Raw genomic sequence first — 90,150 nt, forward strand, 5'->3', positions numbered from 1 at the left:
GGGCAATTAAGGATTCTCCAGCTATTAAAGAATTGTCGGGAAATCCTCTGTTATTAACAATGATGGCTATTCTAAATCGGAATCAAGAATTGCCGAGAGATAGAGCCGAACTTTATAATCAAGCTTCCCGGGTTTTATTACATCAATGGGATATGGAAAGAGCATTAGTTGATGCGAAAATTGACCCGATTACTATTGACTATAAAGATAAACAGGCAATTTTGCGTCAGGTTGCTTTTTTTATGCAGGGAAATATTGCTGGTTTGGCTGGTAATTTGATTTTGGGAGATGATTTAGAAAAGATTATTTGGGAGTATCTAAAAAGTGTAGATATTAATGATGCCAGAACTGTGGCTAGAGCTTTGATGGAACAGTTACGGAGTCGGAATTTTATTTTGTGTTTTGTTGGAGCTGAATATTATGCTTTTGTGCATCGAACTTTTTTGGAATATTTTTGTGCTAGGGAGTTTGTTTGGCAGTTTGAAAAAGAACAGAAAATTGATAAAGATGAATTGATTGAGGATGTTTTTGGTAAGCATTGGCGGGATGAAACATGGCATGAGGTTTTGCGGTTAATTGCAGGGATGATAGATGCTAAGTTTGTGGGGGAAGTTATTAGTTATTTGATGGAGCAAGAGGGGGAAGAGGAAAAGTTTCTGAATTTATTTTTGGCTGGTAAGTGTTTGTTTGAAGTTAGGAGTCGTCATGGTATTGGTGATGTGGGGTTTCGGTTATTAAATAGGTTAAAAGATTTGACTGGGTATGACCTTGGTTATTATTATGGATCTTATAGCGATGAAGCAAAGCTAGTTCGTGAAATTCGTACTCAAGCGGTGGAAGTGGTGGCTACAACTTGGAGGGATGAGCAAAAAACTTATACTTGGCTCAAACAAAGGGTAAACTCTGATAGTGACTCGTATGTAAGAGGTGAAGCGGTGCGACAAATAGCTACTGGTTGGAAAGATGAGGAGGGAATTTTAGAATTACTCAAACAATGGGTAGTATCTGATGAACATCCGGATGTACGACGTGAAGCGGTGCAACAAATAGCTACTGGTTGGAAAGATGAGGAGGGAATTTTAGAATTACTCAAACAATGGGTAGTATCTGATGAACATCCGGATGTACGACGTGAAGCGGTGCAACAAATAGCGACTGGTTGGAAAGATGAGGAGGGAATATTAGAATTACTCAAACAATGGGTAGTATCTGATGAACATCCGGATGTACGACGTGAAGCGGTGCAACAAATAGCTACTGGTTGGAAACATGAGGAGGGAATTTTAGAATTACTCAAACAATGGGTAAACTCTGATGAGAATTGGCAAGTACGACGGGAAGCAGTGCGACAAATAGCGACTGGTTGGAAACATGAGGAGGGAATATTAGAATTACTCAAACAATGGGTAAACTCTGATGAGAATGAGTTTGTGCGACTGGAAGCGCTACAACAAATAGCGACTGGTTGGAAAGGTAAACCCGGAATTTTAGAATTACTCAAACAATGGGTAGAGTATGATGAAAATTGGCAAGTACGAGGTGAAGCGGTGAAACAAATAGCGACTGGTTGGAAAGGTAAACCCGGAATTTTAGAATTACTCAAACAATGGGTAGAGTCTGATGATAATGAATTTGTGCGACGTGAAGTGGTGACACAAATAGCGACTGGTTGGAAACATGAGGAGGGAATATTAGAATTACTCAAACAAAGGGTAAACTCTGATGAACATCCGGATGTACGACGTCAAGCGGTGCGACAAATTGCTACTGGTTGGAAAGGTAAACCGGGAATATTAGAATTACTCAAACAATGGGTAGTATCTGATGAGAATGAGTTTGTGCGACTGGAAGCGCTACAACAAATAGCTACTGGTTGGAAAGATGAGGAGGGAATTTTAGAATTACTCAAACAAAGGGTAAACTCTGATGAAGATTCGGATGTACGACTGGAAGCGGTGAAGCAAATAGCGACTGGTTGGAAAAATCAACCCGGAATTTTAGAATTACTCAAACAAAGGGTAAACTCTGATGAAGATTCGGATGTGCGACGTGAAGCGGTGAAACAAATTGCTACTGGTTGGAAAGGTAAACCGGGAATTTTAGAATTACTCAAACAATGGGTAGAGTATGATGAGAATTGGGATGTGCGAGGTGAAGCGGTGAAACAAATTGCTACTGTTTGGAAGCATGAGGAGGGAATTTTAGAATTACTCAAACAATGGGTAAACTCTGATGAAGATTCGGATGTGCGACGTGAAGCGGTGGAACAAATAGCTACTGGTTGGAAACATGAGGAGGGAATTTTAGAATTACTCAAACAATGGGTAAACTCTGATGAGAATTGGCAAGTACGACGGGAAGCAGTGCGACAAATAGCTACTGGTTGGAAACATGAGGAGGGAATTTTAGAATTACTCAAACAAAGGGTAAACTCTGATGAAGATTCGGATGTGCGACTTGAAGCGGTGAAACAAATAGCTACTGGTTGGAAAAATCAACCCGGAATTTTAGAATTACTCAAACAAAGGGTAAAGTCTGATGAGAATTGGCAAGTACGACGGGAAGCAGTGCGACAAATAGCGACTGGTTGGAAAAATCAACCCGGAATTTTAGAATTACTCAAACAAAGGGTAAACTCTGATGAAGATTCGGATGTACGACTGGAAGCGGTGAAGCAAATAGCGACTGGTTGGAAAAATCAACCCGGAATTTTAGAATTACTCAAACAAAGGGTAAACTCTGATGAGAATTGGCAAGTACGACGGGAAGCAGTGCGACAAATAGCGACTGGTTGGAAACACGAACCCGGAATTTTAGAATTACTCAAACAAAGGGTAGAGTCTGATGAAGATTCCGATGTGCGATGTGAAGCAGTGAAACAAATAGCGACTGGTTGGAAAAATCAACCCGGAATTTTAGAATTACTCAAACAAAGGGTAAACTCTGATGAAGATTCGGATGTGCGACTTGAAGCGCTACAACAAATAGCGACTGGTTGGAAAAATCAACCCGGAATTTTAGAATTACTCAAACAAAAGGTAGAGTCTGATGAGAATTGGCAAGTACGAGGTGAAGCAGTGAAACAAATAGCTACTGGTTGGAAAAATCAACCCGGAATTGTAGAATTGTTTGATCACACAGTCCTCAATGACCCCTTTCAACGCGAACATGAATTTCAAACCAACCCTCGACAAATAGCGCTAGAAGCAATAGTCAAACAATATCCGGACCATCCGCAAACCCTCCCACTATTACAAGACAGAGCAGAAAATGACCCAGACGAAAAACTGCGGAAGTGGGCAAAAGAGAAATTGCGACAATTAGAGAATTAGTCCACGTCAGATTTTTCACTTTTGTTGGGTTGCGCTGTCGCTTAACCCAAGCTACTTCCTTCTTCGGGGTTGCTGATGCGTGGGTATGATTTGTATTTTTTGGTAGTTGCTAAACTATTGAATAACAAATATTTGAGATTGTTCAATTTTTATTTTCATACCTTGATTCAGCAACGCCCCTTCTTCATTACCTTGCCCCTGCTTCAATGGCAGAGTTAGCCATTTTTTTCAAAGTCTCCCCCTCAATTTCTGGACTTTGACCAACGCCTTTTAAGGAAATACGATAGAATACTCCTTGATATTCCCACCCAATAATTGGAGGCGCACAAGATGCTCCACAAGTTAAAGGTCTAAAATATCCTTTAATGTCTTGTACTAAACTCAATTCTCGACTAAATTCATCATCTAAAGGTTTGCCTCCTTTTTCTCCACTGATATAACCAATGGAGCAAGCATTAGCAGTACAATCTTTTTCAAAAGCTAAAGTTATTTCATAACTATTATTTGTACCTTTCCCATCAACATAAATTTGATTATCTGTGCCTGTAATTAATAATTGACTCGGAAGTAAAATTGGCACTTTAGTTTGTTGTTTGATTTTCGGTAAAATCTCTGTTAATTCTGCCGCGACTGGTTGAGAATTTTGTGTCAATAACTGACTTGTTACTGGATTAATTTGATAATTTGATGGTCTCACAATAGGTTGTTTCCAACCCATAGATATTGTGAGGTAGGTCAACAAAATTATATTTTCAAAGTGAATAAGAATAGACATAATTAGGGTTTGCGCTTATAAAGTCTTTTTGCTGGGGTAGGAGACAGGAGACAGGAGACAGGAGACAGGAGAAATGGGAATGAGCGAGGAGGTAGGAGTAAGAATTGTCCCAAGATTGTTCTGCCCAACTCTTGCCTAAAATACGCTCCTTCTTTGAGTATGAAGAGCTGAAAAATTTGCACTTTGTATATGAGGTACAGAAATTAACAATTAGATGTTTGTAGTGTGGGCATCTTGCCCGCTTTGACGCATACCTTATTAATGTGGAATTTGCTGTATATTCCTTTACAGAAGAAGCAAGAAGTAATATCAAGGGTGAAATCTGTAGGGCCGTTCGCCCCTACTCCCCTACATCTCCCCTTATTTACGTTTAGCCGCAGCTTTCTCTTTATCCTTCTGTTTCTTCTTAGCAGCTTTCTCAGCTTTCTTAGCAGCTTTTTCAGCCATAATCTTTGCCACCCTTTCTGCCTCTTTTTCCTCCTCAATCTTATCTAGATAATAATGATAATCTCCTAAATAAACATGAAAATCACCATCACGAATTTCCACAATTTTATTTGCCACTTGAGAAATAAAATAACGGTCGTGAGAAACAATAACCACAGTTCCGTCATAATTTTTCAAAGCCTCCTCCAACATTTCCTTTGCTGGAATATCCAAATGATTTGTTGGCTCATCAAGTAACATAAAATTACCTGGTTTAAGTAACATTTTTGCTAAAGCTAAACGTGCCTTTTCTCCCCCACTCAAAGCAGCTACTTTTTTAAATACGGTCTCACCACTAAATAAGAAATTACCAAGTAAAGTTCTTACCTCTTCATTTTTCCACTCCGGCACCTCATCATGAATAGTTTCCATCACATTTTTTGTGAGGTCTAAAGCTTCCGCTTGATTCTGCTCAAAATAACTAGGAATAACATTATGATTACCTAATTTAACAGTACCTTCTGTAGGTTCTTCCATTCCCATAATCATCCGCAAAATAGTAGATTTCCCACAACCATTCGGCCCCAAAAAAGCAATCCGGTCGCCTCTTTCTATCTCTAAATTTGCTCCTAAAAATAAAATTTTCTCCCCATAAGTATGAACTAAATCTTTAATTGTTACTACCTCTCTACCACTACGTGGTGCTGGAGGAAAACGGAAACTTAAACTTCTTAATCCTGCTACGGGTGCCTCTACAAGTTCTACTTTTTCTAATTGTTTTTCTCTACTTTTTGCCTGGGTACTCCGAGTAGCACTAGCGCGAAAACGTTCCACAAAAGCCTGTTGTTTTTCTATTTCTTTTTGTTGTCGTTCATAAGTGCTCAGTTGTGCCGCTTGATTTTCTAACTTTTGTTGTAAATAAGCCGAATAATTACCCAAATAAGTATTAGAAACTCCTCGTTCTGTTTCCACAATTTGAGTCGAAAGACGGTCAAGAAATTCCCGGTCATGGGAAACTATAACCATAGGAGTAGTTAATTTTTTCAAATAATCCTCTAACCATTCAATTGTTTCTAAATCTAAGTGGTTCGTAGGTTCGTCCAATAATAATATATCTGGATTTTGTAGGAGAATTTTACCCAAACTCATACGCATTTGCCAACCACCACTAAAAGCACTAACCAAGCGATCGCCATCTTCCGGTTCAAATCCCATTTCGGGCAATATTTTCTCAATTTCTGCATCTAGTCCATAACCATTTAAACCTTCAAATTGTCGTTGTAAACGGTCTAATTTATGTATCAATTCATCCAACTCTTCTGGACTAGAAGTTTCCATTTCTCGCTGTACTTTTTCTAGAGATTCATGGATTTCATTTGCCTCCTTAAATACCCTCCAAAATTCTTCTCTCACAGTACGGTTAGGGTCTACTTCAAACTCTTGATTTAAGTAGGCAATTTCTAAACTAGCAGGACGAATAATTTCTCCAGAAGAAGGTTCTATTTCTCCAGTAATAATTTTTAATTGAGTAGATTTTCCTGCCCCATTTACACCCACTAACCCAATGCGATCGCCTGGTTTAACTTCCCAGTTAACATCTTTAAGAACAACACCTGTAGGATAAATTTTACTTATATGTTCTAATCTCAGCATTTATAATTAGTCTCCAAGTTTAGGTTAAGAGCAAGTTATGTTTTTCATGGCCAAATCATTAATATTGGTTCTTATAGCAGAAGGAAGAGGGAAGTAAGGAGGAAGGAAAAATCTTGCGTTATCTGAGTTTTAAGCTTTTTATATGTCCTAACCTTTCCTTCCACTGCTATAGATAATGCTTAAGCTTAACAATTTTTAATTATATTTTATACATCAATTCAGTTATCAGTATTTTGAGAATATTTTAATTACCTGTTTTTTCGTTTCTTATTCCTCTTTTAAAATCTATATCAATTGAATTAAAAATAAGTTAATCATCAAAACTAGAAAAACAAAATATATATAACTTACCTAATTGGCAATAATCAACAATTTCTTGAAATATTAACAACTTTCATGGCTAATTTCCTATTGTCAAAAATTATATTATTTTCTACTTTTAACAAAATTCAAAACTATTATATCTTCTAGACAATCAGAATATAATTGCTATATTCTTTTGACAAACTTCAAGTATTTTATTCTTTCTTAGTTATCAAAATAATTTGGTCGCGCAACCCCCACCTTGATTGGCGAAATATTTTTGGAGTTTTGCTCATCCATCTCCGTTACAAAAATAACTTCTAACTTCTGACTTCTGACTTCTGACTTAGTTAAAAACCCTTCTTCGCCTTATATAATTCCACAGATTCTTGAATGACAACTTTCAGTTCTGGAATGGCACAAGGTTTAGCTATACATTTAAAAATATCAGCCTGCTTTATGTCATTAACATCACAATTTATTTGTTCTTCAGCATAACCACTTAACAAAACACGAATAGTATCAGGAAAGCTATCTTTTGTTTTTCTAAGAAATTGAATACCTGTCATATCTGGCATACTTTGGTCAGAAATAATAATAGCCATTTCCCCTTCAGTTTCGAGAATTTCCATCGCTAAACTAGCATTTTCTGCCCTAATAACTTTAAATTCACCTCTAAAAGTCCGATATATTAAATCCAAATTATTAGGTTCATCATCAACAACCATTAATTTAAGTTTTTCTGACATTGTTAAATTTATAGCAATTTCTATCTAAGGAACAAGTTTTAACAAAATTGGTTATGTACAAATTTTTAAGTACTCATGCATAATTATCATATAGCAACTCTCATATTTGTAGGGCACAGAAAGAAGAACAACAAGTTTACCTGATGACTCCGAGAAACACTTGACTAGAGAGAGTCACTAAATGTTTTTTTATACATAAAACTAGATTTTATACGGTCAGATAACGCCAGATTTTTCCAAATTCGGTCCCCCCTTTCAAAGCTATGCTTTATGAACATTTTCCTTAACATCAAACTTGACAAAATAGACAAATTATGTTGCTTGCATCAAAAGGCTTTTCCCTCAGAAAAAATGTATTTAAAAGCACATTTATTTAGATAGGTTAAGTAGTTTTGCCTAGCTAAATTGACGATTTCTCCCTTCTCCCTTCTCGCCACAAGATTTTCAGGAGTTCCTGATCAGGAATAGCTCTCAAAGGGGGGTAGGGGGGATGCCTTCTTCCTTCTTTTATTCTTGAGCTTTCTCAGAATGTTCCCGACCAGAAACATTTTGCATGGCCTCTAAAGCTGCTCGAGAACCTGCCAAAATATCCCGTTCTTCTCCGCCCAAATAAAGCCGTCCAAAACTACCCACAGCTTGAATTTGTAAAATATTAATGAGAGCAGCTTTCTCCGCTTCATTAGCAGCTAAAGCGGCATAAGCAGCAGGTTGCACCTCCAATACATAGAGAGTTTGTCCACCCAAAAGCATTTGGCCTCGACGGTTACGATTAATTAATTGTGCTTGGTGGGAATCAATATTCCGGATCACCTGACTAGAGACAATACGAGGTTTGAGGCGATCGCGTTCCGCCACCCCCAGAGCTTGTAAAATAGCCTTTCCAGCAGCTTTCGTATCTCCCTGACGACTGGAATGAATTTCTAGCAAACCATAAAGTCGTTCCACAAACTGTACCCCAGGCCGAACAGAATTAGACTTGAGGGCCACATCAGTAATCCGATTAATTTCAATACCTGGTGAAATCTCCACCCACAGAGAGGTATCCCCAGGTAGGGGCAAGAAGCCAAGGGCCACTGTACCGATATAAGCGGCGTGTTGAGGTTGCAAATTATCTATATATACATAGCTGCGCAGTTCTATACCCAAGACTTAAATCTCCGTGTCATGTGGAAAAATATTAATCGTAGTCATTATATGACAACAAATACACGGAGGAACTAGGAGTCAGGAGTCAGGAGTCAGGAGTCAGGAGTCAGTAAATCAAATAGTAGTGGACTGACACATCTAAAACTGCGCAATAGATTTTTGTTTCTAGTGCAGGATGGCGGAAATAACTGACCAGTTACAAAATCCTAAAACAATTACAAATCAAAAATGACTGACTTTTAGATGCATGACTTTTAACTTCCGCGTAGCGGCACTAGGTGTCTTTTTTTCCCATCTCCTCTACTCCCCATCTCCCATCTACGGTAATTTACAGCCTTCTAAATTAGCATTTTCCAGATTAGTATTCTCAAGGTTACTATTTTCTAAATTAGCATCCTGAAGATTTGCAGATTCTAGATTAGCATTACTCAGGTCAGCACCAAAAAAATTAGCTCTACTCAAATTAGCATCCCATAATTCTGCATATTTCAAATTAGCGTTTTTCAGGTCAGCTTCTTGAAGATTAGCCCCACTTAAATTAGTATTTATTAGGTTAGCTTCCTGTAAATTTACCCTGTTCAAATTAATGTTACTTAGATTAGCATTTTTGAGAATAATATTCTTCAAATTTGCATCACAACAATCAGCACTTTTCAAGTTACCATAACTTAAATTGGCTTGACTTAAGTTGGTATTTTGTAAATTAACATGACTGAAATTTATATTTACTAAATACATTCCATTTAAGTCAACATTACTGAGATTAGATCCCCACATAAAAGCATGAGTAAAATCAACCCCTTTTAAACAAGCATGACTGAAATTACAACAGCTTAAATAAGCTTCTGTTAGATTAGCATTTTGCAAATTAGCATGACTGAAATTTGTATTTCTTAAGTTAGAATTTTTGAGGTTAGCTGAACTTAAATTAATCCGACTCAAATCAACATCTGTTAATTCAGCATTACAGAAATTAGCCCTAATAAATTTTCTATTACCATTTACATATAATTCTAAAAGTCTAGCTGCTTCCCATTGATATTCTGATAATGCCTGTATAACTTGAGGTTCTTCTATTTCCTGCAAAATAGTATAAGCTCTCCATTGTATTTCTGGTGAATTATCTTTTAATGCCTTAATTATTAAATCTAAGCTAATTTTTTGCCCTTTTATTGCTGCATATAATGTAGCGATGTTATTGGCTAACAGCAATTGTTCAACATCTTCATTGTCTAATGTTAATTTATTTACAAAACCAGCATTGAAAGAAATTTGATGAGGATTTTTGCTCATGATCGAGAAGAAAGAAGGAAAGGAAGAGGAAAGAAGGAAAAGGTAGAGAGCAAGGAATAGGGAGGAGGGAAAAATTTGGTGTTGCCTGAGTTTTAAGCTTTCTTTGTATATGTCAAATACGGTCATGGAAAATGATTTATTCATATCAGTTTGGTAAACATTTCCTGCGGAATACTTACTCAGTTTGTCATATCAAATCTCATTAATTAGCCAAGGGTAAAAATGTTTTATCCGATCAATTTATCCCTGTTCCCTGTTCCCTTTTCCCTGTTCTCTTACCTACTTTAATAGACTGAAATTTAAGAAAAATTAGCAGTCGCTGTGGAGCTTAAAGAAAGTAAAATTATTTTCTAACTATTAGAGAACGCAACCAGTTTGATGACTTTAAATTAGAGGAAATTATCTTCTTTTCTGCTTTTTTATTTAAACGAAAGTCATCTGAGTTTTTGACCATGGAAATATTCGTCTTAGAAGCTTGTTTTGCAGTTTTTTTCAAACTTTTAAATAAATCTTTTTCTTTCATAGGTTTTAAATATTGCTTCAATAAATCTTTTTCTAAACTCATTGTTTTACTTAAACTCTACAAAATTTATTTTAGCTTATAAGAAGAAGGAAGAAAGGAAGGAGGAAAAGAGAAAAATCTGGCAATAAATTCTGGTAGACAGTTGTCATAAATTACAGTATAATACAAGTATTACAAAACATAAGGACTCAGATGGCACGATTAAATCAAATTATTGCGATTGAAAAAGGGGCGTTGGTCAATCAAGAGATGAAACTTTAAGAGTAGTCTGTTTCTGATACCTCTAATATATTTTACCAAAGTAAGTGATGGGTCTCACCCCTAGTAAAAAATCATTTTACCAATTACCAACGCCGAAAAAGGAATCAAAAGTCGGTCAGTGCAGGAACTAGCAGAAGCTCAAAAAGCTTTACAGAAACCCGCTTTACTTTCCGGTATTTCTCGAACCTATCACCCCAAAGATGAGGAGAGAGAACAACTCCCACCAGAGTCGAAAAAGGTGGAGGTTAAAGCAGAAGAGATTATCCGCAAAACCTCCGAGGTATTAACCAAGTTGTTTGATGTGACGGTAACTAAAGATTGGACAAACTGTACTGCCCGCGCCGATGTGGTAGTGGATGGTCAAACATTGTTGACTCAAGCTCCGGTTAGTTATCTACTGTTTCTAGAAAAGTAATTTGCAGACTTACGCTCTTTTATGAGGTACTGATAACTGATAACTGATAACTGAAATTACTCCTCCATAGTAATCATAATTAAGATCGTAAAAATGAAAATATGGGAACTATTAAAAACAGTTTTTTCTCCAACTCAATATATGCCTCACGGTAGTTGTTATTTATGGCAAACTTCATTAGTATGGCTCCACCTTCTGAGCGATTTACTAACTGCGAACGCCTATTTTTCTATACCAACAATGTTGCTGTATTTTCTCTGTAAACGTAAAATCGAATGAATCAGGAACTACTTCAAGTTAATCTTGATTTAAAAAAAGCTTTAGAAGCCGAATTAAAATTAACTGCTGCTACAACTAAATTTGTACCTCATCAATTTTTATCTTTGATGGGGTATCAAAATATTACAGATGTCAAATTAGGAGATAGTGTAGAGCATAAAATGTCAGTTTTATTTGCTGATATTCGCAACTTTACCACAATTTTAGAAACCATGACTCCAGAAGAGAGTTTTAAATTTATCAATGGGTATCTCTCCAGAATGGAACCGGTAATAATTGAAAATCAAGGCTTTATTGATAAATATATTGGTGATGCAATAATGGCACTATTTGGAGGCAAAGTGGATGATGCTGTTCATGCAGCTATTTCGATGTTAAAACGACTGCATGAATATAATAAAACTCGACAAAGACCAGAAAGACTACCATTAAAAATTGGCATTGGAATTAATACAGGAGATTTGATTTTAGGTACAGTAGGAGGTTCTCAAAGAATAGATGGTACAGTTGTTGGCGATACGGTAAACTTAGCATCTCGTTTAGAACAATTAACCAAACAATATGATGTGTCTTTATTAATAAGTAATTATACTTTTATATCATTAGAAAATCCGGGAAAATATTCTATTAGATTAATTGACAGAGTCAAGGTAAAAGGAAAAGCAAAAATGGTGACGGTATTTGAAGTTTTTGATACCGAACCACCTGAATGCTTAGAGGGTAAGAAAATCACCAAACATCTGTTTGAAAAAGCCATTATTTTTTATTATCAAGAAAAACTTAGTCAAGCTGCTCAACTATTTCAAGATTGTCTGAATCAAAACCCTAATGATCGAGTAGCTCGAATTTATTTAGAACGTTGTCAAAAATCGGAGTCTTAAAAAGCGTTTCGGTCCGGAATGCTCCGCAAACAGATACCTAATTATATGCGCAGATTTTGAGGCTGATAGCTGAAGTCCGTAGTTCCGACCTAGGAGGCTAGCTAATAGCTAATAGCTAGTTAAATTTTGTGCCACACTAAGGCAAGATAGAAGAAATAAAAAAAAGCTGATAATTAATTTTTGAAGTATTATGCTAATTTGATAAGTATTTGCTACAAATAACTAGGTTATTTATTAGGAGTCAGGAGTCAATAGTTAGAATATAATCAGGATTTTGATTGATATTAATTGTTCTTAAATACCTATCAAAATTATTCCTGATTACTATATAAATATAAATTTAAAGTGACTTGATATTAAAGCTAAATAGATAATAGTCTAGAAGAAAGTAGAGTGCTGAGTATTGAAAGTATAATAAAAATAGCCAGAGCAAAAACCAAGATAAATTCATTTATATAAGTCATTTGGTAGGGTGCATCTCAATGCAAGAATAAAGCCAAAAATTTATCGCTTTTAGGCAACAGTTCCGAAAGGCAACAGGCAATAGGGAATAGGGAATAGGGAATATATAGCAAAAAAGTATTTTTGCAAATATGAGATGCACCCATTTGATATCTTGACAAAGGTAGGAGTTTTTAGCAAAGGAGCAGGACTGTGAACTCAGGAACTCGAGAAATAGAATAGGGGAAAAAGGTGAAAATTTGCCCCCATATTCATCATCTACCTATATTTACAGCACTTTTGAGGAACCGTGAGGTAAAGTTTAATATTAATCTCTATTCCCTAAACTCCTAAAACTTTGTACCTTATCAACTCCAAAACTACTGTAAGTACATAAATAGACATCTCCAATAATCAAAAATAAAATCAATTATGGCACTCCTATTCATCAATTCTTTCCCTCTACTCCCTACTCCCTCTTTTCTGGAGATGCCTAATAGATCCCATCAAGGTTCTATAATAAAGGTTTAACTTTATATAATTGGAAACTTAACAGGAATAACTAATGTCCGTATTGTTAGCGATCGCAGTTTTAGGCGCACTCATTGTAGTTCACGAGTTAGGCCATTTTCTAGCAGCTCGACTCCAAAAAATCCACGTTAATCGTTTTTCCATCGGTTTATTTGGCCCGGTATTATGGAAATATCAAGGGCCAGAAACAGAATATGCTATCCGCAGCTTTCTATTTGGCGGTTTTGTGGGTTTTCCCGATAATGACCCCGATAGTACAATTCCCAAAGATGACCCAGACCTATTACGCAACCGCCCTATCCTCGACCGAGCGATCGTTCTCAGTGCGGGAGTAATTGCCAATCTAATATTTGCTTATTTTCTATTAGTTACTCAAGTGAGTATCATTGGCATACCAGAATTTAACTATGCTCCCGGAGTAAAAGTTCCAGCAGTTGCTACAGACGTTAGCTCTGTCGCTACTAAAGCAGGTATTAAAGCAAATGATATTATTTTATCCGTTAACGACCGGCAATTAGGCCCAGACAAAGAAGCTATTACTACCCTAGTAGAAACAATTCAAAATAATCCGAATAAATCTTTGGATATGGAGCTTGAGCGTGACGGACAAAAGCTATTTGTTGAAGTCACACCAGACTTAGGAGATGATGGCAAAGGTCGTATTGGAGTACAACTAATTTCCAATGGAGACATAGTGCGAAATCGCCCTGACAATATTTTTGCAGCTTTTAGTGTCGGTGCTAATGAATTTCAAAGGATTGTAGTTTTAACAGTTCAAGGTTTTGGACAACTCATTAGTAACTTTAGTCAGACAGCAGGACAACTTGCCGGGCCTGTGGCCATTGTAGATATGGGGGCAAAAATTGCTAAAGACAATGTAGGGGAATTATTTCAATTTGCAGCATTGATTAGCATTAACTTAGCAGTGATTAATATTTTACCTTTACCTGCTTTAGACGGCGGTCAGTTAGCATTTTTACTCATAGAAGGAGTAAGAGGTAAACCCTTACCTATGAATATTCAGGAAAATGTGATGCAGACAGGTTTAGTAGTATTGTTAGGTTTAGGAATTTTCTTAGTTATTAGAGATACTGCTAATCTGGAGGGAGTGCGATCGTTACTGCAAAGGTAAAAGATAGTATCATGTCCGGTTGAATATTTAGGAGGAGTTAGTCCTCAGGAGTCAGGAGAAAAACAGAAGGAAAAAGGAGAAGAAAGTTTTTGTTCATCGCGTAAGCGGAACGGAGTTCTATCGCACTATTCAACGGATATAGTATAAGTAGGCATGAACGATAGGTTCGTTTTTCCTTTAGGACTTACGCATGAGAAGGTATTTCTGTCATTGCGACCAACAGGGTTTGCGGAGCATTCCGGGACGGAAAGCAATCTCAAATGCTACTTTTTAGTGCCTCATGCGTCAGTCCTGTCCTTTTTTTCTTTCGAAAATTAAGTTCTTGAGTAAAATAAGTAAAGACATAGATGGAAAAAGTGGTTGATTTTACTTTCCTTCCTTACTCTTGCCTCTTCCTTCTTCCTTATGGTATAAATTATTCTTTCCTTTCTGGGCGTTGCTGAATCAAGGGATGAATCTTTTTTGAACAGGTAAATCTCATCCTTAATACTTCATACTTCTTTTTTGTCCAAGCATACAATTCATCCCACAAATATGCAACGCCTTATTCTTTCCTTTCTGTCTCTTTCTTCTTCCATCTTCCTTCCCAATAATGGTGACAACTCGTAAATTTTCAGCGAAGCGAAAGCGATCGCTCGAAATACTCCTTCGTCTCAAACGTCTTTATCCAGATTCCACCTGTACCCTGAGTTATCAAACCCCAGTACAGTTACTTGTGGCAACTATCCTTTCTGCCCAATGTACAGATGAACGAGTTAATAAAGTTACACCTGCCTTATTTGAAAAATTCCCGGATGCTGTAGCACTAGCAAATGCAGATCTTGAAGAATTAGAAAACCTAGTGCGCTCCACAGGATTTTATCGTAATAAAGCCAAAAATATTAAGGCTACTTGCCAAATGATTGTTGAAAAGTTCAACTACCAAGTGCCAAAGCAGATGGAACAAATGTTACAACTACCAGGAGTAGCAAGGAAAACAGCTAATGTTGTTTTAGCTCATGCCTATGGAATTATTGTAGGGGTAACAGTAGATACTCATGTTAAACGGTTAAGTCAAAGATTGGGTTTAACAGAACATTCCGATCCAATTAAAATAGAGCGAGATTTAATGCGGTTACTACCTCAACCTGATTGGGAAAATTGGTCAATCCGATTAATTTATCATGGCCGGGCAGTTTGTAAGGCCAAAAATCCAGCCTGCGATAAATGTATATTGGCTGACTTATGTCCTTCGACCGCAGATTTGCAGAAACCTACTTGAGGTATAGAGGTAATAGGGAGTAGTGAGTAGGGAGTAGGAAGTAGTAAAATTTCTAGCAATACTAAACGTTTAAGGGTTTAACATCCTCTACTGACTACTAACTACTAAATTGAAGTGAGATTGTTCAAGCAGACTTTAATATAATACCGTATTAGTTGAATAGCGTGATACAAAACTTTCTTCTCCTCTCCTAACTCCTGACTCCTCCGTCATTATTTATTTGATTAAGTATTGAAGCGAACTTGATATAATATCAAATCCGCTCGGGTTCGGTATAAAAAAATGTTCTAACCGATGCGCCATTGCTAAATTTTTCTTGATATTCCCTTCCTGGGACGGGTTAGGAGTGATGGGGACTCACTCTATCACCCTAGCTCCCTAGCTCCCCATCACCCCATCACCCCATCACCCCATCACTCTATCTCACCACACCTGACAAAATATATGGTATTATTAGAGATTGGGTTAATACCTTAAAATTAAAGATACCGATTATTTGGAGCAATTAAAGAAACTAATCATGGCAAAAAAGAGCATGATCGAGCGTGAGAAAAAACGCAAAAAATTAGTAGAAAAATATGCTGCTAAACGTGCAGAGCTTAAACTGCAATTTGAAGAAGCAGAAGATTTAGAAGATAAAATAGAAATCCATCGTCAAATCCAGAGATTACCTCGTAATAGTGCCCCTTCTCGCGTGCGAAACCGTTGTTGGTTAACTGGACGCCCAAGAGGTTATTATCGGGATTTTGGACTATCTCGTAACGTTATCCGAGAAATGGCTCACGAAGGTCTTCTACCAGGAGTTGTTAAGTCTAGTTGGTAGTTTATAGCTATCTACACTGAGCTTTCAGGTTAGCTGAAAGTCTTATATCTCTTATTTAGGGGTGGGTTAAACAAATCAGTTTGTCCACCTGTAATATTATGTCCAGTTGAATACTTATTATTAAGATAAGTAGAATAGTAGGGGAGTAGGGGAGTAGGGGAGTAGGGAAAATAGAAAGATTTGCTGTTGAAGCAAGAGGACAAGTTTTTTCCACATCGCTATTATCAAGACATGATATAAAAGATGGGAAAACAAGCGCCCATTATGCCAAAACCCCCCTAAAAAAGTAAGAACTGGGAATATTAAAATCTTTTATTGTCCACAACAGCGCTCTATTCCCAGACTATCTAATAGCAAGTCACTAACAGCATTGGCGATCGCGAACTCTCCATAAAAACTCTGGGAAAAATCAAAGGCTTGCATTTCTGTCACAATAGCAATTACCAATGAGCCTAAATCATTTTCTCCTTCCATACGGTGGCGAATAAATATTTGGGCCGCTCTTTTAGCAATGTCCTCATTAACTTTTTCCGGGATAAACTCTTGATTGAGCCATTTGTGTAAGGAAGCTCGCAACCATTCCCCTTCCTGTTCGGGGTTTTCTGCTGTGGGTAAAGTAATTGGTTTTATTGGTTCAGGCATAATCTTAAATTTTCTATTATAAATTGTTAATGGTAATTCCATGATAGAATATGATATTAACTCCATCATACAAGGATATGCTCAGGGCTATTTCCTCATGGCGAATGATGGAGAGAATAGTTTAAAGTGGTATGGTAGTAGGAAACGAGCTTTGATTCCTTTGGATGAAAGATTTCGCTATCCACGGTCACTACGTCGTATAATTAATCAAAATCGTTTTACTGTTGGTGTTAATCAGGATTTTGAGGCTGTAGTTGAAGGTTGTGCAGATCGAGAAACAACTTGGATATCTGGGGAACTCAAGCAGATTTACAAAGCTTTGAATCAAGCGGGGTATGCTTATAGTTTTGAGACTTGGCAAGGAGATGAACTTGCTGGGGGGATTTTAGGAATTGTGATTGGTGGGGGTTTTATTGGGGAGTCAATGTTTTTCAATATTCCTGAAGGGTCGAAGGTGGCGATGGTAAAGTTGGTGGAGCGACTCAGGGAGCGACAGTTTGTTTTTTTTGATGCTCAGATGAATAACCCCCACTTGGAAAGATTTGGAGCTTATACTATTAGCGATAAAAAGTATAAAGCACTTTTGAAATTGGCGTTAAGTCGTCGATGTAATCTATAGTAATTAGCACTCAGTTATTAGATACTGATTTATAAACTAAGTCTTCAACTCGCTCTCAACCTATGACTGTCATTGCGAGGGAGCTGAGAAAGTAATTATTTTGGTTGATCAAGAAATAAGGTCTCAAGTCTCCCCTTATGACTACTCTAAAGCGACAGTTTGTTTTTTTTGATGCTCAGATGAATAACCCCCACTTGGAAAGATTTGGAGCTTATACTATTAGCGATAAAAAGTATAAATCACTTTTGAAATTGGCGTTAAGTCGTCGATGTAGTTTGATTTAGTTTGTCTAGTAAAATTTTGACACCATCTACAATTAGACTGGGTTCGTCTATCCATACAAAATGGCTACTTTTATTGGCTTGAATTTGAACACAATTTGTTGATAGATTACACAAATTTTTGTGCATTTGCTCTCGTAATTTGTTGGCTGATTTCAGAGGAATTAAAAAAGTCCACCAAGAAGACTGAAAAAAAGAATTAGCTTTGATACTAACTACTGGCATCGAAGCAAACTGATTAGCAATAATAACCTGATTTCCACTATTATTTAGATTTAGTATTTCTCGACTCATTGTAATCCAGTGTTTAGAGCGACAAAAAGAATGTTTTACATGATTTCTCGACTCTTGAGAAAAATCTTGTAATTCAGGTTTGATTAATTCAAATATTCGACATTTTCTTAATAGCTGAATAATTCCTAATATTGAACCTAAAATAGACATAACAAAGCCGGAAATAAATAATAGTTTCAAAGCTTGTAATTGGATAGGCATCTTCAGCATTCCTGTTTCATGGAGTCCATCTGTAAGTACCATGCCAATAACTTTTTCTGGGAAACGATGAGCATATAATCTGACATTGTAACTACCAAAAGAATTTCCTACTAAAATGTAAGGTGGCTGAATTTTTGCTTGGGTAAGTAAGGTATCTAATTCTGTGACAATTTGACTGCTAGTTCGAGGATGGGGGCTATGTTCGCTCCATCCATATCCAGCTCTGTCGTAAATACATACTCGCCCTAACTTTGCCAGTTTTTCTACTAGGAAATATCCCTCTATTCCACCTAAACTGTGGTCGAGAATAATTGTTGGACTAGCTTCTCCTACAACATATAAATGTAGACGATAACCACCAACATCAAATAGTTTTCCTGGAGGTGGTTTTTGATTTTCCAAATGACAGGCGATCGCTTGATAAATTGTTGTAGCGACTAGCAGAATAATTTTGAGAGATAATGACATTTTTCCTCCTTCTGTTAATAGCTTTCTTTGGTTTAATACCAATTTCATAAAATATTGCAAAGCGTGAGGACACAGGGAACAGGGAACAGGGAACAGGGAACAGGGAACAGGGAAAAGGGAACAGGGAAAGAAAAACATAAATATTAAAGAGTAAAAAAGGTGGAAATTTTAGAATTTATGGAACTTATAATTTTTTCTTTTAGGAATAAATCACAAATTAAGATGTAACTGCCTTTTTTGAATTTGGTATAATTCCTCATTTTCTACATAATTTATACAATTAGTTGAAGTTTATAGATACGGAGCTGTAACTTTTCAGTATCCCCATTCACTTTTTTCTTTCTTCCTTTTCTCCTAGATAACTAAATTTATTCTTGCTTCTTCAACAAAATATATTCTAAAATTATCTTTTTCTTTTGAGTTTAATACCCCACCTTCTACACGATATTTACAATTACTTGGGGTTTGTAGACACGAAGTGCCAGTTCGTTAACTGTCCCCATCCACTTTTTCCTTCTTCCTTCTTCCAGGTTACTTAGGTCTTGCTAAAAGTAATTTTAATTAATTTTATGCTCAGTAACTAAAGTTAAACTAACCCATTCTCCTTTCTCATTATAAGTACGAATAAGTCGTTGACGAAGGTCAGGTTTAATTAACCAACCAGCTTCAAAAAATACAGGTTTTCTCAACTCAACTTTAATCGGCAAAGTAGCAGAAGCACCATCAGGAATAAGTAAGACTTTTACAGGTTGAGAACCTTGGTCAAAGTGTAAAATAGAGCCTTCAATTCTCGCAGTAGAAGTAATTATTTTCTGATTAGTATTACCAAAAGTAATTTGCTGCAATAATCGACCTGTATTATCAATTTTTAACTCCATTTGAGTTGGATAAACATCCGGTGTCCGCAAATCGGGATAAATAGTAATAGCTTCTCCCTGCCATTTCCCTAATAAAGCATCTACTGTGAGAGTTGGATTTTCTAAAGCATTTGTACCTGCTCGTTTTTCTCGAATTAAAGTTAATGTTTGGAAACTTCCATCCTGGTTAAATAATTCTACTAAACGAAGACGACGATTTTGATTAATAAAACTAAACTCAGCGCCATTAACTGAAATTGGTGATATTTGAATTGAACCTTGAGAAAAAGCACCATCTTCAAAAAACATAGTATCTTTGCCAAAGGTTTGATATTCTCTGACTAATTCATTAACTTTTGGCTGAGAATTATCCCCTGAAGAAGTAAAGCGACGAAGAGTGAGACGGACTGTTTTATTCTGATCATCCAAACTTTCTAAAATCAGAATACTAGGTGTATCTTCAACTATATCTCCTTGAGCAGAAATTTTAGTAAATGAACCATGCCATTCACCAAGATTTTGTAAAAAGTTTTCCCACTGTGTTTTCATATTTTCTAACAAATTTATTGATATTTATAGCAGAAGGAAGAATTCAATAATTGATAATTGATAATGGATAATTGATAATTACCTCTCCCGAAAGCGGATAGGATTGAATAAAAGGAAAATTTTTTCTTGTTTCTCATTTAAAGGAGAGGCTTTAAACCTTAATTATTCGGTAAGAAGAAGAAAGAAGGAAGAAGGTAAAATTTTGCTTTGTCTGAATTTTAAACTTTTGATATAGCAATTTCCATACTATGTTTGTGTATAAATCTAGGAAATTATTAAGTTTATTTTTGACTTTTTTCCTCAATAAATTTAGTATTATTTTTTCTGTAGCGGGTTTAATACCTCACCGTCAACAGGAGTGCTTAAAATTGTTTGGGGTTATAAGAAACGAAGTGGCGTGTCGGATACTATCCATAAGTAATTTTCTCTTCTGCCTTATTTAATCATAATTAATATTTTTCCCATCAAAACTAATTGAACCTGGTCCAAAAGAATAAACTATTAACAATCCTCCTATTAATCCAAGGTTTTTCATAAAAGCAATTTCCTGGGAAGGATCTGCAAAAAGATTGTGGAAAATCAGAGTACTTGGAATTAAAAATCCTATTAATAAAAGTGCGCCATAACGAGCTTTATAACCTACTAAAACAGATAATCCACCTATTAATAAAACAGCAATTGTCGGAATTAATAACCAACCTGGAATTCCTGCAGATGCCATATATTGTTGAGTACTTGCTGGATCTAAAATTTTACCAATACCTGATTTGATAAAAACTGCAGAGAGAAATATTCTACCTAAGAGTGATGTCCACTTTTGTAAATTATTCATGTTGCTTTGGCTAGTATACTTTTTCGTTTACTATTTTATTTGATATTTACAACTATAGATATTGATTTTTTGTAAAACTTCATACAATATATCGGGAATAGGAAATGGGAAACATCGCAGCAATATTAGGAATGATTTATATCATGTCTCTTTGAATACCCACAATACAAAATTTAGGGAATAGGGAATAGGGAATAGGGAGAAATTTATCAGAGAAAACATTTTTATTATGGCTAATTAATGAGACTTGATATTAGGATTGTTATTTGAAAAAGCAAGAAGGAAAAAGTATCTGGGGATACTAATGAAATTGGCCATAATTTTATCGATATCAACTTTATAGCATTACAAGAATTGGTTAGGACATTTTTCAATCCTAAAACACTTTTACAGTTCACTATTCCCTGTTCCCTAGCGGGTAGCGCTATAGATGTTTTTTATTCTTGATACTGTTAATTATCCAACACTAATTCTCTAGATAATATAATATAGTTTAGGTTTATTAGAGCTAATATATAAAAAGCTTTAGTCAATCTGATTAAGTATTAATTCACTACATTAAGAGTATGAAAAAAATTGCTATTTTGATATCTATTGCTACAGTTGTTTGGAGTAACAACCAGGCTTTAGCTGGAGAACATGGCGCTCACTGCCTGAATATTATTAGTGGTGAAATGAAAAAGTGTAGAGTTATTATCTCAGACCGAAATAACAGCCTGGAAATGAATTTTAAATCTGAAAAATTTCAAGATGTTAATATGAAGTTGAGAGGTAATCAAATTACTGAAATTTCAACTGGTGAATATGCTAAAAAAAGAGCCAAAGAAACTATTGGTGCCAGTTTAATTCTCGGTCCGTTGGGAGCTTTAGTTGGTATGTTTGCTAAACAGGACAGGACTCAGTTAGCTATTGAATATGTGGATTATCAAAACAATAAAAATGTCACTATGATTGATATTCCTACAAAACAAAGCGAACCTCTAATGAAAGATTTAGAAATTTTGACTGGTTTACAGATTCGTAGTTCTGAATAATACCAAACCTCAAAAACTTTTCTATGTTTCCTTGAGTAGGGGAGTAGGGAGATGGTAATCAAATATAGCATTATTATTCAGAAATGGTATAAAATGCTCTCTCTGGCTATATCATGGCAAAAATCATTAGAACGGGAGCAAGATGCTCCCAGTGGCAACTATACCATTACAATGCACCACTAACCTTTTTCTTCATGGGTTTACAGCAGATTCGGTTGTATATGAAGTACAAATATTAACGTTAAGATGTTGATAGTGCGGGCATCTTGCCTGCGAAGGATGTACCTCACGCCATGGTGAAATCTGTTGTAATACTCCACCGCCTCAATAGTTTCTACAAGCTTTTTGGGGTTTGTAGACTGGGAGGGGCAACTTTTCAGTATCCATTTATTCCTTCTCTCCTATATAACTAATATCATGTCCGTTTAATAGCGTGATAAAAAACTTGGGGTTGCACATTATGGAATGATATTGCCAAAAATTAGTTTAGACTTTGACTAAAAAAACCTAATATCAATCATTCTAGCAATTGATTAATCCAAAATCCTGTTCATCAAAAATCTAAAATCATTCGTCACTATGCAACGCCAAAAACTTCCTTCTTTCTTCCTCCTGACTCCTGACTTTTATTAATTAAAATGGCTAAAATTATGCAAAAACAATTAATTGCTCTTGTCTCTATTGCTTCATTATTTTTTCCAGCTAATATTGCCTTAGCTAGAACTCATGGTGCTCATTGTTTAAATAATAATAATGGGGAGTTAAATCAATGCGAAGTCAACGTAGATATTTCGGGTAAGCGCCTGGATATAGAATTTGATAAAGAAGAATATCAAGATGCTAATTTTACTTTAAAGAAAGAACAAATTACAGAACTTTCTACAGGAGATTATGCGAAAACTCAAGTCAGAAAAAGTATTGCTAAAGGTATTCTTTCTCCTGTAGGTGGAATAATTAGTGCTATAGATAAACAAGCTAGGGTTCAAATAGCAATTGTTTATTTGGATGCACAAAATAATGAAAGCGTTACCTTGGTTGATATCCCTAGTCGATATGCTTTATTATTCAGACAAGAACTTGAAACTATGACAGGATTAAAGGTTAGGAAATAAGAAGGTGGTAGGTGTTCAACGATTAATAATTAATAATTAATTATTACCTCTCCTTGAAAACGGATAGGATTGACGCAAAAGGTAATTTTTTTTCTTCTCTTGGTCGATTGGATATGGCGAGGAAACCTCGCCATCCCACCCTTCGGGAAGCTCCGCTAACGACCGCTTTTTCTCCTTTAAAGGAGAGGCTTTATACCAATTCCCAAAAATAAGCTATACTTCCCATGGAACTTCAGTTATTAAGTAATAATAATGGTTGAATCATGTTTGTAACGATTATCAGCATTAAACCAAGATATCTTATATCTTTTCACCCTACTCTCTACTCCCTACTCTCAAGGAGATGTAGCAAAACTTTTGAGATTTGGTATTAAACCTTAATTATTCGGTAAGGTGATAGGCGATAGGTTTTAGATGGTGAAAAAAAACTTACTTTTGTTTGCTACTCCCCCTACTCCCCTACTCCCCCACATCAAAAAAGAAAGTTTAAAAGAATCTAAAAAAACAAGGTAAAAGCAATAAAAATTGATATGGCGAAAAACTTTAGAGAAAATCAGGACTGACGCATAACCACCATACCTAATAGGGGCAAACGGCCGTTTAATCCTACAGATGCTGCATGATTCAATAGTTCGCGTAAGTCCTGAAAATATTATAGCAGTCGAAGCAAAGGGCGCGGACATATCAAAAGCTTAAAACTCAGACAACGCCAGATTTTTCCTTATTCCTTCTTCCTTCTTTCTTCTGCTATATAAATTAAAAAAAACCTACAAATTCTATATATTCTTTTAAAATTAAATTAACATTGAGTTTGATTTTGAGGATTTTGAGGATGATGATTTATGACTCCTGAAACAATAGTAAAGCAATCTTTAGGAACAACAGGCGGATATACAACATTTAGTGCTGACAACTTCAACGCTTATGTAATGAACACTTACGGGCGTTTCCCCATTGCTCTTGAACGGGGCGAAGGTTGTCGTGTTTGGGATACTGAAGGAAAAGAATATCTGGATTTTGTTGCCGGAATTGCTACCTGTACCCTTGGTCATGCTCACCCCGTAATGATGGCAACAGTCTCGCAACAAATTCAACGGCTACATCATGTATCCAATCTATACTATATACCAGTTCAGGGAGAATTAGCACAGTGGTTGACAGAACACTCCTGTGCAGACAAAGCATTTTTCTGTAATTCTGGAGCAGAAGCTAACGAAGGAGCAATAAAATTAGCCCGCAAATATGCTCACGAAAAATTAGATATTGAAAATCCTATAATTTTGACTGCCCATGCTAGTTTCCACGGACGTACTCTAGCAACTATTACCGCAACGGGACAACCAAAGTATCATAAAGGTTTTAGCCCCTTAATGCCAGGATTTTATTATGTGCCCTACAATGATATTGCTGCGATAGAAAGCGCGATCGCTGAATTAGACAAAGACAAACGACAAGTTGCAGCTATTATGCTAGAAGCACTCCAGGGAGAAGGAGGTGTTCGCCCTGGTAATGTGGCTTACTTTCAAAGAATTAGAGAAATTTGCGACGAGAAAGGCATTCTCTTGATATTAGATGAAGTACAAGTAGGTATGGGTCGTAGTGGCAAACTTTGGGGATATGAAAATTTAGGCATCGAGCCAGATATTTTTACTTCCGCTAAGGGACTAGGTGGAGGTATTCCCATTGGAGCAATGTTATGCAAATCTCACTGTGATGTTTTTGAACCTGGTAGTCATGCTAGCACTTTTGGTGGAAACCCTTTTGTTTGTTCGGTAGCGCTCGCTGTTTGTCAAACTTTGGAACAGGAAAATTTGTTGACAAATGTACAGCAGAGAGGCGAACAGTTGCGAGTAGGGTTAAATGCTATTGCCACTAAGTATCCCGATCTATTTAGCGAAGTGCGCGGTTGGGGTTTAATTAATGGTATGGAGTTGAAGGCAGATGTGGAGTTGACTTCTATCGATCTAGTCAAAGCTGCCATGAATGAGGGTTTATTGATCGTACCTGCGGGGCCGAAAGTATTGCGTTTTGTGCCTCCACTTATTGTAACTGCTGCCGAAGTTACTGAAGCTGTGGATGCTTTGGCAAGAGCGATCGCAACTTTAGTTAAGTAGAATCAAATCAGGTTGTACAGTTATCCAAAAATTTCTGCCGAAAACGAAGTAGGGATGTTTTATGGAGCGTCCCTACATATTTCTAGTATAGAATCATTGTTCTTTCCTGACTAATTCTATATTTAACTTATTATAAACTTCATATAATTTTTAAACTATGGTAACTCGAAAAGTTAGTATCTGGGGTAATTCCCTTGGAGTTATACTTCCGCAAGCGATTATCCAAGAGGTGGGCTTAAAAGAAGGAACAACTGTTTCTATATCTACAGAAGGTAATAAAATTATTCTGTCACCTACCAAACCTAAATACAGCCTTGAGGAGCTACTTAAAGAGGCTACTCCAGATATGCAGCATGATGAATTAGATTGGGGTGAGTCGATGGGAGCAGAAAGTTGGTAAAAATTGATGGAATTGTCCCCGAACGAGGTGACATCATTCAATTGCAGCTTAATCCAAGAACTGGTAGCGAACAGGCGGGCTACCGCCCTGCAATTGTGATCTCACCATTGCTTTACAACCGCATTTCCAAAATTCTTTTGGTTTGCCCCATCACCAGTAAAAAGAAAGGATGGCCTTTTGAGGTTGAACTGCCTGCTCAGATACAAACTCATGGTGTTGTGCTGGTGGATCAGTTAAGAGCTGTTGATTGCAGTGCCAGAGGTGCAAGTTTTGTTGAAAAAGCAACTCCTGAATTAATTGATGAGGTTTTGGCTAGGTTCGAACCTCTCGTAACTTAACTAGCTATCAGCTATTAGCTATCAGCTATCAGCCTAAAAATTTGGGCGTTGCTGAATTAAGGCATGATTGTAGAAATTCGTGATCGCTAAACTCTCAAATAATTTATATTATTTGAATCAGGAGTTGGCACATCTCTAAATTTGAGAAGCGTGAATTAATATTCAATATAATTAGGGCTTGCTGATTAAATCTAAAAGCATTTATAGATAAAGGTTTTAGCCTTTTTAGCTCTGGAAAAAGTATCTAGTTTTCAGCTCTATTATGTTATGCTCAAAAAGTTAGCATTTTGGGCAGGAGAGTAGCCTAAAAATTACTCCCCTACTCCTCTACTTCCCCGCTCCCCTACTACTCAAAAAAGACTGTTTCAGCAAACCCTAATTAGGTATTTGGGCGTTGCTGACTGGTGGGTATGATTTGATGATTTTGTATTTGGGATTTTTTATTTTGGATGGTTTGAACTACTTGTTAATATTAACTTTTCCCTGTTCCCTGTTCCCTGTTCCCTGTTCCCTGTTCCCTGTTCCCTGTTCCCTGTTCCCTGTTCCCTATAAACCTACTTTCATACCTTAATTCAGCAATGCCGGTATTTGTTTGTGGAGCATTCCGCCAGGAAACGCTTTTTCATATTTATGAAAATAGACATCTCCTATAAAGTCTTTTAATTGCCCCTATTATTCGTAACATTCTTTTTTCATGCTTGGTATGATAGATATCTCCAATAGACATATCCATAAAAGAGGGAACAGGGAACAGATAACAGGTAACAGGGAATAATAATTGATAATTTATGGATAATAATTGATTTTATTTTTAATTTTTACCAGATGTCTAATAATAAAAAATAAAATCAATCATCCCACAGAAATAATTGATGATTTCTCTCTACTGCCTACTGCCTACAGCAAAGCTGCCTACTCCCTACTCCCTAATAATGAATAACATTAATTATAAATTCAAACAATTAAAAATCTGGCTAGGAATAGGAGTCGCGATCGCTTTTCTTTCTATTTTCCTATGCGCAATAGTAAGCTCGCCAAAATTAGTCACCGCAAAAGTTATACCTGAAAAAAAAGAGGTGCGTGGAGTCTGGATAACGAATGTTAGTAGTACCGTATTATTCGCTCCCTGGGGAATTAACCGCGCCCTCCGTCAACTTTCTCAACTCAACTTCAACACTGTTTATCCCGTAACCTGGAATAGAGGCAACACATTTTATCCCAGTGAGGTTGCTCAAAAAGTCACGGGTCAACCTCAAGACCCTACCCTTGCCACATTTCGCCTTGGTGGAGATGTACTCAGAGAAATATTTACACAGTCGCACCGCCAAGGTTTACGAGTCATTCCTTGGTTTGAATATGGTTTCATGGCACCAATAAATTCTCTGTTAGTCAAACGCCATCCCCACTGGGTGACAACCAGTCTTGACAAAAATAGAAATTTTTCCGAGGATATATTTGAATTAGAACTTAAAGACCTGCTCCCAGAACCAGATGAACAGTCTTTATTAACAACACTAAAACAGTCACTCTCTATCAATAATGTTTGGCTTAACCCCATTCACCCCCAGGTGCAAAAATTTTTTATCGACCTGGTATTAGAAGTTGTCAAAAAATACGATGTCGATGGCATTCAAATAGACGATCGCTTTGCCATGCCAGTACAATTAGGCTACGATCCAATTACAGTTCGCCTCTACAGGGAACAACATCAGGGTAAAATGCCTCCAGAAGATTTTACAGACCCAGAATGGATGCAATGGCGAGCAAATCAAATAACTGCTTTAATGGAAAGACTTTATAAAGCCGTCAAAGCAGTTAAACCTAATTGTATAGTATCCTTGTCTTCTAATCCTGATGACTTTGCTTATAAATTATATTTGCAAGATTGGCCAACTTGGATCAAGCGAGGTATAGTAGACGAATTTGTTTTACAGGTGTATCGAGATAACTTACCCTCATTTTTAGCAGAATTAGAACAACCAGAAGTGAAATTGGCCAAAAGTAAAATTCCTTTCAGTATAGGTATCCTCACAGGCACCATGAAAACTTCCATGAAGATAGAGCAAATTCAACAACAAGTAAAAGCAGTACGCGATCGCCACTTTGCGGGAGTTTCTTTTTTCTATTGGGAAACTTTATGGGGTTATTTGACTCCAAATTCACCCCAAGAGCGCCGGACTGGTTTCAAGAAAATGTTTCCTACCTCTGTATCTCGTCCGAAACTTTGAGAAGTCAAAAGTCAAAAGTCAAAAGTCAAAAGTCAAAAGTCATATGAATTCAAAAGTTAAAAACTAGGGAGCAGTAGTGGACTGTTTCAACTAAAATGATGCAATAGGAAATTGGCTAGAGATTGCTTTCCTACGGAATGCTAGGCAAACACTATTGTTTGCTATCGCAAAGCTACGCTAACGCCATGACAATTCTAATGCACTATTTAAGATGAAACGGTCCACTACTGGCGTGTCAAGCTTGAAATAGTGTTTTAGGAAAATTCTCCAAACCTTAGTCAGAGCAAGAATTATACTAAAAAATTTAATAAACCATTTTCAGCTTGACACGCCACTACTAATAACTATCCATTTTCAAGGAGAGGTAATTATTAATTATTAATTATTAATTGTAGAAGAGCTTGTGTCAATTACTAAATCATATTATTATCCATCTCATACTAAGTCCAAAACCATCGGCTGGGGTTTTTGGTTACAGTGGGTATTTTTCACTGTTGTCGGCTTTTTGGTCAGTTTAATATTTGTAGAAGTAGGTGTTAGACCCTATATTGGTGCTTTTTCAGGAGCCATGGGCGGTGCTGTCATCGGATTAGCCCAATGGTTGGTACTGAGAAATTATATTTTCCGAAGTAGATGGTGGGTTGTATTAACTATTGTGACATGGTTATTAATCGGGGCCAGTAGTTTAGGAGCATTAGGTTGGGTGGCCCCACGAACAGAACAAATTTCAGTCAGGCTATTTCATGGGTTGATTAATGGAGCTATTGTGGGGGCAATTTTGGGATTAGGCCAATGGTTTGTACTCAGGAAGCAAATTTATTGGGAAGAATGGTGGATAATTGCCAATATTATTGCTTGGTCTGTAGGTTTATCCCTTGGTTGGGCAGTGGGTGGATTTATGTATGGGGCGATCGGTCTATTTATTAGTGAAGTAATAGGTCTGTTGGTAACATGGTTTTTTGTCGCTGTTGTTACTGGTATTGCTTTGGTACGTTTATATTCAGGTCCTTGAAAAGGGGAGTGTAGGGAGTCAGTCCAGTAGGGGCGGGTTTGGCCTTAAGTTAATTGCTTAACACTAAATTTAGATGAACCCGCCCTTTGAGAAGTCAGAAGTAGGAGTCCAGTAGGGTGCGTTAAAGAATTAGCTCTGTTCCCTCCCCCCACTTTTGACTTAATTTCTAACTTTTAACTTTTGACTTTTAATTTTTGAGTTATTTCTAATTTACTCCAAAAGTTATAGAAACAGAACTAGAATACGAAGCGTATTTGGCAGTGTTAGAAGAGCTAACTTTCGCTAAAAATCTTACTCAGGAGGAAAAAGCTTTATATGATTTGTTAGTTTTGTTAATAGAAAATTATGAAGCTGAAAACTATCCTATGGCATCAGTGAAACCTTACGAAGTTTTACAGCACTTAATCACAGCAAGCGGAATTAGTCAACAAAATTTAGTAGGAATTATTGGTTCTGATGAGGTAGTTTCTCAGGTCGTAGATGGTCAACTTTCTTTGAATAACTGGCAAGCAAAAGTTCTAGCAGATTATTTCCAAATCTCTCCAACGATTTTTCAATTGTAGGTCTTTTAATAATGAATAATGAATAATTAATAATTAATAATTAAAGAATTCAGCTTTATTAGCTTCCCCTTGAAATGGGAAAAAAAGCGGTCGTTAGCGCAGCTTTCCCGTAGGGTGGGATGGGGAGGAAACTTACGCCATATCCATGAGACCAAGAAACAAATCCTTTTAACTGATCCTCTTACACTTATAAGAAGAGGTAATTCTAAATTCTAAATTCTAAATTCTAACCATGGTTCAAACTAATTTCAAAACTGCTAATCAATTGTTGCGGGAGGGCAAGCTCGATGATGCTGTGGCTGCTTACCGTGAGGCGATCGCTCTTAATCCTGGTTTTTCCCATACTCATCATAATTTGGGGGAGGCTTTGGTTAAGGTGGGGCGCATAGATGAGGCGATCGCTGCTTTTGGTCAGGCTGTGGCCATAAATCCTCAAGCTTCCTGGTCTCTCTACAAGTTGGGGGTTTTGTTACAGGGTGAAGGTCAATTTCAGGAGGCTTTGGGTTATTTTCGTCGGGCCGTGAAGCAGAAGAGCGATGTGCCAGAGTTTTATCTTGGTTTGGGAGCGGTGTTGGTGAAGTTGGGGCAATGGTCGGAGGCAGAGCAGTGTCTTGACAAAGTGGTAAATATGTTGTATGCAAATGCAGGGAAGTTTCATGGAACGTCCCTACAGACAGAGGCTTATTATTATTTGGGGGCGGCTAAGTCTGGGCAGGAGCAATGGTCTGAGGCGGTGGAGTTTTATCGTCGGAGTTGGGAGATGAGTCCCGGTGGGGTTGATTATTGTTTGGGTTTGGCTGAGGCTTTGGGTAAGTTGGGACAATGGTCGGAGGCCGTGGAATTTTATCGTCAGGCGGTGGTTTTGTCTGGGGAGTCTGGTGAAGTTTTGTTTGGTTTGGGTCAGGCTTTGGGGCAGTTGGGTAGATGGGATGAGGCTGTTGTTGAGTATGGGCGGGCGATTAGTTTGGGTTTTGCTGGAGCCGAGGTGAGGCATCATTTGGGTTATGCTTTGGGGCAGTTGGGTAGATGGGAGGAGGCTGTTGTTGAGTATCGGTTAGTGGTGGAGATTAATCCTAAGTCTGCTGTGGTTAGGCATCAGTTGGGGTATGGGTTGATGCGGTTGGAACGTTGGCGGGAGGCGGAGGTTGAGTTGAGGAAGGCGGTGGAGTTGCATCCTGGATCTGCTTTAGTTTGGCAGCAGTTGGGGGATATTTTGTTGGAGTTGGGGGAAAAGGATGAGGCGGTTGAGGTTTATCAGAAAGCTGTAGATTTGGGTTTTGATGGGGTGGATGGACATTACCTTTTGGCAAAAAGAGAGGAGGACAGACAGAAAGCAGAACAAACAGCAACCGATAGCCTCCATAAAGAAAACGAACTGCTTCTACTCCAGCTAACTCAAGCTCAAGAAATGCTGGAAGAATATTATTTGAAATATCAGGAGTTAAGCAATATAAATCTTTAAATAATTCAAATGATAGTATACATCTTATAAAATTGGAAAGTACAACTGGAACAATATGACGCACCTTAACAAAAAATCTGTATTAGTGACAGGATGCTGTGGCACTGTAGGTAAAGAACTGGTACGCCAGCTTACAGAAGAATATGCTGTAGGCGAGCTAATTGGACTAGACAATAACGAATCTGAACTATTTTTTCTACAGCAGCGCTATCAGCAACAGACAAATGTTACTTTCTTTCTAGCAGACATCCGCGATCGCTACAAGCTGATTAGAATGTTTCAAGGTGTACATATTGTTTTTCATGCTGCGGCATTTAAGCACGTTGTACTCTGCGAGCGTTCCCCTTTTGAAGCTGTTCAGACTAATATTAATGGTGTTCAAAATGTCATTGAAGCTGCTTATGAGTCAAAGGTAGAAAGGGTGATTTTTACCAGCTCTGATAAAGCTGTTAATCCTACAAATGTGATGGGAACTTCCAAACTCATGGGGGAAAAGCTGATGACTGCAGCTAGCAGCGAATCCTTGAAGGGAAGTGGGACAGTTTTTGCTTCTACTCGTTTTGGAAACGTTCTTGGTTCCAGAGGCTCTGTCATACCTGTTTTTCACGAACAGATTCGCAGTGGTGGTCCAGTGACTCTGACAGACCCAGAAATGACTCGTTTCATAATGAGTATTAAGGAAGCTACCAGACTTGTAATTGATTCAAGTATCCTTGCTAGAGGGGGAGAAATTTTTGTGACAAAAATGCCAGCGATTCGGATTCTAAATTTGGCTGAGGTTATGATTCAGCAGTTGGCTCCGGTTTACGGCTATCGCCCTGATGCTATCGAAGTCGTAACCATTGGGGCTAAACCTGGTGAGAAGTTCTATGAAGAACTGATGAATAGTGAGGAAACTAGACGAACGTATGAATTGAAAAACTATTTTGCTGTTATACCTGCTTTTGGTAGTATTTCTGACAAGATTGAATATGATTATCCAGATATTCTGTCTTTAACGGTTGAAAAGCCCTATAATTCTAACAATGAAAAGCCCTTATCTCAAAAAGAGTTAACGGATTTTCTGCTTGGGAATCAACTTCTGGAAGCAGACTTATTACCACAAAATCTGACAAAACACAATTAGTTCAGAATAATAAACAATATACAATACACAGGAGGCTAGAATACAACATGGCACATATTCTGATACTCGGCGGTGATGGCTATCTTGGTTGGCCCACAGCTATGTACTTTTCCCAACGCGGTTATGATGTCACCGTAGTGGATAACTATTTCCGGCGCAATGCTTGCACTGAATTGGATGTAAGGATGCTTTATAGTTTGCCCACTCTACAGGAGCGAGCCAGCATTTGGCATGAAAAAACTGGTAAAGAAATCAAAGTGGTGATTGGCGATCTGACTAACCCACATCAAATGCGTGCATTTTTTGATGGTAGTGTTTCTTATCAGTGGGCTGTTAATAATAAGTTTACTGGTATCCCAGATACGGTTGTCCATTATGCAGAGCAGCCATCTGCTCCCTATTCTTTGATTAATTACAACTACGCTAATACCACTATCTCAAATAATCTTCTGGTTACAAATAATCTGATGTTTGCAGTGCGTGATTATTCTCCTAGTACCCACATTATTAAGTTGGGAACGATGGGAGAATATGGAACTCCTAATATTGACATTGAGGAAGGTTGGCTGGAAATTGAACATAAGGGACGCAAAGACAAATTTCTCTTCCCTAGACAAGCGTCGTCTATCTACCACACCACAAAAATTATGGATACTGACTTGCTTTGGTTTGGGGTTCGTATGTGGAACTTAAGGGTGACAGACCTAATGCAAGGTCCGGTTTATGGTTTAGAAACCGAGGAGTCTGTGATTGACGATCGCCTGAAGACTCTTTTCAATTATGATGAGGTATTTGGTACAGTGGTCAACCGTTTCATTACCCAAGCTGTTGTTGGTTACCCCCTGACTGTTTATGGAAAGGGTGGGCAAATTCGGGGTTATCTGAATATTAAAGACACACTGCAATGCGTACACAAGTCTGAAATAACGCTGGCAAAATCTGGCGAGCTTCGTATTTTTAACCAAATCATGGAAACTTTCAGCGTTAATCAACTGGCTGAGTTGACTAAGAAGGTAGGCACAAAATTGGGTTATGATGTGGAGATTAAAAGTATCGAAAACCCGCGCAAAGAGTCTGAGGAACATTACTACAATCCAACTTACCAAGGTTTAGTGAATATTGGTGTTGAACCGCACTACCTGACTGAAGAGGTGATGGAAGATATGTTCCGGGTGGTGGAGCGCTACAAGGATAACATTCGCAAGGATGTAATCTTTCGTGGTATCCGTTGGTAATAGAAAGTTATTTCCCATCAGGAATTTTGAAGTAATGAGACAAAATCAGAACGTATTTACAATCTTTGAAGAAGCTCGGAGGTTATATCTCCAAGAGGGGTTTGATGAAGCTCGCGAACAGATGGCTGTATATCGCCAAAGTGTTGATTATGACAGTTTTCCTAAGCAGGATAAAAGGTCACAGAAGTCGGTTCACTTTTCGGTGATTATTGTCAGCTTTAACGCAGGTACGGCGCTGCTGCAATGTCTAGAATCAGTATTCAACCAAACTGATACGGGGTTTGAAGTTATTCTCATAGACAACGGTGGTAATGAAGCAGTTCGCCAGCAGTTAGCTGACTTTCCAATGCTTTGGGTGTCTCCTCCTATAAATTTGTTGCCCTCTGAGGGGCGTAATGTGGGGGCGCATTTTGCTTGGGGCGATCGCTTGATTTTTCTGGATGATGATGCCATTATGGATTATGGGTATGTCAGCAACGCACGGGAAGCGATGGAAAACCACGATTTCTTGGCAATTCGGGGTCGAATACTTCCCAGTGGTAATCCACCAAAAGCACAGCCTCCGTTGCACTATGATTTGGGGGTTTATCCTTTACCCGCAGTATTGATTACTGAAGGTAATATGGTGATTCAGAAGGAAGAGTTTGTCTCTGTTGGGGAGTTCGATCCGCTACTTTTTGGGCATGAAGGTGTGGAGTTAACGAGCCGTTGTTTGCAGAAATTTCCTAACAGAGGAATTTATTATTGGCCTAAGTTAGTAATTCATCACGATTTTGTCAGTGCTGAGAAACTGGAGGCTAAAAAGGCGCGACAGACTTTGGCTAAGAAATATATTAAGAAGGTTTCGCCTCTAGCTGGGTTTTTGTCTGAGGAGTATCTAATCTGGTATTCATTACGTCCCGAAGGTTCAGCAGTGGAGCCTGTCAGTAGCAAAAATGGCAAGGCAGTAACAGAAGGAGTATCTATAATTATTCGGGTAGGGGAAGATATTCACTCTGTGAAGAAATTTTTAGGGTCTTTTGTACGTTATAACACCCATAAACCTGTAGAGATATTGATGCCTGCGGCTCAACCCCAGGAAGCTCTGTCTGTTATTAAGCCTTTTATTCCCCGTGTGTTGATCCGGCTGCTGCCACCGGAAATGATGTCTTCTCAAGCTCCTATGAGTAAAATAGCCAAAACTGCTAGGTATGAGCAAGTTATGTTTCTGGAACAACATATTGTTTTTGAGCGTGATGTCTTACCGGGGCTTTTGAAAAGCCTGAGCGGATGCAGAGAGGAGGCGGTGAGGAACTCAGAGTTACCATCTACCTTGCTTTGTCGCCGAGAACCTCTTGTTAAGCTTGAGCGTGTCTCAGCGGATATTTCTGTTAGTGAATTATTTGGGCGGTTAACTTCTGTAGCTAAACCACGGTCTAACAAAAAATATCCCATACCAGATTTTTCAGATGAAATGTTCTGGAGAGCATTACTAATAGAGAAAAAGAAGATGATTCAGAAAGATTTTCGAGAGTATAGATTTAGATAGTTATTAAGCAAGTTCAATTAGAGTTACAAATAGAGGTTTAACTTTATTATTAATGCTATGTCTTCTGTCTCAATGATAGGTTTAGGAATTGGTTTAAAAGAGCATCTTACATTTGGTGCTTATAACCAGCTTATAAATTCCGACTACATTTATATAATGACAAAATCTGGGTCTTGGATGGAAAATTTTGTCAGGGATATTGTTGGTGAAGGTAAAATTAGAACCTATATGCCAAATAACGTAAAATGGAATAGCGAATGGCAAAAAGATCCGATTTTTAAAAAAGTTGTCGATGAAGTTGAAAAATTAGTCGCAGAGGGTAAACAAACAACCTTTGCAATGGCTGGAGATGTAGCAATTTATGGCAATGTTGCTGGCAGTATAATACCTATTCTAAGAGAAAGAAAAATAACATGGAAAGTCTTTCCTGGTGTTTCTTTTCTCAATGCACTGTCAATTTCGACAGGTGAACCCATCGTTGGTGAAAATGACAATTTTGTTGTAACTTTTGCACAATCTATTGATGAACTAGATACTGCTTTTGCATCAGCAAATGTTGTGGTTTTGTACAATCCAGCAGAATGTTACGATCTACGCAAATATATTAAATCCAGGAAAGTTCCTTACGCAAAAATGGTTTTACATGGTGTTTATAATAGAACGGGAAAAATAATTGACTTGCTAACTGATTGGGAATCCAAAATTCATGGTCTTGTTATTCTAAAACGCGATAAAAATATAACTTTTTCAAAAAGTATAGCCTGCCAAAGTAGAAGCGATAAAATTAACGAAACAAAAACTAGCTATCTTAGTCATCACCTGGGAGTAAATGGTTGGGATAGTCGAAATCGTTTTTTTGCTGCCTGTTTTCCAGATCGCTTGATGTGGTCTTCTAAAGGAAATCCTGAAAATATTCAACTTCGATATAAATTTCCAGACAGTCCATGTGATATTAGAGGACTATTTATAGACAGTTCAGATAACATCTATGTTGGTTTGAAAGGTTTCAAAAAGGGGCGTTTTGGCAGAACCTTTGTTAGCACTGATGCTGGTGAAACGTTTCAGATGGCCTTTGAACAATGCTTCTGGGGTATGGATGAAGATAAATCGAATAACCTTTTTGCAGGTGTATACCATGAGTGCAATGAACCTGATGCTTCTTGTTCGGTATTATGGTCTGCGGATGGAGGAAACACATGGGCTAATGTTTCTGCACCACAATGGAAAGATCAACTTCATGTTCATCATGTTGCTGTCAATCCATCTACAGGTTGGCTTTATGCTTGCTTAGGCGATAAAAAGGGTTTGCGAGGATGTTGGAGAAGTAAAGTCATAACTGTCGATTTAGCTACTTCATCTGATGTAGGTTGCAGGGAAATTATGCTTTCCAAAACAATAAAAGTTGCTCCTGGAGATATTTTGGTTTCTTCTTCGGGTTTGCGCATGGTTGTAGATACCGCAGAGGGTTCTCTAATTCGTCTCACAAATCCTTTAAGTCAGTGTTTGAGTAGGGGATGCAAATTAATAAAGCTAGATTGGGAACTAAAATTTGCTGACTCTAACAATACCTTACAGTTTATTGGGATTTGCTTCAAAGATGAATATATTTACTTGAGCGATGATACTGGCCTAGCTTTGAATCTGGATAGTGTGATTGTTTACCGAGTAAAAGATGATGGCAGTAGTCAACCTACTTCTCCAGAACCAGTATTAAAAGCAAGCAAAGGTTATGGATGGGGAAGTTTCTTTCTTGAATGCGATCGAAACGGGCGGATTTGGACTGCTGTTAGGCCAGTAACAGGAAAAGGATCTGTTTGGTATAGCGATGATGGCTTAACATGGACAAATGCTAGTGAGACTTTGAGCGAAGATGTTCCCTGTTGGAGAGGTACGCACACTTACCGTGATGGCACATTACAACAAACAGGTTACGGACGTTTTTTATCTGCATCAGACATTGGTGTAGTAGTTCCACACTTGAGTAGGTCATTAATTATTAAATGAATTATTAGAGGTTTATGTTATGAGTGATTTACACAGCTTGATTAATAATCACGAATTTGAGAGTGCATTTCAGATTCTTTCTCAAGAAAGCTCGGAATCATCAAAAACTGAGGAAGAAAAAGCAATCAGCGTTTTGTTGGAATCAGCTAAGGACTACGAAAAAGATAATTCTGATTTAGCGTTAAAATATTATGGGTTATTGGTTGAGTATTTTCCCGATAGGATTGTTGGATATATGAGATATGGCAATATCTTAATTGCAACTAATCGCTTGGCTGAAGCCGAGGACTTTTTCAGGTCTGCCATAAAGAGGTTTCCTAATGCACCTGGACCCTATGTTCGATACGCATTTATTGCTGAAAAGAAAAAAGATAACAGTGAAGCTCGCAAACGCTATCAAGAAACATTAAAAATTTTTCCCGATCACTCTATTGCTCGCCAAGGACTTGAAAGAGTTTCTGCAACAAATAATAATGGAAATCATGACAATAATAACACACAAAAGTATCTGGTTAAATCCTGGAAAATCCAATCAATTCCGACAAATTTTTTGCCAAAAAATACACTGGTTTGGTCCGTAGAATCGCTACTTAATAATACAGTTTTTGTGAGTACAAAAAACAATGCTATTTACAGGTCTATAAGTTGTGGAGACGACTTTGAGCTTTTAACACAAATCAGCTCCGATTTTGAAGAGCTAGATACCGATATTGGAAGACTACATTCAGATGGAAACGCCATCTATTATTCAAGCAGAAGCACTAACAAGCTATATAGGTACACAGAGAAAACAAGGAAATTTGAAGTTGTTATTAATGACTTAGGTGGTACAACTAGAGGGTTTACCCAAGCCAATAACGGCTATCGTTTTATAGGTCGCTATTCTCAAAATGGACCAGCAATTCTTTTTGGAAGTTCTGATGGTATTCAATGGGAAGTAGTGCATCAATGGGATGCTAAACACATTCATGATGTACGCATCAACCCCGCCAACGAGTGGCTTTATGTGGTTGTTGGTGAGGGGGATAGGGGTAAGTCCAAAGATAGTCACAGTATATTTCGCTCTAAAGATAATGGAAAATCTTTTTCAAGAATTTTTTCAGCTCAAAAAACACGACCTCTTTTTACAGCTATCAACTTCTATGATAATAAAGTTTTACTAGGCACAGATCACTTTGACAGTCGAAATAAAATTGTGTGCTTTGACGATGATGGGGAAGACAAGATTTATGATGTTGAAACAATATTTACTTTTCCTGAAATATATCCTTATTTAAAGCCAGTTCCCTTCGTTCATTATATGGAATGGTTTAATGATTCTTTATTTGTGGGCTTTAGAGGGAAATGGTTTTGTGCCTTAATTGAAAGCACAAATTTAAAGGATTGGAAGTTAATTTATTGTACTACAACAGAGAAATCGAATTGTTTTGTGAATGCTTGTACTACGAAGAATTACTTCTTTACTTCTGGAGAACTAATGCGTATCAGGGCTGACGACATCGAGGGGGAAAGTAATCATCAGCCAGGAATGATGCTACCAAATGTAAAAAATGAGTATAGGTTCATATCAGATATAAAAGATAGTTGGAGTTTGGGGATAGAAGATGAAATTAAAAGCGTACTCCTAGAGGTAGATCCACGGTATGAAAAAGATATATGCCAAGGCTTTTTTTATCGCTCTAATCCTTTTTTCTTTGAAAAAATTCATTTACGAGAAACATTAATGTTTCTTTTGCAAAAAGAGGTCAAAAAAGACAGTCGCATACTAGATTTTGGCACAGGAACCGCACAATTTCTACTCTTTCTGGCCAAGTTTGGGTTTAACAACTTACATGGTTGGGATCATAACCAGCGCTGGCTTACTGCTGCTGAAAAGTTGTTTTTAGAGCTAGACAACCCAGATAGCGTTACTTTACAACGCATTGAAAAGCCTGCTATTTACGATATTGTCAGTCAATCGGGTAGTAAATTTGATGTAATTACAATGTTTGGTCTTATTTACGGTCATGGAATAGATATCCCAAATACTATGGTATCAGTTTATAACGCTTTAAACCCAGGTGGTTTTTTTATTGCCAACAATAGCAAACATACAAAAGATGAAATGAAAAACTGGATTGTAAAAGCTGGTCTTTCACTCATTTCAACAATTAGCAAGTCAGATGCAACAGATAACGAGATAAACAAAATCTATTTCTGCCAAAAACCTGACACCGTAGTGTAAGCTTTCTTATATCCATCTGATTTTAGTAAAACTCGCACACACATTTTTAACTACCCTAAAAAATGCTGGAATGCACAATGCACCTTGGAGTAAAGCAGTGATTAATTCGGATAATTCAAAAAGCAAAATTGTTATTTTCGCGTCAGGTGATTTGTTTAAAATAGGTGGTGTTCAGCGATCGTATGTATTCCTGACAGAACATTTGGTTAATGCTGGATATGAGGTCACTTTAGTAGGCTGGAAAAAAAGTCATGGTGGTGAGCTTAACACTGATTTGGCCTACCCAATCGACGATCGCGTTAATTTAGCATTTGTTCGCCAAGATGGCACGAAAAAGAACTTTGAAGATTTATGTAAGTTTTTAAAGGATTTAAAACCAGACCTAGTATTAATTGTTAATAGCTCTCAGTGGTCTTTTTTCTTAGCTTCTGTATGTGTCATCACAAAAGTTCCTTTTGTTCAATCAATCCGGGGCAGTTCAGAGTATTGCTTAAAATACTTATGGCATAGTTTTCCTGCCATCAACTCTGTCTTTTTAGCCGCCAGTGCTGGTCACGTCTTAATGCCCTCCTATAAAAATATTTTTCCACCTTCAGTTCAAGAAAAACTAGAAATTATACCTAGTCAAATTGAACCAGCAACAACTTTTGGTTCGCCAGATAAACCTAACAATGCAGGTCGGTTTACAATTCTTTATTCTGGTCGGTTCTCTTTTGAAAAACGGTTAGATTTATTAATTAATGCGTTTGCAATTATCAAAGATGATTTTCCTGAATGGGATTTATGGCTTTATGGGATGGGTCCGCTTTTGGAAAAGCTACAGGCACTTGTTAAGGAACTCAACCTTGAGAACCGTGTGACATTTTGTCAAGCAAACAACACTGATGAAATGTATCAAATTTATCCTCAAGTTCACCTAAAAGTTTTGCCTTCCGAGCAGGAAGGCTGCCCAATGGCGCTGCGCGAAGCTATGGCTCATGCCATCCCAGTTATTGCCTACGATGAATGCTCAGGTAGCAATGAAATTATTACTCATGGGGAGGACGGTTTGCTCATAACGGCAAGCAAAGATCGGATATTAGGCTTGGCAGAAGGTATGCGTTACTTAATGGATCAACCACAACTGCGTCGTATAATGGGATTGAAAGCCCGTGATACTGCTGCTAAGTACCATCCAGATGCAATAAATAAAAAATGGGAAAGTTTGCTGGTTAGCGCAATTAAAGGAACAGGAAAAGCTTCATCTACTATTCGAGATAAGTATCGTGAAGAACACCAACGTGCAGAAGAAATACTAAAAAAAGCGGCGAACATGGCTAGGTTTCAAAATTGTTGTATATTCGACCGCGATCCAGGCTTGTTTGAAAAATATGAAAACCAATATTTGACGATTTATGGGCACAGATTGTTTGATAAGCTCTTTTACCTTCAAGAATATATGGATGTAAAGAAAAGTGGTGAAGACCCTCTGCTGCATTATATATCCGTAGGTTGGAAATTGGGTTATAATCCATCTGCTGAATTTGATACTAACGCCTATCTGGCACGCTATATGAAATCAAATGAGGAAATGTGCCCCTTATATCATTTTTATCAAGAAGGTCGATTTGAAGGAGCGCAGCCCATTGCACCCAAAACTGATTACTATGAAAAATGGCTTCAGCGCAAACCTGAGCGACCCTACACATTCGAGGAGGATGCTGCTTTTGAGATTATTTTTTTCAATCAACACTTCAACCAACACAAAAATTTATAAGTATAATTAGGAAACATAACAAAATGGTAAAATCTATTCTGGTAACTGGTGGGTGTGGCTTTATCGGCACATCACTGATTAGAAAATTCGTTGAACGATGGCCAAACCTACAGATTCGCGTCCTTGATAACTTGTTTACAGGGAAGCCCGACGATCTAGCGGAAGTGACTTCTTTCTCTATTATTTCTCCTAAAGAACTTCCTGGTTTCGATGGGGGTGTGGCACTGATTGAAGGAGATATTCGCAATAGTGAATTGGTTCAAATATGTACCCAAAATGTTGATAGTATTATTCATCTAGCTGCTAATACTGGCGTAAGACCCTCCATTGAGAATCCTCGGCTCGATATGGAATGCAATGTACTTGGAACCTTCAATATGCTGGAAGCTGCCCGAGTTAATGGTGTCAAGAAGTTCATATTTGCTTCATCTGGGGCACCAGCAGGTCAGGTAGAACCACCTATCCACGAAGAACTGCCGCCCCACCCGGTTTCACCTTATGGAGCCAGCAAACTGGCTGGAGAGGGCTATTGCTCTGCATATTTTCGTACTTTTGGTATTGATACTGTTTGCCTACGCTTTGGCAATGTCTATGGGCCACGTTCCAAGAAAAAATCTAGTGTAGTGGCTAAATTTATTCGTCAAGCTGTAGCAGGTGAGACCTGTACAATTTATGGCGACGGAACTCAGACCAGAGATTTTTTATATATTGACGATCTTGTGCGTGCTGTGATACTGGCTATGGAAAAAGAGGTCGGAGGTGAGACTTTCCAAATTGCTACAGGAATGGAAAGGACAGTAGGTGAATTAGCAGAACTGATTGCAACTGCTTTAAGTAAACGAGATATGGTCATGCGTACTAAGTATGATGCTCCTCTAATTGGGGATGTCAAGCGTAATTTTTCTGATACAAGTAAAGCAAAAAGAATGTTGGGATGGGAAGCTAAAATGGAAATAAAACAAGGTATTGAAAAGACTTTAGACTATTTTTTAGAAAATTCCTGACAATTATATAAATGATGACAAATATTAGTTCCCGAAAAGTAGCGCAAAAACCAAAACAGGTAATTATTGTTCTTAGCCCAGGACGAACAGGTACTTCGTTGCTGATGCAAGTATTGAGGAGTTTGGGGTTAACCCTTTCCGAGCAATTATTTGGACCGCACTATACAAATCCTGATGGCTTTTTTGAAGATGTTGACATTCTAGAACTGCATAAGCAATTACTCATAGAATTAGGTACTGCTCAGACTCTGCCTCTATTAGAGGGCTGGATGAAAACTGATGTCATCTCTTCTTTTCGTCCAAAGCTCCGTGCATTGGTTGAAGATCGTGTATCCAAGGCAGAGACAACTTGGGGATTTAAAGACCCGCGAACTTGCGGACTATTACCTTTATGGATCGATGTTCTCAAACCTATGTGGATAGTTCCCAAATTTGTGCTTTCTACGAGAAACCCCTTCGTGGTAGTCCCGTCTATGATGATCCAGGGTAAGAAGATGTCTAGTGAAATTGCTGAGTTAGTTTGGTTAACTCGCACCGTTGATGCACTCCATCATACTGCTGCTGATTGTTACATAGTTCACTACGAAGATTGGTTCACCCAGTCAAGCAAATTAGCTCAGGAACTTTTGAGATATACAGGTTTAGACGAATATTTCACTGGCAATGTAGACGAAGCTTTGAAAGACATTATCAAACCTAATTTAAACCGCTCAGTACATGAAGATTATCAAGTACAAAATGAATATGTCCTCAAACTCTACAATGTCCTCAAAGATTGCCGAGGAGCAGACTTTGATCGCACCCGTCTCATGGCTGTCGTCAAAGAATGCCGCCAAGCAATGGAGGGGTTCAAAGGATGGTATTTAATCGCCCAAGAAAACATTGCCCGCGTTTCAACCCTACGAGAACAACTTCAGACCGCCAAAGAAAAACAAGCCGAAATCCCTCAACTACAAAAACGCATTCGAGAACTCGAACGGGAAAATCAGCGATTATCAGAAATGGAAAAAGAAATCCTGCGTGCCGATAAAGCACTTAATCATCTCCAGGAACTGTATCCACAAAATCCTACCCAGGATCGCCTCTGAAAGTCGCGAAGTAGTAAACCGACTCTTTCACCTTATTAAATAGACATTTTCATTGGTCTGAGTTTAACACTAAATTGATAACTCTTTGAGTATTAATAGAAGGTATTTGTCCAATTTGTTTCTTGACTCGTGACTTCAGCAAAGTTCTCTGGGGATTATTTGCAATTTCCATAACCGCAAAAGCCAATTTAAAATACTTTAAAGACAGCTTGTACCGACGGGCAACTGCAGCCCCTCGTCCAAGCAGATTATATATGCCAGAAGTCAAAACTCGATAAACTAGATTATAGCTGCAACCCCATTCTAGGGCTAAATCTGTGCAGCGTCGTACAGCATCTATATTCCCCAATTGTTGATAACCTGTAGCAACTAACAGAGCTAGTTTAGCACGTTCGGGACGCTGAAACAAATCTGCCTTGTCCAACTGAACTAGAGCTTCCCAGTCGCCAATGTACCAAGAGTTACGAACACCAGTAAATGTGGCAGAACAACCAAACCACTTATATAAGCCAGAAACAATCATTTGACTGATACTCTGTTCGCTCAAACCCCAATCTAATGCAAGACCAATGCAATCTTGTGCTGCCTGAATATCGCCTTGGTAAAGGTGAGCGATCGCCACAAAAACGGCAACTTTAGCTCTTTCCGGCTGGTTACTTAATGTTTCAGGAGTTAGCTTTGCCAGGTTATCCAAGTCACCAAACTGCCATTGAGAGTTTGTTTCCTCTGGAAAGTGTAAATTCTCTGGGAAAAGCTCACCATTTATAGTTGGTGCAGAGAGATTTGAAGCGCATCCTTCGTGCTTACCATTCAATTCACATAACAAATTATTCTTGCTCAGAACCGCTTGCTTAAAATAATTAATAGCCTCTTCAAAACCACCTTGCTGAATAAATAAACGACCTAAATTTATATAAAACCAAGCAGAATTAGGATTAGTTTCAATCGCCTTTCTATATTCAACAACAGCCCCTTCTAGGTTCCCCTGTTTTACAAGAGCATCCCCCAAATTATTATAAGCCCAAGCAAAATTAGGATTAATTTTAATAGCCTGATGATAAAGAGCGATCGCCTCATCCAACCGCCCCTCTCTCTTCAACCTATTAGCCTGCTTCAACAACTGTCCAGCACTCATACCCTTATTACCCATAACAACCCATAAATCTACTCAAAAATATTATCTTCTATCCTAATAGCAAAAGACTGTCTCATATTATTTATTCTAATATGGGTTGGCAAAGCCCAGCGGCAGCTACATCCCACTCTTCCTCCACTTCCTTAAACCAATCTTCTGAGCGATCATTATGCCAAGCATTATAATAGTTATTTTTGGCTATTTCTAATCCGCTCAAGGTCTTGCAAAAATTCCTCCCGCGTTACTCCCTTAAGTAACTCTTCTCGTTCTTTAGTGTAATCACCATACCCCCATCCCACTTGTTGTAAAAAACGAATAGTATTAATTTGGCCTAAATTATCCACCAAAACTTGATAACCTTTTCTTCTAAGCTCAACTGGTTTCATTCTCTATCTCACCTTGTTCTTGAAAAATACTCATTAACCAATTAACAGGATTGCTTAATTTTATTTGGAGTAATTCCTGATAATTATTTGCCTTTTTCAGCAAGCGGTCATCTGTCGTTAAAAAAACATCAGCCATTGCTTTTTCAGCACAGGCAATATGGAAAGAGTCATACAATCCAAATCCTAATTTTTCTAATGTTTGCGACCGCTCCCGAATAATACTATCAATGGTAACTTTTATTGTAGCCATTTGTAAGATTTTCTGGATATTTTCTAACTTTTCCACATCAGTCATTTTTTCTAATTCTAGAGCGATCGCTTCACTGGTAATAAGTTGCCAATCTCCAGAGCTAATTCTAGCTGCAATATTGAGAACTGCTTCTCCTTCAAAGCGAATACGCTCTTGCGTCCAATCATCAAAAGGGCGGTTTAAGCAGCAGACATCAAAATAGATTTTCAACTTCATCACCCCCTATTTTCAATTAATTAGCCTCCAATATTTTTGTCGTTAAATTGAACAACTCTGTAACCCGCATCCAAGAATTGTACCACAAGCAATATCAGTTTTTTTATTATCTTATTTCTCAAAGAAAAAGACTATCTAATTATCATCAACTTATGCCATCACAAATCAACAGGAATAATCAAATCTATAGCTTCATTTCTATTTTTTCGATAAATCCGAAAATCACTATCCAACGTTAAAACTACGCTTTCTGGAATTAACTCACTCATTCTCACCAAACAAGCATCTGCCAAAGACATTGGTACATTTTGATAGCGCTTCATTAATGCTTCAACTTCTACCATTTCATGTGTTAAAGAAAAAGGAATTGTTATCTGCTTTGTCTGTAACAAAGAAAAAATAAATTCCACAGCTCCATAAGTGCCTTTGAGCAAAAAGTAAGACTCAACAATTACGGCTTCACAACTCAATAAAGGAGGATTAATTTTGCTCAACTCAACTTTCGCCCATTCGTGAAATTTATCGCTTTTACTCAAGTAAGCTACGACAACACCTGTATCTATAATGACTTTTTGACTCATTATTTACCAATATTTTCCAAATACTTCTTATTAGTTGACAAGTCACTGGGCAAACCATCAAGAGCGCCTGCCATTTCTTTAGTTGCTTCATAGAAAGAAACTTGTTTTTCCTCTTCTTTGCCCGATGAATTTTCCGAATTACTCCAAGAATTTTGACTTAGCAAAAAATCTAGAAAATCCCGAAGGCTTTGGCGTTGTTTTGATGAGAGTTGGCGAAATTTTTCTAGCATAATTTTATCTGCATCGCTGAGTTGATTCATAGCAATAATTTCCTATAATATTTAGGTTATTTTAAATTAATAAGTAATAACAGATAAATTGATTATTAGCAATATCCTGCTAAGGAATTTGGCAGGATTTAATCCCCTCATCCAACCTCTCTGCTCTCTTCAACTGATTGAAGAAGGCAGAAGCGGTAGACCCCTAGGCTCCGCCAACGCTCCTTAATTACCATTAAATAGTGTACCATAAATCATACCAGTTCAAAAGAACATATAACCATGAAATTTATCAGCCCCAAAACCGACTTTGCCTTTAAAAAAATCTTTGGTTCTATTCACAGTCAAAACATTCTCATCAGCTTTCTCAATGCCATAGTTTATAACAATCAAAATATTATTCAATATCTCAAAATAATTAACCCCTATAACCCTGGAGTCACTAACACTATAAAAGAGAGTTATTTTGATGTAAAAGCACTTTTATACAATGGTTCTACCGTCATCATTGAAATGCAAATATTGAACGTAGAATATTTTGAAAAACGAGTAATTTATAACTTAGCTAAAGCGTATGGAAATCAATTAGATACAGGGCAAGGTTATATGATGTTGCAACCTTTTATAGCTTTAACGATCGCCGACTTTGTTTTATTTGAAAAGACAGTTGAAGAAGGAGACAGGAGACAGGAGACAGGAGACAGGAGGAAAATTACATGGGGATTCTAACCCCAAGTAATTTTGAACACCGTGTAGACGGTGGGGTATTAAACCCACAAAGAAAATGATAAAATGATTACCAAATTCAGGTTTAAAGAAGAAACAGAATTGTTTAATTACCAAGATGAATTAACATTAATGTTTGTAGAATTACCCAAATTTAATAAAGAATTGTCAGCGTTAGAAACCTTAAGCGATAAATGGATATATTTTATTAAATCGGCTCCAAGTTTAGAAGTAATACCAGAATCATTGGAATCAGTATCAGAAATAGAAGCAGCATTAAATATAGCGAATAAAGCGAACTTAAACAATGCAGAATTAGAGGAATTAGAGCAACAGGAAAAGTTGATTAGAGATAAGAAAGGACAAATTAGTTTAGCCAGAAAGGAAGGAATTGGAATATTAGTTAAACGTCAAATTCGTCGCAAGTTTGGCGAAATAGCTCCAGAAGTTCAGACTCAGATAGAGCAATTATCTTTGGAAAAATTAGATATTTTAGGTGATGAAATTTTTGATTTAGCAACAATAGCAGACTTGGAAAACTGGCTAGATAATAATGGATAATTGATCATGGATAATTGATAATGAAAAAGTTTTAAATCTCTAGTTTTCTATCTAACTCTCTAAAAAGGGGAACGGGCAAGATACCCATTCCACAAAACTACAAAACTATTAAAATCATCCCGCATTTTTGCAACGCCTAATAATCAAACAAACTTACTCCCTTTAGGCCAACCATACAATTGTAATCTGTAGAAAAAGTTGGGGAATAAAGCAAACAAATACTTAAAAATCTTAAATCCCAAAGGTTCATCATAAGTTCCCACCCATTCCTTACTATTCTCAATCCAATTCACAATTTTCTCAGCCACCTTATCCCCAGAGGGAGCAGAATTAACTCGATTAGCTCGAATCTTATAAGCTTTATCATTCAAACGATTCACTGGTGCCCAAGCAAACTTACCAGAAATAGCACCAGGGCGATACAACCGCAGGCGAATCATATTTTTACTGGAATGATAAACAATTGGCCCAACACCAGACCAGTAATAATGCAAGGCAATTTTGCCAGAATGATAAACAGGTCCGAAACAAGAAGGACTTCCATCAGCAATTGACCCAATAGCAATCACATCCAAAGGTCTACTCCGGGGTAACTTAGCTGCTTCAGCACCTACAACCGCAGGCCAAGTATAATTCACCCGATTCATCGACTCTACCAACTCAACTATGGGAATTCCACCCTCTCCTACTTCCGTCTCAATTTGACCAGCATTCAAAATCACCACATCCGGGTCATACTCAAATAGTTTTCTGGCATCCTCAATAGTTTTCTGGGGAGAAACAAACAACTCATCAAAAAAATCTCCCTCTAAACTAGGTTGACGAGTCACACCAACAACCCGCCATCCCCGTGACTTATAAACTTTACCCATCGCACTACCCAAAGTGCCTGAAATTCCAGTAATTACAACAGTTTTCATTTAATTTGATCGTTAACTTGAGGACTTGCGCTCTCCGGTAACGGAATGTCGGGATGTTTCGTAGCATTCCGTAGGAAAACTAAAACCAGTAGATTATACAAAAAATATGTTAAAATATCAATATTTAGGGTTTGCTGAAAAAGTCTTTTAGTAGGGGTAGGAGACAGGAGGAACGGGGAATGAGCGAAGAGGTAGGAGCGGGCGTTTTGTAAGAATGATTTTTCTGCCACCATCATCCCAAAATACTAGCTTTTTGAGCTTTTTCCGCTGAAAAGCTGGCACTTTTTTAGACAAAAAAATGCTAAAACCTTTATCTGTCAATACTTTTAGATTTAATCAGCAAGCCCTATTTAGACATCTTTTATTTTTGATGGTTTGGGTACGTTACGCGATCGCGCTTCAACATCCTATTTTTCTCTATTATTGAGAACTACTAAGGGTCTCCAGGTTTTTTTATTCTGAAAAAGTGCAAGATTTGTAGATCTTTGTCGTCTCAAAATGCTAGTACCTTTCCCCTCCCCTGAGTATCAGACTTTTTCAGCAAACCCTAATAATAATTAATTATTAATTATTAATTATTAATTGTTTTTCAAAGCCAACCAGCAAACTCCGTAGTAAAGCGATCGCCCAAAATAGCATCTCGAATCCGCTGAGTAAAGCGAATTAATTCTGTGACATTATGAAGAGACAATAGAGTATAACCTAAAGACTCCTTCGCTCTTACCAAATGAGCTAGATAAGCTCGACTAAAATTTTGACAACAATAACAAGGGCAAGATTCATCAAGAGGGGTATAGTCTTCTCGAAACTTAGCATTTTTCAAATTCCACCTCTCCCCTCTAACCAAAGCCACCCCATGTCGTCCTAAACGAGTCGGAATTACACAATCAAATAAATCTATGCCAGAAGCGATCGCTCTTACCATTTCTCGATAAGTGCCAACTCCCATCAAATAACGAGGTTTATCTTCTGGTAATAAAGGAGCTGTTACTTTAACTATATCATCTATTAGCTCACCAGGCTCTCCCACACTCACTCCACCAATAGCATAACCCGGTAAATCCAAATCTACCAACTGCCTTGCTGCTACAGAACGCAGATCGGGATAAACACCACCTTGAACAATACCAAACAAAGCCTGATCCTGACGCTGATGAGCCTCAATACAACGCTTCAACCATCGATAAGTACGATTTGTTGCCAACTCCACCTCTTCCCTACTCGCTGGGTAAGGTGGACATTCATCAAAAGCCATAATCACATCAGCTCCCAATTCATTCTGAATTTGGATCGAACGCTCTGGAGTTATATCAATAATACTACCATCACGAGGTGAGCGAAATTTAACACCTGTTTCACTAATAGTTCGGATTTCTCCTAAACTAAATACTTGGAAGCCCCCAGAATCAGTTAATATTGGCCCACTCCAGGCCATAAACTTATGTAGTCCACCAGCACCAGCTATAATACTTTCTCCTGGTTGTAAGTGAAGATGATAAGTATTTGCCAAGATCATCTGAGCACCCGCTTTCTCTAACTGAGTAGGTGTGAGAGTTTTGACAGTTGCTAAAGTCCCCACAGGCATAAATCTAGGTGTATCTACACTACCATGAGGAGTCAAAAAAACACCTGCACGAGCTTTTGTGTTGCTACAACAAGCCTGAAAATGAAAGGAAAAGTTTTGGGACATGATAGTTAGGTATTGGCAATTAAAAAATTCTAACTGTTTTCTCGAAACTGAGAACAAACAATTTATATGGTTTGCCTCATTCCCTATTTTTTTCCTTTCTGCTTAAAAGGGGCAATCATCATCATCAAACTGCATATCCCAATTAGATGACAAAACTTGATCCATTACTGCGTCAAAGGCTGCAGCATTTATATTTCTAGTAGTTTCTTCTTGAAGAGGGTTTGACAGAGGAATTAGTCTTAACTGACGTCCTTCAGTAATTAAATCAAAGTATGTTTCTTTCTTTGATGATTGTCCAAGTTCTAGGTAATCAAAACTAAGCACATTTAGGTATATTGAATGATTAGCAACTAAAGTTGACCGTTGACAATCCGCAAATACTTCTAGTATGTATCCTTCACCCCGGCTTTGAATCTGGCCATCTTGAGTATGGATATAGCGGACTCTACCTAAATCTATCAACAGTCTTTGCATATCACGTTTATTGACAACTATGCCAATGTCAATTATGCAAGGAGCAGATACTCTCTGGTCAAAATTATTGGAACTCATATAGCAAAAGCCTCTGAATTTGATAGAAATTTATCAGAACAGTTTTTTTTTATTCTGAGTTATTTAGATAGTGCTATTCTTGTTCCAATTCTGGCATAGTTTCTTGGAGTATGAACCAATAATATAGTAATCTGGTTTGGAATATGCACAAAATCTTATGTAAAAGGGAACAATTTATCTAACAACAGCTCATCTGGAGTAAGAGTTTCAGACTCTTAATCTATAGTTAAATTTTTTTATACATTCTATGAGTATATATATTTAACTATGTATGTATCCTGGAAATCTTTCAGGTCTATACAAAACTATTTTCCCAATATTAAATTTCTACCATACAAAACTCATTTTGTCTACTCCATTGTTGTTAATTTGATTTGAAACAAATGCAGCAAATATTATTTTTTTTGATACTATAGTTAACAACAAGAAGCCAAGCTCAGAAAATTTTGGGTGGTAAAAAATATTGCTCCAAGTAATTAGGAAAACTCTGACAAAACTCAGTGCTGGAATTGCATTTTACACCTGTTTACCGATTCCCCATACTTGGAACTTGGATTTTAATGGTATTGCTCGTTTCGCTCCTTTGATAGGATTGATAGTAGGGGGTATCCTTGGGGTAATCGATCTTGGATTACAAATTTTAGGAATGCCTATACTCACCAGATCTGCTGTAGCGATTATATCTGGAATTATTTTAACTGGTGGTTTACACTTGGATGGGGTGATGGATACTGCTGATGGGTTGGCAGTGCCAGACCAGAAACGACGACTGGAAGTAATGAGTGATAGTGCTACAGGAGCTTTTGGGGCAATGGCAGCGATCGCTCTATTGTTGCTAAAAATTACTGCTTTAACAGATTTAGATAGCGACCGTTTTTTAATACTAATGGGAGTAGCAGGTTGGGGGAGATGGGGACAGTTAGTAGCGATCGCTCGTTACCCCTATCTCAAACCTACTGGAAAAGGAGCATTTCACAAGGAGGCAAAATATTCGATTTGGGATTTTATCCAAAGTCTACTTTTATTAGTGAGTCTCAGTGGAATCCAAATTTTATTAAACCCTGAAAGTTGGTTAGTAGCTTCTGGGATGGCAATAGGAGGAATAGCGATCGCTCTGTTGACAGGTGCTTGGTTTAACCGTTGTTTGGGCGGTCATACTGGGGATACTTATGGTGCTGTGGTTGAATGGACAGAAGCGTTGTTATTGTGTTTATTGGTTACTTTGGAATAGCAATCAGTTATTAGATAAGGCAGCTATGCTGTTTGCGTAGCATTCCGTAGGAAAGGGAGAGAAAAGTTCAAAGGGAGAAGGTTTTTTGAGCACAGATTATCCGCACATGATATTACGCATAATCACCAGATATAGAACGCTATTGGTAGGGTGTATTAGCGGTAGCTTAACACACCAAAACCCTTATCTATTGTCAGTGCGTAAATCCTGTGTGTGTTTGAGTTGCTTTGGAATAGCGAACGGTATCAGTTCCCAAGCAAAGTGATCACAACCTGAAAAAAAACTGCTAAACTAGATAGATAAAAAAAGGCTTTTTAAAGATTAGACATCTCCAAAAATCAAAAATAAAATCAATTCTTATCCATAAATTATCAATTATTTCTCCCTGTTGCCTGTTGCCTGTTGCCTGTTGCCTCTTTTCTGGAGATGTCTATTGGAAAATGAGACAAATCAAACGACTAACAGCTATTATTGAGCGGGAGGGTGATGGATATGTATCTTTGTGTACGGAACTGTATATTGGCAGTCAAGGCGATACGACAGAAGAAGCGCGGTCTAATTTGATTGAAGCTTTAGAAATTTTTTTTGAGACTGCTGATGCTTCCGAGATTGAGCGTCGCTTGAAATAAAAATGTATAAAGACGTACAAACAATTTTCAACTCAATTCCTAATGAGGTTGCTTGGCAAAATATTGTACAATTTGAGCAGCTTGATGATCGCGTTGCTATAGCTAATGACTTTTATCCTAATATGGTTGGTGTCAATGATGGTTTTATTGAGTGGTGTCCTAATGATGAACCACCCAGCTATTTGGAAAGATTAATGTGGTGGTGGGTGGTTCGTCCAGATATGGGGGTGGCGTTTGCTCTTGAAGATCCTGTTGAATTGAAAAGAATTATTGGGAACTATATTTTGATAAATGAATAAAGTAATGTTGCATCCGCAACGCTTTCCTGCGGAATGCTGCGCAAACGCGAGCGCTTCTAAAATATGATTGCTTTGGGAAGGGGCGATCACTCTGTTGACAGGTGCTTGGTTTAACTATTGTTTGGGCGGTCATACTGGTGATACTTATGGTGCTGTGGTTGAATAGACTGAAGCATTATTATTGTGTGTGTTGGTGACTATGGAATAGCGGGTAGTGCATCAGTTTCTCACAAGAAGAAAATTATCGCTAGTGCTTTTCTCAAAAATATCAACGTGAAGAGTCTAGCAGTTGCTTTTTCATCTCATATAACATATAAGAGTTCTGATATTTGATACTTGTGCGGAATTTAAGCTATAGTCTGGAAGAGCCAAGGAAATAAAGGGTAAGCATTTCTACGGATTGAATAAAAACTATCTTGTTGATAGGGTAAATATGGATTTATGGAAAAATCGTGGATATCTTGGATCCATGGTGACAAAAAGTCTATGTTAAAGGACAACTCAAAGGTAAAGAACTATGAGTGATTTTCAGTCTTTAGATGCGGCTATTCCATTTTTTGGTCCTTTATGGACTGCGTGCTGGAAAGGAACATTTTCATGGTATCAATATGCAAGCAATCAACTTTTTACCTTTTTTCTTCCAGAAGGAGTAAAAGAGGGTAAGAAGGGAATTTATATGTACCATTTCGACAAGATGGCTGATGGTACTGAGTCAGTGAACAAATGTAATGTTGGTACAATAAGTGAAATCTCTTACCAAGATTCATCGCTGTCCTTTAGTGTTGGCAAAGGAGAGAATTACTATTGGCTTAATGTGTCGGTGAATTTAACGACGTATGAGACAAGTATTGAATTCCTGAATGAAAGTTCTAGTTCTCGTGAACCAATACAGGATGTTGAGATGTGTTACTTTTCTGGCAAGAAAGTTTAAGTACTGTCTTTAACCCTCATAAAGCTAATCAACGTCCTGTACAAGTACAATATTGGCATCAGAGATAGTGATAACGCCATCTCTGAGATCGAAGGCTACAGCCTACAAAGCTCTCAAGATTATGCTGAGAGCGCCTGGCAAATCTCCCAGTGCTTTATGACCGCAAGCCGGGCAAAAGTGAATTTTGGAGCCACCAAGTTTCTTGTGGATGTAAACACATTTGGGAGAAGTTTTGCTAGTATAAGCCTCATTATATCATGTTCCCCCTCCGGGGGAGCTACGCTAACGGATAATCAGTTATCAAAAAACTTCTGGCCTTTAAGCTTTCTTTCTCTTCTGCCTTCCCCTCCTGGGAGGGGTTAGGGGTGGGTTGCCTACTGCCTTCCTTCCTCCAAAGTGTAAGTATTCAGCCGAACATGATATGACAACTGATAACTGAAATAACTCCTGAGTGCTAATTTTTAGGCTCTATCCAAACTTTTATACCCTCCACTCTGAGAGCTTGGTTGCGAGTACCACAATATGCACCATTGGAATAAACTGGTAAATCTCCCATATTCTGAACGTGAGCTGTATAGAATACATCATAATTGGCAGCTTGAATACCTGTAAGACGAATCGCAAATCCTTCTATTCTTCTAGCTTTGCCACGTTCTCCAGCTAATTTTCCAGCTTCTAACCAAGGAGTATCACCTATTTCAGAAACATGAGCCATGTATTCAAGTTTTAACCCAGGAATAGGCGGTTCTATATTGATTTGAAAAGCTTCTACACGAAAACCTTGACCGCGAGTACCTGCATATTCTCGACCAGCAAAAATGCGATCGCCAATATTTTGTATATGAACTAAAACTTTCAACCCTACAGAAACTACTGATTTTTGATTAGTAGTTTCTCCAAACATCATATTTGGTCTTTCAACAGTGGGAAAATTTTTAGAGACTTCCACAGCAGGAACAATAATGATTTCGTCTACAGGTTTTGTACCTCTAGGTTTTGGGTCTTCTAAAATCATCACATCTGGATCTTCAATAGCTGTTTCTGCACCACCAGAAGGTACTACTATTAAAGGTGGTAAACTTGGAACAGTTGATTTTTGCGTATTAGTTGGTTGAGTGGCAATATTTTGAGTTCGGTTTAGTTCTTCAAGTGCCGGAAGTTTAATTCTAGATGTTGTGGGTAAAGAATCATTAGGAATTGTCAGTTTTTCTCTAGATATAGCTAACATTAGTTTTTTGCCAAAACTGGCATTAACTTTTTCCTCTAATTCCAACCACTGCTCATCATCTAAATTTTTACCCTGTTTGACAAGTTTTAATACTGCTGAAAGTGGATGTGTCTCTGCAATTAAAGCTTGAGCTTCATCTGGTAATTTGTCAGATTTTGTATGAGAAATTAATTGATGTAGTTCTTTGGCTTTTGCTTTAAGTGATTGCAAAGGAGGAAATTCTGGTTGCTCTTGATGAGCGATCGCCAAGATTTGATTAAGAATATCTAAAACTGGTTGACTGCTTGATGATTCTGTGGTTGAAGCTAGTGCTTTAATTAAGTTTTCTAAGTCTGTGAAGGAAAATATTGCCCCTGCAGAAACTTGAGATGTTTTTGCCAACTCTAGTCCTTGCTCTTTAAGAGTAGCAAAATCTCTACCATAGGCCATCAATTCTTCTAGTAAACTTTCTGAAGGGGGAGTACCTGCATTTTGTAGTTCTTTAGCTGCCAGGGAGAGGCGAATACCCAATTTAGGAAAATTTTCTGATAGAGATGCTAGTTTTTCCAACAAGTTATGATCGGCTGTTTCCATATTTTTGTTAGAGTAAATTTATATAATTACAGTTTTATATATTACTTTAGTGGGTTAAAACCTACTATCAATCAACACAATTTAATAGAGGAAATAATCGCCTCAGAGCAAAAGCACAAGTTCGAGAATGGACTAAGTTAGTAAACCTTCCCGTTTGGCCTTTTTCCTGCTTTTCAGACTTGCTATTCAACTTGGCCTTGTGTTCTTCAAACTTGGCTTGAACTTCTCAGCCAACTTGAGAGACTAATCTTTTCTGAGTTACAGTTGTTCCACTCCAATTGTAAAGTTCTGTCTTTGCAATACTAGAGTCCGAGCTACTAAAACTTTCAACTTGAGCGGAATTAGCCAACTTAGCCCGACATCTATTTATAGTACCTGTGTTATTGGCTTTTAAACCTTTTATATCCAGATAAATTTCATTCATTTGTGCTATTACTCCCGGCTCGAATCCGAGAAAAGCAGCTTCCTTTTCCCAGTTCTTGAGTGCCTAATACCAGTTTGAAAAAAGAATGCTATAAAAAGTGCATCTTGATCGGATATGCTTAAAAATAGCTTCTCCAGTTCATTTTAGATGGTTATATCTATCGTTTTCCCTTTTTTTTCAATATTTATCATTTTCTTTGTGGGTTTAATACCCCACCGTCTACACAGTGTTCACGCATTACTTGGGGGAGCGAATCCCCATGTAATTTTCCTCCTGTCTCCTGTCTCCTGTCTCCTGTCTCCTTCTTCAATCCTTCTTCCTTCTTGCTTCTTCCTTCTTTCTTACTTCTACTATTTGTAACAAAAGTTGATCAAATTGGTATAAGTTGCCACAGCCAGCGCTTCGACTTGGTCGTTTTTGTCGGGGAAGCGTTCCGACTAGGGAAAAGAAGATCAAAAATTTGTCAAAAAACCTGATTTAGCACTCAAATTAGTTCAAAAAATATTGTTCATAAAATATCGTCCTGGTGTAGCTTTAGCGGATGGAGGTTATGGCAATAATTCCTCTTTTTTAGAGGAACTAGAGAAATTAGAGTTGAACCATATAGGAGGTTTCGCAAAAAACCGAAAAGTCAATATTATGGGTGCATCTCAATTTTGAATAAAGCCAAAAATTTCTTGCTTTTAGGCAACAGGCAATAGGGAACAGGCAACAGGGAATATATAGGAAAAAAGTATTTTTGCAAATATGAGATGCACCCAATATTATCAACCCAAAAATAGGAAAAAAACAGTGACAAAAAAGGTTAGATAAAATTATATGATCTTGAGCAGAAAAAGATTTTCAAGAAATTACTTTGTTTGATGTTACTGAATTTGATGTAATTCGTATTACAGTATCGTATTTACCAAAAATATCAAACTCTGAAAGAAGGGATTTATTTTTTCTGGGGAAAAACTTGAAGAATGTATGTCATTATACAATAATTTCATGAGAGTTTATCTGCCCAGATAAACAGGATAATTTCACATTATTTTAATTCTAGATTAATTTGACTAAGCAAAATTAATTTGTTGAAGAAGGAGACAGGAGACAGGAGACAGGAGGAAAATTACATGGGGATTCTCACCCCAAGTAATTTTGAACACCCCCGTTGACGGTGGGGTATTAAACCCACAAAGAAAATGATAAAATATTGTCGATGTTTAAAAGTAAAAAAAAAAGACATTTTTGTCCATTAAAAAACGAGAATAAATTTTAATATTCCCTTAACCTTTTACAAATGAAATATCTAGACAAGTAGAGCAGCCTAAAAGTAGTGTTAAGTTAAATATCGTTTCAAGTTAAAGTTGAAAAGAAGGGGAAAAATAATGTTACAAATACCTCAAAAAACAACAGACTCAAGCTATGATATTCTGAGGGCGGAGCGACAACCCCTAACCTCAATATTTGCCCCAGAAAATGTGGCAGTAATTGGTGCTACAGAAAGAGTCGGCAGTGTCGGACGCACAATTCTCTGGAATCTACTCAGCAATCCTTTTGGAGGCACAATTTTTCCGGTTAACCCCAAGCGTCATAGTGTGTTAGGAATTCCAGCTTATCCAAATATTAAAGCCATACCAGCACCAGTAGACTTAGCAATCATTGCCATACCTGCACCAATGGTCCCTGATGCTGTGCGTGACTGTGTAGAAGTAGGCATAAAAGGCGCGATCATAGTCTCAGCCGGATTCAAAGAGATTGGACCAGAAGGCATAGAATTAGAACGACAAATTATGGCAACAGCCAAGGGCAAAATGCGACTGATTGGCCCCAACTGTTTAGGACTAATGAACCCCCATAGTGGACTAAACGCCACCTTTGCTAGCACTATGGCAAACCCAGGCAACCTTGGTTTCATTAGTCAGAGTGGAGCATTTTGTACAGCCGTTCTCGACTGGAGTTTTCCAGAAAACGTAGGTTTCAGTGCATTCATTTCCATAGGCTCAATGCTAGATTTAGACTGGGGCGACCTTATCTACTACCTTGGTGATGATCCCTACACCAAAAGTATTGTAATTTATATGGAATCCATTGGTAATGCGCGGTCATTCCTGTCTGCTGCTCGTGAAGTAGCATTGACCAAGCCAATAATAGTGATTAAAGCTGGTCAAACTGAAGCTGCTGCTAAAGCTGCTGCTTCACATACAGGGTCACTCACAGGTAGTGATGAAGTGCTAAATGCTGCCTTTCGTCGGTGTGGAGTGCTGCGGGTGAATCGCATCTCTGAACTATTTAATATGGCAGAAGTGATGGCAAAACAGCCACGGCTGCCGAAAGGACCGAAACTGACAATTATTACTAATGCTGGAGGACCAGGAGTTTTGGCTACTGATGCCCTAATTGCTACTGGTGGAGAACTTGCTCCTCTGGCAGAAGAAACAATTGCTCAACTGAATGAATTTCTCCCCACCCACTGGAGTCATGCTAACCCCATTGATATCCTTGGTGATGCTGACCCAGAGCGCTATCGCAAAACTTTAGAAGTAGCAGTTAAAGATCCTAACACCGACGGTTTGCTGGTAATTTTGACTCCTCAAGCAATGACCGACCCCACTCAAACAGCTGAACAGTTGAAGCATTATGCTCAAACTGCTAAAAAACCAGTATTAGCAAGTTGGATGGGAGGGGATGAGGTAACTACAGGTGAAACTATTCTCAATCGTGCTAGTATCTCAACTTATCGTTATCCAGATTCTGCTGCCAAGCTTTTTAACTTTATGTGGCAGTACAATTATAACTTGCAGGGTATTTATGAAACCCCAGTGCTAGCAGAAGAACAAGAAAGCGGTCCAAACTGTTCTATAGTTGAGCAAATTATCAAAACAGCTCAGGATGCAGGCAGAAATATTCTCACAGAGTCAGAATCAAAACAAATTTTAGCTGCTTATGGTATTCCTATTGTGCAGACTTTGGTTGCCAAAACTGAAGCAGAAGCAGTGGAACGTGCTAATATAATTGGTTATCCAGTGGTGCTGAAACTGTTTTCTGAGACAGTTACCCATAAAACTGATGTGGATGGTGTGCAGTTAAATCTTAAAGATGCAGAAGCAGTAAAATGGGCATATCAAAATATTCAAACATCTGTAACTGAGAAAGTGGGGTCTGAGCATTTCCTAGGGGTGACGGTACAACCAATGTTAAGTTTAGACCGTGGTTATGAGTTGATTATTGGTAGCAGTGTTGACCCACAGTTTGGTCCGGTCTTAGTGTTTGGTACGGGTGGGCAGTTAGTAGAGGTGTTTAGAGACCGGGCGATCGCTTTGCCTCCTTTGAATACAACTCTCGCTCGCCGGATGATGGAACAGACAAAAATTTATCAAGCTCTCAAAGGAGTAAGGGGAAGGAAAGCTGTAGATTTGGCAGCGCTGGAAAAGCTATTAGTGAAATTTAGTCAGTTAGTGGTAGAGGAACCTTGGATTAAGGAAATTGATATTAATCCTCTGTTAGCTTCTTCGGAAAGGTTGATTGCTTTGGATGCAAGGATAGTTCTTCATGATCAGAGTGTGGGTGTAGAGAAATTGCCATCATCAGCTATTCGTCCGTACCCTACTCAATATGTCAAACCTTGGCAAATGAGAAATGGGGAGGGGGTGACTATCCGTCCTATTCGCCCAGAGGATGAACCGTTGATTATTCAGTTCCATAAAACGTTGTCAGAGGAAAGTGTGTATTTGCGTTATTTTAACTTTCTCAAGTTGAGTCGGCGCATTGCTCACGAACGATTAACCAGAATTTGCTTTATTGATTACTATCGGGAAATGGCATTGGTGGCGGATTATAAAAATCCTGAAACGGGAAACCATGAAATTTTAGGAGTGGGTCGCTTGAGTAAGTCACATGGGGTAAATGAGGCAGAGTTTGCGATGTTGGTGAGCGACCCCTATCAACGTCAGGGGTTAGGGACGGAATTGTTATTGCGACTGGTGCAAATTGGTCGAGATGAGCAGTTAGAGGGAATTGTTGCGACAATTTTAGCTGAGAATATAGCTATGCAAAGAGTTTGTGAGAAAGTGGGTTTTCAATTGCAGCGTAGTGCTGATTTAGTAGAGGCGAAATTGACAATCTGTCATTAAGTAGGACTCAGCGATCGGCTATCAGCTTCTCAAGGTGTATAATGGGGGATTAAAACCCCCATAAAAGACACACTACGCACTTTTCAAATAAGTGTGGGGAACTTAAACCCTTGATTTTTTAGCGCTCCAGCTAAATGCTGTTTGCGTTTGCGTAGTATTTCAGACCGAAAGTATTCCGGAACGGAAAAGCTGATAGCTAGTTAAATCCGGGCGATCGGTAGTTATGGTTGTGACTCTGGCTTGCTTCCAACCTCTGAACCACTTTGGGACTTTGGGGTGGGTGCTAATCCTGTGAAGTCATTATTGGCTATTTCCTGAACTGTTGGTTACTCTGGTTCTGGTTGTGCTTCTAATGCAGCTTCTAACTTAGTCGCAAGGTCAGGAGGGCAAGGTTTTTGATACTTTGCATTTACTCCTTTGAGCGATCGCTTGTCCACGACTTTGAATGTGTCATCCTTTGGTAGATAAATCACTCGTTCGTTCTCTTTGCACTGTTTACCTGCACGGTAAAACCCAACATAACGCCCTATCTCTCGTCTTCCTTGAGGGTTAACCCAACTAACTAAATCAAAAGGCAAGGCTCCTTTTTTAGTAGTAGCATTAATACATTTGATCAGGTTACGCTCAGGAATTGTGCAGCTTTCCCAAATCTCTCCAGTCTTCTCAGCTCCTATCTCTGACTTGAATTGCTCTAGTTGTGATTTATTTTTCTTAGATAATAGCTGCTGCTTCAGTTCAGTCAGAGTCGCTTCAGGTTGTTGCAAACTACTCCTAGTTTCACTCGCTTCTACTTTATCAGCTTCTAAAGTTTCGGTTTGGGCTAGAGCATTTTTTTCTGAGATTTTATTAGAGGGTGCATTTACCTTAGCTATTTCTGTTTCATTAGAGTATAGTGATTCGATTTTCTCAGATTCTGGTGTATCTTGTGGAGGTTGTTCAGTAAATACACTGTCGTATACTTGTGCCTCCTTTGGGGTGTAGGTAGTCTCTGAATTGCTTTTGCGTTGCTCTTGCTCTTCTGTGTAGGTATCGGCAGCCTCAATCTCAGCGATCGTTTTTTCTAGGTGGTGGATTAAGTAGCCTAATAAGCGGTTATAGTATAATCTTGTTTCGTTTACTGAATTAGTAATTGGTTTAGTGGCCATTAATTTTGTTAGGCCCAAGTAGGCTCGTAATAAAGCCTTGTCTTGGCTGAAATTTTGTAATATAATTGAAATTGGATTGATGAAAAATATCATTGATTTGTCTCCTGATACTTGTTTACCGGGGACTCTAAAAGGGCATTGCCTCAACTTTACCTAGGAGAGGGCGGTGTCCTTTTTTATTGTCCACTTGTAGAACTTCTTTATTGGCCTCTACATTTATCATTATAGCTTGCATACTAATAAATGTAAATAAATTTTATAATTTTTTTTACTTGCTTACTACCAATAATATAACTTATAATATATACAATCAATAGGAGGACTGTAATATGGCCACTAAAACAACAAAAAAGAAGCAGACTAAAACCTCTACTAAGTGTGGGAGACCAGGAGGAAACCCTGATTTATTAGCTTATAGATGGAAACCTAAAGTACCAGGAAAACCCAAGTCTAATAATTTGACTGTCCGGGTAGATGACGAGATGTTCCACGGAATCAAAAAAATTTCAGGTTGGCAAGACAAGTTAAGAGCGAAAATCGACGAACTTCTACAAGAGGAAAACGCGCAAAACTATCAGACTGGGGACGGGGTGGGTTTAGTGGGAAAGTAGTTGCGATGTCAGGCTTTTATTTCTAGATTGCCCCTCATAGAAGCTTCGCTGATACTGTTGGCTAAGGTAATCATTTTGTAACTTATGGTAATACACCAAGAATTGATTAAGTAAAAATACTCACTACATTCAGCCCAAACATTTCAAGCTGAATTATAGATGAAAATAAAATCTTATTTCTTTAATAGAGCGATCTTGAAGTCTTGAGTCTTATGAAAGTCAAAACTAGGGTTTTGCTCTGCGTTGCAGAGTTCTTTAGCACTTTCAGGCACTTTATCAGATAAATAATTCATTAAATTAGAAACTTTTACATTGTTATCACCTTCTTTATTGCCTCTTCCTTTAAGTGCTTCAATCAAATGATAAGTATAAATGCTCATGTCTTTACCTGGTCGAATCCAAGATAATTCCGACTCTTTTGATGAAGTAAAAACTGCTATACCCTCACCATTTTCCCAATCATCTACTGATATTTTAGGATAAGCTTTTGCTTCAAAACCAGAGAGAATTTTTGAGAATAGTTGTTTTTGTTCGTCTCTAGACCTTGCCATTCCAGCCGCATGACAGCTGTCAATGATAACCAAAAGGCGTTTTGATTTAATTTGTCGTAGTTTCTCGTTAAAGTTTTCTGAACTTAATGCAGTGTCTTCAAGGTGATCTTTATCTGTATCATGTGGTATGAGATAATAGCTGTTATCGCTTTCTCTATACGCCCCGTGACCTGAGTAATAGACAGTTACTGTTGCGTTTGGGTCATTTTCAGTCTGCTGCTTCAACCAATCCAGCTTGTCCAAAATGTTCTCGCGTGTTGCTTGCTCATTACATAAAAGCTGAATATGGTTTTCATCATCGGAATAACCACATAACTTTGGGTTAACTAAGGTTTCACGGATTTTTTCTACATCTTTAACAGTTACTGGTAAAGATAATTCGCTATTATCACATTCTCCTACACCAATAAGCAGAGCATATCCGTGTTCAAATTTTTTTTTCTGTGCTTGTTGCCCTTGTCTTAATTGAATCAAATAAATTGTTTCTAACACTAGACCTAGCAATAATAATCCTAAAATTACTTGCCAGATAATTGGCTCAGTGGGATTCTTGTCCGGTTCTTTTTCTCCTACTGGCCCCTGGCCACTGTTATCTGGTGAATCTTCTGGTGGAACTTGATTAATATAATCATTAACATAATCATCAATATATTTTTTCTGCAGTTTGTCGAGTTCTGTCTGATTCTTTGTAAGAAATTTATTAATAGTCTCTTCCCAATCGCTATCATCAGCAGGAAGTACTAAACCATAAGGTTCTGATCCTAGTCTTGTATAGATGTCATATTCTTGTGGATTTGAAATCTCGCCTTCTTTCAAAATACCTGTGAGGAGAATTTCATCATTAACAAAACCCTCAATTACTCCTTCCTCCAAAGCTTTGATAGCTTTTCCTTTGGTTTTAAAAGACTTTATAGAACTGTTATGTGGAAAAAAAACCTGGATTCTATTTTTTGATGTAGAGTTTTCAATCATACCAAGATTGACACTATCCCTATTTTGGGAACTTAAAACATCATTAAAGAACTTTTTCTTAGATTTAAGTATTAAAATTTTTGTGTTCGAGGAAGCGAAAGGTTTGGAAAATACAATACCTTCTTCATCTTCCCTTATTGTATTAGCACCACATTCTATATCAAATTTAGGAGGTGTAGAAGGCTCTTTGAACCTTGTGTCGTCAAAACGGTTTTGAACAGGTTTTGGTTCAATTTTAAATTCTTTATTAGCTAATTTTTCGTCCTTTAAATAGTTTTCTAGCAATTCCATTAAGTCAGCACATAAACCAGCAGGATCTGCCAGTGTCTTTGTTCTATAACTTACTGGAAAGCTTTCATCGCGATAACCCCAATTTAAGATATTTTTATCTTTTATTTTATTCAGGATTCTGGAGGAGTTATTTATACTAGATGTAGATTCCTGTGCAATTACAGAAGGATTTGCAAAAAATATGCTTCCAGTGGCAATGATAAATGATACCACGGTGATTTTTTTTGAAAAAGTATATTTATTTGATTTTTTGGTATTAGGTTGGAAATGAAATGAATCAAGGTTGATTAATCCGAGCCGAGCAAGAGATGAGAAGGGGTTGCACATTATGGAATGATATTGCCAAAAATTGGTTTAGATTTTGACTAAAAATAACCATTAATTAATCATTCTAGCAATTGATTAATCCACAATCCAATTCTATCAAAAATATCAAATCATTCGTCACTGTGCAACGCCGATCAGAATATACTGTAGAACATAATTAGTAAAAATGTGTAAATTAATGAGTATGATATAATAGGATGATCGGTAGTTTCGGTGCGAAAATCTACGCGCTTGACCACTTGAGCTGCTGCAAGAATCCTTTAAACCGTGATTAATTCCTAGACACTGCACTTGTGAAGTTTATGGACTGTGAAATTCACCTGAAATTTTAGCTAGCACCTCAAATTCAACTATAGCAAGAGTTTCAGCCTTAGGGTACCAATTAGTTTCATAACTACAGATCGCCCAATCCGAAGTAAAGGCGTTAGCGACAGCTTTGCGTTAGCAAAAGGCTATTTACCCCTATAGATAGTGCATAATTTATTGACATCTGCAATAATAAATCAAATCAATATATTGCACAGAAATTATCAATTATTTTCCCTATTCCCTATTCCCTATTCCCTTTCAGGATAAATACATGACTGAATTTAAAACCAGTGACTCACTATTGCCTTTACCCGTGATGCCGTCAGAAGAAAATACCTTTGCTCATTACACAATGGTTTGTAGACTACCGGGTGTCATCGAACAAGTTATCAAAGACAATAATTTTCCTCCAACTATTGTCCAACAGTTAGAGTCTCTAACTGTTGATTTATTTGAAGGATGGGTACGACCCCTGATCGATGACCCAGGACCAGATGTAGCAGCTTGGACATCCTACTTAGAGTCTTTTGAAGGTAGAAGTTGGTTTGATTTACCGTTTTATTTTGCTGAAGCTTATTTTTTCCGACGTTTGTTAGAGGCAACAGATTATTTTGTGCCTGGAATTTGGCAAGGAATAGACCCTTTTGGTTACCAAAAACGCTTAAGTTTAGAAAAATCAATGGATGCTATCCGCGAAATTGGCGATCGCATCAATGGTTTAAATACTGCTCTACCAAAACAACAGAGTTATCAAATTTGTCTCACAGCTCTGTTACAAACTGCTTTGTGGGGTAGTCAAGCTGATGTGAGTTTATGGCCAGTTGAAACAGAAGACCGGACTACTAGAGACCTTCAACAACAACAATCTCAGATATTAGTAGATGATACTTACAATTTAATCGACTATTTAAGTCATGTTCAGGAGCAACGGATAGATTTAATTATAGATAATGCAGGTTTTGAGTTAGTTTGCGATTTTTTTCTGATAGATTTCCTTTTATCTACTCAAACTGCCAATATTGTTTATTTGCATTTGAAAGCACATCCAATTTTTGTCTCTGATGCTATGAGTCAAGATGTCTTTTACACTCTGGAAATCTTAGCTAATGATGTCTCAGAAAATTTACAAATGTTGGCAGCTCGCTTACAAGAATATATTAGTACTGATCGTTTAATTTGCCGAGATGACTTTTTTTGGAATGCGCCACTAGCTTTTTGGGAAATGCCAGAGTCTGTGAGGAAGGAATTAGCTAAAGCAAGTTTGGTTTTGATTAAGGGTGATGCTAACTATCGCCGTATCTTGGGCGATCGCCACTGGTTATTTACTACCCCTTTGTCAGATATTGCTTATTATTTTCCTACACCATTTGTAGCTTTGCGTACCTTAAAGTCTGAAGTAGCAACTAGCTTAGAACCCGATCAAATCGAAATATTAAATGAAGAAGATCCTTTGTGGTTAACAAATGGTCAGTGGGGTATGATTCAGTTTGTCATGCCTTGAAGAAGGAAGAAGGAAGAAGGCAGAAGGAAGAAGGCAGAAGGGAAGAAAAGGTTAAAAGGGATAAAGTTTTTTTTATCACTGATTATATAATCCTAAGAGGTTGTCTGAGAAGTCCTATTTGCTACATCACTCGCCCCCTAAATCCCCGAAAATTGGGGGACTAGAGCAAGCAAATTGACTCTTGTTCCCCCCAAAGTTGGCTTGCTCGGGGGGCAAAATTCAGTATCAAAAAACTTTTCAGATATCCTCTAAAACCCTTTTACAGTTTGCTATTCCCTAGCGCTATAAATTGATAAGTTTGAATGTGATTATCATTTTATTTGTGGATTTAATACCCCACCGTCAACGGTCGTTTTCAAAATTACTTGGGGGAGGGTAGATGCGGAGCGGCTTGTCGAAGACTATCCATAAGTAATTTCCCTCCTGTCTCCTGTCTCCTTCTTCAATTCCCAATAGTTTAGGTTGAACCGAATCATCTGTCCAATATAAAATGAAAGATTCAGTAGCTCAAAAAAAGTAAAAAATGAAACTGGCAGCAAGAGTCGGCAAAGTACCACCTTCCCTAACCTTAGTTATCTCAGCTAAAGCTAAAGCAATGCAAGCTGAGGGAATAGATGTATGTAGTTTTAGTGCCGGGGAACCTGACTTTGATACCCCAGAGCATATCAAAGCAGCAGCCCAAAAAGCACTGGATGCTGGGAAGACAAAATATGGCCCAGCGGCGGGAGAACCGAAACTCAGAGAAGCGATCGCCCAAAAGTTATCTAGGGAAAATGGCCTAAACTACAAAGCAGAAAATATTATTGTCACTAATGGAGGGAAACATTCTCTGTTTAATCTGATGATGGCACTGATTGAACCTGGAGATGAAGTAATTATTCCTGCACCCTACTGGTTAAGTTATCCAGAAATGGTCAAACTGATGGGTGGAGAGCCAGTAATTTTGACTACTGATGCCCAGACGAATTATAAAGTTACACCAGAGCAACTACGCCAAGCTATTACTAGCAAAACAAAATTATTCGTTCTTAATTCTCCTTCTAATCCAACTGGGATGGTTTATAGTCCAGCAGAAGTTAAAGCATTAGCAGAAGTAATAGTAGAAAAAGATATCTTAGTAGTTTCTGATGAAATTTATGAGAAGATTATTTATGATGATATTCAACATCTCAGTATTGGGGCAGTCAACTCAGATGTTTTGAACAATACTATTATTAGTAGTGGATTTGCTAAAGCATACTCTATGACAGGTTGGCGGATCGGATATTTGGCCGCACCGATGGAATTGATTAACGCTACACTCAAAATTCAAAGTCATAGTACCTCAAATGTTTGTACTTTTGCTCAGTATGGAGCGATCGCTGCATTGGAGTCATCTCAAGACTGTGTGGAAAAAATGCGTCAAGCTTTTGCTAAACGTCGGCAGGTAATTTATGATTTATTGAATGCTATACCAGGAATTACTTGTAGCAAACCTGAAGGAGCTTTCTATATGTTTGTCAATATTAGTAAAATTTCTAGCAGTTCCCTAGAATTTTGTAATGCTTTATTAGCAGAGCAAAACGTCGCTGTTATTCCTGGTATTGCTTTCGGTGCAGATGACCACATTAGGATATCTTACGCTACTGACTTAGCAACTATAGAAAAAGGGATAGCAAGGTTGGAAAAGTTTGTGCAATCGCGTAACTAAACAGAAAAACAGGCGGGAGGAAGTTAGCCAGGGTGTTTTAATCCCTGGTTGAATAACGACACGCGGGTTTTAACCCGTAGTTACTTTCCGGTCTGGTTTTCAATATACTTGATCACTGTTTCAGTGCCAGATTTCTCCTTGTTCCTTCTTCCTTTTTCCTTCTGCTATATATCTATGGTTATTTCCATTTTTTTCTTCTTTCTCTTTCCCTAGCTTAACGGTGAATTTCAAAACTTTGAAGTCCTTCGGGTTGCTCATATTTTATAGTCACATCATTGACAATAGCTGATTTAGGGCCTCTATAACACCAGTTAATAATTTTTTCCACAGCTTGATTGCTACCTTCAAAAACAGCTTCTACTTTTCCATCAGGTAGATTTTTCACCCAACCACTGACATTTATATTAACTGCTGTTTCTAATGTGGAGAATCGATATCCGACTCCCTGAACTTTTCCGGAAATAAAAACATGAGCACGAGTAGGAGTGAGAGATGTTGACTGGTTTTCCATTGTCATTTTATTTTGTATTGATTATACCAGGACTTACGGAGTAAAGCTGCATATAGTATATAGTTTGGTCATTATCGCTGATCAAACCACTATAATTAGTGCCGTTGCGTAAGTACTGTATATATAAAATATCTATAGTTTATGGTACGATAAAACTCAACATAAATTCAGTTTCTAGGAGTGTAATTTATGGGTACTCATCAGAGAAACTAAGTGGTAGTTAAAATTATGCTTATAACATCATTGATAGTAGTTACAGTTGTCAGTGTTATGCTAGGGATAAGTTGTGCTTACTGGTTATGTGAAAAGCGGTTAAAAAAACAAGCGAAAAGCTATGAAAAACAATTACGAGAAACCCATGAACAAATCTATGATCTTGAGCAAGCACAACAAGAAGAAATTAAATTATTAAATATAGATTATCAACAGAGAATTAAACAAAAAGAAGAACTTGAACAACAACTCAAACATAGCTTAGAAGAAATTAAAGTTTTAGAAGTAAAATATCAGAAAAAATTGAGAGAAAAAGTCAACTCCGAAAAACAATTAAATAAACGCAACAAAGAATTGCAAGATAAAATTAAATTAATACAAGCAGAACATATACATAATTTAGAATCGGCTGAAGCAAAATCACAAGAAAAAATCAGAGAATTGACAGATAAATATTGTCAGCAGATAGTAGATTTAGAAAAAGAACATCGACTTAAAAAACAAAAAATTAACAATTTTTTGCAGGTAAAATATCACAAAAATATTCAATATTTATCAGAGACTCATCAGCAAAAAATTCAAGAAATTACCAGATATTTAGAAGAAAAAAATCAACAAGAAATTTTCAGGTTGAAGAAGTATCATAAACAAAAAGTCAGAGAAACTATTAAATATTTAGAAGAAAAACATCAAACTAAGCTCCAAGTTAAAATCAAAGAACTAGAAGAAATTCATCAAGAATCTATCTTAGAAGCAATAGGAGCTATAACTACTCAACATCAAAATCAGCTTCAGCAAAAAATCAAGGAATTAAAACAAAAATATGATACTGAGCTTCAAGCAACAATTAAATCTCTTAAAGCTAAGCATGAAAGTCAAATTAGAGAACTTATGCAATAATATCAAATCCGGCAGCATCAGTGTAATTAGATTCATAGTGTAGGGAGTGTGGGGAGATGGGAAGATAAAAAAAGATGTGGCAATAGCGCTGTGATGAAACATTTTTTTATACCGAACCCGAGTGGATTTGATATAAATTCAAAATCGAACACTCTATCGGAGCAGAAATTTGGGACATTTATTCCAAATTGAGAGGTAATATCATGTCCGTTAGTATCGTTTGTGTAAACCCAAGGGTAAATATCTACAATAGAAATTTCGGTTTTTTCTTGCTCAATAGTCTTCCTCCCTTTTCCCTCTTCCGTCTTCCGTCTTCCCTCTTCCTTCTTCCTTTTTCCTTACCTTTGCTATACAATACCGATGCTACCAGACATAATATTAATGTTTTTATTATACCATTTTAAAAAAAGAAAGAATGTTACAAATAATCAGATCAATCAAAAGACTTTACAGGAGATGTTCCTTTGACGACAAAGATAACTTACGACCTAATAAATTGTATTGAAGCTATTCATTCTGACTCCTGACTCCTGTACGTCGCCAATCCGACGGCTCCCCTACCTGACTCCTAAGAAATAACCTAGCTATTTGTAGCAAAGATTTATAAAATTGGTATTACACTTAATCATCCGGACATATATAATATCAAATCCGGTTAAACAACCATAGAATGGTTAAGTTAGGAGGAGTCAGGAGTCAGGAGTCAGGAGTCAGGAGAAGAAAGAATTACAAAGATGAGCGTAGTTATGACAATTGAAGATTTTTTTTATGTCCAATTAAACGGATTTGATATAAAACCGAGAAAATACAGAATAACTCAATTCTCAACTAGGAATAGGTCTTCTATCACTTAGTAGTGAAGCGCGAAAGATGTTTGTTTGAGAGTCTAATTAAACTTTGATAAGATTAAATGAATATAGATAATTTCCCTACTGATTAACTCTCAATTATTTAACTTTTTAATAAACATCAAGGTGTCTTGGTAAGATTGAATCCTACCACCTTGTTGATAAAGTTCTGCTGCTTTTTCTAAGTCTTTTATTGCTTTTTGAAGTTGTTCATTTGCTGTGGTTATATCTGCCATTTTTTGATAAATAAGACTATTTTGATAAAAAACATGAGCACGATTATAATAGGCATCAGCATACCCTGGATTCAGTTCAATTGCTTTAGTATAATCTTTGATTGAACTCGGATTTCGTGTTATTTCGTGAGGATTAACTAACAAACTCCGGGCGATACCCATATTAAAATATATTTCTGGGGTATTATTAGGTTGCTTTTCTAAAGCACGATTAAAATTAGCGATCGCCTCCCAAGCATCCCCTTGATCCAAATAACTTATACCTCTAAAATATAAACCTTCAGCGCTCTGAGGATTAATTGTTGAAACAGGAGAACTAACTGTAGGAGTATCATCCAAAATTAAGTCTGAAGGATTAATACCAGCATCAGATAATTTTCTGATAAAACTATTAATAGGAACCGCAGCATTAAACCCTGTTTTAATTGGCGCTACATCTCCAGAATTAGTTTGAGCAAAACCAAATTCTCCTTGTCCATGAATACCAATAATGCGACCATCAGAATCAAATACTGGACCACCACTCATCCCACTCCAAGTAACAGCTTGATAACGCAAAGTATAACCTTCCGGGCGACTTTTAGGGCGACTGGTTACTAATCCTGGAGATAATTCTGGTGCCCTTTCAGTGTTAAATAAACCGCCAGTAGCAGGATAACCAAATACATATATTTGGGAACCAATAACTGATTGTTCAGAATTACCTAAAGTCGCTACTGGATATGTTTCTGTAGTTTCAAATTTAAGTATAGCTAAATCGGGTTCTTCATCATTTGTCTGTAAACTCACTACCTCTACTACTGAATAGTCTTTTTCTAGATTAGTTCTAATACTATATTTAATAGTAGAATCTTCTACTACATGATTAACAGTAAGGACAGTATAAATATTACCATTTTTAGCAATAATAACACCCGAACCATCACCTAAGTTACTATTGATTTGGACTGTAATTGGTATGGCAATTTCTGCCACTTCTTGAGCCGTTTTAGCATTTGCTGCTGTCGAAATATTAATAACAATTGCTGCTACTGTAGCAGTACCTAATAAATAAGTATTGAGAGAATTAAAACGAGACCAAATCATAATTTTATGATCCTAGAATCTAGACAAAGTGAATATTAGATGACTATTTACTACAAATGACGTAAATTAAAGAAATTTGTTCTCCATCTTGAAGCAGAGTATATAATATTAATTTTTTAACTACTGATTATCAGCAAAATCTACTAATTGATGTTGACTACCATACTACAATTTATAGCGCTGTGCGCAGGCAACAGGCAACAGGCAACAGCTCCGGAAGGGGGAATAAAAAACCGATAATATAAGACTTATAGCTATTGGACAGTTATTGTAATTTGTCAATATGCCAGCGCACATTGCTATAGTATAGTAATCAATGCAGAATTTGTAAAAAATTAAAAAATAGATAATAAAATCTGAAACTCTGACCACTATTCTCTGATTCTAAAGTCCCTATAAATTTTATACACAACCACACTGAGAATAGCTCTGCATACCAATTATTTTTAATTTAGCTAAACTAAAAAAGAGGCGTTGCATATTTGTGGGATGAATTGTATGCTTGGACAAAAAAGAAGTATGAAGTATTAAGCATGAGATTTACCTGTTCAAAAAAGATTCATCCCGCCTCTCAGCAACGCCAAAAAAGAAAATGTATCATCACAAAAAAACATTATCTCTCAATAAATATGCATAGAAAATCCACAAATATTACTTGAAATATTGACAAAAAATTGATATTTTTGACCTAAATATTAATAAAAAATTAATCCAAAATTAAAATTTATTGTTGATCATAAAAATATGAATATTGACTAGATATAAATAAATGTCGCCCAACTAAAATTGATTTCGGCTTTGATAATATCAAACCTAGAAATATTGTTTTGTAAAATCTCTGAACAAATTAAAAAATTACCTCAAGAAAAATAATAATGGCTAATATAAATCACAAACTCAGATCTACCAGCACAAGTCTAAGGCTTGGTTGTGCCATTATGAGTGAAAGTAATGAGACAAATACTATTAAATACGATTTTGAGGTATCTCCTCATCGTGGACCTGCTACCGGGAATAACTATTACGGGTCTTTCAGTTTTAATGGCTCGAAATTAACTGGCAAAGGCATAGAATTTATAAAACTTGATAACTTTGACTTGAGTTTTTTAAATTTTGACTATAGCAACGCTGATTTATTATTTGGAGAAGCTGTATTTAGAAATGGCAACTTTCTAGGATTAATTGCAAGTAGCGAAGAGTTTTCTTTTGTCTCTGGATTTTTAGATTTATCTGAAGCATATTTTGCCTATGATATTAACTCTAATTTTGGAGCCGCAGATCTAACATTCTGTTTAAGACAAGTTACTGATGATAATTTTGAAACTATATATAGTTCTGAAGCTAGTTTTCTAATGTGAGCATAGACTTAAATCTTGGAATAACAGTCTAATTTATGAAGTAGTATTTCTGTTGCCTATCTAAATGTTGCCAAATGCTATACTTAGGTAACACTTCAGTTATTAAGTAATTAACACTGGCCAAATGACTTTGTACTAATTAGCAGCCCAGTTAATGTTAATTATTATTATCTTTACTTCTCTCTAGGAAAGTTGCATATAACGTCCCTACCTACTCCCCGACTCAAGAAAATATAGAAAAGTTTTTGATAAATGGTATTATTCTTCTTCATCGCTCCTAATACTGCCGTCTGGCATAATTGTATTATCAAAAATTACCCCATTTAAGTTAGCATTTTCTAAATTAGCATTAGTCAAATTAGCATTAGTAAAATCAGCTCCATTTAAGTTAGCATTTTCTAAATTAGCATTAGTAAAATCTGTATCACTCAAGTCTGTGTCACTCAAATTTGCACCACTTAAATTGGCATTACTAAAATTAGCAGAATTTATTTCTTGTTCGGATAAATCTACATTACTTAAATCTTTGCCACTCAGGTCGCTGCCATAACCAATAAACATTAATCCTGCTTCATCAGGGTCAATTTCTGGTGGTATATCCTGTGGTTCTAAGTACCAAGCATTCTGAAAATTAACATTAGTATAGTTAGCTTTACTCCAACCAGACATAGCTTTAATTTGAGCATGACTGAAGTCAGCATTACTCAGATTTGAACCCTGAATATAAACATCATAAAAAGTTGTGTGACTAAGATTCGCATTGTTCAAATTACACTCATCAAAAGTAACTTCGCTTAAATCTGCATGACTAACATTTGTACTACTCAAATTACAGTGCATAAAAGTGGATTGAAATCCACCCATTTGAGTTAAATTAGCATTAGTAAAATTGGAATCATCTATGGTGCTATGGTCATAACTTGTATCTGTTAAATCTGCATTGGTTAAATCTAGATTTTGCCAAAATATTCCTTCTAAGTTAACATGACTGAGATTAGCATTTCTGAAAGTAGTATTTTCTACTTCCGTACTAACTAATTGAGCATTACTTAAATTAGCATTATCTAAATTCACATTTTGTAATTTTGCTCTACTGAGGTTGGCAGAACTAAGATTAATTTCCTCTAGAGAAATATTGCTTAATTCCAGATATTTGAATTCAACACCAGAAAAATCTCTTTCTCCAGCTTGATAGCGTTGGATTAATTCATCGCTATTCATATTTTTTTCTCCAGTAGTAAATGGGAAAATAATATCATATAGCAGAAGGAAGAGGGAAAAGGGAAGAGGGAAGAGGGAAGAGGGAAGAAGGAAAAATATCGCTTTGTCTGAGTTTTAAGCTAAGGAAAAAGGAAGAGGGAAGAGGGAAGAGGGAAGAAGGAAAAATATCGCTTTGTCTGAGTTTTAAGCTAAGGAAAAAGGAAGAGGGAAGAGGGAAGAGGGAAGAAGGAAAAATATCGCTTTGTCTGAGTTTTAAGCTTTTAATCTATCCTAACTTTTCACCTACCACCTAAAACCTTCTTCAAAAAGAAAAAACAGTGTGTAAGGTACCAGTAAAAATTGTGCCATTACTCTTCTGATTGCTAGAATCAAAAACAACTTGCAAAACAGGAAAAATCTGAATATTATCATTCACGGCATAATTATAAAAAACTGCCAAATTTGTCTGAGTTGAATTACCGAAAAATTGTGGGTATGCGCCTCCCCTTTTCAGGGGATAATAAGCGGTCGTTAGCGCAGCTTCCCGAAGGGTGGGATGGCGTACTTCGGAGCGGGTCTGTAAGAACGGGTCTCCTCGCCATATCCAATCGACCAAGAGAAGAAAAATTTTCATGATTAGTCAATCCTCTTCTTTTCCAGGAGAGGTAATAATTAGGGTTTGCGCTCAAAAGTATTTTAGTAGGGGTAGGAGACAGGAGACAACCCACCCCCAACCCCTCCGGTGGAGGGGAGAAATGGATCGGGAGCGAGGAAGTAGGAGCGGGCGTTTTGTCCCTTGATTGTTCTGCCCAACTATGTGCCTAAAAGACCCTCCTTTTTGAGCGTTTTAGACTGAAACAGGCGCACTTTTTTCGTTCCCAAAAAGGCACTTGTCTTTATATGTCAATGCTTTTATATTTAATCAGCAAGCCCTAATTAATTATTAATTATTAATTGTTGAACAATTTAATTCACAACAAAAGTCTACTCCACTGCTACCCCAAAGCGATCGCCTTGTTGCAAAACATCTAATATCATGTCCAGTTAAATAGTTCTAATTACAGCTCGTAGTAGGGATTTAGCCTTTGAGAAACCTATATTAGGGCTAAAATATCTCATATATAGCAATGTGCGCTGGCATATTTACAAATGACAGGAACTGTCCAATAGCTAAAAGTTTTATCTTATCAGCTTTTTATTCCCCCTTCCGGAGCTGTTGCCTTCCGGAGCTGTTGCCTGCGCACAGCGCTATAGTTTTTCTTCAGTAGTATGGGCTAAATTGGACATATCTACAGCCATGAATTGCCATGGATTAAGATGGTTTTAGAGCCGGAATATAAATATTATCATACCGATTAAACCGGATATACTATTAATAATTTCTGACTACTTCAAAAGTAAAAAACAGTCCGTAATGTACCAGTAAAAATAGTGCCATTACTCTTTTGATTACTAGGGTCAAAAACAAGTTGCAAAACAGGAGAAATCTGAATATTATCGTTCACTGCATAATTATAAAAAACTTCCAAATTGGTCTGAGTTGAATTACCAATGTCATCCACAACAAAAGGCTGTCCAACTGCAACCCCCAAGCGATCGCCTTCTTGCAAAACATCTAATCCAGAAATACCTGCCATCCAATAGTTCGGATTAATATCTCCAAAATCTGTATCGTCATAGCTACTGTACCCATAGCGACCAAAAACAGCAAACTTGCTAGAAAAACCCCACTCAAAATTCACCCCCACTGCATCAAAATTGCGAGCAAAAACTTTTCCTCCACTGTAAAGCAAACGTAGACTAAATCTAGACGAAGGATTATATTCAAATTCCACCATTCCTTGATGAAAACCAAATAGACCCCTGGACCCCCTGCCATCAGAATAGAGTAGTGATGTAAACACAGAAACTGGCAACGGACCTTGACCGTTTTGGGAAGGGTTAGCTGAGTCTGGGGCAATGTATAAAGCACGAAGATTGAAAGCACTGCCACCAGGATTCCATTCTAATATTGCTCCACCACCAATGCCATTAACAGGAAATGCAACGTAGTTATAAACTAGGTTTTCTGTGGAAAAGTCGCGAAAACTTAAATCAGCGTAACTATTATTATCTATATAATCCAATGCTTCTATTAACGGTCCGATAGATAGAGACAAATTTTCCACGACCTGAAAACTGTAGAAAGCTCTCCCAATACCAAAATTGTCATCTCCTGGGGGGCGTTTGGAGAAATCTAGAATACTACCAAAGTTGGGCTCGAGTATAGCTGTAGCGTTATCAATAAAACCATTACTACCTGTATCAACCCGTAGTTTTAATAAGTCTGTACCTCGGAAACTGGTATCAAAATCGAAAACTACTCGATATAGAAACGTAGCTTGAGGATTTTCGTCTGCAAGCTCTATTCCATTGGGGTCAATGAGGCGATCGCCATCAAACCCACCAGCATTCACTGCAAAAATTGTCTGACCGTTTAATTTGGTGGTAGTGGAAAACTGTTGCGCTTCTAAAGCATCTACTCGATTTTCTAAACCTTCAGTGCGTGCTTTCAGATTAGCTATTTCTACCTGAAAATCTTGTATAAGTCTTTCGATAACTATCAGGTCGTCTTGTTGAATTAATTCTGCTTGACTTTCTGCCAGGAAACTTTCAATGGTTTGCCAACAAGCATTTACAGCGGCTGCAAATTCATATCTGGTGATGGCGCGGTTGCCTCGGTAAGTATTGTCAGGATAACCAGAGAGACAGTCGTAGCGATCGCGTAAACTTATTAATGCTTCATAAGCCCAGTCGGAGGGTAAAATATCATCTAGTTGGTAAACAGGTATTTGTTGAGTAATAGGGTCATTAGACTTAGAATTACTAAATTCTTCAGCATACTTTTGAATTTCTCCCATCAGCTCCTGTTTTTCTTCTGTTGCCAGAGTAGGGCGAGTGCTTAAACATGATAAATTGATTAAAATCAAGCTAATAACGATACATATTTTACGATTATGATTTTTTTTATCAATACCATGAATTTCAAATATTTGCAAAACATTTCTCCCTAAAAGTAGTCTATTGTGATGTCAGATTTTATCATTAATACGAGACAATTTAGTCTTGGGAGGTGGGATGAATTAGGAAAAAATCTTGTTGGAATTAACAATTTAGACGCTGTTGGCAAACAAAATATTTAGGTAGTCCTGCATGGGTTTTGGTGAAGATATATATTTTTTAATTTCTCCCATACTCCCCTCCACGGTCGGGGTTAGGGGTGGGTCCCCATCTCCCCACACTCTCTCTACCATTACTATGCACCACCACCAATATTTAGTAGGGTGTGTGACGGTACGCTTACCATTTTTGGAATAATGATAGAACTCCGTTCCGCTTCGCGATCGGTTTGATATCATGTCCGCTGGGGCGCGTTCGTGTAAACCCAAAGGTGAATATCTACAGGAAATTTAAGTTTTTTTCTTGCTCTTAAGTATTCTTGCCTGTTCCCTGTTCCCAGTTAAGTGTTCCCTACCCTTGCTATACAATACCGATGCTACCGGACATGATATTACACCTCACGCACCTCATACTTTAGGAGGCGTGGGTTACATTTCATTAACGCACCCTACGCGATCTAATATTTATTTGATATCAAATCCGTTTAATTGGACATAAAAAAAATCTTCAATCGTCATAACTACCCTCATCTTTGTAATTCTTTCTCCTCCTGAGGACTGTCTCCTGACTCCTGAGGACTCCTAACTTAACCATTCTATGGCTGTTTAACCGGATTTGATATGACTTCTGCCTTCTTCCTTCTTCCTTCTTCCTTCCCTTTGCAATTATTTCAAACGTATGTTTTAATTTAAATAAATCAAACGATTGTTTTAAATGTCCATTTGAATCTAACTTAAAGGAGCAGTCAGCGGTCAGCTTTGCGCGTTTGCGGAGCATTCCGGTACGGAAATGCTAAAAGCTGATAGGCTATTTAACAAAAATTTTATAATATCTACTTAAGCTAAACTTTAAAGCAATGAAAGAGAATAATTTGCTAGACTCTAAACCCCATGAAATGAATGGTAAAGTGGAAATCTTAACTGAAAAGATGGAAACTTTACCAATTCAGTCAGAAGTTACTAATTTCAAACCTAAAGTCAAGAATAGAAAATTTATTCGCGTTGGCCTCGTGTTGGTGACTTTAGGAATAGCTTTTGGCGGTCTAAAATTTATTCAGGAGCGGAATATTTCTGCCAAACCAAACCTAGAAAACACTCTTCCCAATATCCTATCCGTTCCAGCTATCCCAATTAAATTAGTAAATTCCTATTCCGTTTCCCAAAGTTACACAGGAATTGTAGAAGCCAAAAGAACCAGCGAATTAGGTTTTGAACAATCTGGTTTACTCACATCTATATATATAGAAGAAGGAGAAGAAGTAACCAAGGGAACAGCGATCGCTCAACTCGATACTAGCCAAACAAAAGCTCAAAAAGCAGTATTAATAGCACAGAAAGATAGAGCGATCGCCACACTGAAAGAACTAGAAAATGGAGCAAGGCCAGAAGTAATTGCAGCGACCCGTGCATCCCTACTCCAAGAACAAGCAAAATTACGGGAGTTGCAAACCGGACCGAGACCAGAAGTAATTGCAGCAACTCGTGCATCCCTACTCCAAGAACAAGCAAAATTACAGGAGTTGCAAACTGGACCGAGACCAGAAGTAATAGCAGCGACTCGCGCATCCCTACTCCAAGAACAAGCAAAATTACAGGAATTGCAAACTGGAGCGCGTATTGAAGATATAAAAGTTGCTCGTTCGGGAGTTTTGGACTTAGAAGAACAATTAAATCTCGCTCGCCTTCAGGAGAAACGACGTGAAGAACTTTATACCGAAGGAGCAATTTCTCAAGAACAGTTTGACGAAGCTTCAACCCAAGCAGATACTTTACAAGCAAGACTGGAGCAAGCAAAGAGCGAACTAGAGAAACTGGAAACAGGAACTCGCAGGGAACAAGTAGAAGCTCAACAAGCGCGGGTACGTCAAGCGCAAAGTCAGTTAGACGAACTGATTGCCGGAACTCGCAGCGAACAAATAGAAGCTCAACGAGCTAGGGTAGGTCAGGCGCAAAGTCAGTTAGACGAACTGATTGCTGGAACTCGTAGCGAACAAATAGAAGCTCAACGAGCTAGGGTAGGTCAGGTGCAAAGTCAGTTAGACGAACTGATTGCTGGAACTCGCAGGGAACAAATAGAAGCTCAACAAGCAGAAATTAGACGTTTCGAGGCACAAATTTCTGAAATTGATGTTGTTCTGAGAAAGAGTACTCTATTTGCACCTTTTTCCGGTATTGTTTCAGTCCGACATTTAGATGAAGGAGTTGTGGTTAATGCTGGTCAGAGTGTTGTGCGTTTGGTTGAGGGTGGTGAAAGGAAGGTTAGGGTTGGGGTGCCACCAGGGAAGACTTCCAGTCTGAGAGTTGGTAGTCAGCAGGAAGTTAGGGTGGGAGAGAGAATTTATAGTGCAAGAGTGCTGTCGATATTACCAGAAGTAGATTCTATGACTCGGACGCAAACTGTGATTTTGGCACTACCTCAAGCTATTGCTCCTGGTACTGTTGTTCGTCTGGGATTAAATCAGACTCATGAGATGGAAGGATATTGGTTGCCTACTTCTGCTTTAGTTTGGGGGGAGCGGGGGTTGTTGGCAAGTTATGCTCTTGTACCCCCTTCGCAGTCAGATTTGAATTTACCTGCGGGAACTTATCAGACTGAAAAACGAATGGTTGAAGTGTTACATACAGAGGGAGACCGGAGTTTGGTGCGTGGGGTATTGCAACCGGGAGATTTGATTGTGACTAATGGAACTAATCAATTGGCGCCTGGGCAGTTTGTGAAGTCAGAAGTTAGAAGTCAGGAGTCAGAAGTTAGATGAAGTTTAGGCAACTTTGTAGGTTGGGTTGACATCCGGAAACCCCACAAAAAGATAGTCCTGTTCGCATAATGGTATACAGCAAAAAAGAATACCTAGCATGGGAGTATCTTGCTCCCACTGTTGTGGTCACAAATATTGCTGGACAATTCACGACCATTACAATGCACCAACACAAAGAGTTAGAATTGTTGGGTTGCGCTCCGACGCTTAACCCAACCTACTGGATACTATCAAAATATTTAGCTACTTTGTAGGTTGGGTTGACATCCGGAAACCCCACAAAAAGATAGTCCTGTTCGCATAATGGTATACAGCAAAAAAGAATACCTAGCATGGGAGTATCTTGCTCCCACTGTTGTGGTCACAAATATTGCTGGACAATTCACGACCATTACAATGCACCAACACAAAGAGTTAGAATTGTTGGGTTGCGCTCCGACGCTTAACCCAACCTACTGGATACTGCATATCTTTCTTGAAACAGGAAGTATATTAATATGAAGTTTTCTAATTGCTTAGAAAGGGATAATATCTATGGTTTCTCCGGTACGATGGTTGTCTATTCTCACTATTAATAGTCTGATATTATTTAGTGTGAGTTTCCCTCTCCTAATGTTGCCAAGTATTGTGAATAAGGGAGAAGTTGCTGCTCAAACCAACCCTGATGCTGAAGCAGAAAAAGTCTTTGATGAAGTAATGAAACTGTATAAGCAAGGTACAGCAGAATCTCGGAAGCAAGCCATCGCTAAATGGGAAGAAGCGCTATTACTATTTAGGAAAATAGGTAACTTGAGGAGGGAAGCAGTTACACTCGTTTGGATCGGTTATGTCTACGATAGCTTAGGAGAAAAACAAACAGCACTCAATTACTTAAATCAAGCATTACCTATATATCAGCAAGTAGGCGATCGCCGTGGGGAAGCAATCACTCTCAATAATATTGGCAGTGTCTACAATAGCTTAGGAGAACAACAAACAGCTCTTAATTACTTAAATCAAGCATTACCTATATATCAGCAAGTAGGCGATCTCCGTGGGGAAGCAAGCACTCTCAATAATATTGGCCTTGTCTACAATAGCTTAGGAGAAAAACAAACAGCTCTTAATTACTTAAATCAAGCATTACCTATAAAACGACAAGTAGACGATCTCCGTGGGGAAGCAACCACTCTTACAAGTATTGGCAGTGTCTACGATAGCTTAGGAGAAAAACAAAAAGCTTTTAATTACTTAAATCAAGCATTGCCTATATATCAGCAAGTAGGTGATCACCGTGGGAAAGCAACCACTCTCATAAGTATTGGCAGTGTCTACAATAGCTTAGGAGACAAACAAACAGCACTTAATTACTTAAATCAAGCATTACCTATATATCAGCAAGTAGGCGATCGCCGTGGAGAAGCAAGCACTCTCAATAATATTGGCAGTGTCTACAATAGCTTAGGAGAAAAACAAAAAGCTTTTAATTACTTAAATCAAGCATTACCTATATATCAGCAAGTAGGCGATCTCCGTGGGGAAGCAAGCACTCTCAATAATATTGGCCTTGTCTACAATAGCTTAGGAGAAAAACAAACAGCTTTTAATTACTTAAATCAAGCATTACCTATATATCAGCAAGTAGGCGATCTCCGTGGGGAAGCAAGGACTCTCAATAATCTTGGCCTTGCCTACAATAGCTTAGGAGAAAAACAAACAGCACTTAATTACTTAAATCAAGCATTACCTATAAGACGGCAAGTAGGCGATCGGGATGGGGAAGCAGGCACTCTTTTTAATATCGCTTGGCTCAAACGAGACCAAGGCAAACTCACTGAAAGTCTAACTTTCATAGAAAAATCTCTAGAAATAATTGAAGACCTCCGTACCAAAATTGCTAGTGTTGAACTCCGCGCCTCCTACTTCGCCACCGTCCAGGATAGATATGAATTCTACATCGACTTACTCATGGAACTCCACAAACAAAATCCAAACCAAGGTCACGATGCTAAAGCCTTTTACGCCAGTGAACGCAGTCGCGCCCGTGCTTTCCTCGAACTCCTCAACGAAGCTAGTGTCAATATCCGCCAAGGAATAGATCCCAAACTAGCAATGGCAGAAACAGAGCTGCAACAACAACTCAATGCCATCGAAACCCAACGCATCAAACTCCTTAGTGGAGAATACACCTGCGAACAAAAAGCCAACATCGAACAAACAAGAGACCAACTCATAGATGAATACAACCAGTTACGCATCAAAATTCGTACCACCAGCCCAAATTATGCAGCTCTAACTGAACCTCAACCCCTCACTCTCAAGGAAGTTCAACAACAAGTATTAGATGACAACACCTTACTTCTACAATATTCCCTGGGTGAAGAAAGCAGCTATTTATGGGCAGTCACCAAAGATAGCATCCACAGTTATCAACTTCCTCCCCAAGCAAAAATCAAAAATGCTGCTATAGAGTTGATGGTGACAATAACAAACCCACGAGAACGCAACGACATAGCAAAAGTTGATAGTGCTGCCGATGAGCTGACAGAAATTCTGATCAAACCAGTTACCGATAAATTAAACAAAAAACGTTTATTAATAGTTGCCGATCGCTTCTTACAAGAAATTCCTTTTTCCGTCTTATCAATACCAAATACCGATCAAGAAAGTGATGGTTATCAACCTTTAATAGTTAACCACGAAATAGTAAATCTCCCTTCAGTTACTACTATTGCAAATATCCGCAATAGTACAAAATCTCGGAAACTTGCCCCGAAGAAAGTGGCTATTATTGCCGACCCAGTATTTAGCCCTGATGATGCTAGGTTTACAGGTAAAACTACCACAATATCTACAGCAGAATCTCGGAGTCGAGCTTTCCCCCTAGAGGCACAACAATTAGATAGGGCTGCTAGAGATGTTGGTATTAGATGGGATAGACTTCCAGGTACTCGCACTGAAGCAGAAGCAATTATGGCTTTAATACCAGAGTCGGAACGCACTCAAGCTTTTGATTTTCAGGCCAACAGAGAAATAGCAACCAGTCAGGAATTAGCCCAATATCAGATTGTACATTTTGCCACTCACGGTTTTGCTAACGGTAAGCAACCAGAATTGTCAGGGGTTGTCATGTCGTTAGTGGATAAAAACGGCAACTGGCAAAACGGTTTCCTCCGACTGAATGATATTTTTAATCTTAACTTACCAGCAGAATTAGTAGTATTGAGTGCGTGTCAAACAGCTTTAGGGAAGGATATTAAAGGAGAAGGTTTGGTAGGTTTGACAAAGATATTCATGTATGCAGGGGCAAAACGGGTAGTAGGTTCGTTGTGGGTTGTTGATGATTCTAGAACAGCAGATTTAATGTCGCAGTTTTATCAAGGAATGTTAGACCAGAGATTATCACCTGTGGAGGCATTGCGGGCAGCTCAATTGCAGATGTTAGAGACTGAGATAAGTCCTTATTATTGGGGAGCATTTACGTTGCAGGGGGAATATGATTCAAGATAGTTTAGAACTGATACAGCAAATTCCATCAGGCGAGAGGTACGCCACTCCTCCCTAGCTGTAATATCATCTCCAGATAATTAGTGATGAAAATACTTCTGTCTCCTGTCTCCTGTCTCCTGTCTCCTGACTCCTCCCTAAGTGATGAAAATACTTCTTTCTCCTGTCTCCTGTCTCCTGTCTCCTGTCTCCTGTCTCCTGTCTCCTGTCTCCTGTCTCCTGTCTCCTGTCTCCTGTCTCCTGTCTCCTGTCTCCTGTCTCCTGTCTCCTGACTCCTCCCTATTTATAACTGATAACTGAAAATGACTACTTTATTTTATCGAAACTTTAGATTATTAATCCTGGCAATATTGGTAATTCTCACCTGGGGAATTTCAGCTTTTTTCACATTGCCACGACTTGAAGACCCTGAATTAGTTTCTCGTCAAGCGTTTGTCACAACTTTTTTACCTGGAGCTGATGCTGAACGAGTAGAGGCGTTAGTTACGGAAAAAATAGAGGAAGAATTATCTGAAATTGAGGAAATTAAAACCTACGAATCAGACTCTAGAGCGGGTAGTTCGATTATCGATATTGAACTGTTAGACTCCGTTGAAGAGGCAGATGCTGATGCGGTTTGGTTAAGAATTAGAGAGCGATTAAATAGAGCTGCTCCTGAATTACCTGTGGGTGCGAGTCCACCACGACTAGAGGAGGTAGAAGTTAAGGCTTATGCTTTGATTGCAGCTTTAATTTGGGAACAAGATAGCGAACCGAATTATGCAATTATTAACCGTTTATCTGAACTGTTGAAAGATGAATTTTTGGGATTATCGGGTACAGAAAAGGTTGATATTTTTGGCAAGCAAAATGAAGAAATTATCGTAGAAATTGACCAGGTTCAGTTAGCTAGTATTGGGTTAACACCTCAACAATTATCAACGCAAATTCAACAGAGCGATGCTAAGGTTTCAGCAGGTATAATGCGCAGTCAAAATAATGATTTACTATTAGAAATAGAATCAGATTTAGATTCTTTAGAAAGGATTCGGAGTATTCCAATTAATTTTAGCGAACAAGGACAATTTGCTCTCCTTGGCGACATTGCTGAGGTGAGGAAAACTATTATTAAACCGCCCAGAGAATTAACATTAATTAATGGTCGTCCTGCTGCTGCATTAGGGGTATTTGTCGAATCAGATTATCAAATAGACCTTTGGGCAAAAACAGCAGAAACAGAAATTGATAAATTCCGCGAACAACTAGGCAAAGGTCTGAAACTAGAGATGATTTTTAATCAAAGTAATTATATTGAAAATCGTCTAGATAGTCTGATTTTAAATTTGTTTATTAGTGGCTTTCTAGTATTTGCAATTACAGTCTTTTTAATGGGTTGGAAATCTGCAATTGTTGTTGGTTTAGCCCTACCTCTATCAACTTGTATGGTGTTAGGTTCGATGGGATTGTTAGATATACCTCTACATCAAATGTCAATAACTGGAATAATTGTAGCTTTAGGGCTATTAATTGATACAGCAATTATTGTGGTTGATGAAGTTAGTCAAGGTATAGCTTCAGGTCTAAAATCAGAAGTAGCAATTACTAAAGCAATTCATCATTTATTTATGCCTTTAATGGCATCAACTTTAACTACAGCTCTGGCGTTTTTACCAATTGCAATTATGCCTGGTCCTTCTGGAGAATTTGTTGGTAGTATTGGTATTAGTGTGATTTTAGCTGTTCTTTATTCACTATTAATATCAATTACAATCAGTTCAGCAATAACAGCAAAATTATACCACAATCCAGACCGTAATTCCTGGCAAAAAACTAAACAGCTATGGTGGAAAACAGGATTTTCAAATTCTTATTTAACTCAAATTTATCAACTAAGTTTACGCAGCATATATAGTTCTCCTTTGTTAGGAATATTATTAGGTTTAATATTACCAATAACTGGTATAGTTCAGCTGGGAACTCTGCCCCAACAATTCTTTCCTCAAGTAGATAGAGACCAAGTACAAATTGAATTAGAATTGCCAGCTATCACCTCAATTGAAAAAACAAGAAATACTGCTCTAAAAGTCCGAGAGCTAATTTTACAGCACCCAGAAATTGATGAATTACAGTGGTTTTTAGCCCGTAGTTCGCCCAGGTATTACTACAACTTAAAAGCAGGTAAAGAACGGTATCTCAATTATGCTCAAGGATTTTTGCAGCTAAATACGATCGCTAAACCAGAATTAGTTAACAGAATTCAAGCAGAAGTTGATAGCGCATTTCCTAAAGCTCAAATTTTAGTGCGACTATTGGAACAGGGACCTCCTTTTGATGCACCAGTGGAACTACGAATTTATGGTCCCAACTTAAACCGTCTACAACAAATAGGAGAACAAGCAAGAGCGCTATTAGCTCAAACTCCGAAAGTAACTCATACCCGCAGCACCTTAAACGATGTTCGACCTCAACTAAAACTGTTAGTGGATGAAGAAGAGATTCGTTTAGCAGGACTAGATCGCGCTACTGTTTCGGAACAGTTAGATACTTTACTAGAGGGAAATTTAGGAGGTTCTATCCTCGAAGGTGTTGAAGAATTACCAGTGCGGGTGCGAGTCTCAAATTCTCAAAGAGGAGACTTTAGCCAAATTAAATCCCTAGATTTACAACCGACTGGTTCCAGTCTCAATCAAAATCGCCTGAATGCAACTGACACAATACCTCTATCAGCTTTAGCAGAAGTAGAATTAGAACCACAATTTTCAGTCATTAAAAGGCGTAACGGTAGAAGAGTAAACTCAATTCAAGGTTTTCTCGCTGCTGGGGTTTTACCTTCAGAAATTTTCACAAAATGGCAGCAAAAGTTAAATGATGCAGATTTTGAAATACCATCTGGGTACTGGTCTGAAATTGCTGGAGAGGCAGAACAACAAGGCAATGCTCAAGGAAATCTTTTCTCAACTCTCCCAGTTATATTAGTATTGTCAGCCTCAATTTTGGTGTTATCCTTAAATTCATTCCGAGCAGCTTCCATAATTGGTTTAGTTGCTATTTGTGCTGTAGGATTAGGATTTTTTAGTTTATGGTTATTTGGCTATCCCTTTGGGTTTATGAGTCTGATCGGCACATTTGGTTTAGTGGGAATTGCCATTAACGACTCAGTTGTAGTTATGGCTGCCATCCTGGAAGACCCAGAAGCATCTCAAGGCAACCGTCGAGCTACCCGAAAAGTAGTCCTACGTTCCACTCGTCATGTAATTGCTACAACCTTAACTACAATGATTGGGTTTGTGCCCTTATTGTTAGGAGGCGGTAGTTTTTGGCCTCCTCTAGCTATAGCGATCGCTGGTGGTGTTGGCGGTTCAACGTTGGTAGCTCTTTATCTTGTTCCCTGTTCGTATTTACTTCTGGCGAATTTTGGTAGAAGTAATACCAATTCCCCAAAATAATGCTATACTTCATAAAAACTTCAGTAGACATCTCCAGAAAAGAGGGAACAGGGAACAGAGAAGAATAATTAATAATTTCTGGATAAGAATTGATTTTATTTTTAATTTTTGGAGATGTCTAGTTATATAAAATCCGGTTAAATAACCTCACAATCAATAGACCTAGAAAAGAGAGAGTAGAGAGTAGGAAGCAGGGGTTAAGGATAAATAATTGATAATTTATGTAGAACAATTGATTTTATTTTTTATTATTGTCTAATAGTTTAAAATCCTGATTATGACGTTATTGGATCTATGTGCAATTAGGCGGATTTGGTATTATTAAGTAATAATAATGGTTCAGTGATTTTTGCAACGATTCTCGGCACTAAAACAAGATATCTTATGTCTTTGAACCATACTCACTACTCCGTACTTTCAAGGATATGTAGCAATAATTTTTAGATTTGCTATAATAAGGAGTACTGTGGGAAGTGTAGAAAATGTGGGGACATTGGGAATTTTTGGGAAATAGCGGGTGCAAGATGCTCCATAGATTTTGTTGAGAGCAGAAAAACCGATCACTGATAACTTATAACTGAAATGGCTACCTTATTTTATCGGAACTTGCGATTATTAATACTAACCATACTAATTATTGTGGTCTGGGGAGTATCATCTTTTTTAACATTGCCACGACTTGAAGACCCACAATTAACTTCCCGCGTTGCAGTCATTACAACTTTTTGGCCGGGAGCAGATGCAGAACAAATAGAAACATTAATCACAGAAAAAATAGAAACAGAACTATCTGAAATTGAAGAAATTAGAATGACAATTTCAACTTCTAAGGTAGGAACTTCAACTATTAGTATTGAATTATTAGATTCAGTTAAAAAAACAAACGCCGATACAGTTTGGTTAAGAATTAGAGACCGATTAAATCAAGTTACAACTCAACTACCTATTGGTGCAAGTAAACCACAATTAGAAGAACTTAAAATTAAAGCTTATGCCATGATTGCTGCTTTAACTTGGGAACAAGATACAAAGCCAAATTATGCACTTCTTAGTCGTTTATCTGAATTATTAAAAGATAAATTATTAGCATTACCAGGAACAGAAAAAATCGCCACAATTGGTAATCCTCAAGAAGAAATATTAGTAGAGATTGATGCAGCTCAGTTAGCTAGTATTGGTCTCACACCCCAACAATTATTAGCCCAAATTAAACAAAGTGATGCTAAAGTTTCTTCCGGTCAATTTCGTAGCAAAAATAATGATTTACTTCTAGAAGTTGATGCAGATTTAGATTCCCTAGAGCGGATTATAAATATTCCAATTAGCTTTAGTAAACAAGGGCAATTCACTCTACTTGGCGACATTGCTGAAGTCAGAAAAACAATTGCTGAACCAGCAAATGAACTAGCATTAATTAATGGTCTTCCGGCTTCTACTTTAGCTATATTTGTAGAATCAAATTATCAAATAGACCTTTGGGCAAAATCGGCAGAAGCAGCCATAGAAAAATTCCGGCAAGAGCTTGGTCAAGGTCTAAAACTTGAGATAATTTTTAATCAAAATAATTATATTCAAGCTCGTTTCAAAAGTCTGATGTTAAATCTGTTAATGAGTGGGATACTGATATTTGGAATTACATTATTTTTAATGGGTTGGAAATCTGCAACTGTTGTGAGTTTAGCATTACCCTTATCAAGTTGTATGGTTTTAGGGATAATGAAGCTTCTGAATGTTTCTGTAAATCAAATCTCAATAGTTGGATTAATTGTAGCTTTAGGATTATTGATTGATACAGCAATTATTGTTGTTGATAGAATTACTAAAAATATGGTTTCTGGATTGAGCGCTGAAACTGCTATAAATAATGCAGTTAATCATTTATTCCTGCCATTAACTGCATCAACTTTAACTACAGCTATAGCATTTTTACCAATTGTTTTAATGCCTGGTTACGGTGGAGAGTCAGAAAAACAAGGCGAAACTGAAGCAAATTTGTTTGCTACAGTACCTTTAGTGTTGTTGTTAGCAACTTCAATTTTAGTTTTATCCTTAAATTCCTTCCGAGCAACTGCCATTATTGGGGGAGTCGCCATTTGTGCCATTGGTTTAGGATTTTTCAGTTTATGGTTATTTGGTTATCCCTTTGGTTTTATGAGTCTGATCGGAACATTTGGTTTAGTGGGAGTTGCCATTAATGATTCAGTAGTAGTTTTAGCTGCTATCCTGGAAGATCCCAAAGCATCTACAGGCAACCGTCGAGCTATGCGTCAAGTTGTTATGTGTTCCACTCGTCATGTGGTTGCGACAACTTTAACCACAATGATCGGGTTTGTTCCTTTGTTAGTACAAGGTGGTGACTTTTGGCCTCCTTTGGCGATAGCGATCGCCGGTGGTGTTGGTGGTGCAACGCTCGTTGCTCTCTACCTTGTTCCCTGTTCGTATTTATTGATGGCTAATTTTGAGACTTTAGGGAGTAGGGATTAGGGGAGTAGGGGAGCGGGGGAGCGGGGGAGTGAGGTAGCGGGGGAGTAGGGAAAAAAAGATTAATCTTAAAACTGTACCTCTAATTCTGACTCCTGTTTGCGGAGCATTCCGTCGGCAATTCTGTTTGCGGAGCATTCCGTAGGAAATTCTTACGAAATACCCTAGCTATTTGTAGCAAACATTTATCAAATTGGTATTAGATATTTATATCTATCGTTTTTCCCTTTTTTTCAATATTTATCCCCTCTTCCTTCTTCCTTCTTCCTTCTTCCTTCTTCTTTCCTGACTCCTGACTCCTGACTCCTGACTCCTGACTCCTAATTATTTAGCACATTAATAATCTCTTCTGGGTCGAGACGTTGTGTATAATCTGGGTTAACAAAAGCATGAATAATTGTACCATCTGAGGCAACTACATAAGTGGCAGGAATTGGTAATTCAAAACTTTCATCACCGTTGTAAGCTGGTAAGTCAATGCCAAAACTTTGATATATTGGGCGTAATTCTTCGGGAAGTTGAAATACTAAACCAAATTCTTTAGCAACTTGATTTCCCCTATCGCTTAAGACTTCAAAAGTTAATTCGTTTTTCTCTGTTGTGGAAAGAGAGTTGTCTGGCGTTTCTGGAGAAATTGCGATTAATTTTGCTCCTAATTCTGTGATTTGTGGCAAATACTTTTGTAAACCTCTTAATTCCATATTGCAATAAGGACACCATCCGCCACGATAAAAGGAAATTACTACAGGACTTTCTACAAGTAATGAATTTAATTCTACTATTTTACCTACTGCATTTGGCAAGCTAAAGTTAGGAACTTTTTCCCCTACTTTTAAGCTATTGTCAACAATATCGGAGTTAGCTAAATCAACTACCGCTTTATTCATTTTTTCCTTTGCATCTTCTGGTAGTTGGGCTTGTATTTCAGCTTGGAGTTGTTGTAAGTTTTTGGTTAATTCCATGGGATTTTCTCCTATTATTTAGAATGATTGTTCCAATTAAGGCAAAAAAAATTGGCGTTGGTAAATTAGGGTATGATATTAATCTTAATTACTGAGGAGTCAGGTAGTAAGGATTCAGGTATGCAAAATAGGAATAAGAGAAAGATTTGATGAGGGATCGCCTACAACGCTGTCCACTAGAGACTGTTCAAAGAATTCAATCACAGAACGCCCCTGGCGACGACAGGTTTGTACCACAGTTAATAAATTAGCTGTGTGTTGAAATCTTTCCAT

77 protein-coding genes and 5 pseudogenes are annotated in these 90,150 nt (G+C 37.7%); 48 read left to right on the forward strand and 34 right to left on the reverse strand.

Going from position 1 to position 90,150, the window contains the following annotated elements; all coding sequences use genetic code 11:
- Positions 1–3,332 (forward strand): HEAT repeat domain-containing protein (locus tag F6K06_RS15675; RefSeq protein WP_287239552.1); only part of this gene is annotated, 3,332 nt, incomplete at its 5' end.
- Between the two features lie 187 nt (positions 3,333–3,519).
- Here the strand turns inward: F6K06_RS15675 and F6K06_RS15680 are convergent.
- The 6 genes from F6K06_RS15680 to F6K06_RS15705 form a co-directional block, all read right to left on the reverse strand.
- Positions 3,520–4,107 (reverse strand): hypothetical protein, encoded by a 588-nt coding sequence (locus F6K06_RS15680; RefSeq protein ID WP_124146610.1) that lies wholly within the window; start codon positions 4,105–4,107, stop codon positions 3,520–3,522.
- Between the two features lie 360 nt (positions 4,108–4,467).
- A complete protein-coding gene (locus F6K06_RS15685; RefSeq protein ID WP_124146609.1) occupies positions 4,468–6,186 on the reverse strand; it encodes an ABC-F family ATP-binding cassette domain-containing protein in 1,719 nt (572 codons plus the stop codon).
- A 653-nt stretch (positions 6,187–6,839) separates the two neighbouring features.
- Positions 6,840–7,238, reverse strand: a complete 399-nt coding sequence (locus F6K06_RS15690; RefSeq protein ID WP_124146608.1) for a response regulator — start codon at positions 7,236–7,238, stop codon at positions 6,840–6,842.
- 507 nt (positions 7,239–7,745) lie between these two features.
- Complete coding sequence (locus F6K06_RS15695) at positions 7,746–8,384, reverse strand: hypothetical protein (RefSeq protein ID WP_124146607.1); 639 nt, start codon at positions 8,382–8,384, stop codon at positions 7,746–7,748.
- A gap of 318 nt (positions 8,385–8,702) precedes the next feature.
- Entirely contained in the window at positions 8,703–9,677 is a 975-nt protein-coding gene (locus F6K06_RS15700) for a pentapeptide repeat-containing protein (RefSeq protein ID WP_161564657.1), read from the reverse strand.
- Positions 9,678–10,020: 343 nt separating this feature from the next.
- On the reverse strand, positions 10,021–10,242 hold the full coding sequence (locus F6K06_RS15705) for a hypothetical protein (protein WP_124146605.1): 222 nt from the start codon (positions 10,240–10,242) through the stop codon (positions 10,021–10,023).
- 337 nt (positions 10,243–10,579) lie between these two features.
- Between F6K06_RS15705 and F6K06_RS15710 the strand changes: the two genes are divergently transcribed.
- The 6 genes from F6K06_RS15710 (at position 10,580) to rpsN (ending at position 16,224) form a co-directional block, all read left to right on the forward strand.
- A complete protein-coding gene (locus F6K06_RS15710) occupies positions 10,580–10,876 on the forward strand; it encodes a hypothetical protein (RefSeq protein ID WP_240039124.1) in 297 nt (98 codons plus the stop codon).
- 93 nt (positions 10,877–10,969) lie between these two features.
- Positions 10,970–11,155 (forward strand): hypothetical protein, encoded by a 186-nt coding sequence (locus tag F6K06_RS15715; protein ID WP_124146604.1) that lies wholly within the window; start codon positions 10,970–10,972, stop codon positions 11,153–11,155.
- A complete protein-coding gene (locus F6K06_RS15720) occupies positions 11,152–12,036 on the forward strand; it encodes an adenylate/guanylate cyclase domain-containing protein (protein ID WP_124146603.1) in 885 nt (294 codons plus the stop codon). The genes F6K06_RS15715 and F6K06_RS15720 overlap by 4 nt, the downstream gene beginning before the upstream one ends.
- 1,006 nt (positions 12,037–13,042) lie before the next feature.
- Positions 13,043–14,140, forward strand: a complete 1,098-nt coding sequence (gene rseP / locus F6K06_RS15725) for an RIP metalloprotease RseP (protein ID WP_124146602.1) — start codon at positions 13,043–13,045, stop codon at positions 14,138–14,140.
- A 592-nt stretch (positions 14,141–14,732) separates the two neighbouring features.
- Entirely contained in the window at positions 14,733–15,401 is a 669-nt protein-coding gene (gene nth, locus F6K06_RS15730; RefSeq protein WP_124146601.1) for an endonuclease III, read from the forward strand.
- A 520-nt stretch (positions 15,402–15,921) separates the two neighbouring features.
- A complete protein-coding gene (gene rpsN / locus F6K06_RS15735) occupies positions 15,922–16,224 on the forward strand; it encodes a 30S ribosomal protein S14 (protein WP_124146600.1) in 303 nt (100 codons plus the stop codon).
- A gap of 312 nt (positions 16,225–16,536) precedes the next feature.
- Here the strand turns inward: rpsN and F6K06_RS15740 are convergent, their stop codons facing one another.
- Positions 16,537–16,866: a hypothetical protein gene (locus F6K06_RS15740; protein ID WP_124146599.1), complete on the reverse strand. Its 330-nt coding sequence runs from the start codon at positions 16,864–16,866 to the stop codon at positions 16,537–16,539.
- A gap of 40 nt (positions 16,867–16,906) precedes the next feature.
- Between F6K06_RS15740 and aat the strand changes: the two genes are divergently transcribed.
- Together aat and F6K06_RS15750 are read left to right on the forward strand one after the other, a co-directional pair.
- Positions 16,907–17,485, forward strand: coding sequence for a leucyl/phenylalanyl-tRNA--protein transferase (aat, locus tag F6K06_RS15745; RefSeq protein ID WP_124146598.1), 579 nt, complete (start codon positions 16,907–16,909; stop codon positions 17,483–17,485).
- A 149-nt stretch (positions 17,486–17,634) separates the two neighbouring features.
- Positions 17,635–17,769 (forward strand): annotated as a pseudogene (locus tag F6K06_RS15750) (leucyl/phenylalanyl-tRNA--protein transferase); the annotation flags it as partial.
- Here F6K06_RS15750 and F6K06_RS15755 read toward each other — a convergent pair.
- The 3 genes from F6K06_RS15755 to F6K06_RS15765 all read right to left on the reverse strand — a co-directional run bounded on the left by F6K06_RS15755 (position 17,743) and on the right by F6K06_RS15765 (position 20,967).
- Positions 17,743–18,729: an alpha/beta fold hydrolase gene (locus F6K06_RS15755; RefSeq protein ID WP_124146597.1), complete on the reverse strand. Its 987-nt coding sequence runs from the start codon at positions 18,727–18,729 to the stop codon at positions 17,743–17,745. The pseudogene F6K06_RS15750 and the gene F6K06_RS15755 sit on opposite strands and share 27 nt — an antisense overlap.
- Positions 18,730–19,286: 557 nt before the next feature.
- Positions 19,287–20,135 (reverse strand): DUF3598 family protein, encoded by an 849-nt coding sequence (locus F6K06_RS15760; RefSeq protein WP_124147409.1) that lies wholly within the window; start codon positions 20,133–20,135, stop codon positions 19,287–19,289.
- 439 nt (positions 20,136–20,574) lie between these two features.
- The gene (locus F6K06_RS15765; RefSeq protein ID WP_287239567.1) at positions 20,575–20,967 is read right to left on the reverse strand and encodes a DoxX family protein; all 393 of its coding nucleotides are present in this window, start codon (positions 20,965–20,967) and stop codon (positions 20,575–20,577) included.
- Positions 20,968–21,533: 566 nt separating this feature from the next.
- On the opposite strand from F6K06_RS15765, the gene F6K06_RS15770 reads away from it, so the two are divergent.
- The 18 genes from F6K06_RS15770 to F6K06_RS15855 all read left to right on the forward strand — a co-directional run bounded on the left by F6K06_RS15770 (position 21,534) and on the right by F6K06_RS15855 (position 43,195).
- Positions 21,534–22,001, forward strand: coding sequence for a hypothetical protein (locus F6K06_RS15770; RefSeq protein ID WP_124147407.1), 468 nt, complete (start codon positions 21,534–21,536; stop codon positions 21,999–22,001).
- A gap of 51 nt (positions 22,002–22,052) precedes the next feature.
- A complete protein-coding gene (locus F6K06_RS15775; protein WP_275670459.1) occupies positions 22,053–22,184 on the forward strand; it encodes a hypothetical protein in 132 nt (43 codons plus the stop codon).
- Positions 22,185–22,651: 467 nt separating this feature from the next.
- Positions 22,652–23,113, forward strand: coding sequence for a hypothetical protein (locus F6K06_RS15780; protein WP_124147406.1), 462 nt, complete (start codon positions 22,652–22,654; stop codon positions 23,111–23,113).
- A gap of 842 nt (positions 23,114–23,955) precedes the next feature.
- On the forward strand, positions 23,956–25,227 hold the full coding sequence (locus F6K06_RS15785) for an aspartate aminotransferase family protein (RefSeq protein WP_124147405.1): 1,272 nt from the start codon (positions 23,956–23,958) through the stop codon (positions 25,225–25,227).
- 157 nt (positions 25,228–25,384) lie between these two features.
- On the forward strand, positions 25,385–25,627 hold the full coding sequence (locus tag F6K06_RS15790; RefSeq protein WP_124147404.1) for an AbrB/MazE/SpoVT family DNA-binding domain-containing protein: 243 nt from the start codon (positions 25,385–25,387) through the stop codon (positions 25,625–25,627).
- Positions 25,621–25,965 (forward strand): type II toxin-antitoxin system PemK/MazF family toxin, encoded by a 345-nt coding sequence (locus tag F6K06_RS15795; protein WP_287239574.1) that lies wholly within the window; start codon positions 25,621–25,623, stop codon positions 25,963–25,965. Before F6K06_RS15790 ends, F6K06_RS15795 begins: the two co-directional genes overlap by 7 nt.
- Before the next feature lie 932 nt (positions 25,966–26,897).
- Positions 26,898–28,193: a glycoside hydrolase family 10 protein gene (locus F6K06_RS15800; RefSeq protein ID WP_192901138.1), complete on the forward strand. Its 1,296-nt coding sequence runs from the start codon at positions 26,898–26,900 to the stop codon at positions 28,191–28,193.
- A 403-nt stretch (positions 28,194–28,596) separates the two neighbouring features.
- A complete protein-coding gene (locus tag F6K06_RS15805; protein ID WP_124145506.1) occupies positions 28,597–29,205 on the forward strand; it encodes a hypothetical protein in 609 nt (202 codons plus the stop codon).
- Positions 29,206–29,465: 260 nt separating this feature from the next.
- Positions 29,466–29,768 carry a type II toxin-antitoxin system HigA family antitoxin gene (locus F6K06_RS15810; protein ID WP_205127402.1) on the forward strand — a complete coding sequence of 101 codons (303 nt, stop codon included), beginning with the start codon at positions 29,466–29,468 and terminating at the stop codon, positions 29,766–29,768.
- Between the two features lie 232 nt (positions 29,769–30,000).
- A complete protein-coding gene (locus F6K06_RS15815; protein WP_287239583.1) occupies positions 30,001–31,230 on the forward strand; it encodes a tetratricopeptide repeat protein in 1,230 nt (409 codons plus the stop codon).
- Between the two features lie 55 nt (positions 31,231–31,285).
- A complete protein-coding gene (locus F6K06_RS15820) occupies positions 31,286–32,356 on the forward strand; it encodes an SDR family NAD(P)-dependent oxidoreductase (RefSeq protein ID WP_124143500.1) in 1,071 nt (356 codons plus the stop codon).
- Between the two features lie 47 nt (positions 32,357–32,403).
- Entirely contained in the window at positions 32,404–33,591 is a 1,188-nt protein-coding gene (locus F6K06_RS15825; RefSeq protein WP_124143501.1) for an NAD-dependent epimerase/dehydratase family protein, read from the forward strand.
- 34 nt (positions 33,592–33,625) lie between these two features.
- Entirely contained in the window at positions 33,626–35,119 is a 1,494-nt protein-coding gene (locus F6K06_RS15830; RefSeq protein WP_287239588.1) for a glycosyltransferase family 2 protein, read from the forward strand.
- A 57-nt stretch (positions 35,120–35,176) separates the two neighbouring features.
- Positions 35,177–37,123 carry an SAM-dependent methyltransferase gene (locus F6K06_RS15835; protein WP_287239591.1) on the forward strand — a complete coding sequence of 649 codons (1,947 nt, stop codon included), beginning with the start codon at positions 35,177–35,179 and terminating at the stop codon, positions 37,121–37,123.
- Between the two features lie 19 nt (positions 37,124–37,142).
- A complete protein-coding gene (locus tag F6K06_RS15840) occupies positions 37,143–39,347 on the forward strand; it encodes a methyltransferase domain-containing protein (protein ID WP_287239593.1) in 2,205 nt (734 codons plus the stop codon).
- A 70-nt stretch (positions 39,348–39,417) separates the two neighbouring features.
- Positions 39,418–41,103, forward strand: a complete 1,686-nt coding sequence (locus F6K06_RS15845) for a glycosyltransferase (RefSeq protein ID WP_287239595.1) — start codon at positions 39,418–39,420, stop codon at positions 41,101–41,103.
- Positions 41,104–41,126: 23 nt separating this feature from the next.
- Positions 41,127–42,107, forward strand: a complete 981-nt coding sequence (locus F6K06_RS15850) for an NAD-dependent epimerase/dehydratase family protein (RefSeq protein ID WP_287239596.1) — start codon at positions 41,127–41,129, stop codon at positions 42,105–42,107.
- Between the two features lie 11 nt (positions 42,108–42,118).
- Positions 42,119–43,195 carry a hypothetical protein gene (locus F6K06_RS15855; protein WP_287239598.1) on the forward strand — a complete coding sequence of 359 codons (1,077 nt, stop codon included), beginning with the start codon at positions 42,119–42,121 and terminating at the stop codon, positions 43,193–43,195.
- Between the two features lie 49 nt (positions 43,196–43,244).
- Here the strand turns inward: F6K06_RS15855 and F6K06_RS15860 are convergent, their stop codons facing one another.
- From F6K06_RS15860 to F6K06_RS15885, 6 genes are all read right to left on the reverse strand, one after another.
- Positions 43,245–44,330, reverse strand: a complete 1,086-nt coding sequence (locus F6K06_RS15860) for a tetratricopeptide repeat protein (protein ID WP_287239600.1) — start codon at positions 44,328–44,330, stop codon at positions 43,245–43,247.
- An 82-nt stretch (positions 44,331–44,412) separates the two neighbouring features.
- The gene (locus F6K06_RS15865; protein WP_275670289.1) at positions 44,413–44,547 is read right to left on the reverse strand and encodes a hypothetical protein; all 135 of its coding nucleotides are present in this window, start codon (positions 44,545–44,547) and stop codon (positions 44,413–44,415) included.
- On the reverse strand, positions 44,519–44,716 hold the full coding sequence (locus tag F6K06_RS15870) for a hypothetical protein (RefSeq protein ID WP_124143506.1): 198 nt from the start codon (positions 44,714–44,716) through the stop codon (positions 44,519–44,521). The genes F6K06_RS15865 and F6K06_RS15870 overlap by 29 nt, the downstream gene beginning before the upstream one ends.
- Positions 44,703–45,182, reverse strand: coding sequence for a hypothetical protein (locus F6K06_RS15875; protein WP_192901047.1), 480 nt, complete (start codon positions 45,180–45,182; stop codon positions 44,703–44,705). Before F6K06_RS15875 ends, F6K06_RS15870 begins: the two co-directional genes overlap by 14 nt.
- Positions 45,183–45,340: 158 nt before the next feature.
- Positions 45,341–45,763, reverse strand: coding sequence for a type II toxin-antitoxin system VapC family toxin (locus F6K06_RS15880; protein WP_124143508.1), 423 nt, complete (start codon positions 45,761–45,763; stop codon positions 45,341–45,343).
- Positions 45,763–46,023, reverse strand: coding sequence for a hypothetical protein (locus F6K06_RS15885; RefSeq protein WP_124143509.1), 261 nt, complete (start codon positions 46,021–46,023; stop codon positions 45,763–45,765). The genes F6K06_RS15880 and F6K06_RS15885 overlap by 1 nt, the downstream gene beginning before the upstream one ends.
- Before the next feature lie 240 nt (positions 46,024–46,263).
- On the opposite strand from F6K06_RS15885, the pseudogene F6K06_RS15890 reads away from it, so the two are divergent.
- A pseudogene (locus F6K06_RS15890) lies at positions 46,264–47,067 on the forward strand (Rpn family recombination-promoting nuclease/putative transposase); the annotation flags it as partial.
- Entirely contained in the window at positions 47,050–47,268 is a 219-nt protein-coding gene (locus F6K06_RS34555; RefSeq protein WP_282433635.1) for a DUF4351 domain-containing protein, read from the forward strand. The pseudogene F6K06_RS15890 and the gene F6K06_RS34555, both read left to right, overlap by 18 nt.
- A 143-nt stretch (positions 47,269–47,411) precedes the next feature.
- Here F6K06_RS34555 and F6K06_RS15895 read toward each other — a convergent pair whose 3' ends face one another.
- Positions 47,412–48,188: an NAD-dependent epimerase/dehydratase family protein gene (locus F6K06_RS15895; RefSeq protein WP_124143510.1), complete on the reverse strand. Its 777-nt coding sequence runs from the start codon at positions 48,186–48,188 to the stop codon at positions 47,412–47,414.
- Between the two features lie 298 nt (positions 48,189–48,486).
- Here F6K06_RS15895 and F6K06_RS15900 point away from each other — a divergent pair, with 298 nt between their 5' ends.
- Positions 48,487–48,615: a hypothetical protein gene (locus F6K06_RS15900; RefSeq protein WP_275670290.1), complete on the forward strand. Its 129-nt coding sequence runs from the start codon at positions 48,487–48,489 to the stop codon at positions 48,613–48,615.
- A gap of 162 nt (positions 48,616–48,777) precedes the next feature.
- Here F6K06_RS15900 and tgt read toward each other — a convergent pair whose 3' ends face one another.
- Both tgt and F6K06_RS15910 read right to left on the reverse strand, forming a co-directional pair.
- On the reverse strand, positions 48,778–49,878 hold the full coding sequence (tgt, locus tag F6K06_RS15905) for a tRNA guanosine(34) transglycosylase Tgt (protein ID WP_124143511.1): 1,101 nt from the start codon (positions 49,876–49,878) through the stop codon (positions 48,778–48,780).
- 102 nt (positions 49,879–49,980) lie between these two features.
- The gene (locus tag F6K06_RS15910; protein ID WP_124143512.1) at positions 49,981–50,430 is read right to left on the reverse strand and encodes a hypothetical protein; all 450 of its coding nucleotides are present in this window, start codon (positions 50,428–50,430) and stop codon (positions 49,981–49,983) included.
- 463 nt (positions 50,431–50,893) lie between these two features.
- On the opposite strand from F6K06_RS15910, the gene cobS reads away from it, so the two are divergent.
- From cobS to F6K06_RS15935, 5 genes and pseudogenes are all read left to right on the forward strand, one after another.
- The gene (gene cobS, locus F6K06_RS15915; RefSeq protein ID WP_240038789.1) at positions 50,894–51,661 is read left to right on the forward strand and encodes an adenosylcobinamide-GDP ribazoletransferase; all 768 of its coding nucleotides are present in this window, start codon (positions 50,894–50,896) and stop codon (positions 51,659–51,661) included.
- 440 nt (positions 51,662–52,101) lie between these two features.
- Positions 52,102–52,290 carry a type II toxin-antitoxin system HicB family antitoxin gene (locus tag F6K06_RS15920; RefSeq protein ID WP_124143514.1) on the forward strand — a complete coding sequence of 63 codons (189 nt, stop codon included), beginning with the start codon at positions 52,102–52,104 and terminating at the stop codon, positions 52,288–52,290.
- Between the two features lie 2 nt (positions 52,291–52,292).
- Positions 52,293–52,589: a hypothetical protein gene (locus tag F6K06_RS15925; protein WP_124143515.1), complete on the forward strand. Its 297-nt coding sequence runs from the start codon at positions 52,293–52,295 to the stop codon at positions 52,587–52,589.
- An 82-nt stretch (positions 52,590–52,671) separates the two neighbouring features.
- Positions 52,672–52,755, forward strand: a pseudogene (locus tag F6K06_RS15930) (adenosylcobinamide-GDP ribazoletransferase); the annotation flags it as partial.
- 351 nt (positions 52,756–53,106) lie between these two features.
- A complete protein-coding gene (locus F6K06_RS15935; protein WP_124143516.1) occupies positions 53,107–53,520 on the forward strand; it encodes a hypothetical protein in 414 nt (137 codons plus the stop codon).
- Between the two features lie 102 nt (positions 53,521–53,622).
- On the opposite strand, the pseudogene F6K06_RS15940 reads toward F6K06_RS15935, so the two are convergent.
- From F6K06_RS15940 to F6K06_RS15960, 5 genes and pseudogenes are all read right to left on the reverse strand, one after another.
- Positions 53,623–53,760, reverse strand: a pseudogene (locus tag F6K06_RS15940) (zinc ribbon domain-containing protein); the annotation flags it as partial.
- Between the two features lie 214 nt (positions 53,761–53,974).
- Positions 53,975–55,321: a hydrogenase gene (locus tag F6K06_RS15945; protein ID WP_124143517.1), complete on the reverse strand. Its 1,347-nt coding sequence runs from the start codon at positions 55,319–55,321 to the stop codon at positions 53,975–53,977.
- A 67-nt stretch (positions 55,322–55,388) separates the two neighbouring features.
- Complete coding sequence (locus F6K06_RS15950) at positions 55,389–55,511, reverse strand: hypothetical protein (RefSeq protein ID WP_287323267.1); 123 nt, start codon at positions 55,509–55,511, stop codon at positions 55,389–55,391.
- 36 nt (positions 55,512–55,547) lie between these two features.
- Positions 55,548–55,745, reverse strand: coding sequence for a hypothetical protein (locus F6K06_RS15955; protein ID WP_124143518.1), 198 nt, complete (start codon positions 55,743–55,745; stop codon positions 55,548–55,550).
- A 187-nt stretch (positions 55,746–55,932) separates the two neighbouring features.
- Entirely contained in the window at positions 55,933–56,055 is a 123-nt protein-coding gene (locus F6K06_RS15960; protein WP_287239610.1) for a hypothetical protein, read from the reverse strand.
- Positions 56,056–56,204: 149 nt separating this feature from the next.
- On the opposite strand from F6K06_RS15960, the pseudogene F6K06_RS15965 reads away from it, so the two are divergent.
- Together F6K06_RS15965 and F6K06_RS15970 are read left to right on the forward strand one after the other, a co-directional pair.
- Positions 56,205–56,405: pseudogene (locus F6K06_RS15965) on the forward strand (transposase); the annotation flags it as partial.
- 710 nt (positions 56,406–57,115) lie between these two features.
- Positions 57,116–59,860 (forward strand): bifunctional acetate--CoA ligase family protein/GNAT family N-acetyltransferase, encoded by a 2,745-nt coding sequence (locus tag F6K06_RS15970; protein WP_287239612.1) that lies wholly within the window; start codon positions 57,116–57,118, stop codon positions 59,858–59,860.
- Positions 59,861–60,186: 326 nt separating this feature from the next.
- Here the strand turns inward: F6K06_RS15970 and F6K06_RS15975 are convergent, their stop codons facing one another.
- A complete protein-coding gene (locus F6K06_RS15975; RefSeq protein ID WP_124143521.1) occupies positions 60,187–61,005 on the reverse strand; it encodes a hypothetical protein in 819 nt (272 codons plus the stop codon).
- 329 nt (positions 61,006–61,334) lie between these two features.
- Between F6K06_RS15975 and F6K06_RS15980 the strand changes: the two genes are divergently transcribed.
- A complete protein-coding gene (locus F6K06_RS15980) occupies positions 61,335–61,616 on the forward strand; it encodes a hypothetical protein (RefSeq protein ID WP_287239614.1) in 282 nt (93 codons plus the stop codon).
- Between the two features lie 173 nt (positions 61,617–61,789).
- Here the strand turns inward: F6K06_RS15980 and F6K06_RS15985 are convergent, their stop codons facing one another.
- On the reverse strand, positions 61,790–63,643 hold the full coding sequence (locus F6K06_RS15985; protein WP_287239617.1) for a caspase family protein: 1,854 nt from the start codon (positions 63,641–63,643) through the stop codon (positions 61,790–61,792).
- 694 nt (positions 63,644–64,337) lie between these two features.
- Between F6K06_RS15985 and F6K06_RS15990 the strand changes: the two genes are divergently transcribed.
- A complete protein-coding gene (locus tag F6K06_RS15990; RefSeq protein WP_124154916.1) occupies positions 64,338–65,567 on the forward strand; it encodes a damage-control phosphatase ARMT1 family protein in 1,230 nt (409 codons plus the stop codon).
- Between the two features lie 523 nt (positions 65,568–66,090).
- Positions 66,091–67,257, forward strand: a complete 1,167-nt coding sequence (locus tag F6K06_RS15995; RefSeq protein WP_124154913.1) for a pyridoxal phosphate-dependent aminotransferase — start codon at positions 66,091–66,093, stop codon at positions 67,255–67,257.
- 214 nt (positions 67,258–67,471) lie between these two features.
- Here F6K06_RS15995 and F6K06_RS16000 read toward each other — a convergent pair whose 3' ends face one another.
- Positions 67,472–67,768, reverse strand: coding sequence for an acylphosphatase (locus tag F6K06_RS16000; RefSeq protein WP_124154917.1), 297 nt, complete (start codon positions 67,766–67,768; stop codon positions 67,472–67,474).
- A 228-nt stretch (positions 67,769–67,996) separates the two neighbouring features.
- On the opposite strand from F6K06_RS16000, the gene F6K06_RS16005 reads away from it, so the two are divergent.
- The gene (locus F6K06_RS16005; RefSeq protein ID WP_124154914.1) at positions 67,997–68,881 is read left to right on the forward strand and encodes a hypothetical protein; all 885 of its coding nucleotides are present in this window, start codon (positions 67,997–67,999) and stop codon (positions 68,879–68,881) included.
- Positions 68,882–69,824: 943 nt separating this feature from the next.
- On the opposite strand, the gene F6K06_RS16010 is transcribed toward F6K06_RS16005, so the two are convergent.
- The gene (locus tag F6K06_RS16010; RefSeq protein WP_124143530.1) at positions 69,825–71,051 is read right to left on the reverse strand and encodes a tetratricopeptide repeat-containing serine protease family protein; all 1,227 of its coding nucleotides are present in this window, start codon (positions 71,049–71,051) and stop codon (positions 69,825–69,827) included.
- Positions 71,052–71,926: 875 nt separating this feature from the next.
- Between F6K06_RS16010 and F6K06_RS16015 the strand changes: the two genes are divergently transcribed.
- Positions 71,927–72,409, forward strand: coding sequence for a hypothetical protein (locus F6K06_RS16015; protein WP_124143531.1), 483 nt, complete (start codon positions 71,927–71,929; stop codon positions 72,407–72,409).
- 258 nt (positions 72,410–72,667) lie between these two features.
- On the opposite strand, the gene F6K06_RS16020 is transcribed toward F6K06_RS16015, so the two are convergent.
- Together F6K06_RS16020 and F6K06_RS16025 are read right to left on the reverse strand one after the other, a co-directional pair.
- Positions 72,668–73,630, reverse strand: coding sequence for a pentapeptide repeat-containing protein (locus F6K06_RS16020; protein WP_124143532.1), 963 nt, complete (start codon positions 73,628–73,630; stop codon positions 72,668–72,670).
- 301 nt (positions 73,631–73,931) lie between these two features.
- Positions 73,932–74,243, reverse strand: a complete 312-nt coding sequence (locus F6K06_RS16025; protein ID WP_124154915.1) for a carbohydrate porin — start codon at positions 74,241–74,243, stop codon at positions 73,932–73,934.
- On the opposite strand from F6K06_RS16025, the gene F6K06_RS16030 reads away from it, so the two are divergent.
- Positions 74,242–74,409, forward strand: coding sequence for a hypothetical protein (locus F6K06_RS16030; RefSeq protein WP_287239625.1), 168 nt, complete (start codon positions 74,242–74,244; stop codon positions 74,407–74,409). The two genes, F6K06_RS16025 and F6K06_RS16030, sit on opposite strands and share 2 nt — an antisense overlap.
- 591 nt (positions 74,410–75,000) lie before the next feature.
- Here the strand turns inward: F6K06_RS16030 and F6K06_RS16035 are convergent.
- From F6K06_RS16035 to F6K06_RS16045, 3 genes are all read right to left on the reverse strand, one after another.
- The gene (locus tag F6K06_RS16035) at positions 75,001–76,647 is read right to left on the reverse strand and encodes an iron uptake porin (protein WP_124144815.1); all 1,647 of its coding nucleotides are present in this window, start codon (positions 76,645–76,647) and stop codon (positions 75,001–75,003) included.
- A 114-nt stretch (positions 76,648–76,761) separates the two neighbouring features.
- Positions 76,762–76,902 (reverse strand): hypothetical protein, encoded by a 141-nt coding sequence (locus F6K06_RS16040; RefSeq protein WP_287323270.1) that lies wholly within the window; start codon positions 76,900–76,902, stop codon positions 76,762–76,764.
- A 373-nt stretch (positions 76,903–77,275) separates the two neighbouring features.
- Entirely contained in the window at positions 77,276–77,545 is a 270-nt protein-coding gene (locus F6K06_RS16045; protein ID WP_287308884.1) for a hypothetical protein, read from the reverse strand.
- Between the two features lie 79 nt (positions 77,546–77,624).
- On the opposite strand from F6K06_RS16045, the gene F6K06_RS16050 reads away from it, so the two are divergent.
- The 5 genes from F6K06_RS16050 (at position 77,625) to F6K06_RS16070 (ending at position 88,918) form a co-directional block, all read left to right on the forward strand.
- Positions 77,625–79,523, forward strand: coding sequence for an efflux RND transporter periplasmic adaptor subunit (locus F6K06_RS16050; protein WP_287308885.1), 1,899 nt, complete (start codon positions 77,625–77,627; stop codon positions 79,521–79,523).
- A 68-nt stretch (positions 79,524–79,591) separates the two neighbouring features.
- Positions 79,592–79,777 (forward strand): hypothetical protein, encoded by a 186-nt coding sequence (locus tag F6K06_RS16055; RefSeq protein ID WP_287286742.1) that lies wholly within the window; start codon positions 79,592–79,594, stop codon positions 79,775–79,777.
- A gap of 280 nt (positions 79,778–80,057) precedes the next feature.
- Positions 80,058–83,012 (forward strand): CHAT domain-containing tetratricopeptide repeat protein, encoded by a 2,955-nt coding sequence (locus F6K06_RS16060; protein ID WP_287239634.1) that lies wholly within the window; start codon positions 80,058–80,060, stop codon positions 83,010–83,012.
- A 299-nt stretch (positions 83,013–83,311) separates the two neighbouring features.
- Entirely contained in the window at positions 83,312–86,434 is a 3,123-nt protein-coding gene (locus F6K06_RS16065) for an efflux RND transporter permease subunit (protein ID WP_287239637.1), read from the forward strand.
- A 582-nt stretch (positions 86,435–87,016) separates the two neighbouring features.
- The gene (locus tag F6K06_RS16070; RefSeq protein WP_287239639.1) at positions 87,017–88,918 is read left to right on the forward strand and encodes an efflux RND transporter permease subunit; all 1,902 of its coding nucleotides are present in this window, start codon (positions 87,017–87,019) and stop codon (positions 88,916–88,918) included.
- A 317-nt stretch (positions 88,919–89,235) separates the two neighbouring features.
- On the opposite strand, the gene F6K06_RS16075 is transcribed toward F6K06_RS16070, so the two are convergent.
- The gene (locus F6K06_RS16075; RefSeq protein ID WP_124144704.1) at positions 89,236–89,877 is read right to left on the reverse strand and encodes a peroxiredoxin-like family protein; all 642 of its coding nucleotides are present in this window, start codon (positions 89,875–89,877) and stop codon (positions 89,236–89,238) included.
- Positions 89,878–90,150: the final 273 nt, after the last annotated feature.

It is taken from the genome of Okeania sp. SIO1H4 (assembly GCF_010672695.1).
GTDB lineage: Bacteria > Cyanobacteriota > Cyanobacteriia > Cyanobacteriales > Microcoleaceae > Okeania > Okeania hirsuta.

Coding starts and splice junctions, on each gene's coding strand:
- F6K06_RS15860 (WP_287239600.1), bottom strand. CDS start 44,330: ATGAGTGCTGGACAGTTGTTGAAGCAGGCTAATAGGTTGAAGAGAGAG.
- F6K06_RS16025 (WP_124154915.1), bottom strand. CDS start 74,243: ATGAAAATTTTTCTTCTCTTGGTCGATTGGATATGGCGAGGAGACCCG.
- F6K06_RS15895 (WP_124143510.1), bottom strand. CDS start 48,188: ATGAAAACTGTTGTAATTACTGGAATTTCAGGCACTTTGGGTAGTGCG.
- F6K06_RS15900 (WP_275670290.1), top strand. CDS start 48,487: ATGCTAAAACCTTTATCTGTCAATACTTTTAGATTTAATCAGCAAGCC.
- F6K06_RS16000 (WP_124154917.1), bottom strand. CDS start 67,768: ATGGAAAACCAGTCAACATCTCTCACTCCTACTCGTGCTCATGTTTTT.
- F6K06_RS15995 (WP_124154913.1), top strand. CDS start 66,091: ATGAAACTGGCAGCAAGAGTCGGCAAAGTACCACCTTCCCTAACCTTA.
- rseP (WP_124146602.1), top strand. CDS start 13,043: ATGTCCGTATTGTTAGCGATCGCAGTTTTAGGCGCACTCATTGTAGTT.
- F6K06_RS15715 (WP_124146604.1), top strand. CDS start 10,970: ATGAAAATATGGGAACTATTAAAAACAGTTTTTTCTCCAACTCAATAT.
- F6K06_RS15740 (WP_124146599.1), bottom strand. CDS start 16,866: ATGCCTGAACCAATAAAACCAATTACTTTACCCACAGCAGAAAACCCC.
- F6K06_RS15765 (WP_287239567.1), bottom strand. CDS start 20,967: ATGAATAATTTACAAAAGTGGACATCACTCTTAGGTAGAATATTTCTC.
- F6K06_RS15755 (WP_124146597.1), bottom strand. CDS start 18,729: ATGTCATTATCTCTCAAAATTATTCTGCTAGTCGCTACAACAATTTAT.
- F6K06_RS15835 (WP_287239591.1), top strand. CDS start 35,177: ATGTCTTCTGTCTCAATGATAGGTTTAGGAATTGGTTTAAAAGAGCAT.
- F6K06_RS16060 (WP_287239634.1), top strand. CDS start 80,058: ATGGTTTCTCCGGTACGATGGTTGTCTATTCTCACTATTAATAGTCTG.
- F6K06_RS15980 (WP_287239614.1), top strand. CDS start 61,335: ATGGCCACTAAAACAACAAAAAAGAAGCAGACTAAAACCTCTACTAAG.
- F6K06_RS15680 (WP_124146610.1), bottom strand. CDS start 4,107: ATGTCTATTCTTATTCACTTTGAAAATATAATTTTGTTGACCTACCTC.
- F6K06_RS15790 (WP_124147404.1), top strand. CDS start 25,385: ATGGTAACTCGAAAAGTTAGTATCTGGGGTAATTCCCTTGGAGTTATA.
- F6K06_RS15955 (WP_124143518.1), bottom strand. CDS start 55,745: ATGAATGAAATTTATCTGGATATAAAAGGTTTAAAAGCCAATAACACA.
- F6K06_RS15770 (WP_124147407.1), top strand. CDS start 21,534: ATGAAAAAAATTGCTATTTTGATATCTATTGCTACAGTTGTTTGGAGT.
- F6K06_RS15870 (WP_124143506.1), bottom strand. CDS start 44,716: ATGAAACCAGTTGAGCTTAGAAGAAAAGGTTATCAAGTTTTGGTGGAT.
- F6K06_RS15775 (WP_275670459.1), top strand. CDS start 22,053: ATGGTAATCAAATATAGCATTATTATTCAGAAATGGTATAAAATGCTC.
- F6K06_RS15760 (WP_124147409.1), bottom strand. CDS start 20,135: ATGAAAACACAGTGGGAAAACTTTTTACAAAATCTTGGTGAATGGCAT.
- tgt (WP_124143511.1), bottom strand. CDS start 49,878: ATGTCCCAAAACTTTTCCTTTCATTTTCAGGCTTGTTGTAGCAACACA.
- F6K06_RS15800 (WP_192901138.1), top strand. CDS start 26,898: ATGAATAACATTAATTATAAATTCAAACAATTAAAAATCTGGCTAGGA.
- F6K06_RS15935 (WP_124143516.1), top strand. CDS start 53,107: ATGAGTGATTTTCAGTCTTTAGATGCGGCTATTCCATTTTTTGGTCCT.
- F6K06_RS15815 (WP_287239583.1), top strand. CDS start 30,001: ATGGTTCAAACTAATTTCAAAACTGCTAATCAATTGTTGCGGGAGGGC.
- rpsN (WP_124146600.1), top strand. CDS start 15,922: ATGGCAAAAAAGAGCATGATCGAGCGTGAGAAAAAACGCAAAAAATTA.
- F6K06_RS16010 (WP_124143530.1), bottom strand. CDS start 71,051: ATGATTTGGTCTCGTTTTAATTCTCTCAATACTTATTTATTAGGTACT.
- F6K06_RS15880 (WP_124143508.1), bottom strand. CDS start 45,763: ATGAGTCAAAAAGTCATTATAGATACAGGTGTTGTCGTAGCTTACTTG.
- F6K06_RS16030 (WP_287239625.1), top strand. CDS start 74,242: ATGATTAGTCAATCCTCTTCTTTTCCAGGAGAGGTAATAATTAGGGTT.
- F6K06_RS15850 (WP_287239596.1), top strand. CDS start 41,127: ATGGTAAAATCTATTCTGGTAACTGGTGGGTGTGGCTTTATCGGCACA.
- F6K06_RS15920 (WP_124143514.1), top strand. CDS start 52,102: ATGAGACAAATCAAACGACTAACAGCTATTATTGAGCGGGAGGGTGAT.
- aat (WP_124146598.1), top strand. CDS start 16,907: ATGATAGAATATGATATTAACTCCATCATACAAGGATATGCTCAGGGC.
- F6K06_RS15855 (WP_287239598.1), top strand. CDS start 42,119: ATGATGACAAATATTAGTTCCCGAAAAGTAGCGCAAAAACCAAAACAG.
- F6K06_RS15990 (WP_124154916.1), top strand. CDS start 64,338: ATGACTGAATTTAAAACCAGTGACTCACTATTGCCTTTACCCGTGATG.
- F6K06_RS15945 (WP_124143517.1), bottom strand. CDS start 55,321: ATGGAAACAGCCGATCATAACTTGTTGGAAAAACTAGCATCTCTATCA.
- F6K06_RS16015 (WP_124143531.1), top strand. CDS start 71,927: ATGGCTAATATAAATCACAAACTCAGATCTACCAGCACAAGTCTAAGG.
- F6K06_RS15840 (WP_287239593.1), top strand. CDS start 37,143: ATGAGTGATTTACACAGCTTGATTAATAATCACGAATTTGAGAGTGCA.
- F6K06_RS15780 (WP_124147406.1), top strand. CDS start 22,652: ATGCAAAAACAATTAATTGCTCTTGTCTCTATTGCTTCATTATTTTTT.
- F6K06_RS16050 (WP_287308885.1), top strand. CDS start 77,625: ATGAAAGAGAATAATTTGCTAGACTCTAAACCCCATGAAATGAATGGT.
- F6K06_RS15845 (WP_287239595.1), top strand. CDS start 39,418: ATGCACAATGCACCTTGGAGTAAAGCAGTGATTAATTCGGATAATTCA.
- nth (WP_124146601.1), top strand. CDS start 14,733: ATGGTGACAACTCGTAAATTTTCAGCGAAGCGAAAGCGATCGCTCGAA.
- F6K06_RS15975 (WP_124143521.1), bottom strand. CDS start 61,005: ATGGCCACTAAACCAATTACTAATTCAGTAAACGAAACAAGATTATAC.
- F6K06_RS15700 (WP_161564657.1), bottom strand. CDS start 9,677: ATGAGCAAAAATCCTCATCAAATTTCTTTCAATGCTGGTTTTGTAAAT.
- F6K06_RS16045 (WP_287308884.1), bottom strand. CDS start 77,545: ATGCTCCGCAAACGCGCAAAGCTGACCGCTGACTGCTCCTTTAAGTTA.
- F6K06_RS16075 (WP_124144704.1), bottom strand. CDS start 89,877: ATGGAATTAACCAAAAACTTACAACAACTCCAAGCTGAAATACAAGCC.
- F6K06_RS16055 (WP_287286742.1), top strand. CDS start 79,592: ATGGTATACAGCAAAAAAGAATACCTAGCATGGGAGTATCTTGCTCCC.
- F6K06_RS16005 (WP_124154914.1), top strand. CDS start 67,997: ATGCTTATAACATCATTGATAGTAGTTACAGTTGTCAGTGTTATGCTA.
- F6K06_RS15885 (WP_124143509.1), bottom strand. CDS start 46,023: ATGAATCAACTCAGCGATGCAGATAAAATTATGCTAGAAAAATTTCGC.
- F6K06_RS16065 (WP_287239637.1), top strand. CDS start 83,312: ATGACTACTTTATTTTATCGAAACTTTAGATTATTAATCCTGGCAATA.
- F6K06_RS15785 (WP_124147405.1), top strand. CDS start 23,956: ATGACTCCTGAAACAATAGTAAAGCAATCTTTAGGAACAACAGGCGGA.
- F6K06_RS15820 (WP_124143500.1), top strand. CDS start 31,286: ATGACGCACCTTAACAAAAAATCTGTATTAGTGACAGGATGCTGTGGC.
- F6K06_RS15970 (WP_287239612.1), top strand. CDS start 57,116: ATGTTACAAATACCTCAAAAAACAACAGACTCAAGCTATGATATTCTG.
- F6K06_RS15875 (WP_192901047.1), bottom strand. CDS start 45,182: ATGAAGTTGAAAATCTATTTTGATGTCTGCTGCTTAAACCGCCCTTTT.
- F6K06_RS15690 (WP_124146608.1), bottom strand. CDS start 7,238: ATGTCAGAAAAACTTAAATTAATGGTTGTTGATGATGAACCTAATAAT.
- F6K06_RS15825 (WP_124143501.1), top strand. CDS start 32,404: ATGGCACATATTCTGATACTCGGCGGTGATGGCTATCTTGGTTGGCCC.
- F6K06_RS16020 (WP_124143532.1), bottom strand. CDS start 73,630: ATGAATAGCGATGAATTAATCCAACGCTATCAAGCTGGAGAAAGAGAT.
- F6K06_RS15925 (WP_124143515.1), top strand. CDS start 52,293: ATGTATAAAGACGTACAAACAATTTTCAACTCAATTCCTAATGAGGTT.
- F6K06_RS15910 (WP_124143512.1), bottom strand. CDS start 50,430: ATGAGTTCCAATAATTTTGACCAGAGAGTATCTGCTCCTTGCATAATT.
- F6K06_RS16070 (WP_287239639.1), top strand. CDS start 87,017: ATGGCTACCTTATTTTATCGGAACTTGCGATTATTAATACTAACCATA.
- F6K06_RS16040 (WP_287323270.1), bottom strand. CDS start 76,902: ATGGTAGAGAGAGTGTGGGGAGATGGGGACCCACCCCTAACCCCGACC.
- F6K06_RS15705 (WP_124146605.1), bottom strand. CDS start 10,242: ATGAGTTTAGAAAAAGATTTATTGAAGCAATATTTAAAACCTATGAAA.
- F6K06_RS15830 (WP_287239588.1), top strand. CDS start 33,626: ATGAGACAAAATCAGAACGTATTTACAATCTTTGAAGAAGCTCGGAGG.
- F6K06_RS15685 (WP_124146609.1), bottom strand. CDS start 6,186: ATGCTGAGATTAGAACATATAAGTAAAATTTATCCTACAGGTGTTGTT.
- F6K06_RS15720 (WP_124146603.1), top strand. CDS start 11,152: ATGAATCAGGAACTACTTCAAGTTAATCTTGATTTAAAAAAAGCTTTA.